The sequence below is a fragment of the Meiothermus ruber DSM 1279 genome (assembly GCF_000024425.1).
In the GTDB taxonomy this organism is placed as follows: Bacteria; Deinococcota; Deinococci; order Deinococcales; family Thermaceae; genus Meiothermus; species Meiothermus ruber.
In genome coordinates, this window is record NC_013946.1 from 2,056,638 (window position 1) to 2,170,579 (window position 113,942).

Below are 113,942 nucleotides of genomic sequence, written 5' to 3' on the forward strand. Positions count from 1 at the left end.
AACCAAGGCCAAGACCCGCCCAGCCCGAAGCCTTATCAACCACCCCAACACTCCACCCAACCAGACCAAAAACCCTAGCAAGGCCAGCCCACCCCCCTCAGCCAACAGGTGAAGCCACAAATTATGGGCATGCCCCGTAATGGCCTCGAGGGCACCGTGAGGTCGGTGAATCTGATAATAAACGGGAAAATTGCCGAAACCCACCCCAGTCCAGGGGTACTCGAGAAAAGCCCGGATTGCTACCTGCCATATAACCAACCGAGACTGTGCGCTCGAGTCGAGTGTCGTGGCCTGGCTCAACCGCCCCAACCACTCAGGCTGCCAGGCTAGCAAGAAGGCCCCCCCCACAAGCACCCCTAACATGCTCCAGCGCCAGCGGCCCAGCCCCCACCACCAGATCCCCAGTAGCAGCAACCAGCCCCAAAAAGCCGCCCGGCTACCCGTCACCCAGATCAGCAAACCCGAGACCGCCAGAGCCGCTCCGCCCCAGCGGCTTCCCCCCAGCAACCAGACCAAACCAGCCAGCATAACAGCGGTATGACCTAGCAGGTTGGGTTGTGGGGTGAGACCTGGTGGCCGAAAACCTTCGTAAGGGGGTGAACCAAGCTGCCATAGGGCATATCCGAGGTGTATGCCCATGCCTAATAAAAGCGCACCAGCCATCCAGGATGGTACGAGCTGCTTTAATACACCCCCCCCTTGCAGCACTAAAAACCCCAACAACATCATCCCCAGCCACCACTCCAACCGCCAGCTCAAACTCCGTTCACCCGTTTGTCCCCAGGAAAAAGCACTGGGGCTCGAGCCCACTTCAAGCTTGGCCCAACCCACCTCTAGGTAGCGCCAATCACCGCCAGCATTGAAAAAATCAATAGCACGTAACGAATGATCCCCCTCCTGGGCGGTGTAACTGGCCCACAACCGCCACACCCCTGGTGCCACCGGTTCCATCTGGGTAGGCACTGGATGATGGCCGGTGTTGGTAAAAAAAGTTATTTGAAAGCGTGCTTCCTTACCATCGTGCCGCAGGTAGAAGCTTTGGGTATAGGTTTGGCCTGGTGTTATTGGGTACCAGTTATCCGTCAAAAATTCGCTTTGCTCGAGCCCCGAGGCAGGGTTCCAGCGGGGCAAGCGCCAAAAACCCTCTCCCACCTGCTGGGCCCACCCACCTGCGCCATCTTGGTGGTTCCAGCCAAACAGGTTTTCTAGTGCTTGTACCACTAGCAAGTTCGCTGCAACAGGGCCCGTAGCCGATTCGATATAAGCCGGTTGCTGCGGAAGTTTGTACAGGCTCTGCGGGGCCCAAACCTGCCCCACCCCACCCAGTAGCATGAGCGCCAGAAACAACCACCCGCCCCCCACGCCCTGCCGCTGTAGCACCAACCCGGCGCCCACCAGCCCAAACAAAACCGCTGCCACAGCAGGCCACAAGGGCATAAAAAGCAGCGGTAAATACAAAAACCACCTCTTCAATAGGCCCCCTTACCAAACAGCACTACCCAGACCGTGCGGGCCAGGATATAAAGATCAAGCCAGGGTGACCAGTTGCGCACGTAGTAGATATCCATTGCTACCCGTTCAGCATACGTCGTATCATTGCGTCCAGAAACTTGCCATAAGCCAGTCAGGCCGGGGCGAACCCTGGTATACAAGCTAAAGTGGGAACCATACCGCTTAATCTCATCATCTACAATGGGTCTCGGCCCCACCAAGCTCATCTCACCTTTCAAAACATTCCATAATTGGGGCAACTCATCCAGGCTGGTTTTGCGTAAAAATCTTCCCACACGGGTAACCCTGGGGTCGTTCTTCAATTTTTGATCGTGCTCCCACTCCGCTTTCAGTTCGGGGTATCGTTGCAAGTATTCTGCCAGTAATCGATCCGCGTCCCGCACCATGGAGCGAAATTTCCAAGCCCTAAAGCGATTTGCAGACAACCCCACCCGCCACTGGCTATAAAGCACTGAGCCAGGTGAGTCCAGACGAATCAGCAAGCCAATGACGGCAAGCACCAAAGCCACAGGCAAAGCAAAAGTTATCACCAAGGCAATATCTATAGCCCGTTTGACCAGGCGGGGCCCCGGCAAAAGAAGCCTCTGGCGAAGCTCGAGCCCCAACACACCACCCAAATCCCGCGCTGTCAACCACAGGCTGGAGAAACCGAAGAGATCCGGAATCAAAATCAAATGGGGGAAAGTACCCCCATGGGTTTCCAGGAGCTCCAGTAGGCGGTCTCGAGGAACCCCCGGCATGGCTATAATCGCGTGCCGAACACCCGTTAGGGCAAATTCCCGAGCCCGCTCGAGGCCCCCCAGCACCGGCACCCCACCTATTGCCCTCCCTTGCTTGGCTGGGTCGTCGTCAAGCAAGGCAATGGGCTTGAGCCCCAAACCCGGCTGTTTCTGCAACGCCCGCACCACCTCTTCCCCAGTTTTACCTGCCCCCAGCACCAGCACCGCCGCCCCCCACCAAGGCCTGCGGGCAAAAAGCTCACGCACCAGCGCCCGGCCCAGCGGCACCAGCACAAGCGCCAGCCCCCAAGCAAACACAAAGGCCCCCCGAGAGTAATCAGCCCCTGCTTTGTACATAAACGTGGCAGCTCCCAGGATTACAAAAACCAGGCTCGTGGAATAAGAAAGACGGCGTAACTCCTCAGGAGGGGCAATACCCACACCATACAAGCCTGCCAGGGCATACGCCAGCGGAAAGAGCAGCAAAGCGGGCCAGAGATCAACATACAAATCCCAAAGCAAGCTCCGATCCCAGAGGTAGCGCAGCCAAATGGCCAGCCCCATCGTGAGGACAGTAGTACAAACATCGCTAGTCAAAAGTAGCGCCGACGTAAGAGCGCTAGATGGCTGCTGGGATGTAATCGGTGAGGTGCTAATTTGCGTGCGCATAAGCATTATGCGACAAGTTGTTTGTACAAAGCAATAGTGGAATCTACCATGTTATCTACGCTAAACGCTTGTACACGCTCGAGGCTCTTTTGTCCAAATCGCCGGCGCATCTCCGCATCCTCCAGTAGCTTGCAGATCGATTCTGACAGAGCTTGCACATTACCCACGGGTACAATAAATCCATTTTCTCCATTGGCAATAGCTTCCTCGCTACCTCCCACACGGGTAGATACAACCGGAAGGCCCTCAGCCATAGCTTCCAGGAGCACATAGGGAAACCCTTCGTAGTTACTCGGCAGCACAAATACATCAAAAGCCCGCATGGCAAGCCGACCATCCATAAAGCCGGGCCAAATCACCCGGTCAATAAGACCGAGTTCATCCGCACGAGCTAGCAGGCTTTGCTTTAATACACCATCTCCAACCATCACCAGACGGGCTAGAGGAAAACAAGAAGCGACCTTTGCAAAAGCTTCCAGTAGTAAATGAGGCGATTTCTGCTGAGAAAAGCGGCCTACGAACCCCACTACCAACTCGTCTTGTTTAAGACTCAAACTCGCGCGAATACCCCCTTTTGTCCCTTCAACATCATGCTCCAACTTTATCCCATTAGGAATCAGATGGGTTTTGCGAGATCTATAGCCCAGCCGATGCGCTTCTGCCAACTCATCCTTGGATACTGCAATGAGTGCATCAGTCCGGTAAGCCAGTATTCTTTCCATTAACCCATAAACAAGCCGCTCTAAACCACCCAAGCTTGGAGCAAGCGTTACAAACGCATGTGGCGTATAGACTACGCTAACTTTATTCCATAGCCCCAATAAACGAGCTATACCACCCGCCTTCGAGCTGTGTCCATGAACAATATCAAAACCTTTCTGCTGTGTGATATAAGAGTTCAGCAGACTGAGCGCCTTAATATCGCCGGGATGGGGTGCGCGCCGCATGGAAAGTTCATAGCATTGTATGCCCGCCTTTTCTAGTACTGGTAGCGCCTTGCGAAAAATATCGTCCATCCTTAAGGAAGAATAAGCCAAATGCACCTCTAGCCCACGGCCAACCAATCCAAGGCAGAGATCGGCCACATGGCGTGCTGTACCCCCACCTGTGGCCTCGAGGATATGGAGCACTCGCATTAGAGCCATCCCCTCTTGTTCTCAAGCTTCGTTTTGAGATTCAGCACCCACGCAACAGGTATATAAAGCAGCAAGGTGTTCTTCAGAACGCCCAGCCAGCTCTCTTTTTTCCAGGGGTCAAAGTAGCGAAGCATAACCCTGAGTCTACTCAAAACCTGCCTACGTCGCTTGGATAGGGAGATTCCTGTGGGGTTTACCTCACACTGCACAACGTACTCATCAAGGTTCGCTACTTTGTATCTCCGAGCCATGCGGAAAAAGAGTTCGAAGTCCTCTGCTGCTTTGTACTGATCGCTGTAGAGACCGATTTCTCTGAGAACCGCAGTACGCCACATCACTGCAGGATGGATAAAGCAGTTGCGTGCATGCATAATACGGCGTATATCCTTATATTCTGTAGGAAAACGCTCTCTAAAAACCTCCCGCCCCGATATATCCACAAACCGCACTTGTCCCCCAATCAAGACGTAGTCTGGGTGGGATTCTAAAAAGCGGAGCTGTTTGGTAAATCTCCCAGGCAAGACTATGTCCCCCGCATCCAGCCGGGCCACATATTCATATTTGCCTTCCAAAATCCACTTCAAACCGTAGTTCAGGGCATGCTCAATACCCTGGTTTTGCTGCAAACGTAGCAGGAAAATCCGATGGGGCTCTGGCACTTTCGGCTGACTTATAGGAGGTTCACTCCCATCATCCACCACCACCACATCCAAGGGCACCTCGGTAGGAAGGGTGGAAAGGGAACGCTCGAGGCCAGTTTGGTTGTTATAGACAGGTATTAGTAAGGCTACCTTACACATCACCCATTCTCCCAACCTTTTTATTTCTAGAAGAAATAAAAATCCCCATCACAAACCAAAACAAGGGTTCCGCACCTCTAAATTGCACAAGACTAGCCACAAAATATAGTACTATGTAGGTTCCTATCTCGTCTTTTTTTGTAAGTATGTGGCTTCGCCTTAGTACAAAAGAAACAAAACAAAGCCAGATAAGCAATCCTAGAGGGCCAAAATCTAAAAGCACTTGAAGAAAATAATTATGTACATTATCCTCCAAAAAATCTTTGTTAGTTATCCATTCAATTGCTGTTATGGCATTTCCGGCTCCAAAGCCGGTTATCGGCATTTGTTGAATTGCCGTTATAGCCCCAGACCACATTTCTAATCGAGTGACAGAGCCAGTTTCCTGACCAATTTGCATAAACCTCTCAAAGCTATGCGGATTAACTAAGTACACAAATATACCTGATAGCAAGATCATGCAGAAGAAGGCAACAAATGTACGCCAGCGTCGCTCAGAGATGAGTTCCAGCAACGCAAGGACAATTCCTAGCAATATTGCAGCACGACTAGCATAAAGAACGGATATAGCTAAGCTTAGGAACCAAAAAGACCAAAAAAACTTGCTTCTTCTAAAGAAAGCAGCATTCATGACTAGCCAGGTAGCTTCTAGATTAGGTCCGCCACCATACAACCAAAAAAGTTCTGGATGAGCATAGGGGTCTTGCAGATACTCATAAATATCCTGCCACGAAAAAAGTATCTTGATCAAGGTCGCAAGCAATAGCAATCCAGAAGCCATACGTAAGGCTAATACAATTGATTCGTACTTAAAAATGCGCCCAATTTGCCCTCCCAAAATACAAACCAGAAAAGCAAAAAAGTAGTTTAAGATTAACAAGCTGTGCGTAAATGGCTTTGTAGTTACTAAAGATATAATGGAAGATGAAAACAAGTAAAAAAAGAAGGCAAAAAGCGGTAGCCATTTGGAAATATTTATTCGCATCACTACTGGAGATACAATCAATAAAATCATTGCAAAAATGTGAAATGGTTTTATAGAAATGGAATAAAAGTTGATAGAAAAAGCCTGCACACTCAAAAGAAAAAAATAAAAGCAATAAAGATAACGTGGAATGTGTGTTTGTTAAGGCTCATTCTTAAGAACATTTTTGTCCTATCTCCATCGATCACTTCGATTACTTTTACTTTCCAGACTCTAACCTAAGGATGCCTCATTTTTTGGTCAAAGAATCATTCCCAAGCGATCCTAACCCGAAGGGTACCTCCTTATAGATTCTGAGTACCGTTTTCTTTGGAAAATAACCTTTAGATTTCACATAGGCCTCCTAAAGATACCATCGACAATTCCCTTTGTTATGCACAACCAAGCAATCGGAATAAATTTATTGTGCTTCAAAAATTCCCATACACTCTTTAGTAAACGAAGACTATATATAGCTTTTTCTCTTGGGTAAAGGGAATTGCTTTTTAACAACCACACCTTGTTGCGAACCTCAAAATAAAATCTGTCTGGCCTACCACTCGTAGTTGGGTTATACTTTCTTAAAGTTTTATGTATCACCACACTTTTTGGAACTAAGAAGCCTAGGCCTTCCTTCAATATACGAGAAGTATATTCAACATCATCGTTCCAAATAAAGTATCTTTTGAGTGGTAAGCCATATTTACCTACAGCTTGCTGCGAAACTAGGATCGAAACAAAAGAAGCGCTTCTTATAGGTAAAAAGCCTAGTTCAACAGCGCGTAATGTAATCTGCGTATTTTTACATTCGGGATTTAAAGTATTCATGGGGTGGGGGGTTTGATCAAGCCATAACACTGCACTAGCCAATATGCTTATCTCCCCTATTGCCCAAGATAAAATTGATATGGGCTTCAATAATTCTTCCAGGGCTTTTGATTCTGCTATTGTATCGTCATCCATCAGCCAAAGCCAATCAAATCCTTTTGCATATGCTTGTTTTATGCCCTCGTAAAAGCCGCCTGCACCCCCACTATTCTCAGCCAGGCTTAGCAACTCTACTTGGGGAAAGGCTTGCTTCACCATCTCTGCTGTTCCATCGGTAGAAGCATTATCCACCACCAGTACATGATCGGGAGGACGTGTTTGAGAAAGAACCGCCTGAAGGCACTCTTTCAGAAGCTCTTTACGGTTATATGTCACAATCACTGCGCAAACCCGTTCAGCCATGTGCGATCTCCTCAAATAGCTTGAGAGCCCTTGCCACTGCCTGATCCATGTTGTAATACTTGTAGTCCGCTAAGCGGCCCGCAAAAAGCACACTGCCCCCTAGCTTTGCCGCTTCCTTCTCATAAAGGGAGTAACGCAAGCGGTTTTCTTCCCTAGGGATAGGATAGTAAGGCTCAAAATTGATATTTTCTGGTTGGTAAGCCTGAGGGTATTCAACAATTAATGTTGTCCAAGGTAATCGCTGACCAGTGAGGTGCTTCAGTTCAGTAGTACGTGTAAAGTCGTATTCGTTAGGATAATTCAGCGTACCCACCTCTTGTTGCCATTCTCTGTCAAAAGTTAAAAACTCAAACCTCAGGCTTCGATACGGCAAAGAACCATGCATGTAGTCAAAATAAACATCTATAGGACCAGTATAAATCATTCGATTGAAGCGAATTTCTCTCACAATTTCACGATAATCGGTATTAAGTAAAACCTTTATGTTTTTATGAGATAAGATGCGTCCAAACATGGCCGTATATCCCTGTTTGGGCATAGCCTGGTAAGTATCCTGGAAGTAGCGGTCATCCCGACTAATGTAGACTGGAACTCGCCCAGTAACCGAAGGATCTAGTTCCTCTGGTGTGAGTTCCCACTGTTTTATGGTATAGCCATAGAAGATATTCTTGTAAATGTAATCAGCCAGGAAGCGTAGCTCTTCATCTTTGGCCTCTTTCATCTTGAGAATCGGCACCTTAACCCCAAAACCATACGTGCAAATCAGCTTTTCCTCTAAGCGCTCTGCGTACTTGGGAGGGAAAAGCGCATAAAGAGAGTTGAGGTTGAAAGGTACAGGAACCAACTTACCCTCTACTGAAGCCAACACCCGATGGTAATAGGGGCGCCACTCAGTAAATTGTGAAAGGTAGTCCCGAACTTTTTTGCTGTTAGTGTGAAAGATATGGGGGCCGTATTTATGTACCAACACCCCGTGCTCATTGTAATAGTCATAGGCATTGCCACCTATGTGATTTCTTTTTTCAACAACCAGCACCTTTTGATCTAGCTGCGAAGCTATACGTTCGGCCAACACAGCCCCAGTAAAACCTGCACCAACGATAAGCCAGTCTACTTTCATGTGTGTTTCTCCATCTGCCAAGGTGCTTTACCATTACGCCATAAGTAAAGACCCATAGCTCCTGTTACAAACATCTCTACTGCAACTACCACATAAGCCATACCAATAAAGCCCATGCCAGGCACCAGTAACAAGGCTAATAGGAGGTTCAGCAAACCCGCAAACAAGATTATGGAATTAAATGCGCGATCGAGTCCCAAAGCCAGCATCCATTGGATACCAAGAGCGTTTGATAGTGCAACCAACGGTAATAGAAATGCCAGTACGCGCATTATGGGAACCGCTCCCTCGTAACCTGAACCCAGCAGCAAGTGTACGATTAGAGGAGCCAATACAGCTACCAGTAAAGCGCCTCCAAGCCCAACAAAACCCATTAGAAAGATTAACCGACGAGCAAGCTGGGCCGCGTCGCGAGGAGCATGTACTACCAAATGGCTCAACCGAGGAAAGAAAAGGCGGTTTATTGGCTCCACCATACCCAACACAGCTTTGGTCAATCGTTCAGCACCTGCATATAAGGCTACTTGCTGAGGCGGTAAGAACAACCCAAGGATAAAAACATTCCCAACCGTGTAAAGACTCACCGCACTACGAAAGAAAAACATGCTCCATCCGGATTTAAGGGCCTCTCCTACTTCCGATAATTTCGGCCAGCAGAGTCCCACCTCTCGCGAAACTAGCCAGAGGGCCGCTCCACTAGCGAATGTCGAAGCCACACCTTGCAAAAACAATACCTTCCAGGCATCGGTGGGGGTGCGTACAAACACGAACATAAAGGCCAAGGCAGCTAGTTTGGTAGCAACCTCGAGTCCCGCCACCAGGCGCAGGCGCTCCACACCTTGAAAAAACCACACCGGACTAAAACCCCACGCCACCGCCCAGAACACTCCACACCATAACAGGCGGAAATCGTGTCGCAAATTGTCTACCCATAAGCTCAGTAGGAACGCCAAGCCAGCTGCTACCAACGCCAGCAACAGCTTAGCCCCCATAACACCAGCCAATATTTCGGAAAGTCGGCCCTTATCATCACGGTAACGAGCTACAGCTCGTGTGGCCGAAAGATTGAAGCCGTACTCAATGAGGAGGCTCAGGTACTGGGCAAACGACTGCACCACTGCCAAGGCCCCAAAACCCTCTGGCCCCAGCACTCGAGCTAGGTAAGGAAGTGTAATAAGCGGCAGCAAGTAATTCGCAAACTGCACTCCATAAAGCGCCAGGAGGTTTTGCGCTGTGCGCCCCCGGAAAACCTGGCTCAGCTTAGCAACCATTTACAAAACACTCCTCAAGCCAAAGCACCTGACCCCTTAGTCCCAGCTTCGGTGAATTCTGCAAAAAGTCAATCGGTTCTGCCAGGCAAAGCGGGTTAGACGTCCTGAACCACATCAGCGCATTGTAGCAGCAACCCTAAAAGTTTCTATGTTTATTCTGTACTGAGGCAGCTTCGCCAATCGCACTCACGCCTCACCCCCAGCAACCCCTGGCTTAAGCCGGGGTTCCCCTCGCAAGGCCTCGGCCAGGAAGACCCACAAGAGGGCCGCAAGGAAACCCAGTACCAATGCACCTAGCGCAATCAAGAGCCGTTTGGGTGATATCGGTTGGTAGATGGGATAAGCCGGGGCGATCACCTGGGTCAGGGAATTCTGCGTGCTAGACAGCTCAATTTGCAGGTCGGTTTTTTTCTGTACCAAGGCCAGGTAGGTGTTCTTAGCCAGCTCGAGGGCTTGGTTGGCTTCATCGGACTCCATCTGGGCTTTAGCTAGACGGGCTTTGAGCACCGCTATGCGCGCGTCCACCTGCGCAATGCGGGCCTCGAGGCTTGATCTACGCGCAGAGAGGCGAGCCTCTTCCGCCTGCGCATCAATGAGCGCCGAGCGCAAGCGCTGGTACTCAGGGTTAAGGCTATCAAAGCTGACCTCACGGGCCGATAGCTGTGCTATTTGGTCGAAGCGAGCACGTAGGGCCTCAGAGACTGTCTTAATACCCTCCCTCATGCTATAGTCGCGCATGGAACTCAGAGAAAGCCGCTACCCCAGTGATCTGACCGACCAGGAATGGGCCATCCTGGCACCCCTGATGCCCCAGCCCTCCGCCGCCCCCCATCGCCCCAGGGAGCATCCCTGGCGGGAAATCCTGAACGGCCTCTTCTACATCACCCGCGCCGGTTGCGCCTGGCGCAGGATGCCCTGCGACCTGCCCCACTGGAAAACCGTCTATCACTACTTCCGTTTGTGGCGCAAATCTGGTTTCCTGCAACAGATACACACCACCCTGCGCGAGAAAACCCGCCGTAAAGCAGGACGCCTGCCCGAACCCAGTGCGGGGATTCTGGACAGCCAGAGCGTGAAAACCTCGGGAAAAGGGGGGTCAGGGGATATGACGCGGGCAAGAAGGTAAAGGGGCGCAAACGGCATCTGCTGGTGGATACCCAGGGGCTGGTGCTGGGGGTCAAGGTGCTGCCCGCCCACCTCACGGATGCGGAGGGCGGGCGAGAGCTGCTGGAGGGGGCCAGGGGGCTGTCGAAGCGGTTATCGCATCTGTTTGTGGATGGGGGCTACAAGCGCAGGTTCGAGGAATGGGTTCGGCGCACCTTGGGCTGGAAGGTGGAGGTGGTGCGCAGGCCGGATGCCAACTTCCGGGGGATTTGGTGGCCTAAAGACCAGCCTCTTCCGGAGGACTTGGAGGAGGAGCTGCGGAAGAGGACGCGGGGGCATCGGGGGTTTGTGGTGATTCCCCGCAGATGGGTGGTGGAGCGCACCTTACGCAGACAAGCGTGCCTCCGCACACGGAGGCACGTCTGCTTGGCCCTGCCTGGCTCAGTTTCAGCCGCCGGCTGAACCGGGACTATGAGCTTCTACCCGAGAGCTCAGAAACCTTCATCTACACGGCAATGATCCGGCTTATGGTCAGAAGATTGGCCTCCTAGAAAGTATTAAGACAGTCTCTTAGAGGGCTCGAGGTTCGCTTCCGGGCTTCATAGCTTCAAGAACGAGCGCCAGTCTCACGCAGAATCCCAGCTACTGAGCAGGCTTCGCCAGCGGCTGATATCCAGCGATACGTCCTCGGGCAGCGCCACCAAGGCCTCCTGGCGGCGGGCCGGCTCTACAGCGGGCCGGGTGCGCAGGGCCAGCTCGTAGGCCGACTTGCGCTCAGTGGCAATATGGAGGGTGGCGTAGGGGATGCGATGGAGGTTTTGCAGGGCCAGGGCAATCTGGGGGGCGATGACCTCAAGGTAGTCCTGGCTGGTATAAAGATCGGTGTAAGCCGTGGGGTACGGCCAGGGCGAAGGGCGGAAAGAGGTGCGGATAATCAGGTGACGTGAAAGCAGCCGCACCAGCTCCTCGGCTACCAGCTTGGAAAGCGCGTAGTAGTTGCGCACCGGCCCCACCGGGTCTTCCTCCCGGTAGCCCCCCACATCCCCCCAGAACACATAATCGGTTGAGATGTGGACAAAGTGCAGGTCGTGCCCCAGGGCAGCCCGAACCAGGTTACGGGTACCCTCCACATTCACCCTCCAGCAAAGGGCTTTTTCGATCTCGGCCCCGGCCACGTTGGTATAAGCCGCCGCATGCACCACGACCTTGGGCTGATACTTCGCAAAAGCCCGCTCAACGCTGGATGGGTCGGTGATATCCAGCTCTGCGCGACTGGGTGCGATAAGCTCAGGCAGCAACTCCCGCAGCGCCGTTCCCAGCCGGCCCGTTCCGCCAGTCAGGAGTATTCCCCCAGTTTCAGCGCTGCCCATACCAGGTCTGCATGAGGCTCTGGTGTTCTTTTTTCGCACGCACCCGCTGCCACCAGCTGGGGTTCTGCACGTACCATTCGATGGTTTCTGCTAAACCCCGGCTAAAGCTGTAGCGGCGCACCCAGCCCAGGGCCTCGGCCTTGGAAGGATCTACCGAGTAGCGGTAGTCGTGGCCAGGCCGGTCAGCCACAAACTTCTTTAGGGTTGCGGGTTTGCCCAAAGCGGCCAGGATGGCCTCTGCCACCTGAACGCCGCTGACCTGCTCCCGCGCCCCTAGGTTGTAGGCTTCTCCAGCAGCCCCCCGGTGCAAAACCAGGTCTATACCGGCTGCGTGATCCAGTGCGTGCATATAGTCGCGCACCGCCGAGCCATCACCGTAGATGGGCAGGGGCTTATCTTCCAGGGCGTTGGTGATGAACAAAGGGATGATCTTCTCGGGGTACTGGTAGGGGCCGTAGGTATTGGAGCCGCGCGTAATTACCACGTCCAGCCCATGCGAGATGCCGTAGGCCAGCACCAGGTGCTCGGCCCCGGCCTTGGAGGCCGCGTAAGGCGAGCGGGGCCGAAAGGGATCGGTCTCAAGGGAGTGCCGGTCGGTACCGCTGAGATCGCCGTAGACCTCGTCGGTGGATACCTGCAAAAAGCGGCGCACTCCCGCCTGGCGGGCGGCCTCGAGCAGCACCAGGGTGCCCTCGATATTGGTTCGCACAAACGCTCGAGCGTCCAGCAAGCTGCGATCCACGTGGCTCTCGGCGGCAAAGTTAAGCACCGCATCGGCCCCTTGCAGGGCTTTCCGGGCATCGGCAGGGTTGGCGATATCACCCTGGATGAACTCAATCCGGTGCAACACGGCTTCCAGGTTCTCCAGATTGCCCGCATAGGTGAGCTTGTCCAGCACCACAATCTGCCAATCGGGGTGGGCCGAGAGCGCATAGTGCACGTAGTTGGCCCCAATAAACCCGGCTCCCCCGGTAACCACCACCCGTTTGAACTGTTTTTGAACGGTCTTATCCATGCTTCACACCAAAGTTTGCACTAACCCCGATCCTCAGCCCACAGCTCGGCCCCAAAAAAGTCCCAGGGCAGGCGGCCTTCGTTGGGGTCGGAGGGGTTGAACTGGTCGTTCATGGCATACAGCAGCAGCGCACCCTGGTGGCCTGCGCGGTAGCCGTGGGCCACGCCCGAAGGGATGTATAAAAGCGAGGGCGCCTCGCCGGAAAGCAGGAAGGAGCGCTTGGTGCCTTTGGTTGGGGAGTCGGCGCGCACATCCACCAACCACACCAGCAAGGCCCCCTGCACCACACACCATAGCTCGTCCTGGGTGCGCTTGGGGTGCAGGTGAAAGGCATTAATGCGGCCTGGAACCGCCCAGGAAAGCGAAATTTGGCGGGCTTCGAAGGGAAGCGGGAAACCCTCTACCCGCCCATCCTTCAGGCGCAGGTACTCCATGAAGGCCCCCTCGAGGGCCCGGTGTTTTTGTAGGGGCTGGTGAACCACGCCGGCATGGGGGCCGCCTTGGGGTAATTCTGGTAGGTTAGATGCGCCAGGGCCTTATCATCAAGTTTCATCAATGACTTATCTTATGCCATAGCAGCCTTCACCATGAGCCAAGACTTCTCTATCCTGATCGTATCGCACAACACCCAGGGCATCCTTAGCGAGTGCCTGCAAAGGCTCAAGACCCACTACCCACACGCCGAGCTGATCGTGGCCGACTCAGGCTCCACCGACGGCAGCCCCGACTGGGTAGCGGCCTCCTACCCCGAGGTGCGGCTGCTGCGCCTGCCCAACCGCGGCTACGCCTACGCCGTCAACCGGGGCCTGGAGGTAGCCCAGAGGCCCTGGGTGGTGGAGATGAACAGCGACGTGTACCTGGAGCAGGGCGACCTCGAGGCCCTGCAGATGGCTTTAGAGGCCAACCCCAGGGCCGCCATGGCCGGGCCTACCCTCTACACCCCCCAGGGGCGGCTACAGTCGTTTGGCCCGCTGTATGCCCCCAACTACTGGAACCTGCGCCGCCCCAGGGCCGTCGGTTGGGTATCCGGTGCGCTCATTATGGCCCGTCAATCAGCCCTACAGGAGATTGGCGGGATGGACGAGCGCTTTTTTTTCTACAACGAAGACCTCGAGTGGTGTACAAGGGCCCGCCGCAAGGGCTGGCAGGTTTTGCTCGTACCGCGCCGGGTGCTCCACCTGGGGGGCAGCTCCACCCCCAAAGACCCCCGCTTTATCGCCGAGGGCTACCGGGGCGGCCTGCTGTTCACGCGGGATTACTACCCATACCTGCATGGGCTACACCGAAAAGCGGTCTGGCTCGAGGCCCATCTGCGCCTGTGGTTCGAGGCACATCCTATGCGCAAAGAAAGCTATCGGCTCCTCTTGGATCGGCTAAATGGTGAGCACCTGGATGTGCCCTTTCTGCCCTAGGGCAGGCTTAGGCTCCGGAATTCCAGAGGGTCTGAAGACCCGGCAAGCCCTGTAGTTTTTCGTCGCGGGTCACCAGCACTGCGCCCAGGCGAAGTGCGGCAGCGGCAATGAAGCGGTCGGCGGGGTCGGGGTGAGGCAGGGGCAGGTGATCGGCCTCCACGGCAGTGGGGGCATCCAGAGGCACTACCTCGATGCCGGGCACCTGCAAGGCTTGCTCGAGCCAGCGCCGCGAATCCAGCCGGAAGGCCAGCCGGTCTTTCCGGGCCAGCACGCTCACCTCCCAGGCGCTGATGGCCGAGACGAAGAGGGCCTGTTGCATGCGGGCCTCTTCCAGCAAAGGCTCGAGTCCGTTGGGAAGCTGGGCAGGGTCGGCCAGAAAGTACACCCAGGCGTGGGTATCGAGCAGGTAGCGTTTCAAGCCAGGGCCTCCCAGGGCTCGCCCGTCGGCTCCGTGGGTTCCTGGTAGTGCAACAGCGTACCCCTAAGGCGCTCCCTCGCCTCCTCACCCCGGTATGGGCGTATTTCCAGCACCGGCCGGCCCCGGTCGCTCAGGATCAGGGGCTCGCCGGTGGCCTCTACCCGGCGCAGAAGCTCCAGGGCATGGGCTTTGAAGTAGCTCTTCGATACCTTCATGACTAGGGTCATTGTACATGGTCACTTTAGAGGAACCAAGCCACCACACCCCATTGACGGGGTGGCCTTGCAAACAAGATGCGACCAAAGCTGGTTACTGCTCCGATGCTAAAAATCACTTATACGCATTTCGGTAGTATCGTTCACTTTGACAAGTCTAAACGATACTACCAAAATGCTTTTCTACTCCCTTCGGTCGGCTTGAATCCTTCACCTCTGACTGCGCAGGGCGGTGAAGGATTCAAGCGGAAGCGGTATTATACCGGTTGACTGCTTCAAAGCCGCACCCGGCTGCGATCCCCCAGCACCAGTTGCAAGGTATGGCGGCGGGCGTTGCCCTGGCCGTCCACCACCACCCCCTGCCCCAGCACGCTGCTATCCAGGCGGTAGGGCAGCCGGTAAACCTGGGCCTCGTCCATTAGAATCGAGTACTCGACCTCGCTGGCAATCACCTTGGCATCCTTACCGATGGCTGTGTAGGGGCCAACAAAGCTGTCCTCGATATGGGCCCCAGCCCCAACATAGGCCGGGCCGCGCACCGTGCTGCGCACAATCCGGGCCCCTGGTTCCACCACCACCTCGCCCACCACCTGGGAATCGGCCAGCTCGCCCTCCACCCGGCGGGTGAGGCTCGAGAGGGCCAGCCGGTTGGCATCCAGCAAATCTTCGGGCTTGCCGGTGTCCTTCCACCAGCCGCGTACCTGGTGGGCTACCACCCGCTTTCCTTCATCCACCAAACCCTGGATGGCCTCGGTGATCTCGTACTCGCCCCGACCAGAGGGTTTGAGCCGGTTGATGATGCTGTGAATGGCCGGGCTAAACAGATACACCCCCACCAGGGCCAGGTTGGAAGGGGGGTCTTTGGGCTTTTCCAGGAGCCGCACCACCTTTCCAGCCCCGTCCAGCACCACCACCCCGAAGGCCCGGGGGTCTTCGACCGGCGTGAGCAAGACGATGGCCTCCGGGCGGGTCTGGCGGTACTCCTCCACCAGGTGTTTGATGCCGCCCGAGAGCAGGTTGTCGCCCAGGTAAAGCACGAAAGGGCTATCGGATAGAAAGCCCTGGGCGGTCTTGACTGCGTGGGCAATGCCCAACGGGGCTTCCTGTACGATGTAGGTCAGGCGAACCCCCCAGCGCGAGCCATCGCCCAGCGCCGCCCGCACCTCGTCGCCCGTTTCTGGGCTAAGGACGACCCCTATGTCGCGGATGCCGGCCTCGAGCAGATCCTCGAGCGCATAAAACAGGTTGGGTTTTCCTGCGATGGGAATGAGCTGCTTGGCCCGTGTGTAGGTGAGGGGACGCAGGCGGGTGCCCTTGCCCCCGGAAAGAATCAAGCCTTTGAGTTCCATCCTCAGGCGCCAGTTTATCCTAAAAGCATCCGCAAGCCCTTCTTGGGCATGTTGTAGAATCGAGGCCAGGCTACGACTGCCCGAGTACCCCTCAACGACCTGTGCTGCGCTTTTGGCTACCGACAGTCGAACTTCCGGAGGTTGCGATATGGTTCAGTCCAGTAGCAGCATGCCTTTCGGCCTCGAGTCCACCCCTCCCCGTTTTGCCCTCCACGGCGAGCCCACCCCAGGTCTAGCCAACCTAGCCCAAGCGCTGAGCGCGGTACTCGAGACCAGGGGTTACATCCTAGACCCGCAGGCCGAGGCGCCGCGGGCCGTGCTTAATTTTATCCAGGCTGAAAAACCCACCCCCTACCGACGCAAAGCCCAGGGCACCATGGTGATCTCCTTCCTCGAGCTACCCCAGATGCCCCCCGACCCCATCGCCGGGCTGTACAGCTACCTGGTGCGGGCCCTTTCCAACATGCTGGTGGTGTATGTGCCGGGCCAGGGGGCCTATTTCCTAACCCTCGAGCTCGGACAGTACCACGAGCCCGAGGGGCCCGGTTTTGCCGAGCGCGTCTTCGAACGGATCCACCCCATCGCCTCCTCGGTGCTGGTGGTGCAGAACATCTTTGAAACTGACCTCGAGCCCGAGCTCTGGCAGGGCGATGACCTGACCGGAAGCCTGAGCGCCGCCGGCCGCAAACTGGCCGAGTGGGACTTGCTTCCGGCGGCTTTTCCCATCGAGGAAATTCTGCCGCCCGAAGACTTCCGCCACGTCAAGCGGCTGTATGGCATTGGCGGGCTATCCTACGGCAACCTTTCGGTGCGCAAGGACGAGCGACGCTTCTGGATGTCGGCCAGCGGGGTGGACAAAGCCAACCTGCGCGAGGTGGGGCGGGACATCCTGATGGTCACCGACTACGACCCCATCCAGAACGCCATGCGCCTCTCGGTGCCACCGGGCCTCGAGCCCCGCCGGGTGAGCGTGGATGCCATTGAGCACTGGATGATCTACCGCGAACACCCCCAAGTAGGGGCCATCATCCACGTGCACGCCTGGATGGAAAACATCCCCTCCACCCAGTTCAACTACCCCTGCGGCACCTATCAGCTCGCCGAGGCCGTGGCGCAAAAAGTACGCGAAGCCCCCGACCCCGGCCGGGCGGTGGTGGGCCTTAAAAACCACGGCCTGACCATTACCGGGCAGAGCCTCGAGGAGATTCTGGAACGCATCGAGGGCCGGCTTTTACGCCAGGTGCCCATGTCCTAAAACGCATCGGCTTTGGTTGCTTGAAGGGCCTCGACCCGAGCGCGTAAGCGTCGGGCCCGCTCCACAAGCGGCTCGGCCCGGCCCGCAAGCTGGGCCTGAAACTCCAGCGCCACCACCTTGCCGGGGGTGAAGGCCCGTCCGTCGGGGTTGGGGAACAGGCTATTCAGCAGGTCGAAGTCTTCGTCGGAGCGCCAGTCGGCTTCTTTTTTGAGGCGATCCAGGTAGCCCCACTGGAAGCGCTCCTCGCTAAGCTGCCCCGTAATAAAGCGCTCGAGCAGATCCAGATAGGCCTGGAACCCCGCCACCGCGGGGTTGCGCACGGGTTTGCCGATGTGAACCGGCAGGTGCTGCAACAGTAAAGGCTCTAGCTGCTCGGGGTTGATCTTCCAGTTGTCGAGGTCGAAGAGGGGCCGGGCCTGACGAAAAAGGATGAACTGCGGGCTCTGATGCTGGATGCCGGTGCGGGCTTCGACATGGCTCGAGGCCGGGCGGTCTTCGGGGATGCGAATGATGCCAACGGCTACGTCCGGGCGGGGCTCGAGGTACTTCTGCACGTAGCGCATGGCCTCGAGGGTTTTGTCGCTGGTGCTGGCCTTAAAGATGGCTGTCAGCTCGAAGCGCTCCAGAAAAGCGTCCACATCCTCGGGCGTTCGGAGGGGAAAGACCCGTTCTCGCAGGCTCATAAGTTCTATGTTAACCGCCAGCGGCCGGGGAATCCGTGGGGTGCGCCCTGGTTTTGGACAATGCCTGCTACCCACCATCCCCCTTCGCATGCCAGGTGTGACCAAGGGCAAAGGCAATTCTCATGCTTTGCGTTATCCTGGACTTCTGGAATGGAGCGGCTGCCCCCACCCCGAACCCTACCCGCACTGCCGGTATTGCTGGCCTTGCTGCTGCTGGCCGGCCTGCTGTTTGGTGCCTATCTCGTATTCCCTGGCTTCAAAGGACGCGTCGATGAGATCTATAACCTGCTTGCCAGCGGGAATCAGCAGGCCATCCAGGCCTGGGTGGCCGGGCTGGGCTGGCTGGGCCCCTTGAGCATTATCGGTCTGATGATCGCCCAGACCCTGGTCTCGGTGGTGCCCATGTCCCTGGTGATGCTAATCTCGGTACTGGCGTTTGGGCCGGTATTCGGCGGGATTCTGGGTTGGATTGGGGCGGTTATCGCGGCCATGGTGGGCTATAGCCTTGCCAGGCTGCTGGGCCCGGTGGTGGTGGATCGCTTCGTTAGCGAGGAGATCCGGCGCAAGGTGGAGGCCCAGGTCGAGCGCTACGGCCCCTGGGCCATCATCGCCCTGCGGCTCTCCTTCGTGGTACCCACCGACAGCGTGAACTTCGTGGCCGGGCTGGTGCGCATGCACCCCCTCAAGTTCTTGCTGGCTACTGCGCTCGGGGCCCTGCCGGTTGCGGTGGTGATCGCCTGGCTGGGTGCCGACTTCTCCCGGCTGGGGCCCTTCCTGCTGGCCGCCTCCATCGTGGGTTTGGTGGCCCTGGGGGGCTGGATTCTCTACGACCGAGCCCGGCAGCGCAAGTCATCTTAAACCATCCATCAGGGCTTCCATGCCCTCCACCGCGCCCATCCGGAGGGAGCAGTCGGCCTGGCTCGAGAGCGGGGTGGGGTTGGGGTTAATCTCGATCAGATAAGCGCCGCTCGAGCGCGCCAGCCACCCCAGGCTGGCCGCGGGTTCGACCTCGGCGCTGGTGCCTATTACCAAAGCCACCTCGGCAGCAGCAAAGGCCCGCTCGGCCTGCTCAAAAGCGCCCGGTGGCAGCATCTCGCCAAACCACACCACATCGGGGCGGCCCCGGGCCTTGCAGGTCGGGCAATAAGGCGGCGGCACAAAACGGGCCGGATCGGGCAGGGGAAACCGCTGGCCGCAGCGCTCGCAGCGGCCCCTGGCAATGTTGCCGTGCAGTTCGACCAGGCGCTGGGAGCCAGCCCGGCTGTGCAGGCCATCCACATTTTGGGTCACCAGTAGAAAGCCCTCCCCTACCCGCTGCTCCAGCACGGTCAGCAGCGTGTGGGCCCGGTTGGGCTCCGCCTGCATGACTTTTTGATAACGCCAGGCGTACCACTCCCAGACCTTCTGGGGGTTGCGGGCGTAGGCTCCCGGGGTGGCGTATTCCTCGATGTCGAAATCCTTCCACAGGCCCGCAGCATCACGAAAAGTGGGAATGCCTGAAGGCTGGGAGATACCAGCTCCAGTCAGCACCGCAACCCGGCGGGCAGCCAGCAATCGCTTGCGCGCGGTTTCTAACTCCATGCTCATAGTGTACGTAAGTTGGTGGGATGTTAGGCTGTACTGCGAACATGTACCTCTACACTGCCCAAGCCATGCGCGAAGCCGACCAAAGGGCCGTTGCAATGGGCTATCCCAGCCTGCTCCTGATGGAAGCCGCCGGAAAACAGGCGGCCAGCCGGCTTTTGCAGCGTTTCGAGGGGCGCGCGGTTGACGTGCTATGCGGCAAGGGCAACAACGGGGGTGACGGTCTGGTGGCCGCCCGCTGGCTGGCCCACTGGGGGCATCCGGTAAGGGTGTATGCCGCCGAGGGCCAGACAGGGGATGCGGCCGTTGCACGACAGGCGCTGCTGGCCCATGGCCTGGAAATAGCCCCCCTCTCGGCCTGGGAGCCTGCGCCGCACAGCGTGGTGCTGGACGCGCTGTTTGGCACCGGCCTGCGGGGGCCCCTGGAGGGTTTTTATGCCGCTCTGGTCGAAAAGGTTAATCAGTCCGGCCTGCCGGTGGTGGCTGTGGACCTTCCGTCGGGCCTGCCCCACCGGCCCCACATCCAGGCCGATCTGACCGTGGCCCTGGCAGGACTGAAAAACGAGCACCTGTTCTATCCCCACCGGGCCGCCTGCGGTCGGATTGTGCTCGAGTCCATCGGGATGCCCCCCAGGGCCCTGCACAACCCCCACCTCCCCGAGGTGTTGTGCAAGACCTCGATGCGCCCGCTTCTGCCCGCCCGTCCAGGCAACGCCCACAAAGGCTTGGTGGGCCGGGTGCTGGTGGCCGGCGGGTATCGCAGCTATACGGGCGCGCCCAGCCTGGCAGCCCTGGGGGCGTATCGAACCGGGGCGGGGCTGGTTACGGTGGCCTACCCCGCCGATTGTGTGGTCAACCCTCCGCTGGAGGCCGTGCGGCTGCCCCTGCTCGAGTGGAATCACGCCGACTTACAGGCTGTCCGCGCCGAAGCGGTGGCAGTGGGTATGGGCGCTGCTGCGGGGGGGGTTAGAGCCGCACTGGCCGCCCTGGAGCTGGGCAAACCCACGGTGCTGGACGCCGACGCACTGCACAAACAGGTTCTATCGGCCTATGTAAAAGCGGGCCTCCCCACCGTGCTGACCCCCCACCCCGGCGAGGCCAGCCGCCTGCTGGAGATCCCCAGCGAACAGATCGCCCGCGCCCCCCTCGAGGCCGCCCAAGCCCTGGCCGAGCGCTATCCAGGGCTGGTGGTGGTGCTCAAAGGCGGCCCCACCGTGCTGGCCTGGCAGCCCCAAGAAGCCCCCCTTTCGCCGCCCCTGCTGGCCGTGAACAGCAGCGGCAACCCCAGCATGGCCACCGGCGGGATGGGCGATGTGCTTTCCGGGGTGGTCGCGGCCCTGCTGGCTGCGGGATTATCGGCCTGGGAGGCTGCCCGGCTGGGGGTCTATCTGCACGGGCTGGCCGGTGATCTGGCAAGCAAGCCGGGTTTGCTGGCCCACGAGGTCGCCGAGGCCCTACCATCGGCCATGAGGCAGTTGCAGCTAGGTGGGGTTAGAGATTTTTGGGAGCCTTGTTAACCCCCAGCAGCAGGACGCTCATAGACAGCATCCACAAAACATCGTAGGCCACGATAGACCATTGCGCCGGCGGCACATTCCCCAAGATATAGACCAATCGCGCCAGGCTGCCCAGCACCAGCGCCCAGACCACGCTTTGCAGGTAACGCCCAATGCGTCCACCAGCCCACACCGGGGTCTGCTGAATAAACAGCAAGGTCAGGTAGAAGGCCACCCCTGCATAGATCAGCTCGAGCAGGCTCAGGGGGCGGATTAAGGTAGCGAGGGCCGAAAGCAACACCCCCCCCAGCCCAGCCAGCGAAGCCAGCCGCTGCGCAAAGCCAAGGGGGTACAAACCCTGACGCTCCATGCGGAAAGGAAGCAGGCTGCCCATCAACAACAGGAGAACCACGCCCACCAGGTAGATGCCCTCGCGCAGGGCCCGGGTATCCAGACCGGCGGCTACGTTATAGGTGAACAGCAGATCCCCCACGCCCAACACCAGCAGGCCTACCGCCAGGCCGGTTAAGGCCCCACGCAGGATAGCCGGCGAGCGGGCCGCCACCCACCACAGCGCATAGGCCCCCACAAAGTTGGACAGGCTCACGGCCAGGCTGCGGACATACGAGTCGCCCAACAAGCCCACCGCCCAGAGCAGCCACAAAAAACCCAGCCAAAGGTAGGCCATATCCGAACCCCGCTATCATACGCCTTTTACCGCAGCCCTGCGTCATGGGCAGCCCGTGCTCACCTTGACCGGGCTGTGGCAGCCCAGTATCATCGGGGTGATCGGCTAGGGGTGCCCCTATAGGGGCTGAGAGCAGGGTAAACCCTGTAACCCTTGGAACCTGATCCGGTTAGTACCGGCGGAGGGAAGCCCATGGAGAAATCCCTACAATCTGACGTGCGCCTTGCTCCTGACCCTCGGCCGGTTCAGGAGGTGGGTTTTTGCACGGGAAACTGTATCTGGTAGCGACCCCACGCCCCGGTCAAGCTGAGGCAGAGCTGATGCGCCGCCTCGAGGCGGCCCTGGAGGGCGGGGTGGATCTGTTGCAGCTACGGGCCAAGAACCTCGAGGCCCAGGCCATCCTGGCCCTGGGGGAAAATCTGCGAGCGCTGTGTGCGCGTTACCGGGTGCCGCTGATAATCAACGACCGCCCCGATCTGGCGGCTTTGTTGGAGGCCCACGGGGTGCACCTGGGGCAGGGGGATCTGAACGTGGCCCAGGCCCGGCGCTTTTTTTCGGGCTGGATCGGGCGCAGCACCCATGAGCCCGAACAGGCCCTGCGGGAGCAGGCCGCGCTCGAGGGCGGCCCGGGCTACCTTTCGGTAGGCCCGGTCTGGGAAACCCCCACCAAACCAGGGCGACCGGCCGCGGGCCTGGCCTACGTGCGATGGGCCGCGCAAAACCTCCGGGTACCCTGGTTCGCTATTGGGGGCATCGACGAGCACACCCTGCCCCAGGTGCTGGAGGCAGGCGCCCGCCGGGTGGCGGTGGTGCGGAGCATCTTAGACGCACCCGATCCCGAGAAAGCTGCAAGGCATATGCGGAGGTGGCTGGATGGTTTGGATTAACGGCAGGGCGGTGGAGGCCGAAGGGAAGAGCCTTGGCGAGATGGTCGAGGCGGTGTGCCGCCAGCAGGGAGTTAACCCCGAGGCGGTCGTGGTCTTGCTCAACGAAGAGATCTGGAGCAAAGGCCGCTGGCCGGATCGCACCCTGGTGGCAGGGGATGTGGTGGAGATCGTGACCTTGATGCAGGGAGGCTAGCCGTGAGCGCACTGGTGATTGCAGGGCAGCGTCTGAACAGCCGCTTGCTGGTGGGCACGGGCAAGTACCGCGACTTCGCGCTGATGCGGGAGGCCCTCGAGGCCTCCGGGGCCGAGGTGGTCACCGTCTCCATCCGGCGCGTCGAGGCGGGGGCCGCCGGACACCAGGGCCTGCTGGAAGCGCTGGACTGGCAGCGCTACCGGGTGCTGCCCAACACCGCCGGAGCCCGCACGGCTGCCGAGGCCCTGCGCCTGGCACGGCTGGGGCGGGCGCTTACAGGCAGCGACTGGGTCAAGCTGGAGGTCATCCCCGACCCCACCTACCTGCTACCCGACCCGCTGGAAACCTGGCGCGCCGCGGAAATTCTGGTGCAGGAGGGCTTTGTGGTGTTGCCCTATATCGCCCCCGACCCGGTGCTGGCGCAGCGGCTGGCCCGGCTCGGCTGCGCCACCGTGATGCCCCTGGCCGCTCCCATCGGCTCAGGGCAGGGCCTCAGGAACCGGGCCATGTTGGAGATTTTCGCGCAGCAACGCGCCCACTTACCACCCATCGTAGTGGACGCCGGGCTGCGCTGGCCCTCGGAAGCGGCCGGGGCCATGGAGCTAGGGGCCGACGCGGTGCTGGTCAACACCGCCATCGCCGAGGCCCAGAACCCCGTGGCGATGGCCGCTGCCTTCCGCCTGGCCGTCGAGGCAGGGCGCCAGGCCTACGAGGCCGGGCCCATGCCCGAACGCCCCACCGCCAGCCCCTCCAGCCCGGCCCAGGGTGTGCCCCTGCCCCAACCGGAGATGCCGCTATGAGCGAGGTGGTGGTGGTGGGCGGCGGCATCATCGGCAGCCTCATCGCCTACCGGCTGCGCCAGGCCGGGCTCGAGGTCACCGTGCTCGAGGCGGGCAGGGCCGGGCAGGCCACCCGGGCTTCGGCGGGCATGCTGGCCCCCTACACCGAGGGCCTTGGAGGGGAGTTGCTCGAGTGGGCCCGGGAAGGGCTCGAGTGCTACCCAGCGCTCGCACGCGAACTCGAGGCCCTCAGCGGGATGGCCGTTCCTGTGGCCCTGGGTGGGGTGTGGCGCCTCGAGGGCCCCCTGCATAGCTGGCAGGCCCTGCACAACCTCGAGCCCCTCCCCGGCGGCTACCTCGACCCGATCACGCTGCTGGCCGCTGTGCAAAAAGCCTTTGTCAGTATGGGCGGCAGCCTACAGCGGGAAGAAGCCCTGCACCTCGAGCCCGGCTGGGTGCACACCCCCACCCAACGCATCGCAGCCCGCCAGATCGTCATCGCCTGCGGCGCCTGGTCGGGCCGCTTTGGCCTGGCGGTGCGCCCCCTCAAGGGCGAGGCCCTGCTGTTGTCGGCCCCACCCCCGCCCGGCCCGGTCTTCGTGGGGGACAGCTACGCGCTGCCCCGCGGCGCCCAAGTCTACCTGGGGGCCACCCAGCGCGAGGGCTGGAGACCCGGTGTGGAGGCAGCCGGGCTGCGCTGGCTGGAGCAGCACCGCCGGACGCACTTCCCTCTGCTGCACCAGGCCCCCATCACCCAGCGGCACTGGGGCTACCGCCCAGCCGGTTCGCTCACGGTTGGGCGGCTCGCCCCGGGCATCCTGGCCGCTACCGGGCACGGGCGCAACGGCATCCTGCTGGCCCCGGCCACCGCCCGCCGGGTAACCGAGATGGTGCTGGACTCGTGGAAAACACACCAATAGATAGTCAAAGGAGCCAACATGACCCAACTGGAAGCCGCCCGCAAGGGCATCATCACCGAAGCCATGGCCTATGTGGCCCAATCCGAGGGGCTCGAGCCGGAGTTGGTGCGGGAGCGCGTGGCCGCCGGACGGGTGGTCATCCCCGCCAACCCCAACCACCGCACCCTGACCCATTTCACCGCCATTGGCGAGGGGATGCGGGTAAAGGTCAACGCCAACCTGGGCACCTCCTACGACTTCGCCGACCCCGAGCAGGAGGTGCAGAAAGTCCGGGCCGCCATTGAGGCGGGCGCCGATGCCGTGATGGATCTCTCCACCGGGGGCGACCTGGCCCGCATCCGCAAGATGACCCTGGAGGCCAGCAGCGTCCCGCTGGGCACCGTACCGATCTACGAGGCCGAGTTCCGGGCGGCCCGGCGCAAGAGCGTCTTCGATATGACCCCCGACGAGCTGCTGGCGGTGATCGAAGAGCACGGCCGTTCGGGGGTCGACTACATCACCATTCACGCGGGAGTGACCCAGGAAAGCCTGCGCCGTTACCGCAATAGCTCGAGGGTCACCGGCATCGTCTCGCGGGGGGGCGGGCTGCTGGCGGCCTGGATGCTGCGCAACGAGCGGGAAAACCCCCTGTGGGAGCGCTTCGACGACGTATTGGAGATCGCCCGCACCTACGACATGACCCTTTCGCTGGGGGACGGGCTGCGCCCGGGCTCCCTGGCCGACGCCACCGACCGCCCCCAGATCCAGGAACTGCTGCTGGTGGGCGAGCTGGTCGAACGGGCGCGCCGGGCCGGGGTGCAGGTAATGGTGGAGGGGCCGGGGCATATTCCCCTGAACGAGATCCAGACCAACGTGCAGTTGCAGAAGAAGCTCACCGATCAGGCCCCCTTCTACATCCTGGGCATGCTCCCCATCGATACTGCAGCAGGATACGACCATATAGCCGGGGCCATCGGTGGGGCGGTGGCAGGCTGGCACGGCGCCGACATGCTGTGCTACCTGACCCCGGCCGAGCACCTGGCCCTGCCCAGCGTCCAGCAGGTGCGCGAGGGGGTGATCGCCTTCAAGCTGGCGGCCCACGCCGCCGACGTGGCTCGAGGCCACCCCGCCGCCCTCCTGCGCAACCACCAGATGAGCCAGGCCCGCTATGCCCTCGACTGGGAGCGCCAGTTCGAGCTATGCCTGTTCCCCCAGGAGGCCCGCCGGCTCTACGAGACCCGCGCCACCCGCACCAAAGCCTGTAGCATGTGCGGCCCCTTCTGTCCGATGAACCTGGTCGAAGCCGTGCTGCGCGGCAAGGCCCGCGCGAGCGACCTCGAGCCGGCCTAAACCCCTGGAGGCCTCGGTGCCCTTCCCCATCGCCCTCACCATCGCCGGTAGCGACCCCAGCGGGGGGGCCGGTCTGCAGGCTGACCTCAAAACCTTCCATCGTTTTGGGGTCTACGGCATGAGCGTGGTCACTGTACTGACCGTGCAGAACACCCTTGGGGTGCGTGAGGTGGCGCCTTTGGAACCCGGTCTGGTCGCGCGACAGCTCGAGGCCGTGCTGCAAGATCCCGGCGCCCACGCCATCAAAACCGGGGCTTTGGGGGATGCAGCCATCGTGCACAGCATTGCGCCAATCCTGGCTCAAACAAACTTGCCGCTGGTGGTAGACCCTGTGCTGGTTGCCAAAAGCGGCGATTGGCTGCTGACCGAGCAGGCCCTCGAGGCTCTCAAGTCCGAACTGTTCCCCCTCGCCACCCTGCTCACCCCCAACCTGCCCGAGGCCCGGGCCCTGCTGGGCCAGCCCATCCGCGACCTGGCCGATGCCCGCGAAGCCGCCCGGCTGCTGGGGGGACTGGGGCCCCGGGCTGTGCTGCTCAAAGGCGGCCACCTGGCAGGAGAAGAGTCCACCGACGTGCTGTGGGATGGCCGCAAGCTACACCTCTTTACCGCCCAGAAAATCCCCTCGAGCCATACCCACGGCACCGGCTGCACCCTTTCCGCCGCAATTACCGCGTTGCTGGCGAAAGGGGTCGCGCTGCTCGAGGCTGTGGCTCGAGCCAAGCGCTTCGTGACCCGGGCCATCGAGACGGCCCCGGGCATCGGAGGGGGCATCGGGCCGCTCAACCACTGGGCGGAAGAAGGGGCTGAAAACCCGTAGCCGCGGGCAGGCGCGATCTATCCCTGGGCTCCCTCTGCGAGGAGACCAACCACCCGCGCCAGAACGGCTGCGGCCACCTCGCCCTTGGTCATGAGGGGCAGGGGCTCGACCACCCCGCCCGGCAGCAGCAGAAGAACGCGGTTGGTGTCCACGGCGAAACCGGCATCGGGGGCGCTGATATCGTTGGCCACGATCATGGAGAGACTTTTGCGCTCGAGCTTGTCCTGCGCGTTCTCCCGCAGTTTCTCACTCTCGGCGGCGAAGCCCACCACCACCGCTGGCCGGCCCAGGTGCCGGCGCTCTTCAGCCACGGCCAGCAGGATGTCCGGGGTGGGCTCGAGTTCGAGCTGGGGGGCTTCCCGCTCCTTCTTGATCTTGTGGGCCCGCACCTGGCGGGGCCGGAAGTCGGCCACCGCGGCCGCCATGATCAGCACATCCGCCTCCCGGCACAGCCGCAAGACCGCCTCGGCCATCTGGGCGGCGGTTTCCACGTCGGTGCGCTCGGCCCCGGTGGGGGTGGGCAGGGCAGCGGCCGTAGCCCCCACCACCAGGCTGACCCGAGCCCCCAGATCCAGCGCGGCCTGGGCCAGGGCAAAACCCTGTTTGCCCGAGGAGCGGTTGGTGAGGTAGCGCACCGGGTCGAGGGGCTCCTGGGTGCCGCCCGCGCTCACCACCACGTGTTTTCCGGCCAGGGGGCCGCCGCGGCCCAGGGCCAGGCGAATCTGCCCCAGGATCTCGGCGGGCTCGAGCATCCGCCCCAGCCCCACCAGCCCCGAGGCCATGCGACCCTGGGCAGGGCCCAGGATCTGCACACCCCGGCGGCGCAGGGTCTCGAGGTTGGCCTGGGTGGCGGGGTGCTCGAACATCCCCCCGTCCATGGCGGGGGCCACCAGCACGGGACAGCGCGCGGCCAGGGCGGTCAGGGTAAGCAGGTTGTCGGCCTGGCCCTGGGCCAGCTTGGCCAGGGTGTGGGCGGTGCAGGGGGCGATCACCAGCAAGTCGGCGGCCTCCCCCAATCCGACGTGAAGCACGTGGGCCTCGCCCTCCCACAGGCTGGCGTAGGCCCTGCGCCCGGTAAGGGAGGCGAAGGTGAGCGGGGTGATGAAACGCTCGGCCCCCTCGCTCAGGATCACATCCACCAGGGCCCCGGCCTGGGTGAGCTTGCTGGCGAGGTCGGCGGCCTTGTAGGCAGCGATGGAGCCGCTCACGCCCAGCACGATGCGCTTGCCCTGCAGGGGGTTCATTGGTTGAGCTCCCAGATGATGCGCAGGCCATCGAGGGTCAGCCAGGGAGCGATGATCTCGATGACCGGGGTTTCCTGGGCGATGAGCTCGGCCAGGCCACCGGTTCCAATAACCTTCATCTGGGGCCCGAGCTCGGCGCGGAAGCGAGCCACCATGCCCTCCACCAGGCCCACGTAACCGAACAGCAACCCCGACTGCATCGAGTGCACGGTGTTACGCCCGATAGCTGTGGGGGGCCGCCTGAGCTCGACCTTGGGCAGCTTGGCGGCCCGCTGGAACAGGGCCTCCGCGGCGATTCCGATGCCCGGCGCGATGGCCCCCCCCAGGTAATCCCCCTCGGCGGTGATGGCGTCGAAGGTGGTGGCCGTGCCGAAATCCACCACGCAGGCCGGGCCGCCGTAGAGCTTATGCACCGCCGCGGCATCCACGATGCGGTCAGCGCCCACCTGCGAAGGGTCGTCGTAGCGCACCCGCACCCCGGTCTGGAGGCTCGAGTCCACCACCAAAGGCTTCCGCCCAAGGTAGTCCTGCACGGCCTGAACCAGCGTCGCGGTCAGGGGTGGCACCACCGAAGCCAGCACCACCGCCTCCACCTGGGCGGGCTTGTATCCGCTGAAGGAGAGCAGGTTGACCAGGGTGATGCCGTACTCGTCGGGCATGCGCTGGGGATCGGTGGAGATGCGCCAGCGCGGCCCCAGTTGCTCACCCTGGTAGAGGCCCAGGGTAATGTTGGTGTTGCCGATGTCGATGGCTAGCAGCATAAAACCTCCTCTTAGAAGGTTCCTTTGTCAATCAGACGATTTCTACTAGAGCGGGCTTGCCAGGGATGCAGCACCAACCGTTCTGGAAGGTAGCCCCGGACAACCTGGCTACAGGCGATGAGCATCCTGATAGATATTACCCCCTACGGCCAGTTTTAACTGCACCCGCTACAGGGTCGGCCGCAGCAGGCGATCGAAGAGCACAGCCGCGTTGGGCTCGAGGCTCTCGGTCATCCAGCGGCGCAGGTTTTTCTCCAGGCTGGCCGGGTCGTCGGTGGCGTAGATGTGCTGCAGGCGCTCGAGGGCCAAGGAGGCTCCGCGCCCCATATACTCCTTGAGCACCTCGTGGGCCGCATTCCAGGCCGTGCTGATTCGCAGGCTTCGCTGAGCCCGATCCTCTTGCTGGGCCTGCTCATACAGATCGGGTGGGGTCTGGTTGGGGGCCTGCACCAGATGCAGAACCCCCGCAGCAAACCGCGCCGGTGGCAAGGCCTCAAAAAGATACTTCCCCCGGGCTAAAAACCAGGCCTGCCCTACCAGGCCGTCCTCGAGCACCAGCGCACCGGTAAACTGCTCCTGCACAAGCGGCTGCATCAGGTTCTCAACCGCCACCTCGCGGGCCTCCACCCCGGTCAGGCGCAGCGACCCCTGGGTAAGGGCCACCAGAGGGGGCAGGTCGTCGGGCTGCAACCGATAAAGCGAGAGGGTGGCCAGGCCCAGCTCACGCTGCACAGCCCGGTAGGCCACGGTACCGCTGAGGTGGCCGTAGGTGGTCTGCCGCCAGGCCCCCAAAAGCCGCCCCCGATAAAAAGCCAACCAACCCCGCTCCTCGCCGGAGAAGCGGGCCAGCAGGTAACCGGAAAAACCCTCCCCCCGCAGCCGTTCAATCAACTCCGGGATTAGCAAGCCACCCGGCGCGTGCTCCACCAGGGGGTCGCGGCGCGACAGCGCATCGAGCAGGTGGCCCATCAGAGAGGGCGAGATGCGCTCGAGCAGACCCTGGTACACGCTCACGGTATCCTCTACCCCGACTGGTTTGACAGGCCAGCAGTTCTCGCATGCCCCACCCACAACCGGCTTACATGCCAGGCACGGGTTCGTAGAAAATACAACCGCATATGCTAGCAGGCTGCCATGACCCCGCCTCCCCAAAACCGGTGCTCTAAGGTGGGAGCAAAACCGCTATAGAACACGCACAGGGCCCAAGGAATGGAGTAAGTCACCCGCCTGTAGTATAGCTTGATTTGATGGTTTTTGCCCCGCGGCTGCACCCACCCCCAGCCCAGCATGCAGGTATGATGGCAAAGACCACCGCCTTCTAGCGGGAGCACTATGTCTGGCGATACCGTATACGTTCAAGTTCCAGCGACCCTGGCTAATCTGGGTTCGGGCTTTGATGCGCTCGGGGTGGCGCTCGATCTGTACCTCGAGGTTCACGCCACCCCGTCCTGCAGCAACGAGCTGCACTACAGCGGCCAGGGGCAGGTGCCCAACACCCCGGACAATCTTATCCACCAAGGCTACCGGGCCGCCTGGCAGTCCCTGGGTGAGCTCGACCCGCCGCCCCTGGCGGTCTGGGCTCACAATCCGATTCCCCTGGCCCGGGGCATGGGCAGCAGCTCGGCGGCCCTCGTTGCGGGGGCAGCCCTGGCCGATGCCTTTTCTGGGGGGCGGCTCGGGCCGGACGGCATCTTTCGGGTGACCGCCACCCTGGAAGGCCACCCCGACAATGTGGCCCCGGCGGTGTACGGCGGCTTTGTGGCCGCGCTGGCCGACCCCCCGCTGGCCCTGCCCATGCCTTCACCCAAAGGGCTGCGCTTTGTTCTGGGTGTGCCGCCTTACGAGGTGCCGACACCGCTGGCCCGGGCCGCTCTGCCCAAAACCATTCCCTACGCCGATGCCATCTTTAATCTGGCCCGCAGCGCGCTGTGGCCCGCGGCCCTGCACGCCGGGCGCCTGGATGCCCTGCGCGAAGCCGCCAAAGACCGCTTACACCAGCACTACCGCGCGCATCTGATGCCGGGCCTCGAGGCCGCTCTTGAGCGGGTCTATGCCGCGGGGGCCCTGGCCGCCTTTGTGGGAGGGGCCGGGCCTACCCTGGCCGCCCTGAGCGAGACACAGCATATCGAGGCCATTCGACAGGCCATGCAAGATTATGTGGGGCAGGGCTTCACGCTGGTGCTCGGCCTGGGAGAAGGGTTGCGATGGAAGGTAGCTTCGATACCATCCCGCTAAGCGACGTGCTTCAGATGATCCACGCCAGCCGTGGAACGGGGGTTCTGCACCTCAAAACCCATCTGCTTCCCCTGAAATTGCACTTCATGCTCGGCGAGGTGGTCGGTGGCAGCATCCTGGACTGGGAAGGCTTTGAGGCCATCGCCACCTTTCCACTCCACCCCGAGCAGGGTCAGTTCCGGTTTGAGGGTGGTCGGGTGCAGGGATCCCCGCTTATGCCGTTCAAGGTTTTTGTGGGGGAGTGGGCCCGCATGAACGATCAGTGGGCCCGCTTCCGCAGCGTGCTGGACTCCCCCAGTCGGGTGCTGGAGACGCCCCGGCCCGTGGAACCTTTTGCCGTTTTTGTGGGGGGCAAGAGCGTGCGGGCGGCGGCCAGAGCCTGGGGGGTTCCGCTGATCATCGCCGCCGAACGGGCCTGGCGGGGGCTGCGGGAGGGCGACCTCACCAAGCTGCGCAAGTATGCCTGGTTCGCCCTGCGCATCCGCCACCCTTCGGCCCGGCGCACCCAGGCGGGCATACGCAACCCCAACGATATGACCGTGCTGCTCGACGGCAGCCGCAACCTGGGCGAGCTCATCCAGGCCGGTCTGCCCATTGCCCAGGTGCGGGCTTACCTGCTCGAGCGCATCACCAACGGGGAGCTCGAGGCCCCCGGTAGGGGCTGGATACTGCGCGACCTGCTCTGGGAGATCGAGGCCGAGCAGGCGGCCTCAAAGTAGCGCGCCCGCATCAAACCCCGGCCCTGCGAAAAGCCTCGCCAACCAGGTGCCTGGCCTCCTGCACCACGCGCTCGAGGTGCGCCTCGCCCCGGAAGCTCTCGGCATAAATCTTGTACACGTCCTCGGTTCCGGAGGGCCGGGCCGCGAACCAGGCGTTCTCGGTCACCACCTTGAGCCCGCCGATGGGCTCATTGTTGCCGGGGGCGCGGGTGAGCTTGGCCTGGATGGGCTCCCCGGCCAGCTCGGTAGCGGTCACCAGCTCGGGTGAAAGGTTGGCCAGCACCTTTTTCTGGGCGCTGTTGGCCTCGGCATCAATGCGGGTGTACACCGAAGCGCCAAAGCGGGCCTCGAGGTCGCGGTAGTGCTGGCTGGGCGACCGGCCGGTCTTGGCCAGAATCTCAGCGGCCAGCAAACCCAGGATGATGCCGTCTTTGTCGGTGCTCCAGGCCGAGCCGTCCATGCGCACAAAGGAGGCTCCCGCGCTCTCCTCGCCCCCAAACCCGATGGTTCCGCTCAAAAGCCCCTGCACAAAATACTTAAAGCCCACCGGCACCTCCACCAGCCGGCGGCCCAGGCTGTGCACCACCCGGTCAATCATGCTGCTGCTGACCAGGGTCTTCCCCACCCCCATGCCGGCGGGCCAGCCGGGGCGGTTTTGATACAGGTAATGGATGCAAACTGCCAGGTAGTGGTTGGGGTTCATCAGGCCGTCCGGGGTCACGATGCCGTGCCGGTCGGCGTCGGGGTCGTTGCCGATGGCCACGTCGAACCTGTCCTTGAGGCCAATCAAGGAGGCCATGGCGTAGGGCGACGAGCAGTCCATGCGAATTTTGCCGTCTTTATCCAGGGTCATGAAGGCAAAGCTGGGGTCAATGCGTTCGTTGACCACGGTCAGGCTGAGGCTGTAGTGCTCGGCGATGCGCTGCCAGACCCGTAGCGAGGAGCCGCCCAGCGGGTCTACCCCAATCCGGACACCCGCGGCCTTGATGGCGGCCATGTCCACAATGCTTTCCAGTTGGCGCACATAAGGGGTGACGAAATCGAAGGCCCGAACCGCCTCCAGGGCCCGGCTGAGGGGCCAGCGCCTTACCTCGGTGAGGCCGTCGCGCAGGATCTGGTTGGCCCGTTCCTGGATCACCCGGGTCACGCCGGTATCGGCGGGGCCGCCGTTGGGGGGGTTGTATTTGAAGCCGCCGTCCTGGGGGGGGTTGTGGCTGGGGGTGATCACGATGCCGTCGGCCAGACCGCTGCTGCGATTGCGGTTGTACTCGAGGATGGCGTGCGAGACCAGGGGGGTTGGGGTGTAGCCGCGCCCTTCCTCAACCCTCACCTCCACCCCATTGGCCGCCAGCACCTCCACCGCGGTAATCCAGGCCGCCTCGGAAAGCGCGTGGGTATCCATGCCCATAAAGAGCGGCCCGGTAATGCCGTGCTCGGCCCGGTACTCCGCTACCGCCTGGGCGATGGCCAGGATGTGGGCCTCGTTGAAGGTGCCAGCCAGGGAGGTGCCCCGGTGGCCGCTGGTGCCAAAGGCCACCTGCTGGGCCGGGTTGAGGGGGTCGGGCTTTAGGGCATAGTAGCTGCTCACCAACCGAGGGAGGTTCACCAGAAGGCTATGGGGTGCGGGTTGGCCGGCCAGGGGGTGTAGGCTCATAACGCCTCCTTCTGCCAGGAGTCTACGCGTTGGTGGGGTTGGTTTGTCAATGCGAAACGCTCAGGCCTGGGCTATCTCCTGGCCCTTGTGCAGGGCTTCTATCCTATCCACCACATACTCGGCAAAGGGCATGGAAGCCGTCCAGGCCGGCGAGATGGCGTTGAGCACGTGCAGGCCCTCCCCATTGCCCTCGAGCAAGAAGTCCATCACCAGCTTTTTGTCCTGGTGGTCGTAGAGCTGGGCGCGGATGCCGGGGCGGCCCCAGGTGCGGTAGTTTTCCGGCTTCACCCCTTCCAGGAGGGCCGCGGCCTGCTGGACGAGGTAGGTTCTGGAGTACTTTTTGATCTCTTCCAGGGCCAGGCTGCGGAAGTTGAAGTCGTTGCGGAAGAACAGAATGGCCTCGTCGCGCAGAATCGAGAGGGCCTCGAGCGCGTCGAAGCCCTTCAGGCCTTCGTAGTTCTCGCGCCAGAAAGCCGGAATGGCGGTGGGGCCAATTTTGGCCTGGCCGTCCACCGTCACCGTAAAGTGGACGCCCAAAAAGGTGTTGCGCAGGTCGGGCACCGGGTAGATGTTGGTTTTGAGCGCGCCCACCGGCTCCGAGCCGTACACGTACAGCCCCTTGAAGGGCAGGATGCGGTAGCGCAGCCCCACACCAAAATCGTGGGCCACCCGGTCGGCGTGCAGGCCCGCGGCGTTGAGCACAAAGCCCGCGCTGTAGACCTCCTGGGGCGTGATGATGTCCCGGCCCCGCCGGCCCTGGTAGGGGGTATCCAGGTGAATCTCGATGCCCTGGGCTTTACACTCGGCGGCGATGGCGGCCATGCACTCCTTGGGATCCACGGTGGCGGTGTTGGGCGACCACAGGGCCAGCTCGGTCGACTTCACCCGCGGTTCGATTTTTCTGGCCTCCTCGAGGGGAATCAGGTAGGTCTCCACCCCGTTCAGGTCGCCCCGGCGCTTGAGTTCCTTTAGCCCCTCCACCTCCTGCTCGTTTTTAGCCACCACCAGCTTGCCGCAGCGGTTAATCCGGAGGCCCCGCGCCTCCACAAACTGCTTCCAGCGGGCGTTGCCCTCGCGGGTGAAGCGGGCTTTAAGCGAGTCGGCAGTGTAGTAAAAACCGGCGTGCAACACCCCCGAGTTGCGCCCGGAGCCGTGCTGGGCCAGTTCTTTCTCTTTCTCCAGCACCACCACACTGGCCGCGGCATCGCGCTTTTTTATCTCCAGGGCAATGGTCAGGCCCACAATGCCACCGCCGATAACCAGGTAGTCGCAGGTTTTCATCCCTTTGCATTCTATGCCGCTGCAAGGGCAGGCCCGGTTCAAAGTCGAACCCTGGCCGCCTCGAGGGTCGGTAGGGCTTATGAATTGACGATGCGCCGCGTGGGGTAGGGAATGGCGATCCCTTCGGCGTCGAGCCGCAGCTTGATGCGGCGGCGAAACTCGCGCCCGATGGCCCACTGCTCCTTGGGCTTGGTGTTGAACAGAACCCGGATCAGGATGCCCGAGTCGGCCAGCTGCTGGATGCCCAGGGTTTCGGGCGGCTGGTCGGTGAATTTGTCGCGCCACTCGGGGTCGTGATAGAAAGCCTCGGCTTCTGAGCGCACCACCTCGAGGGCCCTGTCTACTGGCGTCTCGTAGGCCACCGAGACGTCCACCACCGCGCGGGCCCAGTCGCGGCTCATCACCGTAACCTGCTGGATGGTGGAGTTGGGGATGAAGTGCACCCGGCCCTCCAGGTCGCGCAGCACGGTGATGCGCAGATTGAAGCGCTCCACCCCCCCCGAAAGCTGGCCCACGGTAATCACGTCGCCCACCCCGTACTGGTCTTCCAGCAGGATAAAAAAGCCGTTGATCACATCGCGGATCAGGTTCTGGGCGGCCAGCGAGATGCCCAGCCCCACCACCCCGGCCCCAGCCAGCAACGCCGTGACGTTCAGGCCTAGGTTGGACAGGGCAAACAGCACCCCTAGGGCGATAATCAGCACCTTCAAGACCGACTCGAGCACGCTCTTGAGGGTTTGTAGCCGCACCTGCTCCCGGCTAAACTCCCCCGACCCCACCGGAACCCGTTGCAACAGCCGGGGCACCAGGCGCAAAGCCAGCGAGGTCGCGCCCAGGATCAGCAGCACGGCCAGCCCGCGCTCCCCCAGCCAGCCGAAGAGCACCTGGCCCCAGGCGTAGAAGGGCTCGAGGCGCACCTGCCAGACCTGGGCCCCCAGGGCCGCTATCATGGCGGCGGTGAAGCCCCACCACAGCCAGCCGATGTAGCGCAGGTAGCGGTCGTCGCGGGTGTCGGGGGTCAGTCGGGCCAGCCAGCCCACCAGGCCGGCCCCGGCCCGCCCTACCCAGAAACCCAGAATTAGCAAGCCAACACTGATCAAAACACGCAGCCAGAGACTCGATATCTCCACGCTTCCCCCTCCTATCCAGCCAAGCGGGCCATGCCGGCCCGCACCCGCTCCACCAGGCCGGCCTCCACCACACCCCTGGCTTTGCGAATCGCGCTCAGCACCGCCCGCCCATCGGCGGAGCCATGCCCGATAAACACCGGGCCCTCCACTCCCAGCAGGGGCATAGCCCCGTACTCGGCGGGGTCCATTTTGGCCCGCAGGCTTTGCAGGGCCGGGCGCACCAGCAAGGCCCCCAACCGGGTCAAGAGCGAACCCCCGCTCAAAGCCTCGCGAATCCACTTAAAGATGGTGCGGGCCTCACCTTCGGAGAGCTTGAGCACCACGTTGCCGGTGTAGCCATCGCTCACCACGATATCGGTGGTGCCTTTGAAGATGTCGCGCCCCTCCACGTTGCCGTAGAAGCGCAGGCCCGGCGCGGCCTTGAGCAGGGGAAAGGTTTGCAGGGTGAGTTCGTTGCCCTTGTGCTCCTCCTCCCCGATGGAGAGCAGCCCCACACTGGGCTCCGCTATCCCCTGGGCCTGGGCATAGGCCGTGGCCATCACCGCAAACTGCACCAGCCACTCGGGCTTGCAGTCCACGTTGGCCCCGCCGTCGGTCAGAAAGGTGCGCCCTTTTTCGCTGGGCAGCTCGATCAGCAGGGTGGGCCGATCCACTCCCCGGATGCGCCCCAGGTTGAACAGGGCCGAGGCCAGCGTGGCCCCGGTGTGCCCCATGGCCACCACCGCCGAGGCCTCGCCCTGCTTGACCAGCTCCATGCAGACGTTGATGGAAGCCCGGCGCTTTTTGCGCACGTCGGTGGCCTGGTCGTGCATGGTGATGTACTCGGGGGCCTCCACAATGGGCAGATCCCCCCCCTGCTTTCGGAGTTCCTGCTGCAAAACAGCCGTGGGGCCTACCAGCACCACCGGGATTCCCTGTCTGTGGGCCAGCAGGGCGCCTTCTACCGTAACTTTGGGGGCATGGTCGCCCCCCATGGCGTCGAGGGCAATCGGTCTCACACCCTGGATTTTACGCCCTGGGCCGGAGGCGGGGCGCAGCTACCCCGCCGGATCAGCCGTCCAGGAAAGCGCTTGCGCACCACCTTATCCAGGTCTTGATTCTCGATGGCCTCGAGCACGATTTCCACCGCCACCTGCCCCATGGCCTCCACCGGCTGCTCGATCACATCCAGGGGCGGGGTGACCAGGGCCGTCCAGGAGTAGTTATCGAAGGTGAGCAGGGAGACATCCTGGGGTATGCGCAGCCCCAGCTCCTTCAGGGCCCGAAAAGCCCCGGCGGCCTCGCTTCCGGTCAGCGAGAACAGCGCGGTGGGTGGTTCGGGCAGCCGCATGAGTTCCAGGGTGAGGTGGTAGGCCGCCTCCTCGCTGCGCTCAATCACCCGCTGGTACTCGGGTATTGGGGCCAGCCCCACCGCCTGCATGGCCTCCGGAAAGACCCTCGAGCGCTCGTCGGGGGTGATCACGGGGTGGTAGTCGCCCAGCGTGGCGATGCGGCGGTGGCCCAGGTCGTAGAGGTACTTCACCCCGGTAAACACGCACTGCCGCCCGTCCAGCATCACATAGCTAAAGGGGCTGTTGGGATAAAAGTGGTCGATTTCCAGGATGTAGGTTCCCCGTTTGTGCATCTGTACCAGGTAGTCGAGGTTGGGGGAACCGAAGGCCGAGCGAATGATCAGGCCGCTCACCCGTTGACCACGAAACATCTTGAGGTGCTGGAGTTCGATGGCCGAGTCGTACTCGCTGTCGGCCACCATCAGGGCGTAGCCCCTGGCCCGCACCTGACGGGCAATGCTGCGGATGAGCGCGGCAAAAAAAGGCTCGATGATGTTGCCCACCATCAGCCCCAGGGTCTGGGTGCGGCCCCGCCGCAGGCTACCCGCTAGCTGATCCGGTTCGTAGCCCAGCTCCTCGATGGCCTTGCGCACCCGGGCCAGGGTCTCGGGGGCCAGGCGGTGGGGTTCGTGGATTGCGCGCTTGGCCGTGGTAGGGGCCACGCCCGCCCGTTTAGCGACATCCAGGATATTGGCCACGTGACCATTGTAACAAACCAGGTATTGACAAAAAAGCACCCGGCATTTAGTCTAATGGTCACGAGACCATAAGCAGGTAGAGAGAGAAAAGCGGCAGCTCACTTTTATAGCTTTGTGCGATGAATGGTCACGTGACCATAAGCTCCAGAACGGTTATTCTGCTATGAAACCCCTGGCGATTGGCTTAGATTTTGGCACCGAGTCGGCGCGGGCCTTGCTGCTCGACCTCGAGCGCGGCCAGGAACTGGCCGTCGCGGTGGAGCCCTACCCCCATGGTGTGCTGACCCACCGCCTCCCCTCCGGAGCGCCCCTGCCCCCGCTGTGGGCTTTGCACCACCCCGCGGACTACCTGCAGGTGAGCCGGGTTCTGCTGCAAAAGATGCGGCTCGAGGCCCACCAGTCGGGCGGAACGGTTGTGGGCATCGGCCTAGACGCCACCGCCTCGAGCCCGCTCCCTACCGATGCCTCGGGCGTTCCCCTGGCCCTCAAAGAAGCCTTCCGCTACCAGCCGCACGCCTACCTAAAACTCTGGAAACACCACGCCGCCGAGCCGTACGCCCAGGCCATCAACCAGGCCCACCCAGGGTTCTTGCAGATGTACGGCGGCAAAACCAGCGCCGAGTGGTCGCTGGCTAAAGCCTGGCAGGTGCTGGAGGAAGCACCCGAGATCTGGGAGGCCACAGCCCGCTGGATCGAGGTGGGGGACTGGCTGGTCTGGCAACTCAGCGGCGAGGAGGTGCGCTCGAGCTGCCAGGCGGGTTACAAAGCCCACTGGCAGCCGGAGGGCTACCCGGAGGCTGCGCAGCTCCGAGCTTTGCGGCCCGGTCTGGAGGGCTGGCTGGATAAGCTGGCCTGGCCTCAGCCGGTAGGCCAGAAGGCAGGCGGCCTGAGCCAGGCCTGGGCCCAGCGCACCGGGCTGCCAGCGGGAATTCCGGTGGCCACCGCCAGCATTGACGCCCACGCCGCCGTGCTGGGGGTGGGCGTTCAAGAAAGCGGGGTTCTGGTGGCGATTCTGGGAACCTCGAGCTGCCACCTGGCCCTGAGCCCGTCGGCCTGCCCGGTTCCTGGCATTGCCGGCATCGTAGCGGATGGCATTCTGCCCGGTCTGTACGGCTATGAGTGCGGCCAGCCCGCTTCGGGGGACATGCTGGCCTGGTGGGTGCGCACCCTGGCCTGGGCCGCTCAGGAGCCCGAGCAGGCGGTTTTTGAGCGGCTCAACCTCGAGCTCAGCCAGCGCACCCCCCGGCCATCGGGCCTGCTGGCCCTGGACTGGTGGAACGGCTGCCGCACCCCCTTGATGAACGCAAGCTTGAAGGGCGTCTTGAGCGGGCTGAGCCTGGCTACCGACCCTCCGCAGATCTACCAGGCCCTGATCGAGGCCACGGCCCTGGGCACCCGCTGGGTCAAGGAAACCCTGGAACAGGCGGTGGGCCCCCTACCCCGGGTGGTGGTTACCGGCGGGCTGTCCAAAACCCCCGCCATCGTACAGATCCTGGCCAACGTGCTGGGCTGCGAGGTGGAGGCCAGCGCCACGCCCCATGCCTCGGCCCGTGGGGCGGCCCTGTACGCCGCCATGGCCGCCGGGCTTCCGCTGCCCCCAGCGCCTGCGGCCCAGGGCTTTACCCCCAACTCCGGGGCCTACCTCGAGCTCTACCCTTCCTACCGCTCGCTGGCTGAATACTTCGGCTTTGTTCAATCCAAGGAGGTGAAAAGCTAGCTCGAGTCCAACATCGGTATCGGCCCAAAGCAACCTAGACCCAAGGGAGGTAAATATGCGCTTTTGGCAAGTTTTGCTGGCCTGTACGGGCCTCCTGCTCTCCACGGCCCTGGCCCAGACCACCATCACCATCGCCACCGTCAACAACCCCGACATGATCACCATGCAGAAGCTCACCCCGGAGTTCGAGAAGGCCAATCCGGGGATCAAGGTCAACTGGGTGGTGCTTCCCGAGAACGAGCTGCGCCAGAAGGTGACCACCGACATCGCCACCAACGCCGGTTCCTATGACGTGCTGACCATCGGCACCTACGAGGCCCCCTTATGGGGCAAAAACGGCTGGCTGGTGGAGATAAGCGGCCTGCCGGCCTCGTACGACCTCGAGGACGTGCTCAAACCGGTGCGGGCCGGGCTTTCGTACCAGGGTAAGCTCTACGCCCTGCCCTTCTACGCCGAAAGCTCGATGCTGTACTACCGCAAAGACCTCTTCGCGGCCAAAGGCTTCACGGTACCGGCCCAGCCCACCTGGACCCAGGCCATCAACTGGGCCCGCCAACTCCACAACCCCAGCGGTGGCGTTTATGGCATCTGCCTGCGTGGCCTGCCGGGCTGGGGCGAAAACATGGCCTTTATCACCACCCTGGTCAACACCTACGGGGGGCGCTGGTTCGACGAAAACTGGAGACCCCAGCTCACCAGCCCCGAGTGGAAACGGGCCATCGGGCAGTATGTGGAGCTGGTCACCAAGTACGGCCCTCCCGGCGTCACCGGCAACGGCTTCACCGAGAACCTGACCCTGATGTCGGAGGGCAAGTGCGCCATGTGGATTGATGCCACCGTGGCGGCCGGCTACCTGGCCAACCCCAAAACCTCCAAGGTGGCCGACAAGATCGGCTTTGCCAAAGCCCCGGTGGCCGTCACCCCCAACGGCGCCCACTGGCTGTGGAGCTGGGCGCTGGCCATTCCCAAGTCCAGTAAGAAAGTGGAGGCCGCCAAGACCTTCATCGCCTGGGCCACCTCCAAGGAGTACATCGAGCTGGTAGGCCGCACCCAGGGCTGGGTCAGCGCGCCCCCCGGTACCCGCTACTCCACCTATAACAACCCCAACTACCAGCGGGCCGCGCCCTTCGCCAAAGTGGTACTGGACTCCATCAACACTGCCGACCCCACCAAGCCCACCCTCAAACCCGTGCCCTACACCGGTGTGCAGTTTGTGGGCATCCCCGAGTTCCAGGCCATCGGCACCCAGGTCGGGCAGTTTATCGCCGGGATCGTGGCGGGCCGAACCAGCCTGGACAACGGGCTGGCCCAGGCCCAGGCCGCCGTCGAGAAGCTGATGAAAGAGGCTGGCTACATCAAGTAAAGCCAGACGGGGCGGGCCTTCCGAGCCCGCCCCTCAAAGGTAACCATGACATACCATCGCGTCCTCACCAGACCACGCCCGCAGGCTCTGCGGCCCAATTCCCTCTGGCTGCTCGGCCCGGCTGTTCTTTTGCTCATCGTCTGGACGCAGATTCCGTTTGTCCTCACCCTATACCACTCCTTCCGTCGCTTCAATCTGCTCAACCCCGAACGCCAGGGCTTTGTTGGTTTCGAGAACTTCGCCTCCTTGCTGACCGACCCCATCTTCTGGACGGCCATCCTCAACACCCTGGTGCTGGTGGGCTCGGTGCTGCTGATTACGGTGGCCGTCGGACTGCTGCTGGCGGTGCTTTTTTATCAGGACTTTCCCGGTCGGGCTTTAGCGCGCACCCTGGTCATCTCGCCCTTCTTTGTGATGCCGGTGGTCTCGGCCCTGATCTGGAAAAACATGCTGATGCACCCGGTGTACGGGCTTTTTGCCTGGATCGCCGAGAGCCTGGGGCAGCGGCCCATCGACTGGCTGGCCGCCCACCCCATGCCGTCCATCGTGATAATGGTCTCCTGGCAGTGGATTCCCTTTGCCATGCTCCTGATTCTCACCGGGCTACAGTCGCTGTCCAAAGAACAGCTCGAGGCCGCCAAAATTGACGGTGCCAACGCCTGGCAGGAGTTCCGCTACATCATCGTGCCGCACCTGGCCCAGACCCTGAGCGTGGTGGTGATGCTGGAAACCATCTTCCTGCTGACCATCTTCGCCGAAATCTACGCCTCGACCTCGGGCGGGCCGGGCCTGGCCACCACCACCCTGCCGTACCTGATCTACCTCAAGGCCTTCGGCGAGTACCGCATCGGGGTGGCCGCCGCGGGGGCGGTGTTTGCGGTGATTCTAGCCAACATCGTAGCCATCTTCGTTTTGCGCATGATTGGGCGCAACCTGCAAGGAGGGCGGACATGAGCCAGGGCCGACGCATCCGCTGGGAGCTGACCGCGCTGGCCTACCTGGCCGCCGGTATTATGTTCTTCCCCATCTTCTGGCTCTTCCTCACCGGTTTCAAGAGCGAGGGCGAGGCCATCGCCATCCCCCCCAAGCTGATTTTTCAGCCCACCCTCGAGAGCATCCAGGAAGCCCTGACCCGCAGCGACTACGGCCTGCACTTTCTTAACTCGATCATCTCGGCCCTGGGCTCCACAGCCCTGGCCCTGCTCCTGGCCATTCCGGCGGCCTACTCCATGGCCTTCTACCCCACCCGGCGAACCCAGGGCCTGCTGCTGTGGATGATCAGCACCAAGATGATGCCGCCGGTGGGGGTGATCATCCCGGTCTACCTGATCTTCCGCGACCTGCGCTGGCTGGACAACGTCTGGGCCCTGGCCCTGATTTACACGGTGATGAACCTGCCGGTGGTCATCTGGACCCTGTACGCCTTCTTCCGCGAGGTGCCCCACGAGATCATGGAGGCCGCACGGGTTGACGGGGCCAGCATACCCCAGGAGCTCTTGCGGGTGCTCCTGCCGCTTTCGGTTCCGGCCATCGCTTCGGCGGCTTTGCTGAGCATCATCCTGGCCTGGAACGAGACCTTCTGGAGCCTCAACCTCACCTCGGCCCAGGCCTCCCCGCTCTCGGTGTATGTGGCCTCCTTCAAAACCGCCGAGGGCCTGTTCTGGGCCAAGATGTCGGCGGCCTCGATGATTGCCATCCTGCCGGTGATGGTGATGGGCTGGCTGGCCCAGCGGCAGCTGGTGCGGGGTCTGACCTTTGGCGCCATCAAGTAACGCTATCTAGGAGAAATCGTCATGAAAGCTGCTGTGATTACCCGTCCCCGGAACCTCGAGGTTCAAGACCTTGCCCCCCCCTCCCCCGGCCCCGGCCAGGTGCTGGTGCGGGTGGGCGCGACCGGGGTCTGCGGCACCGATCTTCACCTTTTTGAAGGCCACTTCCACGCCAACCTTCCACTGGTGCCCGGCCATGAAATTGCCGGGGTGATCGAGCAACTGGGCCCTGGGGTAACCCATCTGCAAGAAGGGCAACTGGTAGCCCTGGATCCGGTGATCGCCTGCAACCGCTGCTGGGCCTGCCGCCGGGGCCAGCGCCAACACTGCCTGCACTTCCAGGCCCTGGGGGTGACCCGGGCCGGCGGGTTTGCCCAGTACGTGGTGGCGCCGGCCGAAAATGCCTATCCAGTCAAAAACCTGAGCGCAGAGGAAGCCGCTTTTGCTGAACCGCTGGGGTGCGTGGCCTGGGGCCTGCTGCGCCTGCAACCACAGCCCGGGAGCAGCGCCCTGCTGTTTGGTGCCGGGCCCATCGGCCTGCTGCTGATGCAGGCCTTGCTGATCTCAGGGGTCAGCACGGTTACGGTGGTGGATCCGGTGGCCGAGCGGCTGGCGCTGGCCCGGCAGCTCGGGGCTGCCCATACGGTGCAGAGCGGGCCGCAGCTCGAGCGCACCCTGCGCGAGCTGGCCCCCTACGGCTTCGATATTGTGGCCGAGGCCACCGGCCATCCGCAGGTGGTCGAGGCCATGCCCAGCTATGCGGCCGTGGGCGGCAAGCTGCTCATCTTCGGGGTGGCCCCCGAGGAGGCCCGGGTACAGATCAGCCCCTACGACCTTTTCCAGCGCGATCTGAGCCTGATCGGTAGTTTTTCCCTCAACGGCACGCTGCCCATCGCCCTGAACTGGCTGGAAACGGGTCGTGTGCAAGTAAAACCCCTTATCAGCCACCGCCTGCCGCTGGAGGCCCTGGGCCAGGCCCTGGCCTACAAGGAGCAGCCCGGGCTGGGCCGGGCCCTCAAGGTGTTGATTGTTCCCGAAGCGTAGGTGCGGCCATGATACTGGATAAGTTCAGACTCGAGGATCGCTTGGCTGTGGTCACCGGCGGGGGCCGGGGCATTGGCCTGGCCATCAGCACCGCCCTGGCCGAGGCCGGGGCCCAGGTGGTTATCGCCGAGCTGGATGCCGAGGCGGGCCAGCGGGCAGCGCAAAGCCTACAAAGCCAGGGGCTGCGGGCGGAGTTCCGCCCCCTGGACGTAACCCAGTCGGCCCAGGCCGATGCGCTGGCCCAAAACCTCCACCAGGCCTATGGGCGGGTGGACATCCTGGTCAACAACGCCGGCATCTGCCGCAACACCCCGGCGCTGGAAACCCCCGACGCCGAGTGGCTCCAGGTTTTCGACATCAACGTGCACGGGGTCTTCTGGTGCAGCCGGGCCTTTGGCCGGGTGATGGTGGCCCAGGGCCGCGGCAGCATCATCAATATCGCTTCGATGTCGGGGTTGATTGTGAATAAACCCCAGCCCCAGGCTGCCTATAACGCCTCCAAGGCCGCGGTGGCCCACCTCACCCGCTCGCTGGCCGCCGAGCTGGCCCCCTTTGGGGTGCGGGTTAACGCCATCTCGCCGGGCTACATCGGCACCGAGATGACCCGGCGGGGCCTCGAGACCCCCGAGTGGCGCCGGGACTGGCTGGGCCTGACCCCCATGGGCCGCCTGGGGGAGCCCTGGGAGGTGGCGACCTGCGCGGTGTTTTTGGCCTCGGAGGCCAGCAGCTACCTGACCGGCAGCGAGCTGGTGGTGGACGGCGGGTACACAGTCTGGTGAAGCATGCGTGCGGTAATCCCAGCCCCTCATGTAATCCAGTGGTCGGAGGCCGACCCACCGCAGCCGCAGCACGGTGAGGTGCTGCTCGAGCCCCTGGCGATAGGGGTGTGCGGCTCCGATTTACACGTGTACGAAGGCCAGCACCCCTTTGTGCGCTACCCGGTCTTCCCCGGCCACGAGGTGGCCGCCCGGGTGGTGGAGGTGGGTTCGGGGGTAGACCCCGCCTGGCGGGGGGCGCTGGTGGCCCTCGAGCCCGCCCTCACCTGCGGCCAGTGCGTGCCTTGCCGCAGCGGCCGCTACAACATCTGCGAGCGGCTCCGGGTCATGGGCTTCCAGGCCCCTGGGGCCCTGGCCGAGCGCTTTGTGAGCCCCGTCCAGAACCTGCACCGCCTGCCCCAGGGGTTTGATATCGAGTTAGGGGCCATGGTCGAACCGCTGGCGGTGGCGGTGCACGCGGTGGCCCTGACCCCCGTACAGGGCAAGCGGGTGGCGGTGCTGGGAGCAGGCACCATCGGACTGCTGGTGGCGCAGGTTGCCAAGGCTTACGGTGCAGCCCAGGTGGTGGTGGTGGATCTGCTCGAGGCCCGGCGCCGGGCGGCCGAAGGGCTGGGGCTAGCGGCCAAAGCGCCAGATGCTGCCAAGTACGAGGTAATTTTTGAGTGCGTGGGTAACGAAAGGGCCCTCGAGGCGGCCATCCAAGGAGCCCACAAAGGCGGTACGGTGGTGGTGGTGGGGGTATACGGCCGGCCCACCACCCTGTCCGCCGGCCTCGTCCAGGACTGGGAACTCACCCTGAAAGGAAGCCTGATGTACACCTTCTCCGACTTTCAGGAGGCCATCCGGCTACTGGCCCAGCAGAGAGTGCTGGCCCAGCCCCTTGTCACCCACCGCTTTGCCCTGAACGAGGTTCAACCTGCTTTCGCCGCGGCTTTGGGACGGGATAAAGCGCTCAAGGTGCTGTTGCTGGCCTAAAAAGCCACCGGCATGGCCTTGTGGCCCCGGATCACGAACCCACCGGCGTACTCGATCCGGTCGGTGGCCAGGTGGATGTTGGGCAGCCGCTTGAGCAGGGTCTGGAAGGAGGTCTGGAGCTCGAGCCGCGCCAGGGGTGCGCCAATGCAGTAGTGGATGCCCAGGCCAAAGGTCAGGTGGTAGTTTTCCGTGCGGGTCAGACAGAGCCGGTCGGGATCGGGGAACTTGCGTGGGTCGCGGTTACCCGAGGCGTACATCAGGGCCACCTCCTGGCCGCGCCGCAGGGGGATGCCTTTGTACTCGAAGTCCTCGAGCACCCAGCGCTCAAACATCGGCAAAGGGGTGTCGTAGCGCAGCAGCTCCTCCACGGCCAGCTTGAAAAACTCCGGGTGGTTCTTGGCCGCTGCCTCCTTGGCCTGCTCCATCTGCTCGGGGTTGCGCGAAAGGGCCAGGAAGCCAGCGGTGGTACCATTGACCGTAGCCTCGTGGCCAGCGTTCAGGAGCAGGATGCAGTTGGCCACCAGCTCGTCGGGGGTGAGTTTGTCGCCCTGCTCTTCCACCTCCACCAGGGCCGAGATCAGGTCGTCGCCGGGCTTGCGCCGGCGTTCGTCGGCCAGTTGCCGGATGTAGGCCGAAAACTCCACCACCGCCTGGTTGGCCTCCCTGGCCTGCTCATCGGTGAAGCCCAGCTCGTACAGCTTGACAATTTTGGCCGACCAGGGGCGCAAAAGGTGCCGATCCTCCTTGGGCACGCCCAAAAGCTCGGCGATCACCGTGACGGGCAGGGGTTCGGCGTAGTCCCGCAGAAGATCCATCTGGCCCAGGTCTTCGGCCCGGTCGAGCAGTTCGTTTACGATGGCCTGAATCTTCCCGCGCAGCCCCTCCACCCGGGCCGGGGTGAAGGCCTTCATCATCAGGCCCTTGAGCCGGGTGTGCTTGGGCGGCTCGTTATCGAGCATGTGGTTTTCCTGGAAGTGGTCAAAGTCGCGGGTCAGCGGGTTGGGCGGCGGCCAGCCCAGCTCGTCGCGGGAGAGGATGTGGGTAATCGAGCGGCCCAGGCGCTTATCGCGCAACAGGTTGGCGATGTCCTCGTAGCGCAGGAAGAAAATTTTGTTCCAGACCTCGTCGTAGAAGACTGGCAGGTTCTCCCGCAGGTGGGCCAGGGTGGGGTAAGGGTCGTAGATAAAGGCAGGGTCGTTGATGTTGAGGTGATAGCTGTGCATCAAGCCAAAGCATAAGCCCCCTTGGCCGTCCAGGTAAGGGGGCTGCGCTTATGGGATGGGCCTAAGCGCTAACCTGCACGTGCTTATTGAGCCGGGCCACAAAGTTGCTCTTGGGGGCCGCCCCCACCATGACCTCCACCGGCTGCCCGTCTTTGAAAAGGATGATGGTGGGGATGCTCATCACCCGGAATTTCATGGCGGTCTGGGGGTTGGCATCCACATCCAGCTTGGCGACCGTTACCTTACCCTCGTATTCCTTGGCCAGCTCCTCCATCACCGGCGCTACCATGCGGCAGGGGCCGCACCATTCGGCCCAGAAGTCCACCAGCACGTACTTATTTTCCTTGAGGGTGGCGTCAAAGTTGGCATCGTTGACTTCGATCGGTTTGGCCATAGTTATTTACCTCACAGGCTAGGCCCAGGCACAGGCCCTCTAGGCTCCACACTCTAGCACGGCTGGCCGGCTGCAGGGGAAGCCGATACACTTTTTATAGTGCAAGGAATCGATTTGTTGAATAGGCCCGAATACACCGAGGCGCTCGAGCTTTGGCATCAGGGACGGTTCTGGGAGGTGCACGAGGCCCTGGAGCCTCTCTGGCAGCAGCTTTCGGGCCCGGATCGGGAGCTGACTCATGGGGTTATCCTGCTGGCCGCTGCGTTGCATAAAGCCAGGGACAACCCCCGGGGTGGCTGGCGCAACTTTCACAAAGCTTTGAAGCATCTGGAGGGCCTGCCTGCAACCTACCGGGGGGTTCGGGTGGTTGATTTGATTGAGGCCACCCGCCAGGCCCTGCAAAAAGGCCCTGGCCAGATACCCGCCTTTCCTCGCCTGTGACAGGCGTCTGGGGCCATGCAGGTGAAGATGGCTGTTGGTTTACAGAACAGGCGCGAACGCTAAGCGTCCAGCCACCCCACCGCCCAGACCGCCCCCTCGCGCAGCTCGAGGCGGATCGCCAGCAGGTCGGTGGGGGCAGGCCCCGCGACCCTGAGGCCATCGGCCTGGAAGCGGCTGCCATGACAGCCGCACTCGATGAAGCGCTGCTGATCCGGCAGGGGCACCGTACAGCCCGCGTGGGGGCAGACCCGGGAGAAGGCAGTCAGAAAAACCCCCTGCGCCTCCAGCACCCGCGGGCTGGGCTGCGATGGGGGCGGCACCCGCACCAGCAAGCAGGGCTGGCCGGCAAAGCGGAACTCGAGGTCAGCCCAGACCTCGGGCAGTTGGCCGGGCTCGGCAATTCGCACCGGGGCCGGCGCCGGTGTCTGGCCCCGCCCCGCCGCACCCAGCGCCAGAAGGCCGGCCAGCAGGGTTTTACCGACCTCGCGTCTATTCACCTTGCCCTCCTGTGACAAAGGCAGGAGGCCAGGAACCTCCTGCCGTGTAGTGCGGAAGTTTTTATGCGCATTTCGGTAGTATCGCTCACTTTGACAAGCCTAAACGATACTACCGAAAGGCTTTTCTACTCCCTTCGGTCGGCTTGAATCCTTCACCTCTGACTACGCAGGGCGGTGAAGGATTCAAGCGGAAACGGCATTAGACCAGCACCAGGGCGTCCTCGGGATGGTTCCAGGGGCGCTCGGAGCGGCTCCTGAGCACCTCGAGGGCCTCCTGCTCGCTCATCACCGGGTTCTGGAAGCGGATGCCCAGGGCCCGGGTCATCAGGGTGAAGTTGTAGGTGTTGTCAATCAGGCCGATCCGGGCCGCCCCAATCCCCCGGCCATACACCCCAAACAGGGTGGGGCTGGCGGTGTGCTGCCCCGAGTTCCAGCCGATGTTGGGCAGGTCGGGCTTGCGGGCATCGGTCTGGCGCATCACCCAGGAGAGGGTGTTGGCGGGCTGCACGCCGTAGCGCACCGTGTCGGGCTGGTAGACCCGCTGGGCGATGGCGTCCACCACCGCCTGGGCCTGCTCGGGTTTGAGGGTCACGCCCTTCACGGTGCGGAAGATTTCCACCACCTGTTCGGGGCTGGGGTTGTTGCCGAGGCGGCCCAGCATGAACTCGAAGGTGCCTTTCTGGTTCTCGAGCATCAGCACCCCGGCGCTGCTCTCGCGGTAGGAAGAGCCGGTGCCATACAGCGCAGGCGCCCCGCAGACATGGTCGGAACCAATGATCAGCAGGGTGTCGGGGTTCTGATCCACAAAGTTCATCACCACTTCCAGGGCCTCGTCGGCGGCCAGGATATCCCACAGCGAGCCCGCGGGGTCGTTGAGGTGGTTGGCGTGGTCGATGCGGGCGGCCTCGACCTGGAGCACAAAGCCCTTGGAAGAAGCGGCCAGACGGGGCAGGGCCGCGCGGGTCATCTGGGCCAGGCTGGGGGTGTCCACGCCCTGGAAGCGCCGGTCGGCCTCGTAGGGGATGTGGCTGCTGCTGAACACGCCCAGCAGCTTGGAGGCGTTGGAGGCCTCGAGCTCCCGCAGGTTCTTCACCACCCCATACCCCTTGGCCGCGTAGGCGGCGTAGAGGTCTTTCTTATCGCGGCGCACCGCTGGGTCGAAGAAGCGCTGGCCTCCACCCAGGTACACTTCCGCGCCGAACTCCAGGTACTGCTCGGCGATCTGATCTTCGGCGTTGCGGTCGGGGTTGGAGATCACGAAGCCCGCCGGGGTGGCATGGGTGATGGTGGCGGTGGAGACCAGGCCCACGGCCTTGCCCTGCTGCTTGGCCAGGGCGAAGATGGGGGTGAGCTGGCGCCCATCTACGTGAATAGCCAGCCCGCCGTTCACGGTCTTGACCCCGGTGCTCCAGGCGTTGGAGGCTGCGCTGGACTCGGTGACAAAGCTGGTCAGGCTGTTGGTGTTCTGCAGCCCGCTCACACCAGTAGCCAAAAAGCGCTCCAATGCCAGCGGCTTGCCCAGCACCCGCCGGGCGTAGAACTGGGCGATGGCGTAGTCTTCCCAGCCCATGCCGTCGTAGGCGAAGAAAATCAGGTTGCGCGCACGGGTCAGGATGCCCGGCTGGTTGGCTTGGGCGCTCTGGGCCTGGGCCGAGAGGGCCGCAGCAGCTCCGGCGACCACTCCTGCTTTGATTAGGTCTCTGCGTTTCATACCTGTACCTCCATCCAATATGCTTAGCAAGGCCTGTCAAGCCTTGGTCAACACACAAGCAGAGCTGGGCCACACTTCCCCTCCCTCGAGGCTTACCAGCCAGGGCCTCATGCAATAGGCTATGGGCGATGAACGCGTACACCTACCTCTACCGCGGCGGCCTGCTGGAAAACCGCCACAAGGTTTCGCTGGCTATTGTGGAGCCCTCTGGCCGGGTGCTGGCCTACGGCGGCAACCCCTACCTCCAGGCCCCCCTGCGCTCCTCGGCCAAGCCCTTCCAGGCCCTGGCCCTCTACCTGAGCGGCGCCATCCAGCGCTTTGGCATCACCCCGGCCGAGGTGGCCCTGACCTGTGCTTCCCACGATGGAACCGAGCAGCACGTCGCCGTGGCCGCCAATTACCTGCGCAAAATTGGCCTGGACGAAAGCTATCTGGCCTGCGGCACCCATCCCCCCTTCGACAGCGAGGCGCGCAAGGCCCTGCAGCAGGCCGGCCAGGCCCCCACCCCCCTGCACAACAACTGCTCGGGCAAACACACCGGCATGCTGGCGGCCGCCCTGGCGCTGGGGGTAAGCCCCCGCGGTTACGAACAGCCCGAGCACCCGGTGCAGCAGCTCAACCTGCAGACCCTGCGGGAGCTATCGGGCCAGCCCCACATCCCCTATGGCGTGGACGGGTGCAGCGTGCCCACCTTCGCCTTGCCCCTGGCCCCCGCCGCCCGGATGTTTGCCCTGCTGGCCTGGCCCGAGGCCGCCCCTGCCAGGTACCAGGCCGGCCTGGAGGCGGTTTTTCAGGCCATGCGGCAGCACCCCGACCTGGTGGCCGGCCCCAAAAGCATTGACACCGTGCTGATGCAAAAGCTACCGGGACTGGTGGCCAAGCGCGGGGCCGACGGCTACTACGGCCTGGCCCTGCGGGAGACCCGCTGGGGCCCCCTGGGCATCGCCCTCAAGGTGGAGAGCGGCTCCAACGAGGCCCGGGAACCCATGGTAATCAGGCTGCTGGAGGAACTGGGCCTGCTCTCGCCAGAAGTGGAGCTGGAGTGGCGCCGGCCGCCGGTTCGGAATGTGCGGCGGCTCGAGGTGGGGCATCTGGAGGCGAGGCTCGAGCTTTCCTGGGTCTAGAGCACTCAAGGCAACCCCGATATTCCGGGTGGGGGCAGCGTACAGAGCACCACCCGGCATCGGGGCTGCAGGCTGCCTGGTGCTACGTCCTAACCTCGAGGCTGGCCCACCCCAGGTGCCGGACGCAGGGGCGCAGGAAGGCGGAGCCAGATAAACTCGTTGGCGTCCTTGACCTCGGCCCCGCGCCCGCCTGTGGCCGGGTAGTTGTTGTCGTTGGCAACCAGCAGCGTGCTGGCGTCCAGCACCAGCACCGCCTCGATGGTGAAGTAAGGAAAGCGAAAAACCCCACCCTGGGTGCTGGGGGCCAGTCCCCTTGGATCGGCGATGTTCAGCAGGTCAACCACCAGCTCTTTAGCGAAAATCCCGTTGGCATCGCGCCGGTTGAGATCAATCTTGTAAATGCGCTTGAAGCGGGCCTCCGCACCTTGCCGGGCGTCGCGCTCGATAACCAGGTACTCGTTGTCGTTGATGACGGCCATCTCGCCAATGGCATGGGCAGGGTCGTCGAACTGGTAGCGGCCCACCAGACCCACCCAGCGCTTGCTGACCGGATCGAACTCCATCAGACGCACCGTGCCAGCAGGGTCGCCGCTAACAGTGCCCTCGAGCATGGCGTAGATGCGGTTGCGAGAGGGGTTGGTGGTCATGCCCTCATAACCCCTGGTAGTGGGCAGGTTGGCCGCGCTGGGCTGCCCCGGGCCTACCGGGTTCAGCAGGAGAGCCGGGTTCTGCGGAGCCCGCACCTGGTCTTTGCTAGGGTCTTTGCCCGCGCCGTAGTCGGGCGTGGCGAAGGGCGGATCCAGCAAAACACCGTTGGCATCGAAGTGCAGTAGATAAGGCCCGAACTCATCCCCAACCCAGAGGGTTCCATCGGCGGCAATCACAAACGATTCGGGGTCAAAGTCGTAGCCGGTGAGCAGGCGGTCGGGGGTGTTCTCGTTCAGGATGGGAAAAGGCACCAGGCGGTTGGGGTCGCGCAGTTGGATAAAGCGGTTTACCTCAACCGTTCCGGCGCCCCCCTGCGCGGTGCGGGGCCGCGGGGTCACAAGATACAGGCGCAATAGATAGTCCGGGCTGTTGGCCTTGGAGCCAAAACCGTTGTCGGAAAGCACCCAGTAACTACCGGGCTGCGGCCCGAACTGGACGGCGCTAAAACCCTGCACCGGCTGGCTGCTAAAGGGGGCCGGTGCGTTGCGAAAACCCGGGTTCTGGCGGTAGGCCCCACTGGCCGGCCCCTCGGCAAAAGTATCGGCAGGCAGAACCGCAAACCCCACCAGCTCCACCTGCGGTGCCTGGGCCAGCCCTATCGCAAACGACAAACCCAATGCCACCCATCGCTTCATATTTCACCTCCGACGATATGATGCACAGGCCAAAGTCAACACCCATTCAGCCGGCGCTTGAAAATTGGGTGACAAAAGGTAGGCTGCTAGCGATGGAGTTTGTTGAAGCAGTCGCATCGCGCCCACCCCTGGTGCTGGGGGTAGACCCCCGGCCCGAGCTACACGGCCCCAACCCACTGGCCCACATCCGCCGCTACACCCTCGAGCTTCTGGAAGCCCTGGCTGGCAGAATCTGCGCCGTCAAGTTCCAGGCCGCCTTCTTCGAGGCCCTGGGCCCGCAGGGTTTTACGCTGATGCACGAGCTGATCGTGGGGGCCCGGGTGCTCTCGCTGCCGGTGATTGTGGATGCCAAGCGGGGCGATATCGGCTCCACCGCCGAGGCTTATGCCAAAGCCTATCTGCAGGCCTATCCAGGCTCGGCCCTGACGGTGAATCCATACCTAGGCCGCGATGCCCTGGAGCCTTTTTTCAACGCGGCCCAGGCCTCGGGGGGCGCGGTGTTCGTGCTGGTCAAAACCTCCAACCCCGGCTCAGGGCTTTTTCAGGACTTGCCCCTGGAGCAGGGGGGTCGGCTGTACCAGGCTGTGGCGGACTACCTGGCCCAGCAAGCCGAGCAGCAGCGGGTGGGCGAGTGGTCGCGGGTGGCGGCGGTGGTGGGGGTGACCTACCCCGAGCAGGTTACCGAGATACGCCAGCGCCTCCCCCACTCCTTGCTACTCCTGCCCGGCCTGGGGGCCCAGGGGGGCCAGGCCATCAAAGGGCCGGGGCTGCTTAACTCGGCCAGCCGGGCGCTGTATTACCCCGGCGGCGAACCCGACCTGGAAGCAGCCGTGCGCCAGGCCGAGGAATACCTGGCCGCGCTGCGGTAACCCCTAGCCCCCTTTGAGCGCCCGCCTGAAAATCTGCGGGGCGAACTCGGCCACCGCCCGCAAAAAGCCGGTCACGCCGCGGGCCCGGCCCGGGGTAATGTAGACCGGCACCCCCAGGTTTTCGGCCTCCAGCCGCACCGGCTCGGAAAGGTCGTGGCCCACGTAGCTGCTGATGATCATCAGGCCGTGGGCCCGCTCGAGCCGGCTATGAATGCGCCGGATGACCTCCCGCCCCGCGGTGTAGCTATCGGAGTCGAACCAGTCGAGCTCGAGGCCCTGGTGTTGCAGGATGGGGGTCAGGCGGCTGCGAAGCTGGGTGTGCCCCCCACCACGATCAGGTACTCCCCGTGAAAGCGGGGCAACCCCTCGCGCATCAGAACCTCGGGGGTGACCCCGGCCAGGGTATCGGGGCCGCCCTCGAGGGTTGCCAGGGCCCTCGAGGTGGCCTTGAGCTCCTCCAGGTAAAGCTGTAGCTCGGGGTCGGTGGGGTTCAGGAAAAACAGGTTGCGCAGAATCTCGCGCGAAAGCTCGAGGTCTTTTTCCCGGTAATAGGCGATGTCCAGGGCCTTGCGCCAGGTCTCGGTGGCTTTCTGGTAGGCCCCGGTGCGCTCGTAGTGCTCGGCCAGGTCGTAGAGCACCTCCAGGGCCTCGGGGTTGCGAGCCAGCTCAGAAAGCAAGAGCCCCTCGGCCCCCAGGGCCTGCCCGGCGTTGTACAGCGCGGCCAGGTAGCGCCCCCGCACCGCCCCGGCCTCCTGGCTCTGGGAGAAGCTGCGCGAGAGGCGGTAGGCCAGCTCGAGGTGCTCCAAAGGCGGCTCGGCGGACTGTTCAAGGCTCTGGGTGAGCATCCGGAAGGCCTCCCAGGGCCCCTCCAGCTCCTCCACCAGTTTGAGTACGGGCTCAATCTGCGCGAAGGGCTGCAACCCCGCCTCGCGCACCCGGCCCAAGAACTCCCGGGCCAGCACCGGCTCCCCGGCTTCCCGCGCCTCCAGGGCCAGCTCAAACAACTGGGTTACCGGGTAGGCCCGGTGGGCGTGGGCCCGCTTGTGGTCGCCCAGCACCTCGAGCACCGGGGCCCCCAGGGCCCGCCTGGACAGGGCCAGCAGGTGGTAGGCCAGCCCAGCCGCCTCCCCCCTGGACTCCCGCGCGGCCCGCTCGAGGTAGCGCAGCGCCTCGGTGTGCCGCCCCTCGCGGTGCCGCAGCAGACCCAGGGCCAGCAGCGCGGTGGCGTCCTCGGCCCGGGCCACCGCATCGGTCAGGTAGGGCTCCGCTTCCTTCAGGTCGGCCAGCGGCACTTTGTCCAGGTCCTCGGGGCCCCGCACCTTCAGGCCCGCCAGGGCCAGCCCCAAAGCCCCGTGCGACTCCCCCAGCACGTACAGGCGCTGGGCGTACCGGGCCGCCCGGCCCCACAGGCCCTGCTGCAAGGCGGCCTGCAAGCCCGCCCGCAGCAGCCCGCGCGACAGCAGGTCGGGCGAGAGGTCTTCCACAAACTCCACCCGGCGGCTGGCCTCGCTCCAGTCGCCCTCGCGGCACAGGCGCACCACGCGCTCCTCGATGCGCTCGAGGGTGGTTTTGAGGTAGACCTCGGCCTCGGGCAGGCCGCACTCGAAAAGCTGCCGCAGGGCCTCCGAAAGCCGCCCCAGGCCCAGGTAGACCTTACCCAAGGCCAGTTTGAACCGCCCCCCCCGGCTGGACAGCGCCTCCAGGCGGGGCAGGGCCCGCTGGTAATCCTCCTGCTCGGCCCAGCACAGCACCCGCAGGTTTTCGGCTTCGGGCTGATGGGCCAGGGCCAGGGCCGCCTCGGCTTCGGCGTAACGCGCCAGGGCAAACAGGGCCCGGCCCCGCAGGTAGGCCAGCTCACCGGTGGTGCCTTCTGGCACACGGCCTAGCACCTCGGCATACGCGCCGCCCTCGAGCAAAGCCCAGACCTCGTCGCTCGAGGGCAGGGGGCTTGGTGTGCTTGGCCTGGGGTTCGGGGCTTCGCCCGGCCCCGGGGAGGGCTCGGGCCGTACCATCGCTACCGGCATTCGGGCGGTAATCAGGGTGTAGTCCCCCTCGCCTACCACCTGCACCGCCTCAAACCCCATCTGCACCAGGGCCTGCTCGACGGCCTGGGGGTTCTTGCCCAGAAAGGGGCCATGCGCGTAGGCCAGCAGACCGCCCGGTTTGAGCAACCCCTCGAGGCCCTGCAGGCGCCGCACAAAGTCGAAGTGCTCAAGGTAGTGGGGGGCCTCGAGGGTGTTGGGCAGGCCCCCCAGATACCCCTCGGGCAGGCAGGAGAGCAGCAGCACCGCGTCCATCTCCGGCAGGCCCGGTTGGTTTGGAAACCAGCCCTGGTGCCACTGTACCCCCGGGCCGGTGCGGGCTTGACCCACCTCCACCGCCTGGGCCACCCCCTCCAGGGCGTGCCACTCCAGCTCGGGCCGGGCCTCGCGCAGCAGCGTCACCAGCGCGCCGGTGAAGGCCCCCACCTCCAACACCCGCCCCTGGGCCGGCAAAAGCGGGGGCAGCACCCGCATATAAAACTCCACAAACGGCAGGTGCATGGCATACACCAGGGCTTCCAGTCGCTCCCGCGGGTGGCAGAGCACCGCGGTGTAAAAACTTCGCACCGCCTCCAGGTCGCCCCCTTTGGCCTCCAGATAGCCTTTCCAGGCGTCCAGGATGGGTTTTCGTCGGCCGGGGCTGCCGATGCGTTTGGCCAGCACCGCCTCGAAACGGCCCGGCGAAAGGGGGGCCTCGAGGTGAAACTGGCTACGAAAGTAGCGCTTGACTTGGGTGTTTACGGTGTCCACAAACCACCTCGCTCAACAGAAGCCGTTGAGGGGTATTGTGGCAAGTTCGGCCCAGGCTGTAAACCACCCAGCTCACTACCCCCCGTGGGTATGCGCCCCACCGGTTCAGGTCGTGGTCGGCGTAAGTGGGCGGGCTACTCGAGGGCAGCAGGTACGAAGCGAACCGTCTGCCCCGGGCGGAGCTGGGCCAGCCAGGGCAGGTCGGCCGGGTGCACCAGCGCCGGCTTGGCATAGCCGCCAATGCGGCCCCGGTCGTTGAGCAGCACAATGGGCTGACCCTCGGTGGTAATCTGCACCGCCCCCAGCGGGGTGGCCTCGCTGATCAGTTCGCCCCCCGGCACCTCCGGCCCCACAAACCGAAGCCCCATCCGATCCCCCGAGGCCAGCTCGTAGGTTCCAGCGCACAGAGCCCGCATCGCTTCCGGGCTGTACTGCGGCCCCGGCAGCAGGCGAACCCGCCGCACTCCCAGAGGGGGTAGGGCAAAGCCGAAGCCCGCTCGAGCCTCCCTTATCTCCGCCACCCCCAGCACATCACCGGCCTGCAAGGGCCGCCCGATCAGGCCCTTAACGTCGGTGCTGGCGCTCCCATAAAAGCGATCGCTCTCGAGGCCCCCCGCCAGGGCCAGGTAGCCCCGCGCACCGTCGGGGGCCGCGGCAAAGTGCAGCTTATCGCCAGTGCGCAAGGCAAAGGTCTGGGCCACCGCTACCGGCGCGCCGCCCACCAGGGGCCGCATTCCATAGCCCACAAAGACGGCCACCAGCGGCCTCAACGCGCTCAGCACGGGGCCCTTGAGGGTCAGTTCCAAAAGCGGCGCATCCGGGGGGTTGCCCACCAACCGGTTGGCCAGGCCCGCCAGCCGCCCATCCAGCACCCCCGAGGCCGCCAGCCCCAGGCGACCGGCCATGCGTCGCCCGCTGTCCATCACCAGATCCAGCAGGCCCGGCTCCTCCACCCGCAGCGCCGGATACCGCGGTGCCGCTGGCAGCAAGGGCTTGAGGGCGGGCACCGCCGGGGTGGGGCCTTCAGACGGCACAAACCGCACCCGGTCGCCGGCTTCCAGCAAAAACACCGGCGCGCGGTGGGGGTTGTAGACCTGGGTGAGCGCGGTGCCGATCAGGTGCCACCCACCGGGCGAGGGCAGCGGATAAATCCCGCTCTGGCTACCGGCAATCGCCACCGCGTGGGCCGGCACCAGGGCCCTGGGTGTTCCCCTTCGGGGTAGCCGCAGGCGCTCGGGCAGGGGCCCCAGGAAGGGAAAGCCCGGCGTGAAGCCGGTGGCGAACACCCGGTAGGGGGTCTGGCTGTGCAGCCGTACCACTTCCTTGACCGAAAGGCCGGTCTGTTCGGCCACCCAGGCCAGGTCGGGCCCATCGTAGCGAACGGGTATCTCGACCTCCTTGCCTGTAGGGGTACCGATTAACGTGTCTAGATGCCGGTGCACCCAGCGCTCCACCCGCGCCCGTGAAACCCGGTCGGCGTCGTACTCGAGGTAAAGCTTCACATAGCCAGGCACCACGTCGGTCACGCCCGGCAGCGGATCGGCCAGCAAGGCCCGCACCAGGGCCAGCATCCGGGTGTTGGCCTCGAGGTCGAGTTGTTCGGAGAAAGGCAGGTAGAAGCCGGTCAGGGTCATGCAAGGCCAGGATACCGCCCCTGAATAGACAGCAGGCCGTTACTCAGTAGGTCTCGATGCTTACCCCTTCGGCCCGGAGCGCCTCCCGGATGGCCCGGGCAATCTCGACCGCGCTGGGGTTATCGCCGTGGATGCACAGGGTCTGGGCCCGCACCTCCACCCAGCCGCCCTCCACCGCCGCCACCCGGCCCTTCACCACCATCTGCACCGCCCGACGGGCCGCCTCGGCAGGGTCGTGAATCCAGGCCCCAGGGGTTCCCCGCGGGGCCAGCCGACCATCGCGGCTGTAGCCTCGTTCGGGGAAGGCCTCCGCGACGGTGCGGAGCCCCAGGCGCTGGGCCTCCTGCTCCAGCGGAGTGTTGGGCAGCACCACCAACGGCACCTGGGGGTCGAAGTCCAGGGCTGCCTGGGCGATGGCGCGGGCGGTCGGGGGGTCTTTGGTGGCCCGGTTGTACAGGGCCCCGTGGGCCTTGATGTGGTGCAGGGGCAGGCCCCGCACCTTCAGAAAAGCGCTCAGGGCCCCCACCTGGTAGAGCACGTCGGCGTAGACCTCCTCGGGTGTGGCCGCCATCTCCCGCCGCCCAAAGCCCACCCGGTCGGGGAAGCCAGGATGGGCCCCCACCGCCAGGCCGGTCTTTTGGGCGAGCTCGAGGGTGCGCCCCATGGTGAGCGGGTCGCCGGCGTGAAACCCGCAAGCCACGTTCACCGAACTCAGCAGGGGGAACAGTTCCTCGTCCCGCCCCAGCTTCCAGTTGCCAAAGGATTCGCCTGCATCGGCATTCAGGTCAATCTTCATAGCGCCCCTATCCACCGGTCATCCGGGCCGGCAGCCAGGTCACAATCTGCGGGAAAACGGTGATCAAGGCCGCCGCCAGTAGCAGCATAGCCAGAAAAGGCAGGGCCGAGCGGGCAATGGTGAAGATATCCCGCCCCGAGAGACCCTGCAGCACGAACAGGTTGAAGCCCACCGGCGGGGTGATCTGGGCCAGCTCCACCGCAATCACCAAAAAGATGCCAAACCACAAAAGGTCAATCCCCACCGCCTTGGCTAGTGGAAGGATTACCGAGGTGGTCAGCACAATGATGGAGATGCCGTCCAGGAAAGCCCCCAGCACCAAAAACAGCAGCATCAGAACAGCCAGTAAGGCGTACTTGGAAAGCCCCAGCCCGGCCACCCAGGCCGCCAGGGCCGCCGGGATACCGGTAAAGGCCATGGCGATGGAGAGCACCGCCGCCCCGGCCAGAATGAAGCCAATCATGCTGCTGGTACGCACCGCGCCCATCAGGCTCTCCAGCAGGCCCTGCCAGCTCAGGCTGCGGGTCCAAAAGGCAATGATAAGGGCCCCCAGCACCCCCAGGCTGGCTGCCTCGGTGGGGGTGGCTATCCCCGCATAGATGGAGCCGATCACGGCCACCATCAGGAGCAGCACCGGCAGGATTTTGAGCAGGCCGCGCAGACGCTGGCCCAGGGGCAGCGGGGGGTCGGGTGGGGGCATTTTATCGGCGTTCAAGAGCCCCGAAAGCACCACCCAACCCATGAACAGCAGCATCACTAGCAGACCCGGCAGGAGGCCCGCAATAAAGAGTCGGGCCACCGAGACCTCGGCGGCCACTCCGTACACGATCATCATTACCGAGGGAGGAATCAGGAGGCCCAGGGTGCCCGAGCCGGCCAGCGAGCCCAGTACCATGCGCTCCGGATAACCCCGCCGCAGCAGTTCGGGCAGGGCAATTTTGCCCACGGTGGCGGTGGTGGCCGCCGAAGAGCCGATTACCGCCGCGAAGATGCCGGAAGCCAGCACGTTGATGTGCAGCAGGCGGCCCGGAATCCGGCGCAGCCAGGGGGAAAGCCCCTCAAATAGGTCGGCGGCCAGGCGGGTGCGGTAGAGGATCTCGCCCATCCAGATAAACATAGGCAGCGCCGCCAGCGACCAGCTCGAAACCGAACCCCACAGGCTGCTGGCCACGCTGGCCCCCGGGGGGGTGTTGGTGAAGAACTGCAACCCCACCCAGCCCACCCCCAAGAGCGCCAGGGCAATCCAGACCCCGCTGCCCAGCAACACCAGCAGCAGCAAAACCAGGAAAAGCGCAATCTGCGTGAGTTCCACGGCTACTCCTGCCCCCCACCCTCGGCAAGATAGGACGGGAGCTCTCCTCGCCACAGCGCCACCAGGGTATCGGCCAGGGCCACGGTAAAGATGGTTATGCCCACTGCCAGCAGGCTTTGCGGGATCCAGATGGGCAGCGGCAAAAGCCCAGGGGCCAGGTCGCCGTAGCTATAGGAATCCAGCACCAGCCGCCAAAGCTGCAAGGTGGCGTAGCTCGAGGCCAGCAGCGAGAACCCCCCCACCCCCAGTTCCAGCCCCCGCCGGGCCCGGCCCTGCAAGCGCCGCACCAAGACCCCCACCCGGATATGGGCCCCCGCCCGCAAAGTGGGGGCCAGGGCCAGAAAGACCGCCCCGGCCATGGCAAAGCCGGAAAGCTCGTTGGCCGAGGGGATCACCAGCCCAAACTGCCGCCCCACCACCTGGGCCAGGATAATCAGGAAGATAAAGACCATCAGCAGCCCGGCCAAAAAGCCCGAAAGGTGGTACAAACCATCCAGGAACTTGCGCATACAAACCCTTCTCGAGAACCCTCATCCACAAGCTATTGTGGGTGAGGAACCCGCTTCGTGGTGCTCGTGGCTTCGCCCTAGCGGCCCAGGTAGGTTCGGTAGATCTTGACCCCGGTGGCCCCAGCCCGCTTGAGCCATTCGTTGGTCATGGTCTCGCCCACTTTCTTGAGATCGGCCACCAGTTGAGGGCTGGGCTGCAAAACCTGTATTCCCCGTTGGGCCAGGATGGCGGTCTTGCTGGCGGCCTCCTGCTGGCTGGCCTGCCAGCCGCGCTGTTCAGCCCGGCGGGCAGCCGCTAGCACGGCCTCGCGGTCGGCAGGGCTCAGGCTGTCCAGGGCCCGGCGGCTCACAAACACCATATTTTTGGGAATCCAGGCCCTGAGATCATAATAGTAGCGGGTGAAGTCCCAGGCCTGGCTATCCACCCCGGTCGAGGGGGAGGTAATCATGGCGGCCACAATGCCGGTGGCAAAGGCCTGGGGAATATCGGCGGCCTCCACCTGGGTGGGAATCATGCCGGTTAGCTCGGCGATGCGGGCCGTAGCCGGATTGTAAGCGCGGAAACGAATCCCTCTCAAATCGGCCCCACTGTTAACTGGCTGTTTGGTATACAACCCCTGACCCGGCCAGGGCACCGAGAACAGGAGGGTCATACCGCGCCTTTGCAGCCAGTTTTCGATCTCGGCGCGGGAAGCCCGGTAGAGCTTCTGGGCATCCTCATAGCTGCTCACCAGGAAAGGAATCGCGTCCAAAGCAAAGACTGGGTTCTCATTAGCCAGCAGCGAGATGAGCACCTCACCCATCTGAATCTGGCCGTTGCGCACCCCCGGCAGAATCTGCGGGTGCGGCAGCAAGGAGCCCCCGCTGCTAACCCGGATGGTCAGACGGCCCTGGGTCGCGGCCTCGACCTCTTTGGCGAACTCACGGATGTTGATGGTGTGAAAGTTACCGTCGGGGTAGGGGGTGGCCATGTTCCAGACCTGGTTCTGGGCCCACCCCAGCCCAGCCAGCATCAAACCCAGCAAGACACCGATTGGTTTTCTCATGTCCTCCTCCTAGCGCACTGCAAAAAGCGACTCCAAAAAGCCCCCTATATCGGCTTTCCAGGCCCCCACATAGCCCAGCCGCCGGGAAACCTCGTGGGCGGCCCGGTCGAGCTGTTGTAGGTAGTTGTGCAAGACCGCCTCCTCGCGGTAGTGGGCCTCGGCCCCGGCCAGGCTGATGGCCGCCAGCACCTCGCCCGCCGCCCCGCGAACCGGTGCGGCCAGCTCGGCGGAGTGAGGCTCGAGCTCCCCAAAACTCGCCGCAAAGCCGCACTGCTGGGTCTGGCGCAGCAGCTCTTGAAGCCGGGGCTGCGCCACCGGGGTAGCCGGGGTGTAGCGCCTGCGCGCGCCCTCCAGCACCGCTTGCTGCACCGCGGGCGGAGCAAAAGCCAGCAAAAGCCGCGTCGAGGCCCCGGCATAGAGCGGGGCCCGCCGGCCCGGTGCGATGTACAGCCGCACCCGGCTGCGGGCCTCGAGCACCTCCAGATACACCCCCTCCTGGCCATCGCGCACCACCCACTGCACCGACTGCCCGGTGGCCTCACGCAGCTCCGCCAGGATGGGCCACGCCACCTGCCGGGCTGGGTAGGCCGCTTTGACCAGGGCCCCCAGGTGCAAAAGCCGGGTGCCCAACCGGTAGCGCTCGCCCTCCCGCACCACCAGCCCGTGGCTTTCCAGGGCCCGCAGGCTGCGCAGGCAGGTGGCCTTGGCCAAACCGCTGGCCCTGGCCAGCTCGGAAAGCCCCCAGAAAGGCCGCTCCTCGCTGAAAAAACCCAGCAGGTATAGGGGGCGCTCGAGGGTGGGAATGGTCTCCGGTTGTTTCATTGAATGAACCACCTAACCAATAAATGAAACTTTGGGGGCCATGGTATTCCCCAGCCCCCTTCCTGTCAAGCGCGCGGGGCGCGGCCTACCAGCCCAGCACCAAGGCAAACATCAGCGGGGCCACAATCGAAGCGTCCGACTCGATGATGAACTTGGGCGTGTCCACGGCCAGCTTGCCCCAGGTGATTTTCTCGTTGGGCACGGCCCCCGAGTAGGAGCCATAGCTGGTGGTGGAGTCGGAGATCTGGCAGAAGTAGCCCCAGACCGGAATATCCGGGCGCTGCATATCCTGGTGCAGCATGGGCACCACGCAGATGGGGAAGTCGCCCGCAATGCCCCCGCCAATCTGGAAGAAGCCGATGGAGTGCTGTTTGGAGGTCTCTACGTACCACTCGGCCAACATCATCATGTACTCGATGCCGGTGCGCACGGTGTGGACGTTTTTGATGTGCCCATTGAGGCAGTGGCCGGCGTACATATTGCCGGTGGTGGAGTCCTCCCAGCCCGGTACCACGATGGGCAGGTTCTTCTCGGCCGCCGCTACCATCCAGCTATCCTTGGGGTCAATCTGGTAGTAGGGCTCGAGCTTCCCCGAGCGGATAATCCGGTACAAAAACTCGTGCGGGAAGTAGCGCTCCCCGGCCCTATCGGCGGCCTCCCACTCCTCCAGCAGGGCCGCCTCGAGCCGCCGCATGGCCTCCATCTCGGGAATGCAGGTGTCGGTCACCCGGTTGAGGTGGCGCTCCAGCAGACGCTGCTCATCCTGCGCGGTCAGCTCGCGCCAGTTGGGGATGCGCTCGTAGTGGTTATGGGCCACCAGGTTGAAGAGGTCTTCCTCCAGGTTGGCCCCGGTGCAGCTTATAGCGTGCACCTTATCCTGCCGGATCATCTCGGCCAGCGAGAGCCCCAGCTCGGCGGTGCTCATGGCCCCGGCCAGCGTAACCATCATCACCCCCCCCTGCTCGAGGTGGGCGCGGTAGGCTTCGGCGGCCTCCACCAGCGTGGCGGCATTGAAGTGACGAAAATGGTGCTTCAGAAACTTTGAAATTTCTCCACTAGGCATACAAGCTCCATTCTCGCGGGGTGGGCGATGGTGGCTCCCCCCTTTGGTCTTCAGACCAAGCGCCACGGCGCTCCAGGGACAAAGGCGTCCCGCTGAGCTCCACCTGAAAAGTGTACCCAGGGTTGTGTGGGCAGTCAAAAATAGGGGCTTTGCTCACTACTCATAGATGCCCGCCCGGCGTATGGTGGGGTTCGTGAAGGACCTCGAGTCTCGAGCCGATATCGCCGTTGTGGTAGACAGGTTTTATGCCAAAGCCATCCAGGATGAGCAGATCGGTTACCTATTCGAAGGCCTCGATCTGATGAACCACCTGCCGGTCATCTACGACTTCTGGGAGAACATCCTGTGGCGCACCGGGGCTTACAAAGGCGGCATGATGTACAAGCACCTGCTGCTCAACGCCCGCAAGCCCCTCAAGCTCGAGCACTTTCAACGCTGGCTCGAGCTGTTTACGCAAACCATCGACGAGCACTTCGCCGGCGAGAACGCCCGCACCATGAAGCAGTTCGCCCACTCGGTGGCCCGCACCATCTACGCTCGAGTCTCCCAGCAAAATAGCCTCCCGCTCGGGGTTCGGGATGCCCCTAGCGAAACCAGCGCCAAAGCAGATTGAATAGCAGGCTCAGCGCCAGACTCACCAGCAGCATGGAGGTGAGGGGAAAGTAAAAGCGAAAACCCTCGCGCTCGATGCGAATATCGCCGGGCAGGCGGCCAAACCAGGCCAGCAGCCCTGGGGCATACAACCACACCAGGCCCAACAGCAGCAGCACCAGGCCCAGGGCTACCAACGCGCGCCCGATCTCCATGCTTCAATGGTAGCCCAGTTCGCGCAGGGCTTCAGGGTCTTTGCGCCAGTTGGGGTAAACCTTGACCTGCAAGTCCAGGTACACCTTGCGGGCTAGAAAGACCTCGAGCTGCTTGCGGGCGGCTGCCCCAATTTCCTTGAGCTTGCGCCCCCCCGCCCCAATCAGGATGGGCTTGTGGTTCTCGCGCTCGACGTAGATGTTCACCTGAATGTAGAAGGTTCCTCCGCCCCCGCCAGCGGGGGCAGGGCGCAGCTCAAACGCTTCGGTTTTGGTGGCAATCGAGTAGGGAATCTCTTCCTTGAGGCGCTTCATGGCCTCCTCGCGCACGATCTCGGCCGCCCATTCCTCGGGGGTCTGGTCGCCCTTGGCGTAGTCTTCAGGGAAAAAGAAGGGGCCTTCGGGCAACAGGGAAAGAATTTCATCCCGCAGGGCTTTGGCATCGCGCTCATTCTGCGCCGAAATCATACGGGTTTCCAGGCCCGGCAAAAGCTCAGCGTAGGCCTGCAGCGCAGCCTCGGGATACCTGGCGGCATCGGCCTTGTTGCCAACCAAAATAATGGGCACCTGATCTTTCATGGGCCGCAAAGCCCGCGCAACCAGCTCATCTTCGTGGGTAGGGGGGTGGCGCAAATCCACCAGCCATAGCACCAGGTTGACCTCGGCCAAGGCCTCAGTAATCTGCCGGATCATGTACTCGCTCAGGGCATCGGAGGCTTCGTGCCAGCCCGGCGTGTCCACAAATACAATCTGGCGGTTGCCCTCGGTGTGAATACCGCGCACCCGCTTGCGGGTGGTCTGCGGCTTGGGGCTGATGGGGGCGATTTTCACGCCCAGCATGGTGTTGACCAGGGTAGACTTGCCCACGTTGGGCTTGCCCACCACGGCTACAAATCCGGAATAGGTCGTGCCTTCAGTCACGCCTCCTAGTATAGGGGCCTTCCCCACATCCGTTATCCTGTAGCGAGTTATGCCCGATCCCCTGGCCCTTGCGCTCACTCCCCAGATTGGCCCCCAGCGCCTGCAGCAAGCCCTCCCAACCGACCTGAGCGTGGAGGCTGTGGCCGATGTGCTGGGCCCGGAAATTGCAGCAGGCTATGCCAGAACCCTTCAGAGCGGCCTGGCCGAACAGGAGCGCGCACAGGCAGCCCGGTTGGGGGTGCGGCTGATCGGGCTCTGGGAGGAGGACTACCCAGAGGTGCTCCGGCATCTGGAGAGCCCGCCTACGGTGCTGTACCTGAAAGGGGAGCTGCCTCCTTCCGAGCGCAACATCGGAATTGTGGGCACCCGCAAGGCCAGCCCCTGGGCTACCGCCTGGACGCACAAAGTAGCCCGCGAGCTGGCCGAGGCTGGCATCGGGATCATCTCGGGGCTGGCTCTGGGCATAGATGCCGCCGCACACAAAGGGGCCCTGGACGGGGGCGGCTATACCCTGGGGGTGCTGGGCAGCGCCATAGACCACTTCTATCCGGCCCAGAACCGCGCCCTGGCCGAGAGGATGAGCGTACTCTCGGAGTTCCCACTGGGCACCCCCCCACAGGCCGGGTTGTTTCCCCGGCGCAACCGGATCGTGGCGGCCTTCTCCAGGGCGGTGCTGGTGGTGGAGGCCGGAGAAAAAAGCGGCAGTCTGATTACCGCCAAGTTTGCAGCAGAGCTGGGCCGCGATGTGCTGGCCGTACCGGGCCGGCCCGGCGATACTTTTTCGCTGGGCTGCAACCGGCTGATTCAGGACGGAGCCGGGCTGGTGCTGAACACCGAGGACGTGCTGAACGCCCTGGGGATGCTGGCCCCCAAAAAGCAGGCCGTGCAGTTGGAGGGAAGCGAGGCCAAAGTCTACCGGGCCTTGCTCGAGCTCCCCGAGGCCCTGCCCGACGACCTCGCGCAGAGCACCGGCCTTTCCACTGGCGAGGTTCTCTCGGTGCTGATGATGCTCGAGCTTAAGGGACTGGTGCAGAGCAGCGCAGGGCGCTACAGCCCGGCGTGATGGGCTAGCTCAGGGGCAACCTCTCCAGAGGCCGCCACCCGCTCGAGGGCCTCCTGTAACACCTCCACCCCTGCTCCCCGCCGGCAGGCCCGCTCGGAGAGTACTCTTCGCCACAGGCGACCACGGGGCTGCCCCTTGAACAGGTTGAGCATGTGCCGGGCCATGGCCCATAGCGGGGTGCCCTGCTCGAGCTGGGCCTCGGCGTAGCGCAGCATGGCCTGGGCCACCTCGAGGCGGGTGGTGGCGTGGGCCTCGCCAAACAGCCTCCGATCCGCCGGCTCGAGCACGAAGGGATCCTCGTAGACCGCCCGCCCCAGCATCACCCCGTCCACCTTGGCCAGATGGGCCTGCACTTCTTCCAGCGTGCGCACCCCCCCATTCAGCACGATGGTCAGGTGGGGAAAGTCTTGCTTGAGCCGGTAGACCCAGTCGTAGCGCAGCGGGGGGATGGTGCGGTTTTCGGCGGGTGAAAGACCCTTGAGGTAGGCCTTGCGGGCGTGGACGATAAACACCCCCACCCCCACCCCGGCCAGTTTTTCGACGAAGCGGGCCAGATAACGGTAGTCCTCCACCTCGTCCACCCCCAGCCGGTGCTTGGCCGTGACCGGAATTTTCACGGCCTGCCGCATGGCCGCCATGCTCTCTGCCACGAGATCGGGCTCGAGCATCAGGCAGGCCCCAAACCCACCCCCCTGCACGCGCTCCGAGGGGCAGCCCAGGTTCAGGTTAATCTCGTCGTAGCCCCAGGCTTCACCAATCCGGGCTGCCTCGGCCAGCTTTTCCGGCACCGAGCCCCCTAGCTGCAAGGCCACCGGGTGCTCCTCGGGGCTGAAGTCCAGCAGTTTGGGCCGGTTGCCCAGCAAGATGGACTGATCCACCACCATCTCGGTATACAGGCGCACCCGCCTGGAGATGAGCCGCACCAGATAGCGAAAATGCCGGTCGGTCCAGTCCAGCATCGGCGCGACGGACAGCCGGTAGGAGTCTTGGTCGAGCGGGGTCATTGGACGTTGGCCAGCACCTCCTGGGGCGATAAGCGCTTGGGCTCGCGGAACTCGATATCCTCCCACTCGCCTTCCTCGACGACCTCGAGGTTGGGGTTGAGGCCACGGAAATAGGCCACCACCTCCTGCACCAGATCATCCGGGGTCGAAGCCGCCGAGGTGATGCCCACCCTGCGCACCCCCTGGAGCCACTCCGGCCGGATGTCGTGCACGGTATTGATGCGCTCGGCCCGGCCCACCAGGCTCCGGGCCAGCTCCAGCAGCCGCATCCCGTTGGAAGAGGCCAGGCTGGTGAGCACCAGAAACAAGTCCACATGGGGCGCAATCTGCTTGACGGCATCCTGGCGGTTTTTGGTGGCGTAGCACAGGTCGTGGCGGCTGGGCACCACCAGCCTGGGGAAGCGCCGCTTGAGGATCTCGATGGTGGCCAGGGTATCGTCCACCGAGAGGGTGGTCTGGGTCAGCACCACCACCTTTTCGGGGTCGGGCACCTCGACGGTGCGGGGGTCGGCCAGGCGGGGATCGCGCCCCACATGGGTGTGCACCGCCACCAGGATGGTGTTTTCCGGCGCTTCACCGCGGGTGCCCTTAATCTCTTGGTGGTCGGCGGAGTCGCCAATCAGCAAAATCCAGTAGCCCTCCCGGGCGTAGCGCTTGGCCTCGCTGTGGACTTTGGTGACCAGGGGGCAGGTCGCATCAATCTGGTGCAGGTTGCGGCGGGCTGCCTCGGTACGCAGCCAGGGGGGGATGCCGTGGGCCGAGAACACCACGGTTTCGTTCAGCTTTCGGCCCGCCTTCGCCAGCTCCTCGCGGAGCGCGTCCACCTCGGATAGGTCTTCGACAAAGTGCACCCCGTGTCGGTCTTGCAGCCGTTGGATCACCACATCGTTGTGCACGATGGCGTGGTACACCACCAGTTCGCCCTCCTCGCGCAATTCCCGAGCCGCCTTTTCCACTGCCTCAATGGCCATAACCACCCCGGCGCAAAAGCCCCGGGGTTTGGCCAGATAGACTCGCTCGACCATACCGAAAGCCTACCTTAGCACAGGCCATTGCCCGGCTCTGTAAGCTGAAGCCGCTACACGCCGTAAAGCGCCGTATATTTGCGGTTCAGATAGTCTATCAAAAACTGCGGGTTCAGATCCTGGCCGGTCACCTGCCGGAGCAGGTCGCGGGGCCAGTAGCGGCTGCCCTGATGGTGGATTTTCTCCCGCGTCCAGTTCAGTAAAGGCGCAAAATCGCCGCGCTCGAACCTGGCCTCGAGGTCGCCCAGCTCCTGCTCGGCCTGGGCGAAAAACTGCGCTGCGTAGAGGTTGCCCAGGGTGTAGGTGGGGAAGTAGCCAATGAGCCCCGCCGACCAGTGCACATCCTGCATCAGGCCGTCCTTGATTTCTGGGGCCTTTATTCCCAAGTAGGCCTGGTATTTGGCATCCCAGGCCTCGGGGGCCTCGTCCAGGCTCAGATCTCCCCGCAACAGCGCCAGCTCGATCTCGAAGCGGATCATGATGTGGAGGTTGTAAGTCACCTCGTCGGCCTCCACCCGGATCAGGCTCGGCTCCACCGCATTGACGGCGAAGTGGAAGTCTTCCAGGCGCACATCCCGCAGCGACTCGAAGTACTGCTGGGCTTTGGGCCAGAAAAAGCGCCAGAAGCCCAGGCTGCGCCCCACCAGGTTCTCCCAGGTACGGCTCTGCGACTCGTGCATCCCCAGCGAGATCTCGGTGCCCATGGGGGTGCCGAAGTGCTCGGGCAGAAGTCCCTGCCCGTACAGGCCGTGCCCCATCTCGTGCACGATGCTGAAAAAACCGGTGTTGAAGTAGCCCTCATCGTAGCGGGTGGTCAGGCGCACATCGCCGGGGCCGATGCCCTGCATGAAGGGGTGGGCCACCACATCGAGCCGGCCCGCCTCGAGGTCAAAGCCCAGGGTTGCCAAAGCCTCAAGTCCAAAGGCCTCTTGCGCGGCCTGGGGGAAAAAGCGGCGGAGAATTGCAGTGTTGGGTTTGCGCGCACTGCCCTCGAGCCGCTCCAGCAGCTTTACAGTGGCCTGGCGCAGTTGAGCAAAGACCGGCTCGAGCTGCCTGGCCGTGGCCCCCAGTTCGTACTGATCCAGCAAAGCGTCGTAGGGCTCCTCCCGATAGCCCAGCGCCTCGGCCAGCTCACGGGTGAGGCCGAAGATTTTTTTCAGCGCCGGCTTGAAACCGGCCCAGTCGTTCTTGGGCCGGGCCTCCTGCCAGATGGCCTCGCCCTCGCTGGTGGCCTGGGCCAGCTCCACCGCCAGGCGCTCGGGTACCTTGGTCTGCAGGTCGTAGGCCCAGCGCCACTCCCGCACATTCACCGCCTCCACCGATTCGGGCGCCCCCAGCCAGTCCGAACCCTCCACCACCGCCAGCATCTCGCCGATGCGGGGGTCGGTGGCCCGCTGGTGCAGCACCTTGGCCAGCGCGGCCTGCATCTGGGCCCGGTGGGCGTGCCCTTTTTTAGGGGTATAGGTGGCCTGATCCCAGCCGGCCAGTCGGGCAAAGGAGGCCAGGCAGGCGGTTTCGCGGCTGTGTTCCAAAAGCCAACGGTATGCTTCTTGCGGCGTCATACCCGCCCATCATAGCGGTTCAGTCCCAGGCCACCCAGGCCCCACCCCCCTGCACATCGAGCCGCAGGAGGCCGTTGTGGTACGCATACCCCTGGCCGCGCGTGGGAGGCGCAACCCCCCAGACCTCGGCCACCACCCCCTGACGGGCATGGCCGGAGCGGTCGGTAAAGCGGAGCTCGAGCCGCCTTCCATCAAAGCCGCCCTCGAGCTCGCTCCAGGCCCCTACGTCCTCACCCTCGCCCGCATCCTCGAAAACCCAGCCCCGCACCTCCGACCCCAGCGCCACCCGGAAACAGAGGAAGGGCCAGCGGGCGGTGCGGGTCGGGTAGCGGGCCTCGGTTAGGGGAATGGCCGTGCCGGCCCGCTGGAAAAGCGGCAGGTGCTCCAGCGGGGCGGCGACCCGGTGAAGGCAGGCTCCCTCCAGCCGCTCAGCGCTCCAGAAGTCCTGCCAGCCCCCAGGCGGTAGGTAAACCTCGCGGGCCCGCTCCCCCCGGCGGAGCACCGGGGCGGCCAGCAGGGCTTCGCCCAGCAAAAACTGGTCGTCGCGCCAGGCCGCCGCCTCCCCAGGCCAGTGCAGCCCAAGCGGGCGCAGGAGCGGCAGCCCCTCCTCGTGGGCGGTGCGGGCCAGGCTGTAGAGGTAGGGCAGCAGCCGGTAGCGGAAGCGCAGGGCCTCGCGCATCTGGCTCGTCCAGGGCTCGCCAAAAGCGTAGGGCTCCTGGCGGCGGGTGCCCAGGGCGCTGTGGTTGCGGAAGAAGGGGTACAGGGCACCCAGCCACATCCAGCGCAGCAGCAGTTCGGGCTCAGCATCCAGGCCAAACCCGCCCACATCACTGCCGGCCAGGGGTATCCCCGAAAGCCCCAGGGAGAGTAGCATCGGCACCGAGAGGGCCAGGTCCTCGTAGCGGCTTTCGTTGTCGCCCGTCCACACAAAAGCGTAGCGCTGGATGCCAGGGAAACCGCTGCGGGTCAGGATGAAGGGCCGCCGCCCCAGGGCTTCCAGGCCCCGGTAGGTGGCCTCGGCCATGCCCAGGGCATACAGGTTGCGGGCCTCGAGGTGGCTCAGGGCCCCCTGCCGGGCGGTGAGGGGCAGGGCCTTATCGGGCGGCTCAGCGCCCCCCAGCTCCAGCACCGCAGGCTCGTTCATATCGTTCCAGATGCCCGCAAATCCGTATGTTCCCGCAAACTTCTGCACCTCTTCGGCCCAGAAGGCGCGAACCTCCTCGCGGCTAAAGTCGGGCCAGACCGCCCGGCGGGGCCAGACCCCCCCCACCAGCAGCTCGTCCCGGTCGTCCTGAATGAACACCTGGCGGCGCCTGCCCTCCTCAAATACCGCGTACCCCTCCTCGGCCTTCACCCCAGGATCCACGATGGGCACCAGCCGCACCCCCCGCTCCGACAACTCCTGGGCCAGGGCGGCCAGCCGGGGGAAACGCTGGGGGCTGGCCGTAAAGACCTTGTACCCGTCCATGTAGTGGATATCGAGCCAGACCGCCTCCAGGGGCAGCCCCTGGGCAGCAAACTGCTCCACCACCTCCCGCACCGAGGCTTCGTCGGCGTAGCTGTAGCGGCACTGGTGGTAGCCCAGGGCCCACAAAGGGGGCATGGGCGGCCTCCCGGTCAGACGGGTCAGGCCGGCCACCACCTCCAGCAGGCTACCCTCTAGCAAGTACAGGTCGAGCGTGGGCCCGGCCACCGCCAGGCGGGCCTCGGCGGGATGGGAAAAGCCCAGGTCGAACAGGCTGGGATAGCTCTCGTCCAGGAGCAGCCCCCAGGCCCGGTCGCCCTCAACCCGCAGTAGAAGGGGGCTGGCCTGGTAGAGGGGGTCGCGGCCCGGCCGGGGGGGCTGGTCGGCGGTAAAGTTCCAGTACCGCCCCCCCCGGCGCTCGAGCCCCCCCACCCGCTCCCCCAGCCCCAGGTAGCGGGCCGCACCCAGCGGAAAGCTAAGGGCCAGCAGAGGGTAAGGTACGCCGTCGGTGAGCAGCCGCAGCAGCGGTGGAACCTCGCGGTGTGGGCAGCCCCAAAAGGCCAGCTCGAGGCCCCCCCACCCAAGCCCCTGCTCCCCCAGCGCCAGCGGCGAAAGCCCTTCAGCGAGGTAACTTTCTGCCACCTTCTGGGGTTGCCTGCGCGCCACCCCCCGCACCGCCGGGCCCTCCTTGGCGGTGTCGCGGGGCCGCTGGGTCAGCAGGAGCCGCCAGGCCCGCACCCCCTCGTGTTCGACCTGTTCCACCCTAGCCTGCACCAGCCCCCCCTCGAGGGCCAACCGATCCATCCGATCAAAGGGAATGTCCCAGTTCAGCAGTTCGTTCAAAAAGCCTCCCAGCGTAGCTCACTCAAGAATCCCAGACACCCACAACCGGGCCGCGGGTTTCTCAAAACCTCGAGGCTCCCGGCACACACCCGTGCAAAACGATGGCTCAGCCTTTCACAGCCCCCGCAGTCAGCCCGGCCACGATGCGCTGCTGGAAGATCAGCACCAGGATCACCAGCGGCACCGTCACCACCACCGAGGCCGCCATAATCGAACCCCAGGGAATCTCAAAGGGGGTGGCCCCACCAAACGAGGCAATGGCCACCGGCACGGTGCGCACGTTGTTACCAATGGTAAAGGTCAGGGCGAAGAGGTACTCGTTCCAGGCGGCGATAAAGGCCAGCAGGCCGGTGGTCACCAGACCAGGGCCGGTGAGGGGCAGCATGACCTTGATCAGGGTTTGCATGGGCGTGGCCCCGTCCACGTAGGCGGCCTCCTCGAGCTCCCGCGGCAGCCCCCGAAAGTAGCCGGTCAGCACCCACACGGTAAAGGGCAGGGTGAAGAGCATATACGACAGAATCAGACCCGCATGGGTATTAAACAAACCCGTCTCCCGCAGCAGCACAAACATCCCCGAGAGCACCGACACCTGGGGGAACATGGTCATGGCCAGCACCAGGTACAGCACCGCATTCTTGGGAGGAAAGCGCAGCCGACCCAGCGCGTAAGCCGCCATCACCCCCAGCACCAGGCAGATCAGGGTGGCCCCCCCTGCCACAATCAGCGAGTTGAGCAGGTTGCGGCCAAACTCCGCCCCGCTAAAGACGTTCTGGTAATGCGTAAGGGTAAAGGGCACTGGCAAAAAGCTTGGGTTCGAACTAAACAGCGCATCGCTGGTTTTGAAGCTGCTAATTACCGCCCAGTAAAAAGGAAACACGCTGTAGACCACGATAAAGACCACCAGCGCATAAAACAGCACCCTTCCAGCGTAATAACCCAGACCTTTAGTCCTCACCGCGCACCCCCTTTCCAGCCACGCGCATGTACAGCACCACAAAGATAAAGATGATCACCAAAATCGCCACCGATACCGCAGAACCATACCCCAAGTCCTGAAAATCAATCAGGGTCTGGCGGTTGTAAATGGCCAGGCTGCGGGTAGCGGTGTTGACCCCCACCATCACGAAAATCACGTCGAAAACCCGCAGCGCGTCCAGGGTACGGAAAATAAGGGCCACCACCAGGGCTGGGGTTAGTAGCGGGAGCGTCAGCGTCCAGAACTGCTGCCACTTGCTGGCCCCGTCAATGTCGGCGGCCTCGTAGATGTCGGATGGAATCAACTGCAACCCGGCCAAAAGCAGCAAGGCCATGAAGGGGGTGGTCTTCCACACATCCACCGCCACCATGGCCCACAGCACGGTATTGGGGTTGGCCAGGAAGGCGATTTTGTTGGCTACCAAACCGGTATTGACCAGGATGACGTTAATCACCCCGTAGATGTCGTTGAGCATCCACTGCCACATCTTGGCCGAGACCACCGTGGGGATGGCCCAGGGAATCAGGATGGCCGCCCGCACGATACCGCGGCCTCTAAAGTTGGAGTGGATCACCAGGGCAATAGCCAGGCCGAGCACGGTCTCGAGAAAAACCGAAACCACTGTAAAGCGCAGGGTGTTCCAGAGCGCACCCCTAAAGTCGGGGTCTTGCAACAGGAAAATGTAGTTCTTAAAACCCACAAACTCGGTGGGCTCTACAAATGAGATATCGGCCCGGTGAAACGAGTAGTAGAACACCTGCGCCAGGGGATAGCCCGCCACAAACGCCACCACCAAGAGCGTGGGCAGTACCAGCAGCCAGGCCAAGCGGGTTTGTCGAATAGTGAGCATCTATATACACCTCCACTCAAGTTAGCCGTTGGGAGCCAGCTATTTTTCTAGGTGCTGCTACTATATCGCTTTATATGCCCATCGTCCAATGATCTGTGCTCAATGCATCCTTCTACCAAATACCAAAGAAATGGGGCCGGATACCCGACCCCACTCCCTATCAAAGCACCACCACAAACTTAGCGCAGAATGCGCCGGAAGGCGGCTTCCATGTCCCGCACAGCCTGGGCTGCGGGCTTGCGCCCGGTGATGGCTTCGTGCACGCCCGTCCAGAAGGCCTCAGAGACCTGGTTGTAGCGGGCACCCGCCACACCTGAAGGACGGCCCACGGCGTTCTGGAAGACCGGCAGCAGGTCTTTGAAGAAGGCGTTCTTAGCCAGCACCTGGGGGTCGTTGTAGAGGGCCGGGCGGGTGGGCAGGCGCGAAAGGCTGATGGCGTTGTCCTTCTGGACTTCCACGCTGGTCAGGTACTTGACCAGATCAGCAGCAACCCGCTGGTTGCGCGAGTAGGCCGAGACCATCAACTGCCAGCCACCCAGGGTCGCGGCGTGCCGGCCCTCCTGGCCCGCCCCGCGGGGTAGCACGGTTACCCCAATTTTGCCGCGCACAGCGCTGCCCTCAGTCTGGCCCAGGCTGTAGGCATAGGGCCAGTTGCGCATAAAGGCGGCGTTGCCCGACTGGAAGGCGTTGCGGGCTTCCTCTTCAGCGTAGCTGGTCACCCCCGGCGGGGAGATGCGGCCCACCCAGCTCCGTACCATGTTGAGAGCAGCAATAGCCTGAGGGTTGTTGATAGTAATACGGCCATCGGGCTCGATGATGCGGCCGCCGCCCATGGAGAAGATCCACTCCAGCGCATCGCAGGTCAGGCCTTCGTAGGCCTTGCCCTGCCAGACAAACCCCCAGAAATCGCGGTTGCCGGCCTGGCGCTCACCGGCCTGAATCCTGGTGGCCATCTGGTCAAGCTCGGTCCAGGTCTGGGGCGGGCGCTGGTACCCGTACTTTTGCAGCAGGTCGGTGCGGTAGTAGAGCAAGCCCGCATCGGTGAAGAAAGGAATTGAGGTCAGTTTGCCCCGAATGGTGTTGTTTTCGATGATGCGGGGGAAGAACTGGCTCAGCTCGGCCTCGGTAAAGAACTGCTTGAGATCGGCCGCGTGGGGAGCCACAATGCCAGGCCAGATCACGTCAATCATGTACACGTCCACGTCGGCACTGCGGGCTGCCCAGTATTGCTGGTACAGGGCCAGACGGTCGTTGGTATCGGCGGGGGAGTCAATGTACTCGATCTTGTTGCCGGTTTTTTGGGCCCATTCTTCCGCTTTGGCCTTCATCCAGCGGCCGCCTTCACCCACCGCGGTGGAGTCGCCCGCCACGCGGATGGTTACCCCCTGGGCGAAGGCCAGCCCACCCAACATAAGGGTCAGGGCCAATGCGCCTAAAAGCCACTTCTTCATGTCTCCTCCTATTTCGTTGGAAGTGCTTCCACGACAAGCCAGCCGCCGGAGTCGCCAGCATTCTGTCTTTTAGAAGAACTTCCTCCGCGAAGTCTATACCAGCCGCCGCATACTGTCAACTCAGTACCAATCACTTAGCAAATCGCACAGGAACAGTAAAATTCAGCGCGACCACTCCACATATTTGGATGCCGTCTAAGGGAGAAACCCTGGCAAAGATTGGACTGGATAGCGGTTTTATAGTGCTTCAGGGCTCTTTCATACGCATTTCGGTGGTATCGTTCACTATGGCAAGCCTAAACGATTCTACCGAAATGCTTTTCTACTCCCTTCGGTCGGCTTGAATCCTTCACCTCTGACTGCGCAGGGCGGTGAAGGATTCAAGCAAAAACGGTATCACAACCTTTTGAACGAACCCGGTTTTGGCTTGCCGCAGCCAGCAAACCAGGGGCGCTGTTCCAATGGTCGGCGTGGTTCTTTGCTCGATGCGGTCAAACAAAAGGGGTGGAGCGCCCCGTCGCCGGAGACTGTCCACCCTACCCGGTATGGGATTTTAGGTCAGCAATCCGCAGCCGTTTCCGCCAGGCTTCGGCTCATCCGCACTTGCTATACCCGCAGCTATAGCACTTGATACAGCCCTCTTCGCGCACCAGGTTGGCATCGCCGCACTCGGGGCACTTGCCCAGGCCGGTTTTCGGCTGGATGTTCTGGATGGGTGCGGTCATGGCCCGTTGCATGGCCTGGGGCACCATGCGGTCGTCAGGGGGCATCTGAGCGGCTTTGCGCTCGGCCTCGGCGATCTGGATTTTGCTGCTGGTCTCGAGGGCCACCGCAATCAGGTCGGCTTTGCTGGTCACGAAGCGGCCCTGGTAGCTGCCGTACAGGCCGCCATTAATGCCGCGCAGGGTTTTGACCAGTTCGGCCACCGGCACGCCGTACTGCAGGGCCTTGGAGATGATGCGGCCCAGCGCCTCGCTATCGGCGTTGGCCTCGTCGCCGGCCTTGCCCGAGGTCAGAATTACCTCCACCGGGTGCTCGCCCTGCATATTCACCGTAACCAGGAAGCTCCGGCGGGTGCCATCGGCGGCGGTGAGTTTGACCATATCGGTGTAGCCCACCAACCGGCCCGTGCGCTCGAAGATGGGGCGGGCGGTGCGTTCCGGGCTGGGCGGAACCTCCAGAAGGGCGGGCTGTACGGCCACCGTTTCCTGGCTTTTGCTCTGGGCTTTTTCCTCTTTCTTTTCTTCCTTGCTCACCGAGAGCACCTGGAACTCACGGCTGCCATCGCGGTAAACCGTAATGCCCTTGCAGCCGGTCATGTAGGCCTCGGTATAGGCCGCCTCCACGTCTTCTACCGTGGCCTGGTTGGGCAGGTTGATGGTCTTGGAGAGCGAGTTGGCCGCGTAGCCCTCGGCATCGAAGGCGGTTTGCACCACACCTTGCATCCGCACGTGGTCTAGCGGGGGTACGTCGTGGGCCCCTTCAAACACCAAGGCGATGGCGGCGGGGATGCCCTCGAGGCCCTTCACCGTACCGTGGTTGGCCTGGATGGCCTCGATGATGGCCTCCCAGTTCCAGGCCCCGTCTTTCTCGAACGGCCCCGTGGCCGGGAACTGCTCCATCATCTCCACAAACAAGGGGTGCAGCAAAGCCTTGTACTGCCCGCCGATGCGCCGCCACATGAAGGGCGAGAACATCGGCTCGATGCCGCTCGAGACCCCCATCAGCATGCTGGTGGTTCCGGTGGGGGCCACCGTCAGCACCGCCACGTTGCGCCGCGGGCGGATGCCCAGCGCTTCGAAGGCGGCCCGGTTTTGTTCGTACACCGGGAAGACCCCGCGCTCCTGGCCCAGCCGCTCCGACTCGGCGATGGCCTCTTCACGCATGGCGTTCATCACCTGGGCCACCACCCGGCGGCCCGCCTCGGAGGAGTAGGGCAGCCCCATCTTGATGAGCATGTCGGCCAGGCCCATCACCCCCAGGCCCAGGCGGCGCAGGGTCTGGCTGGCGACGCGGTTGTCCTCGAGGGCAAACACGTTCACGTCCAGCACGTTATCCAGGAAGCGTACCGCGGTGCGCACATCCTTGCGGAACTCGGCAAAGTTGAACGCGCCGTTTTCCACGTAGGCGGCCAGGTTGATGGCCCCCAGGTCGCAAGGTTCGCCCACCGTTAGGGGGATTTCCCCGCACGGATTGGTCGAGCGAATCTGATAGCGCGGCCCCAGGTTCTTGAGCGCCGAAAGCTCGTTAATACGATCCACAAAGATCAAGCCGGGCTCACCAGTGGCCCAGGCGTGCCAGGCAATCTCGTGCCAGAGCCACTTGGCCGGCACCTTGCCATCGTAGACCGGGATGGGCCGGGCACCATCCTGGGCGCGCTCGGGCAGGTCGGGCAGCGCCCCTGTGTAGGGCCCCTGCACCGGGTAGGGGTAGTATTTACCTGGCACCTCCGAAGGTTCCACTGCCCATAGCCCATCGGCTTGCAGGGTCTGCCAGAAGGCTTCGGTGACCAGAATCGAGATGTTGAAGGTAGAAATATCGCCCTCGCTGGCCTCCCGGTCGAGGTCTTTGGCGGTCAGGAAGTCCAGCAGGTCGGGGTGGTCAATGGCGATGGTGGCCATCCCAGCACCACGACGGGTTCCACCCTGGCGCACCACCCGCAGCACCGGGGCGTACACATAGCGCAGGGTGGCAACGGGGCCGGCTTTTTCGGCCCCCAGGTTGGCCCACTCCAAAAAGTTATCGAAAATCTCCACCAAAAAGCTCACCGGGCCGCTGCTGGTACCACCGCTGCCCCGGATGGGCGCCCCCTCGGGCCGCAGGCTGCTGAAGTCCACATGGGGTTCCTGGCCCTTTACGGCCAGGCTCGAGGCCGATTTGGCCGCCTCGATAATGCCGCGCATATCGTCGGGCACTACCAGCACGTCGCCGGGCCGCTCGCGCACGGTCATCACCCCGTTGCGCCGGGCCAGCGCCGCGAGTTCGGGCTTCAAAAGGCCGTAAACCACCCGCGTCCAGTTACGCACGGTGATCTGTTCCTTATCGCCATCGGGGTTAATGGGGGGGCGCATCATGCCCTTGATGAAATCCTCGACGTCGGCGTGGTCGGCGGCAATGTAAGCGAAGCCGCGCACCGTACCGCGGGGGCCGGCATGCTTGCGCGAAACGTAGGGGTCAAGGTTGACGCCGTTTCCCCCCCCCACCTTGGTCACCAGGGCCAGCTTGGTTGCAACCTCCATCACCCCATCAAAGCTGCTGGGGTCGTGTTCGGTTGCGCCCTGTACAAAGCAGTTGAGCACATTACCGTGCTGGGTGCCCGCCCCTGCCAGCACCCGCCCACCCGGGCAAAAGCGTTTGGAAGCCATCAACCGGTAAAACTGCTCGCTCCAGTATTGCTTATCCTGCTCGGATTTTTCCGGCGAAGCCACCCAGGTAGCCACCCGGCGAAACATGCCAAACACATCCCCATCGCCCGGCTGCATATACTGGCGCTTGGCTATGGCTTGGGCATGGTCATCGAACGGTGCAGGCTCAAAGCTATGCATGAACTCCTCCCAATTTTCAGCAAGAACACCCCGGCCACCCTGGTGGCACTATATATAGGGGCTTCCGCGCTAAATGCTACTACCGGTTGTGTGTTCCTGGCAAGTAGACCAGAGTAACGATTAAGAATGCTAGCAATACGATAGTTACATAATATGCCAAGACCCGCCCAGAAGCAAGGCTCATATATTGTGATTCTTATAGCATCTAGACACTATAAGCAGTAATTCTATGCTGGATTGCATCTGTTACAGGCAGAAAATCCCAGCCACCCGGTTCCTATTCAAGGGGCTGCCAAACCGCCAGGCTAAACGGCTCGAGGACACCATCTTCCAGATAACCGCCCACGCAGCGGCCTGTTTTGCCTGATAACCGGTCGACCGTCCGCTCGCCCCGCGGCCACAGCCCGTGCAGAGGAAAATCGATGCGCCAGGGTTCCGGGGAGGTATTGATCGTTACCACCACGCTGGAATGCTCGAGGGTACGGGCAAAGGCCAGGTGGCCGTCCTGGGCATACAGGTACTGGTAGCGCCCCCGGCGCAGCGCTGGCAACGAGCGACGCAAAGCCGACATCTGCTGGATGGTCTGCTGAATGGATTTGTGCCAGCGAGACTCATCCCAGATCATGCCGCGGCGGTTGTCGGGATCGTGGCCTCCGGCCATGCCGATCTCGTCACCGTAGTAGACCGTGGGTGCGCCTGGAAGGGTGAAAAGCATGGCAAAAGCCAACTGCACCCGCTCAACCTGGCCGCGCAAAATACTGAAGATGCGGGGGGTGTCGTGCGAGGTCATGATGTTCATCTGGGCGGTCACGATCTCCCAGTCGTAGCGGCGGAAGAGCTCCTCGAGGCGGTGGTGGCAGGCCATGGCCCCCAGGCTTTCTATGCGCCCCAGGCCGCTTTTGGCAGCCAGGTCTTTGTCCAGCACATCAGCCCCCACAAAGCCCAGGATGGCCCGCCCCAGCGGATAGTTCATCACCGCGTCAAATTGATCGCCTTGCAACCAGCGGCTGGCGTCATCCCAGATCTCACCCACAATGTAGGCCTCGGGGTTCCGGGCCTTAACCCTCCGGCGGAACTCACGCCAAAAATCGTCGTCGTCAATCTCGTTGGGCACATCCAGGCGCCAGCCATCAATACCGTACTGTAGCCAGTATTCCGCCACCGACAGCAGATACTCCCGACACTCGGGGTTGGCGGTGTTGAACTTGGGAAGCTCGGGGTTGTTCCACCAGGCCGCGTAGTTGGCGTGTTTGGTATAGGCGTTCAGGGGAAACTTGTAGATGTGAAACCAGTTGAGGTAGGGCGAGGCCGCCTCGTTTTCCATGATGTGCTGAAAAGCAAAGTGGGCCCGCCCGCAGTGGTTGAACACCCCGTCCAACACCACCCGTATATCGCGCCGGTGGGCCTCCTCCACCAACCGCTGCAGCGCCAGATTACCCCCCAGGATGGGGTCTACCTGGAAGTAGTCGCTGGTGTGATAGCGGTGGTTGGCCGTCGAGGCGAAGATGGGACAGAAGTACAGGGCGTTGAAGCCCTGCTCTTTAATGTAGTCCAGCTTCTCGATGACCCCCCAGAGGTTGCCCCCTTTGAAACCGCGCAGGGTAGGGGGGGCATCCCAAGCCTCAAAAGCACCTTGCACCGGCGCAGGTTGGCCCGCTGGCCCCTGCCCTATGCGAAAACGATCTGGAAATATTTGGTAGAAAACCGCGTCTTTGACCCAATCTGGTGTCATTCAAGCTCCCACACGTTACCAGGGGTTAGTCTAAACCCTACGGGCCAAATCTCAAGTGCAGCCACACCATATGTGGCGCTAAACCTCCAGCTCTGATAGGATGCCAAAGTTATGTCGCGTGGGAATCTGTTTGTCATGACTGGGGCTTCGGGGGTGGGCAAAGGCACCATACGGGGAAGGCTGCTGGAGTACCACCGTATGTACTATTCCATCTCCATGACCACCCGCCCACCCAGGCCAGGCGAGCGCAATGGGGTGGACTATTACTTTGTGAGCAAGGCCGATTTTGAAAGCAAAATTGCTCAGAATGGCTTTCTGGAATGGGCCCAGTACGTAGACGACTACTACGGAACCCCGCGCGAGCCGGTAGAAGAAGCGCTCAGCAAAGGGCAGGACGTGCTCCTAGAAATCGAGGTGCAGGGGGCTTTGCAGGTCAAGCAAACCCTGCCCGAAGCCATCCTGGTTTTCATCATCCCGCCCTCGCTCTCGGAGCTGCGGCGGCGTCTGTTGGTACGCGGCACCGACAGCCTGCCCAAGATTCGCAAGCGGCTGGAGCGGGCCGTGGAAGAAATCCGTATGGCCGACCGTTTTAAATATGTGCTGGTCAATGACCAGCTCGACAAGGCTGTCTCCGACTTTGCGGCCATCATCCAGGCCGAGCGGCTGTTGCAGCCCCGCATGCACGAGGCCATCGAGCGGGCGCTTTCCCAAGATCCCGCCCTGGAAAAAGAGCTAGACGAGCTCGAGCGCAAACGGCTCGAGGCGGGCGAGGCCGGTTCATAACCATGGCCTCAGCAAGGATCAACCTCGGTTGCACGCTGGGCCCATTGCTTGTTTTTGGAAACTCAAGTATCAGCCCTGATCTTTGGTGTACAATCGGAACTTGGTTGTAGTTGTAGAGGTATACCTATGGCAGAACCCGGTATCGACACCCTTCTGAGCCTGACCGATTCAAAGTACCGCCTAACCGTGGTGACGGCCAAGCGGGCTCAACAGCTTTTGCGTTACGACTTTAAGAACACCGTTCTGAGCCCCGACGAGTACCCCCGGATGCACACCCTGGAAGGCGACAAACCCGACCCCAACGCGGTCACCTGGGCCATGCAGGAGCTCAAAACCGGGCGGCTTCTCATCGGTGAAAACCTCATCGCTGAAGATCGGCTCACCAAATTCCTCGACCAGATGTACCCACGCGAGGTTATCGAGCCTGCCGACTGAAACGCGTACTTGTAGGGTGTGGGCCGCCCTGCACAGCCCGCATCTTCATTCATTGAGCCAAAACCAAGAAAGCCTTTTTTGTCGCTATATTTTTTGGAACATTGCCGCGGAGCCCTGTATAATCTCAATTCGGTATTCAGGGAGTTGATATGGCAAGCAAGGAACAGAGGCACCGCGCTATCCAGGAAATTATCAGCCGCGAGAGCATTTCCACCCAGGCCCAGTTGGTGGAGCGGCTGCGCAAAATGAACTTCGACGTAACCCAGGCCACCGTAAGCCGGGATATCAGTGAATTGCGCCTGGTACGGGTTCCGCTAGGGCGGGGGAAGCACAAATACGCCCTGGCCCACCTCGAGCTCTCCGAAGATGTTATGGATGAATTACGGCGTATCTTCCCCACCTTCGTGCGGGACGTGGACCGTGGAGAGAACATCGTGGTATTGAAGGTCTCGGAGGGGCACGCTTCGGGTATTGCGCTCCTGATCGACCGGCTCCGGCGCGACGACATTGTGGGCACCATCGCCGGCGAGGATTCGATTCTGGTAGTTGGCCGCACCGTTCAGGCTGCCGAGGCCCTGCAAGAGGAGTTTGAGGCGCTCCTGACCTGAGGTGCTGACCCCGCATCCGGCCTTCGTTCTGCTGGCAGCAAAACGAATGTGATACCCTGTGGCTAGGTATGCTAGAGCGCCTCGAGGTGCAAAATTTGGCTGTTCTGGAGCAGGTGGCGCTCGATTTCAGCCCTGGGCTAACCGTGCTTACCGGTGAAACCGGCGCGGGCAAGAGTGTGCTGGTAGATGCCTTGTCGCTTCTGCTGGGCGAAAAGGCCGAAGGGCTGGTGCGCTCTGGGGCCGAAACCCTCCTGGTAACAGCCTTCTTTAACGGGAAAAGCCTCTCGCGCAAGGTGGCGCAGGGGCGCAGCACCGCCCGCATTGATGGGGAGGTGGTCAGCCTGCGAGAGTTGAGCGAGGAGACCGCCCAGCACCTAACCATCCATGCGCAGCACGCCTCGCTAACCCTCTTCAGTCGAAAAGCCCAGCGCAAACTGCTCGATTCCCAGGTCAAGCCAGACTTGCTGGTGCGCTACCAGAACGCCTACGGGCAGTATCAATCCATTCTGCGTGAGACGGAGCGGCTGGAAGCCGCGGCGCGCGAACGCGAGCGGAGGCTGGATATCCTGCGTTTTCAAATCGCAGAAATCGACCAGGCCCGGCTGGTGGTGGGAGAAGAGGAGCAGCTCAAGCAAGAGGCGGAGCGCTTGCGGCACCTCGAGGCCCTGCGCGAACGGGTTTCAGCCGCTATAAGCGCCCTGGGCGGGGAAGGCGACGCCCTGGGGCTGGTTACCCTGGCCTCGAGGGAGGTTAAAGCCGCAGGCCGGTTTGATGCCCATCTGGAAAGCCTGAGCCGCGACCTCGAGGCTGCCTTAGACGCGTTGCGGGCGGTGAGCCGCGAGCTAGAGGATTATCTGGAAAACCTCGAGGCCGACCCCCAGCGCCTCGACGAGGTGGAGGCCCGGCTGGCCCTGATCGAGAAGCTGGGGCGCAAGTACGGTGAAGGCATCCCGGCCATCCTCGAGTTTGCCGAGACCGCCCGGCAGGAGCTGGTGGAGCTCGAGGGGGCCGAGGATCGGCTAAGCCAGCTCTATAGCCAAAAAGAAAATGCCTGGAAGGCGCTCCTGGAAGCAGGGCAGCAGCTTACCGAGGCCCGCACCCAGGCCGCAGAGGCTCTGTCGCGCAGGGTCGGCGAAGAAATACGGGCCCTGGGCATGCCGGCTGCACAGTTTCAAGTAGGTCTGGTGCCTTTGGAGCATCCAGGCCCCGAGGGGCTGGAGGAGGTGCAGTTGCTTTTTTCGGCCAACCCCGGCCTGGGCCTGGCCCCGCTGGAAAAGGCTGCCTCGGGCGGCGAGCTTTCGCGGGTCATGCTGGCCCTGGCCCTGTTGACCGGCACCGAGGCCGAAACGGTGGTGTTCGATGAGGTGGATGCCGGGGTAGGGGGTGAGGCCGCCTGGCAGGTGGCCGAGCGGCTGGCCCGGCTGGCCCAGGAGCGCCAGGTGCTGGTGGTGACCCACCTTCCACAAATTGCCGCTCGAGCCCAGAAGCACTACCGGGTGGTCAAGCACGGTGCCAGTGTGGAAATTCAGCAGGTGCAGGATGAAGAACGGGTGCGCGAGCTAGCCCGGATGCTCTCGGGCAGCTACTCCGAGGCCGCCCTCGAGCACGCGCGCGAACTGCTGCTGGGCGTAAACTCGTAACCGTTTAGCCGAGCTTGAGCAAAACCCGCATCCCATCGGCCACGTACTGCACGGCCAGCGCGGCCAGCAGGATGCCCAGCACCCGGGTGATCACGTTGATACCGGTGCGGCCCAGCGAACTCGAGAACTTGAGCGCGGCCCTGAGCGACCAGTAGGTCAGAAACAGCACCAGCGCGGCCATGGCCAGCACCACCACGAACCCCCATATTCCCCCTGGGGCCGACCCGGTGAGGATCAGCACCCCCGCCAGGGTGCCGGGCCCAGCGATGAGGGGGATGGCCAGGGGAAAGACCGAGATATCGGTTCGGGCCTGGGACTCGGCGTGCTCCTCGTCGGTCTCGCGCTCGAGCTGGGCGTTGATCATGTCCAGGGCGATTTTGAACAGCAGCAACCCCCCGGCCACCTTGAGGGCCTCGAGGCTGATGCCCAGGTGGCGGAGGATCACCCCACCCAGTATGGCAAAGCCCAGTATCAGGAGCCCGGCAACCAGGGTAGAGCGCAGGGCAATTTTCTTCTGCTCCTGGTAGCTACGAACACCGACCAACCCCAAAAAAAGCGGGATCAGGCCGATAGGGTCTATCAGCACAAACAGGGTCAGAAAAGCCTTGATAGCAAACTCAACCATGGGCAGGGGGATCCTTCGACAATCCCTACAACAAAAAGCAAGTCTAGCATACGTTCCCAGGTATTGGGTATTTTTGTCTCCTCCAAAGCCTTATACTGAGGCCACAAGGAGGTCAACCATGATTCGCACTGTCGCCCTCGTGGGGCACAGCGGCAGCGGTAAAACCACCCTTGGTGAGGCGCTTCTGTACTTCACCGGGGGCAAGGATCGCATGGGCAAGGTAGAAGAGGGCAGCACCACCTCCGACTACACCCCGGAGGAAAAAGCCCACCGGGTCTCGGTTCGCACGGCGGTGCTGCCCCTGACCTACCAGGGACACCGCGTTTACCTGCTCGACGCCCCAGGCTACAGCGATTTTGTGGGTGAAATTCGGGGTGCCATGGAGGCCGCCGACTCGGCGGTGGTGGCGGTTTCGGCAGAAGCAGGGGTGCAGATTGGCACCGAGCGGGCCTGGACGGTGGCCGAGCGGCTGGAGCTGCCCCGGATGGTGGTGGTCACCAAGCTGGAAAAAGGGGGCGATTTCTTTGCGCTGATCGAGGATCTGCGCTCCACGCTAGGGCACATCCTCCCGGCCCACCTGCCGCTTTATGAAAACGGGCAGTGGGTTGGGCTGATTGACGTGCTGCACGACCGGGCCTTCCGCTACGACAAGGGCCGCCCGGTGATTACCAGCATTCCCGAAGACCAGAAAGCCCAGGTCGAAAAATACCGTAACGAAGCCCGCGAGGCCATCATCGAGACCGATGAAAGCCTGCTGGAGAAGTACCTCGAGGGCGGCGAAGTGGAGGAGGTGGCCCTCTCGAGGGCCTTCCACGAGGCCGTGCGCAAAGGCCAGGTTTTCCCGGTCGCCATCGGCTCTGCGGGGGCGCTGATTGGGCTGGATATGCTGCTCGACCTGTTCCTCGAGGCCCTCCCCTCCCCCGAAGAGTGCTGGGGACAGGGCAGCCCAGCCGCCAAGGTGTTCAAAGTGCAGGTGGATCCCTTCATGGGGCAGGTGGCCTTTGCCCGGCTGTACCGCGGCCAGCTCAGGGCCGGCGACACCTTGCAGTCAGATAATGGCACGGTTCGGCTGGCCCACCTCTACACCGCCAAAGGCAAGGATTTAATCGAGCTCGAGGAGGCCGAGGCCGGAACCATCCTGGCCCTGCCCAAAGCCGATAGCCTGCACAAAGGCATGGAACTCTGGCAGGGGGAACGCCTGGAGTTGCCCTCGGCCCGCCTGCCCGACCCGGTGGCAATGGTGGCTATTACGCCCGAGTCGCGTGCCGACGAGGCCAAACTCGGCGACGCCCTGCGCAAACTGCTGGAAGAGGATCCCAGCTTGAAGTTCGAGCGCAACCCGGAAACTGGTGAACAAATTCTGTGGGGCATGGGCGACCTGCACCTCGAGACCGCCAAGGAACGCCTGGCCGACTATGGGGTCAAAATCATCAGCCGCCCCCCAAAAATCCCCTACCGGGAGACCATCCGCAAGAAGGCCGAAGGGCAGGGCAAACACAAAAAGCAAACCGGCGGGCACGGGCAGTACGGCGATGTCTGGCTGCGGCTGGAGCCCCACCCCGACTACGAGTTTGTCTGGGAGATTACCGGCGGGGTGATCCCTACCAAGTACATGGAATCAGTAGAGGCAGGCATCAAGGAAGCTGCCAAAACCGGGCCGCTGGCGGGTTATCCGGTCATCGGCTTCCGGGCTGTGGTGTACCACGGCTCCTACCACGAGGTGGACAGCTCGGATATGGCCTTCCAACTGGCCGCCCAGTTGGCCTTCCGAAACGTGGTCACCCAGGCCAGCCCCACCCTGCTGGAGCCCATCTACACCCTGAAGATTTTTGTTCCCCAGGATCGGGTGGGCGATGTTATATCGGATATGCAGTCCCGGCGTGGGCGCATCCTGGGCATGGATCAGGAAGGCGCCCTGACCGTGGTGAGCGCCGAGGCTCCTCTGGCTGAGTTGCTCGAGTACAGCCGCACCCTGTCGGGGCTCACCCAGGGCACCGGCGCGTACAGCCTCGAGTTCTCCCACTACGCCGAGGTGCCCCCCCACCTGGCCCAGAAGGTGATCGCCGAACGGCAGAAAGCTGAAGCCTAGACCCAGCCCTAAAAGACCACAGCCTCTGGGGCCTGGTCTAGTAACATGGGAATCATGGCCCGCTTGATGATTTTTCTGCTGTTACTGCTCGGCCCGGCCCTGGCTCAGAACCTCATCGCACTGGCCCCCCCAGGGGCGGTGGCCGGCTTTTACCTGAACGATCTGCGCGGTAGCCGTTACCTGAGCGGGCTGGCCGCCGACTGGAAGCAGAGCGGGATGGAAGCCCTGCTCAACCGCGAACTGCGGCAACAAGCTGGTTCCGACGCAGCGCTTCTGGGAATTGCCGCCGGAGGCCTGGCAGCAGCGCTTTATACCGATGGCTTTTTTGTGATTGCCCGCCCCAGCGCCGAGGCCATGCAGGCCCTGCGCCGCGAGGCCAAAGGCCTGCGGGCCCAGGGCGGCTGGCTGGTGGGGGGGGACGGCGAGGTCGAGATGGGCTTCAGCCGCGAGCTGGTGTTTATGGCCTCCCCCAAGTACGCCCGCCTGTTCTTACAGAACCGGCGGGGCCTGCAAGCCCCGGTGCGGGGGGATCTTGTGCTGTGGGGCAGCCTTCCACAAAGCCTCGTTCGAGGCCTGGGTCTGCCCCCTCGAGCCCTGGGGGCCATCCAAACCTTCCGTCGCTTTAGCTATGCCATCCAGCTTACAGCCGGCGGCTACACCGATGAGGCCCGCCTGGAGCTAAACCCCAGCGCCGATCCCGCCCTGGCCAACCTGTTGTTGCCCAAAACACAACCCTACAACGCAGCCGATCTGCCCAGGGGCCTCTCGGTCTCGACGGGGGTGTTTGACCTCAGCCGGCTGGGGGCCTACCTGCCCGGCTTGCTGCGGGAGTTTGACCTGCGCCTCAGCCTAGACCTGAGGGCGTTTGGGGCCCGCTTCGCAACCGTAACGGTGCAAGGGCCGCCCCCTGCGCGGGACGGACTGGGCGAGGGCCTGCTGGGTCACAGCCTGATCTACTGGGAGCTGCGCGATCCCCCGACGGCCGAGGCCAACTTACTGGCGCTGCTGCAAAGCCTGGCGGCCTTCTCGAGCCCCGAGGGCCAGGGCGGTTTCAAGGTGCTGGGCAACGAGGGTGAGTTCAAGGCCGTGGAGGTGGGGCTGGGTGGGGTGCTGTACTACAAGCTCGAGGCCAACCGGCTGATCCTAGCCACCAGCAAAAGCGCCCTGGCCGCCGTCAAAAACCCCACCTGGCGCACAGATCCGGGCTTCCAGCGCTTCCGCGTGCGCATACCCGCCAACGCGGTGAGCTATACCTTCACCAACCAGGGGGCCATCCTGCAGCAACAGTTTGGGTCGCTGAGCGAGCTGCTGCCGCTTACCATTGGCGATCAGGCCGACGCGCTCGAGCGCGAAATAGTGGATTCCTTTACCAATTTCCTCGAGCGGGTGGGTCAGCGCTTTGGGCTGGGGCTTTCCTATACGGTGGTCGAAGGCAACACCCTGGTGGGCCGCGGCTTCTACGAGGTGCGCTGGTAAACCAGCTTAAACCCGAGTACGGGCATTCTTTAGTCGACCAATTCGCTCCATCGCCCTATGCTAAGAGGGTGCAGGTTGCGTTTGGTCTGCCCTGGCCCCTGCTGTTGCTACCCCTGGTACTGGGGCTGGTGTGGTTGTGGTACCGGCGCCGGCAGCCTCCGCTGCGCAACGCCGCCGGGCTATGGCTCTGGCAAAAAGCCATCCGCAAAGGCCGGGCCCGCCGCCGCTTCGACCTGCGGCTCGCCATGCTGCTGCTGGCGGCCCTGCTGGCTGGGCTCGCCCTGACCGCGCCCCGGGTCTCGCTGGATCGTCCGGGTGAGCTGGTTCTGGTGCTGGACGTCTCGGCCTCGATGGCGGCCACCGACGTAGCCCCCAGCCGCCTCGAGCGCGCGAAAACCCTGGCCCGTGAACGCCTGGCGGCCTCCCCTCGAGCGGTTCTGGTCGTTGCCAGCAGCCAGGTGCAGACCTTTGGCCCCGCCCCAGGGCGCAGCCTGCTAAACCAACTGGCAAACCTCCAGCCGGCAGCAACCGGCGCCGACCTGCCAGCGGCCATTGCCAGGGGCCGGGCCCAGCTGCCCAGTGCCCCGGTGCTGACCATTACGGATCAACCCCCCCCACCCCAGACCGACGGCTACCTCAACGTGGCCGGCAACGGTAGCAATGTGGGCATCACCGCTATTGGGCCCGGCTTTGTGGCGCTGGCCAATGCAGGGCCCGGGCTGTGGCGGGGCGAGGTGCTGGTGGATGGTCGGCGCTATACGCTCGAGGTGCCAGCCAGCGGCTACGCCAGCCTCGAGGTACCCTCGAGCACGCCCTCTGCGCGCATCGTTGGGAGCGACGCCCTGGCCCTGGACAACGAGGCCGGCTTTTCCAGGCGGCTGGTACGGGTCGAGGTATCGGGCCGCTCACCGGCCCTCGAGCGCCTCCTGGCGCTGCTGGGCACCAGCCGGGGCAGCCCCGCTGAGATCGCCTTCGAGATCGGCACACCCCGCCGTTCACCCAGCCGTTTCACGGTGTTTTTTGCTGAACAAGCCCGCGGACAGGCCCCGGTTTTCGATGTGGAGCGCACCCTCCCCTACCTGCGGGGGGTCGAGCTGGTGGGCTACAGCCTGCGCATCCCACCCCGCCCAGAGGCCCCTGGCTGGCGGCCCCTGGCCTCCAGCGAGACCGGTCAGGCCCTGGCCTGGTACCACCCCAACGGGCTGTACCTGCCCCCCGCCGAAAGCCTGCAAGACCTCCCGGCCTTTCCGGTGCTGCTCTACAACCTGATCGCCCCCCGGGGCGAGCTCCGGCGGGGGCTTCTCAACGCTAACGAAACCCTGCTGCCCCGCCCCAGCCCCGACCGGCCCTTACCCCCCGCGCTTACCGTAGAGATGGCCCCCTGGTTGGCCCTGCTGGCCGCGCTGGTGCTGGCAGCAGAGTTTTATCTTTTCCAGTACCGGCCGTTGCGTGGCCGCCTGCAAGCCCCTGTGGCGCAACACCCTTAAAGGAAAAAACCCGTGCGGTTGCACGGGCGACATTTGGTGGAGGCGGCGAGAGTCGAACTCGCGTCCAGAAGCCTATCCAGCAGACATCTACGTGTGTAGTTGGTGTTTAGTTGTCGTTCAGGCTTGCGCCACCAACAGCGGGCCTGAACCAAGCTCCGCGAAGGGTTCGCTCTTGGCTACGGAGCCTTGCCTCGAGCTAGCCGACTTTGGATCGTTCATTCAGTACGCCATCGGCTGGGCTTCTGAAGAACGTCGCTGGCTTAAGCAGCGAGGGCGTAGCTGTTGCTACGGACGTTGCCAGTTATGGCTTTGCCCATTTTTACGAGGCCATGGGCTACCTCGACACGCCGTACTGCCTTCAAGAGCCCCTGTCGAAACCGGAACGCCCCCAGGCAAACATATACTGTAACAGACTTCTTGCTTTTTGTAAAGGTGCGGTAGGCTATAAGCCATGAGCAAGATCGACCCCACCCAGCTCGAGCGCGACTCACTGGTCAAAACCCTGGGCATCCGCATCCTGGAAGCCACCCCCCAAAAAGTGGTGGCCGAGATGGAGGTAACCCCCAGGCTGCACCAGCCCTTTGGCTACCTACACGGCGGGGCCTCGGTGGCGCTGGCCGAGACGGTGGCCAGCATCGGTGCGTACCTGGCCGCCCCCGAGGGCCATACCAGCTTTGGCATGGAAATAAACGCCAACCACCTGCGCTCCATGCAGTCCGGCAAGGTCACAGCCACCGGCACTCCCCTGCACAGCGGCCGCACCACAGCCGTCTGGAGCGTGGAGATTCGTGACGAGCAGGGGCGTTTGGTCTGCATCTCCCGCTGCACCTTAGCCATCACTCCTATGCGTGCGGGTTGACAAACCCCCGGCCGGGCCAATATGCTCACTGGCATATGCAGACCTCGAGGGGTTTCGCAAGCCAAAATACCCACTTTTATGGGTACTTTTATTGGCCTGTCGTCCCCGTGAGGCCTGTGTAGGCGTTTATCGCACCAATGCTTCCGGGGAGTTCCAAATCCCCGGAAGTTTTTTGTGTGCAAAGGAGGTCAGGCAATGCTGATCATTTTGAAACACGGTTCGGGGCCTCAAGAAGTGGAGTCGGTGGTGGCCGAGGTGCGCCGGGTGGGCTACCGGCCCCACGTCTCCGAGGGGGAACACACCACCCTGATCGGGGCCATTGGCAAGGGGCCGACCCCGGAGCTCATCGAGCATTTCCGCGCGCTATCGCCTGTGCAGGATGTTATTCCCATCTCCAAGCCCTACAAGCTGGCCTCCCTCGAGGTCTCCCCCAAACCCACCGTGCTGCGCTGGGATACCGGGGCCACCGGCGGCGGTGAGGTGATGATTGCCGCGGGGCCTTGCGGGGTGGAAAGCCTCGAGCAAACCCTCACCCCGGCCCGGTATGTGAAAAAGCACGGCGCCCAGATGCTTCGGGGCGGCGCCTTCAAACCCCGCACCTCACCCTACAGCTTCCAGGGGATGGGCCAGGAAGGGCTGGAAATTCTGGCCGAGGCCCGCCGGCAGACCGGCCTCCCCGTGGTGACCGAGGTGGTCTCCCCCGAGCAGGTCGACCTGGTGGCCACCTATGCCGACGTGCTGCAAATTGGCGCGCGCAACGCCCAAAACTTCGCCCTTTTGCAGGCCGCCGGGCAGTCGGGGCGGGCGGTTTTGCTCAAGCGGGGCATGAGCATGACCCTGGAGGAGTTTCTGATGTCGGCCGAGTACGTGCTGGCCCAGGGCAATATGCGGGTCATTCTGGTGGAGCGCGGCATACGCACCTTCGAGAAGTCCACCCGCTTCACCCTGGATGTCTCGGCGGTGCCGGTACTGAAAAGCCTGACCCACCTGCCGGTCTGGATCGACCCCTCGCACGCCGCCGGTAAGCGCGACTGGGTGACCGCCCTGGCGCTGGCAGGCCTGGCCGCCGGCGCCGATGGGCTCATCGTGGAGACCCACCCCGAACCCGAAAAAGCCCAGTCCGATGCAGCCCAGCAGCTCAACGAAGCCCAGTTTGCGGATATGATGAGCCGGGTAAAGGCCCTGCTGCCGGCCCTGGGACGCCGGCTAACCCGCGCCCTCGAGCCCGCCTGAACCACCAAGCCCTTCGCTTTATGATGAAGCCCTTGTTTGGTAAAGTCGGCATTTTTGGCATTGGACTCCTGGGTGGCAGCGTGGCCTTAGGGCTGCGCGAACGCTTTTTAGCCGAGGAAATTCACGCCTACGACCCCGACCCTGGAGCCCTCGAGGATGCCCTGGCCCTTCAGGTGGTGGACAGGGTACACGCCTCGCTGGGCAGTTGGGTGGGCGACCTCGAGCTCGGGGTGCTGGCCGCTCCGGTGGGGGTGCTGGTCAGCGAGGGCCGGAAGCTGGCGCAGTTTGCCAGCCCGCGCACCATCTGGTTCGATGTGGGCAGCGTCAAGCAGCCGGTGGTGGAGGCGCTCACCGGGGTTCTGCCCAACTTTGTGGGCTCCCACCCCATGGCCGGTAGCGAAAAAGCCGGGGTGGAGGCGGCCCACGCCGGTTTGCTGCAGAATGCCGTCTGGGTCATTACCCCAACCACCGGCACAGCCCCGAGTGCCCTCGAGGCCGTGCGCAGCCTGGTGCAGAACCTGGGGGCCTATCCCCTGGAGATGCCCCCGGGTCTGCACGACCGGCTGGTGGCCCGCATCTCGCACCTGCCCTACCTGCTGGCGGTGGGGTTGAACCGGCTGGTGGCCCAGGATCCTCACCAGGATCTGCTGATGTTCCTGGCCGCGGGGGGCTTCCGCGACCTAACCCGGGTGGCCTCGGGCTCGCCCCGCATGAGCCGGGACATGGTGGTAGCCAACAAAGAGGCCCTGCGCGCGGCCATCGAAGACCTGTGGGCGGTGATGCTGGAGCTGGAAAACCTGCTCGAGCAGCCCGAAGATTTACTCGAGGTGGCCCTGGAGGCCAAGCGCACCCGCGACTCGCTGCCCATCGTCAAGCGCAGCCTGCTGCCGGTGATGAACGAACTGGTGGTGCAGGTGCCCGACAAACCGGGGCAAATCGCCACCGTCTCCACCGCACTGGGCAACGCCGGGGTGAATATCAAAAACTTCGAGGTGCTGGCCATCCGCGACGAAGGGGGGGCCATCCGCATGGGCTTTGCCACCCCCGAAGAACGCGAGCAGGCCCGCCAGATTCTGGAGGGCATCGGCTACAAGGTGCGCTAGAGAGAAGCTATTGCACTGGTACAAACTCGTGAATCACCAGCTCGGCAGGGCAGGCCACCCGCAAGGGCGCGGTGGAGACCCCCAGGCCCCTGGAGATAAAAGCCGGCACCGGGTCGTCTACCCAGCCCCCGGCAAACTTCTGCCCGTACAGCGAGGAGGTAAAGACCGGGCCATACCAGGGCAGCACCACCTGGCCCCCGTGGGTGTGACCGCACAGCGTGAGGTCAACCGACCTGGGCACCTGGTACAGGTAGTCCGGGTTGTGGCAGATCAGCAAGCAAGCGGCATCATCCCGATACCCTTCCAGGGCTTTGTCCACGTCGGGCTCGCCGTGCCACAGGTCTTCCACGCCGGCCAGGTAAAGATCCGTTCTGAGTTGAGTTCCCGCATTGTGAAGGAAATGGATGCCCAGCTCTCTGAGGGAGGCCTCGAGGTCACGTGGCGGCAGCATCGGCACTTTGGGCGGGCTAGCGCTGGACTTTCCGAAAGCAGCCACCCGGTCTGGGTACCTGGGCTGGTAGCCATTAAAGCGGTAGTCGTGGTTGCCCCAGACCGCCCAGGTGCCCAGCGGGGCCTGGAGCTTTTGCAGCTCGGCCAGGGTGGGCAGCACCTGGTGCTTTCGCCCGGAGTCGGTCAGGTCACCGGTAATCACGATGAGGTCGGGCTCCTGGGCCAGGGTGGCCTCCACCCAGCGCCGGACGGAGCCCTGGCGGATAAAAAAACCAATGTGCAGGTCGGAGAGGTGGGCCACCCGCAGGGGCACCCGCAAACCCCGCAAGGGCCGGCGGTGGTGTTGAATCACAAAGCTATACCCGAAGATCACCCCGCTATCCTAACCCAAAGCGGTTTTGGTGTACGGGCCAGAGCCCACCCGAAAGGCCGGCTCGCAACCCGCTAGCCGACCTTTGCATGGGTTCACAAACTACCCTTTGTTTTTCTTTCTCTCCTCGCGCTCGAGCCTTCTGCGTTCGGCACGGCTCAGGCCGGAGTAGGCCGAGGCCGCTTTTTGCTGGCGGCGCACCGTAAAGGGGTCGCGGCTGGCCTGCGGAGCGGTGGTCTCGGAACCGCTGTACTCAACCCCTTCGGCCACCGGCGCCGGGGTGGGCTGCTGGTTCACCTCTACCTGCAGGCGGAAGAGGAACTTGGTAACCTCGCTCTTGATGCTGGCGATCATCTCGTTGAAGAAGCGGGTGCCCTCGAGCTTGTACTCCTGGAAGGGGTCGCGCTGGCCGTAGCCGCGCAGGAAGATGCCCTGCTTGAGCACGTCCATGCTGTGCAGGTGCTCCTTCCAGGCGTTGTCCACCACCTGCAAGGTCACGAAGCGCTCCACCGCCCGCATTAGGCCGGGGCCCTGGCGGTTGAGTTCGGCCTCGCGGGCCTCGTAGGCGGTGCGGGCAGCCTCAATCAGGCGCTCGATGCCCTCTTCGGCCTTGAGCTTGCGCAGTGCTTCAAAGTCGAAGTCGCCCAGGGCCGGGATGTAATCTACGAGGCTCGAGCGCAGCCCTTCGATATCCCAGTCGTCGGGGTGCTGCTGGGGGTTCAGGTAGTTGGAGGCCACCGCATCCACGGTGTCCTCGATCATGGCTAAAGCCCCCTCGCGCACCACCTCGTCGCTGCCCAGGAGCACGTTGCGGCGCTGGGCGTATACCACCTCGCGCTGGCGGGCCATCACCTCGTCGAGGCGCAGCAACTGCTTGCGGATATCGAAGTTGCGGTCTTCCACCCGCTTCTGGGCCCGCTCGATGGAGCGGGTGACCATCTGGTTTTCGATGGGCTCGGAGTCGTCGAAGCCCATCCGGTCGAGCATGGCGATGATGCGCTCGGAGGCAAACAGGCGCATCAGGTCGTCGTCGAAGGAGACGTAAAAGCGGCTGCTGCCGGGGTCGCCCTGCCGGCCCGAACGCCCGCGGAGCTGGTTGTCAATGCGGCGGGACTCGTGGCGCTCGGTACCGATGATGTGCAGGCCGCCCAGCTCCTTGACCCGCACCTCGTCGGCGGCGCAGGTATCGCGCAGGCGGCGGATTTCGTCAATCACCGACTGGCGCACGCCGATCTCGGCGGCTAGCTTGAGGGCCTCTTCCTCGGCGCCTTGCACCAGCTTTTTAATGAAGAGCTCCACGCGCCATTCCGAACGGGGCTCCAGGCCCTCCTTGCGCAAGAGGTCGGCGGCCAGGTACTCGGCGTTGCCCCCCAGTTTGATATCGGTACCGCGCCCGGCCATGTTGGTGGAGATGGTGATGGTCTTGCTGCGGCCGGCCTGGGCCACGATCTCGGACTCTTTTTCGTGGTATTTGGCGTTCAGTACCTGATGGGGGATGCCCTTGCGGATGAGCTCGAGGGTGTGCACAGCTCGCTTCAGGTAATCCCAGGCGGTGCGGATGTTGCCCTTGGGGGGGATGGTGGACTCGAGGGCCTCGAGTTCGCTATCCCGCAGGGAAGCGGGGCGCTCGAGGGCCTTCTTCAGGCGATCCCATTCGGGGCCACTCTGCTTCTCGATGGCCTTGGCCAGGGCCTGGGCGCGGGCCTCGAGGCGGGGCAGGTAATGGCGGGGGTCTTTGAGCATGGCCGAAAGCCGCTCGGACTTCTCCACCGAGATGGTGCCCACCAGCACCGGCTGGCCTTTCTCGTATTTTTCGGCAATTTCTTCGACCACCGCGAAAAACTTACCCTTCTCCGAGCGGTAGACCACGTCGGGGGCGTCCTGGCGGATCACCGGACGGTTGGTGGGGATGCTCACCACGTCCATGGCGTAGATTTCCTGGAACTCTTTCTCCTCGGTCTTGGCGGTGCCGGTCATGCCGGCGGTCTTCTCGAAGAGGCGGAAGAAGTTCTGGTAGGTAACAGTAGCCAGGGTCTGGTTCTCGCGCTCGATTTTCACGCCCTCTTTGGCCTCGATGGCCTGGTGCAGCCCCTCACCAAAACGGCGGCCCGGCTGCAGGCGGCCCGTAAACTCGTCCACGATGATGACCTGGCCGTCCTGCACGATGTATTCGCGGTCTTTGAAGTAGAGCTCCTTGGCCCGGATGGCCTGGGTGAGCATGTGGGCCAGCTCCATGTGCTCGGTGTTGAAGAGCCCCTCCACCCCTAGCAGCTTCTCGGCCTTGGCGATGCCCTGCAGGGTCAGGTGCACGGCTTTCTGCTTCTCTTCGATGGTGTAGTCACCGGTGGGTTCGCCCTTGGTGCCCACCGGTGGTTTTTCCCCGCGCTCGAGTTTCTTGGCGATCTCGGCCATGCGGTAGTAGATGTCGGTGGCCTTCTCGGCGGGGCCGCTGATGATGAGCGGGGTGCGGGCCTCGTCAATCAGGATGGAGTCCACCTCGTCGATGATGGCGTAGTGCAGGGGGGTGTCGTGGCGCAGCACCAGTTGCTCGGGGGAGACCGCCATGTTGTCGCGCAGGTAATCGAAGCCCAGCTCGCTGTTGGTCACGTAGGTCACGTCGCAGAGGTAGGCCTTGCGGCGCTCCTCGGGGCTCGAGTGGTTCTGCACCACCCCCACCGAGAGGCCCAGCCCCTTGTAGATGGGCCCCATCCACTCGGCATCGCGCCGGGCCAGGTAGTCGTTGACCGTGACCAGGTGCACCCCTTTGCCGGTGATGGCGTTGAGCGCCACGGCCAGGGTGGCCACCAGGGTTTTGCCCTCCCCGGTTTTCATCTCAGCGATCTTGCCCTCGTGCAAGACCGCCCCCCCGATGAGCTGCACGTCGTAGTGGCGCAGGCCCAGGAACCGCTTGGAGGCCTCGCGGGTCAGGGCGAAGACGCGGGGCAGCAGTTCGTCGAGGCTCGCGCCCTGGGCGTGCTGTTCGCGCAGCTTGGCGTACTCGGCGGCGAGGTCTTCTATCTTCGAGACCTCGTCCTCGAGGGCATTGACAGGGGCCACCACCTCTTTCCAGTAGCGGGCCACCTTGCGTTCGTTGTTATCCAACAGCTTATTAATCCAGGCCAACATAACCAAATGCGATTGTACCCTGTCCGGATGAGAATAGCGCGGTCGCGTATACACTGGGCGTATGCGCGCCCTGTTGTGGGTCTTGTTGCTCGGCAGTCCGGCCCTGGCCCAGCTCTGCGACCAGCCCTTTGCCCCCGCCCGCCCCGGCTGGGAATGGCAGTACCGTGTGACGGGGGAACGCCCCCTCACTTACTCGATTCGCAAAACCAGTATTACCGAAAACAGCTTTGTGCAGGTGCGCCAGAGCGCCAGTGGAGCAGAAGAAACCACCTACCGCTGCACCCCGGAGGGCATCGCCCCGGTGGACTTTGGTACCCAGGGGGGTGGCCGGGTGGAGGCCGGGGCCCAGCCGGTGAGCTACGACCTGAAGGTGGTCAAGGTAACGGGTGTGGCCGTCCCGGATTACGACCGCTGGGCCGTGGGCAGTAGCTGGAAGCTGGTGCTGGAGGTACAGGGCACCGGGCAGCAGGGGCCGCTGCGCTTCAACATCAGTGGGACGCTCGAGACCACCTACCGGGTGGTGGCACAGGAGACCGTTACCACCCCGGCGGGCCGCTTTGTGGCCTACAAGCTGCAGACCACCTTTGCCACCCGCCTGCGCGCCCAAGCCGGCCCCCTGAGCATTCCCTTCAACTTCGAAAGCCAGGGCACGAGCTGGTACGCCGAGAACGTGGGCCTGGTCAAAAGCATCCAGAAAACCCGCGACGGCGAAAACGTAACCGAGCTGGTGGCCTTGCGCAAAGGAGGTTAGGCCGAGCCCAGAGGCAGATAGGCCGCCGCCGGAAGGGCCATGGGGTTGTGTGGGCTGCGCGCGTGGGTGCGCCAGGCCGCCAGGGCAATCATGGCCCCGTTGTCGGTGGCGAGGCCCCTGGGGGGGAACATCAGCCGAAGGCCCGCCGCCTGTAACTGGGTTTTTAGCGCGGTGTTCTGCGCCACCCCGCCGGTCACCAGCACGGTCGAGAGGCCGGTGTGCCGGGCGGCCCGGGTCACCACCTGCACGATGTGCTCCACCGCCACCTGCTGAAACCGGGCGGCAATATCGGCGGGTGCGTGGCCCTTTTCCAGGGCCCGGGCCACCGCCGTCTTGAGGCCCGAGAAACTGAAAGCAAACCCTTCCTGACCCTGGAGCGGCACGGCCAGCGGCACCCTGCCGGGCTCGCCCTGCTCGGCCAGTCGCTCGATTTCCGGCCCACCCGGATAGCCCAGGCCCAAAAGCCGCGCGGCCTTGTCGAAAGCCTCACCAGCGGCATCGTCCAGGGTGGCCCCCAGGAGCCTGTAGGTGCCCCACGCGGGCACCTCGAACAGGTGGGTGTGGCCGCCGGAGGCGATCAGGGCCAGGAACGGCGGTTCGACCTCGGGGTGCTCGGCCAGTGCGGCGTAGATGTGGCCTTCCAGGTGGTGCACCGGCACAAAGGGTTTGCCCAAGGCAAAGGCCAGTCCCTTGCCGTAGGTGTAGCCCACCAGCAAGGCCCCGATCAGGCCGGGCCCGCGGGTGGCCGCAATCAGGTCGAGATCGGCGGCCTTCAGACCGGCCTCGCCCAGGGCTTGCTGCACCAGTCCGTCAATCACCTGGGTGTGCTCCCTCGAGGCCAGCTCGGGCACCACCCCCCCGTAGCGCTGGTGCAAAAGGGTTTGCGAGGCCACCCGGTTGACCACCACCACCCCATCCCGCACCAATCCCACCCCGGTATCGTCGCAGGAGGTGTCTATACCCAGAATCCACACAGCCCGATTCTGCCCGCCCAGGCCCCCCGGGTCAAGCCACAGGCCCAATTGCGGTTTAGGGCCTGTATAGGGGCAGCAGGCTGTGGGTAGTATGGGCCCGTGAGCGACGCTCGAGTTCACTTAACCGCCTTACAAACCGCACTCACTCAGGTGCTGTTTGGGCAGGAGCAGGTCATCCGCGAGCTGCTGGCCACCGCCGTAGCGGGTGGGCACGCCCTGCTGGAAGGGCTGCCGGGGCTGGGCAAAACCCTGCTGGCCCGGGCCTTTGCCGAGGCCAGCGGGCTTTCGTACCGGAGAATCCAGTTCACCCCCGACCTGCTCCCCGCCGACGTGACCGGAACCGAGATTCTGGAGGATGGGCGGTTTGTTTTCCGACAGGGGCCCCTCTTCGCCCAGGTGGTGCTGGCCGACGAGATCAACCGGGCCACCCCCAAAACCCAGTCGGCGCTGCTGGAGGCCATGCAGGAACGGGGGGTCACGGTGGGTGGAACCCGCTACGCCCTGCCCGAGCCCTTTCTGGTGCTGGCTACACAGAACCCTTTGGAGCTCGAGGGCACCTACCCCCTGCCCGAGGCCCAGCTCGACCGCTTTATGTCCAAGATTGCCGTCCAGGCCCCGCCCCGGGCCACCTGGGTGCGGATTCTTTCGGAAGAACCCGCGCTGCCTGAGCCAGTAGAAGGCCTGGACTTGCTAAAAGCCCGTGCCGAGTCGCAACAGGTGGTGGTGAGCCAGCCCGCCCTCGAGGCCATCGCCAACACCGCCCAGCTCGCCAGCGAGGAAAAACACCTGCGCATGGGCCTATCGCCGCGCGGGGCCAAGGCCTGGCTCAATCTGGCTAAAGCCCTGGCTTACCTGGCAGGCCGGGCCCACCTGGAGTGGGACGATCTGCACAACGCGGCCAGACCGGCCCTCTCGCACCGGCTGCTCCTGACCGAGGAGGCCCAGTTCGAGGGCCTGCGGGTAGACCAGATTATCCAGGACTTGCTGCGCCGCACCATGCCTAAGTAGGGCCCAGGCGTTCCAGGAGTTTCTTGGGCATCTTGCAGACCATGGTGTAGGCCGGGTCAAAGATGTTGCCCAGATCGTACCGGACGCACTGCCCCATCAGCTGTGAGGCGCTCTGGATGTCCAGGCCGTAGGGGCCGGTAAGCCAGCGGAGCATCTCGCTGGTGGCGTGCTGCACGCACTGGTCGAGGGGACGGGCATTGCCCACAGTGAAGATGTGCTCCGCGTCCTCACCCCGGGGCCAGCGGATGGCCTGTCCCTTGATGAGATCCACCGAAAATTGCACATCCATCGAAATTTCAATGCCAGTCCCGGCGATTTCACCATCCCCTTGCAGGGCGTGCCCGTCGCCCAGGAAGAACAGAGCCCCCTCCACCCCTACCGGAAAATAGACCGTGACCCCCTCTTTGAAGCCCCGGTAGTCCATATTGCCCCCGTGCGGCCCCGAAGTGGCGGTGGAGATGGCCTCGCCCCGGCTGGGGGCCACCCCAAAGCAGCCCAGCATGGGCTCGAGGGGCAGCTCGAGCCCCTCCAGGCCCCTCACCGGCGAGGCCAGCCGGGCGGTCTGCTTTTCCAGGTCCACGTCCCAGTCCAGCCAGCGCTGCGCCCCCTGGGCCTGGGCCAGCCGGGGCACGTCCTCGGGGTCGACCACGTTGGCGGCCAGCACCACCCCCGACCACCCGCGGCGGCGGTTGGGCCTGAGCTTCTCCAGCCGAACCACCAGGGTGTCGCCCACCTCGGCGCCCTCAATGTAAAAAGGCCCGGTCATGGGGTTCCCCCGGGGGGTAACCGGCCGCATATCCCGATCCTGGCCGGCCGCATCCACGCAGGTGGTTTGCACCGTATCGCCCGGCGCAATGCGCAAGACCGGCGGGTGGGTACCCAGGGTGTGGTGGTAGTGGGTGGGCTCGAAGGTGTGGGTTGGCATAGCGCCCCCAGCATACGCCCAACCCCACATTTCCTCGAGGTTTGTGGGTAACATATCGCCATGTCGAACCGCTACATCGGTCAACCCATGAAGCGCCAAGAGGACGGCAAGCTGGTGCGGGGCCAGGGGCGGTACCTGGCCGACCTACCCTCCGAAAACCTGCTGCACCTGGCCCTGGTGCGCAGCCCCTACGCGCACGCCCGGCTGCTCTCAGTGGACACCAGCGAGGCCCTGAAGTGCCCCGGCGTGGTGGGGGTATACACCTCGAGCGACCTCCCCGAGCTGTACGCCCCGGCCTCGGCACCGCGCGATGCCCACGGCATCCCCCATCCGCTGCTGGCCCGTGAACGGGTGCGCTACGCCGGGGAGCCGGTGGTGGCGGTGCTGGCGACCTCCGAGGCCCTGGCCCACGACGCGGCCCAGCAGGTGTTTGTGGACTACGAGCCGCTGCCGGCCTACCCCGAGCCCCTGCAGGCCGAAACAGCCCCCGCCATCCACCCCCAACTCCCGAGCAACGTGGCCCTGACCCGCAAGACCGTTGCGGGCGAGGTGGCCGAGGCCTTCGCCCGCGCCCATACGGTGGTGGGCGGGCGGCTGGTGCAGCAGCGGGTGGCCCCCAGCGCCATGGAACCACGGGGGGTACTGGCAAGCTGGGACGGTATCCGCGAGGCCCTCACGGTCTGGTCGAGCACCCAGATGCCCCACGACCTGCGCAGCGCCGTGGCGGAGAAGCTGGGCCTGGCCGAGAACCAGGTGCGGGTGATCACCCCCGATGTGGGCGGGGCCTTTGGGGCCAAAATTAACGTTTACCCCGAGGAAATTCTGGTGGCTTATCTGGCCCGTCGCCTGGGGCGGAGCGTGCGCTGGGTGGAGGGGCGCGGCGAAAGCTTTGGGGCCACCATCCACGGGCGGGCCCAGGTGGCCGAGCTGGAGATGGCCTTCGATGCCGAGGGAAAAATTTTGGGGCTGCGCGGGCGGGTGGTGGCCGACCTGGGCGCCTATGCCCTCGAGACCACCCTGGGCAACGCCCCCGGCACCATGCTGATGCTGCAGGGGCCCTACGAGATTCCTGCACTGGAGCTGGAGATGCTGGGGGTGTACACCAACGCCACCCCCACCGGGGCCTACCGGGGGGCCGGGCGGCCCGAGGCCACCTACTACCTCGAACGCCTGATGGACATGGGTGCGCGGGCGCTGGGCCTCGACCCCGCCGAGATCCGCCGCAAAAACTTCATTACCGGGCCCTTCCCCTACAAAACCCGCACCGGCGCCAGGTACGACTCCGGGGCCTATGGCGAGGTGTTGCAAAAGCTGCTCGAGGTCAGCAACTACCCCCAGCTTCGCGCCGAGCAGGCCCAGGCCAAAAGCCAGGGCCGGCTGCTGGGCATCGGGCTTTGTAGCTATGTGGAGATCACCGGGTACGGCTGGGAGACCGGCGGCGTGCGCATCAACCCCGACGGCAGCGCGGTGATCTTCACCGGCACCTCGCCCCACGGCCAGGGCACCCAGAACGCCTTTGTGCAGATTGTGGCCGAACGGCTGGGCCTGCCACCGGAGCGCATCCGGGTGGTGCAGGGCGATACCCTGGCAGTTCCCTACGGCATGGGCACCGCCGGCAGCCGCACCCTTTCGGTGGGGGGCTCGGCCGTGCTGAAAGCCGCCGACCTGGTGCGCGATAAAGTGGCGCGAATTGCCGCCCATCTGCTCGAGGCCGCCCCCGAGGATATCGAGCTGCTCGAGCAGGGCTGGGGGGTGCGCGGCACCGACAAAGCCGTGCCCATGGAGCAGATCATCGCCACTGCCTTCAACCCCCGCAAGCTGCCGCCCGGCCTGGAGCCGGGGCTCGAGGGCCAGGCCAGCTTTGCCCTCAAAGACGCCAACTACCCCTTTGGGGCGCATCTGGCCGTGGTGGAGGTAGACCCCGAGACCGGCCAGGTGCGCATCCTGCGCTATGTGGCGGTGGACGACTGCGGGGTGGTGGTCAACCCGCTGCTCTTCGAGGGCCAGCAGCACGGCGGCATCGCCCAGGGCATCGGGCAGGCCCTCTACGAGGGCATCATCTACGACGAGGAAGGGCAGAACCGCACCGCCAACTACCTGGAGTACGCCCTGCCCAAAGCCGACCAGATGCCCCCCATGGAGCCCCACCGCCACCAGACCCCCTCCCCCACCAACCCCCTGGGGGTAAAGGGCGTGGGCGAGGCCGGGGCCATCGCCGCCACCCCGGCGGTGGTGAACGCGGTGCTGGACGCGCTGGGCATCGCTCATCTGGACATGCCGCTCACCCCCGAAAAGGTCTGGCGGGCCCTCCGGCGCTAACCCGCTCAGCCCGTTTGGGCGGTCGGTTTCGACAGGCTCGGCCGATCGTCCTCTGGGTGGTGTTTATTTCCCGTTATTTGTAACCTGTCTTGCAATCTTTTATCTTATAGCTAAATATTTTAGGCTTAAAGCAAAAGCGGGGTAACCATGAAGCAGACCCGGGGAGCCAACCAGCAAGCGGCGTTAAGGAGGCGGCGGTGAGGATTGTCTGCATCGGCGGCGGGCCGGCGGGGCTCTACTTCGCCCTGCTGATGAAAAAGCAAAACCCCGCCCACCAGATCACGGTGCTCGAGCGCAACCGCCCGGACGACACCTTCGGCTGGGGGGTGGTGTTTTCCGACCAGACCTTGGGCAACCTGGAAAAGGCCGACCACCCCACCTACCTCCAGATCAGCCGGGCTTTCCACCGCTGGGACGCGCTCGAGGTGCACTTCAAGGGCCGGGTGATCCGCTCGGAGGGGCACGGCTTTATCGGCATCGGGCGCAAGAAACTGCTGAACATCCTGCAAGCGCGCTGCCGGGAGCTGGGCGTGAACCTGGTCTTCCAGACCGAGGTCACCGACGACGAGGTCATAGCCCAGGTCTACCAGGCCGATCTGGTGATCGCCTCCGACGGCATCAACAGCCGCATCCGCAAAAAGTATGAAGCTTCGTACCAGCCCGATATTGAGCTGCGCAAGTGCCGCTTCGTCTGGCTGGGCACCCACCAGCCCTTTCCGGCCTTCACCTTTGCCTTCGAGAAAACCGAGTGGGGCTGGTTTCAGGGCCACGCCTACCAGTTCGACGAGCACACCTCGACCTTCATTGTGGAGACGCCCGAAACGGTCTGGCAGAAGGCCGGCCTGGACAGGATGAGCCAGGAGGAGGGCATCGCCTTTTGCGAGCGGCTTTTTGCCAAGTACCTGGGGGGGCACCGGCTGATCTCCAATGCCGCCCATCTGCGGGGCTCGGCCATCTGGATCCGGTTTCCCCGGGTGGTCTGCCAGAACTGGGTGCACTGGAACGGCCCGGTGCCGGTGGTGCTGATGGGCGACGCCGCACACAGCGCGCACTTTTCCATTGGCAGCGGCACCAAGCTGGCCCTCGAGGACGCCATCGAGCTAGCCCGCACCTTCGAGCGGCTAGGCGATACACCGGCGCACCTGCCCGAGGTGCTCGAGGCCTACCAGAAAGTGCGGCAGGTGGAGGTGCTCAAACTTCAAAACGCCGCGCGCAACTCCACCGAGTGGTTCGAGAACGTGGAGCGCTACAGCCACTTCGAGGCCGAGCAGTTTGCCTATAGCCTCCTGACCCGCTCCCAGCGCATCTCGCACGAGAACCTGCGCCTGCGCGACCGGCGGTACCTCGAGGGCTACGAGCGCTGGCTGGCGCAGAAATCCGGCCTGCCCCCCAGGCCCATCCCGCCCATGTTCACCCCCTTCCGGCTGCGGGGCCTGACCCTCAAGAACCGGGTGGTGGTCTCGCCCATGGCTATGTACTCGGCCCAGGACGGGCTGGTCAACGACTTCCACCTGGTGCACCTGGGGGCCAGGGCCCTGGGCGGGGCGGCGATGGTCTTTACCGAGATGACCGCCCCTTCCCCCGACGGGCGCATCACGCCGGGCTGCGCGGGGCTCTACAGCGAGGCCCACATGCGGGCTTACAAGCGCATCGTGGATTTTGTGCACCAGCACACCGATGCCAAGATTGCCCTGCAGCTCGGGCACGCCGGGCCCAAAGGCTCGACCCAGGTGGGTTGGGAGGCCCAGGACGAACCCCTGCCCGAGGGCAACTGGCCGCTCATCGCTCCCTCCCCCATCCCCTACGGCCCCCACAACCAGATCCCCCGCACGATGACCCGTGAGGATATGGAGCGGGTCAAGGCCGAGTTTGTGCGGGCCGCCCAGTGGGGGGTGGAGGCCGGCTTCGACTGGCTCGAGCTGCACTGCGCCCATGGCTACCTGCTCTCGGCCTTCATCTGCCCCCTCACCAACCAGCGCACCGACGAGTACGGCGGCAGCCTGGAGAACCGCTGCCGGTACCCCCTCGAGGTCTTCCGGGCCTTGCGCGCAGTCTGGCCGGAGCACCTGCCGATCTCGGTGCGCATCTCCGCCCACGACTGGGCCCCCGGCGGCAACACCCCCGACGACGCGGTGGAGATCGCCCGATTGTTCAAGGAGGCCGGGTGCGACCTGATTGACGTCTCCTCGGGGCAGACCACCCGCCAGGCCCGGCCGGTGTACGGGCGCATGTACCAGACCCCCTTCGCCGACCGCATCCGCAACGAGGTGGGCATCGCCACCATGGCGGTCGGGGCCATCTACGAGGCCGACCACGTGAACTCGATTATCGCCGCCGGGCGGGCCGACCTGTGCGCCATCGCCCGGCCTCACCTGGCCGACCCCCACTGGACGCTGAACCAGGCCGCGCGGCTTGGCTACACCGAGATAAGCTGGCCCAAGCAGTACCTATCCGGCAAAGCCCAGCTCGAGCGCAACCTGGCCCGGGCCTCGCTCGAGCGGGCCGAGGAGCTGGCCATCCGATGAAACCACTGGCAGGCAAGCACGCAGTTGTAACCGGCGGGGGGCGCGGCATCGGGGCTGCCATTGCAACGGCGCTGGCCGGTGCGGGGGTCCGCCTCACCCTGCTGGGGCGTAGCCGGGCACAGCTGGAGGCCCAGGCCCGCAAACTGGCAACGGAAGTTCACGTGGAAACCTGCGACGTGACCGACCCCGCCCAGGTGCAGCAGGCCTTCGAGGGCGCGTCCCACGCCCTGGGGAAAGTAGACATCCTGGTCAACAACGCCGGCCAGGCCGAGAGCCGGCCCTTCGGCAAAACCGACCTGAGGCTGTGGAGAACCATGCTCGAAGTGAACCTCACCGGAACCTTTCTGTGCACCCAGGCGGCCCTGCCGGGCATGCTGGCCGCGGGCTGGGGGCGCATCGTCAACATCGCCAGCACCGCCGGGCTCAGGGGCTACCCCTACGTGAGCGCCTACTGCGCGGCCAAGCACGGGGTGATCGGCCTGACCCGCGCGCTGGCGTTGGAGCTGGCCCGGAAGAACATCACCGTGAATGCGGTCTGCCCCGGCTTCACCCAGACCGAGCTGCTCGAGGCCAGCCTTGCCGCCATCGTGCAGAAGACCGGGCGCAGCCCCACCGAGGCCCGGGCCGAACTGGTGCGGCACAACCCCCAGGGCCGCCTGGTCGAGCCCGAAGAGGTGGCCCAGGCCGTGCTGTGGCTGTGCATGCCCGGGTCGGCAGCCCTGACCGGCCAGGCCATCGCGGTGGCGGGCGGGGAGGTGATGTAGATGCCGGCGGTCAAGCCCGACCTCGAGACCCGCCTGGCCGAAGACCACCACCAGGCCATCAAGCTGTGGCTGCGTCTGCTCACCTGCACCAACCTGATCACCGGGCAGATTCGCACCCGGCTGCGGGAACACTTCCAGACCACCCTGCCCCGCTTCGACCTGCTGGCCCAGCTCGAGCGCCACCCCGAGGGCCTCAAGATGAGCGAGCTGTCCAAGCGCATGATGGTGACCACCGGCAACGTCACCGGGATTACCGACCAGCTCGAGGCCGAGGGCCTGGTGCGGCGTGAGCCCGACCCCCAGGATCGGCGGGCTTTCACGGTCAAGCTCACCCCTCTGGGCCGCCAGGTGTTCGCCCGGATGGCCCAGGAGCACGAAGGCTGGGTGATCGAGCTTTTTGAAGGGCTCTCCAGCAGCGAAAAAGAACAGATGTACACGCTTTTGGGCAAACTCAAAACCCACCTCAACGGAAAGGAGGCCCGCCGGTGAAACTGGCAAGCTACCAGGCCCAGCATTTTTTGTGGCAGCTCGAGGAGGCCGTCGCCACCATCACCCTCAACCGCCCCGAGCGCAAAAACCCCCTCACCTTCGAGTCCTACGCCGAGCTGCGCGACCTTTTCCGGGCCTTGCAGTACGCCGAGGATGTGCGGGCGGTGGTGCTCTGCGGGGCCGGGGGCAACTTCTGCTCGGGCGGCGATGTGCACGAGATCATCGGCCCCCTGACCCAGATGCCCATGCCCCGGCTGCTGGCCTTTACCCGCATGACCGGCGACCTGGTCAAGGCCATGCGGGCCTGCCCCCAGCCCATCGTGAGCGCGGTGGATGGGGTGTGCGCCGGGGCCGGGGCCATCCTGGCTATGGCCTCGGATATCCGCTTCGGCACGCCCCAGAGCAAGACCGCCTTTCTATTCAACCGGGTCGGGCTGGCCGGCTGCGATATGGGGGCCTGCGCCATGCTGCCGCGGATTATCGGGCAGGGCCGGGCCGCCGAGCTGCTCTACACGGGCCGGGTGATGATGGGCGAGGAAGGGCTGGCCTGGGGCTTTTTCAACCGGCTGTGCGAGCCCCAGGAGCTGCTCGAGGAGGCCCGCAAGTTTGCCCGAATGCTGGCCCAGGGCCCCACCTTTGCCCACGCCATGACCAAAAAGATGCTGCACCAGGAGTGGAGCATGGGCCTCGACGAAGCCATCGAGGCCGAGGCCCAGGCCCAGGCCCTCTGCATGGCTACCCAGGACTTCCAGCGGGCCTACCGGGCTTTTGTGGCGAAAAAGAAGCCTGTTTTCGAGGGGGACTGATGCGGGATCAAGCCTACCTGGACTGGCCCTTCTTTGAGCCCCGGCACCGCGAGCTGGCGCGCGACCTGGAAGCCTGGGCTAAGCATCACCTCGCCGCGCACCCCACGCAAGACACCGACCAGGCCTGCCGCCGGCTCGTCCGGCTGCTGGGCGCGGGGGGCTGGACGCGCTACGCGGTGGGGGGCCAGGCCTATGGGGGGGTGCACGAGCAGATAGACACCCGCGCCGTCTGCCTCATCCGCGAGACCCTGGCCTACCACCAGGGCCTGGCCGACTTCGCCTTCGCCATGCAGGGCCTGGGCTCGGGGGCCATCACCCTGCACGGCAGCCCCGAACAGAAAGCCCGCTACCTGGGCCCGGTAGCCAGGGGCGAGTCCATTGCGGCCTTTGCGCTCTCCGAGCCGGAGGCGGGTTCGGATGTGGGGGCCCTCTGCACCGAGGCGCGGGCCGAGGGCGGGGACTACATCCTGAACGGGCAGAAGACCTGGATCTCCAACGGGGGCATCGCCGATTTTTACGTGGTTTTTGCCCGCGCGCCGGGCAGCCAGGGGGCCAAGGGCATCTCGGCCTTTGTGGTAGAGGCCGGTACGCCGGGGCTCGAGGTCGCCGAGCGCCTCGAGGTCATCGCCCCCCACCCGCTGGCAAGGCTAAGGTTTGAGCACTGCCGAATTCCGGCCCGCCAGCGCCTGGGCGAGGAAGGCCAGGGCTTCAAAATCGCCATGCAGACCCTGGACATCTTCCGCACCTCGGTGGCCGCCGCCGCGCTGGGCTTTGCCCGGCGGGCGCTGGACGAGGCGCTTTTTCGCGCCACCACAAGGCCCCTGTTCGGCCAGACCCTGGCCGACTTCCAGCTCACCCAGGCCCGCCTGGCCGATATGGCCGTGAAGATTGACGCCGCCGCCCTGCTCACCTACCGCGCGGCCTGGCTGCGCGACCAGGGCCAGCGGGTTACCCAGGAGGCCGCCATGGCTAAGCTTACCGCCACCGAGTACGCCCAGCAGGTGATAGACGGGGCCGTGCAGCTATGGGGCGGGCTGGGCGTGACCCGTGGGCAGGTGGTGGAGTCGCTTTACCGCGAAATTCGCGCCCTGCGCATCTACGAAGGGGCCAGCGAAGTGCAGCAGCTCATCATCGCCAGAGAGCTGCTCAAACGCTACAAGGAAACCCAGACCGCGAAAGGAGGCACCGGAGATGGGGTACAGCGCCCACATTGACACCTTTGCCCGCGACCATCTACCCCCCAGATCGGAGTGGCCGGAGCTGGTCTTCAGCCTGCCCGAACTCCAGTATCCCGAGCGGCTCAACTGCGCCAGCGAGCTGCTCGACCGGATGGCGGCCCGGCACCCCGAACGCCTTTGCCTGCAAGGTGCAGGCCTCCGCTGGAGCTACGCCGAGCTGCTCGAGCAGGCCAACCGCATCGCCCATGTGCTGACCCAGGATATGGGCCTGGTGCCCGGCAACCGGGTGCTGCTGCGCGCCCCCAACCACCCCATGCTGGTGGCGGCCTGGTTTGCGGTGATGAAAACCGGGGGCATTGCGGTCACCACCATGCCCTTGCTGCGGGCCAAGGAGCTTACCGAAGTAGTGAACAAGGCCCAGATATCGCATGCCCTGTGCGACGGGCGGCTGCGGGAGGAGCTCGAGCACGCGCGATCCAACTGCCCCACCCTGCAACAGGTGGTCTACTGGGGCGAAGGGGGCAGCCTGGAGGCCCGGATGGCCCATAAACCCACGCACTTCGCCAACGTAGAGACGGCCAGTGACGACACCTGCCTGATCGCCTTCACCTCCGGCACCACCGGCCAGCCCAAGGGCTGTATGCACTTCCACCGCGACGTGCTGGCCATCTGCGACACCTTTGGCAAGTACATCCTGCGGGCCACCCCCGACGACGTGTTCATCGGCAGCCCACCGCTGGCCTTCACCTTTGGGCTGGGGGGGCTGGTGCTTTTCCCCATGCGCATTGGGGCTTCCTCGGTCTTGCTGGAAAAAGCCAGCCCCGATCTTCTGCTCCCGGCTATCGCCGAGTACCGGGCCAGCGTGGTCTTCACCTCCCCCACCGCCTACCGGGCCATGGCCGCCCAGGCCCAAAAGTTCGACCTCACCTCGCTGCGCAAGTGCGTTTCGGCCGGGGAGCCCCTGCCGGCCTCCACCCGTAAGCTCTGGAAAGAGGCCACCGGCATTGAGCTCATCGACGGCATCGGGGCCACCGAGATGCTGCACATCTTCATCTCCCACACCGAGGAAGAGGCCAGGCCGGGGGCCACCGGCAAACCCGTGCCGGGCTACCAGGCCTGCGTGCTGGACGAGGCAGGCCAGCCGCTTCCCCCAGGGCGGGTGGGCCGCCTGGCGGTGAAGGGCCCCACCGGCTGCCGCTACCTGGCCGACGAGCGCCAGCGCAACTACGTACAGCACGGCTGGAACATCACCGGGGATGCCTACCTGGTGGACGAGGAGGGCTACTTCGTCTACCAGGCCCGCACCGACGATATGATTGTCTCGGCGGGCTACAACATCGCCGGCCCCGAGGTGGAGGATGCCCTGCTGCTCCACCCGGCGGTGGCCGAGTGCGCGGTGGTGGGGGCCCCCGATCCCGAGCGGGGCCAGATCGTCAAGGCCTATGTGGTGCTGCGAGCCGGCGTGGAGCCTTCGGCCGCGCTGGTGAAAGAGCTGCAGGACTTCGTCAAGCAGAAAATTGCTCCTTACAAGTACCCGCGGGCCATCGAGTTCCGCGAGAGCCTGCCCCGCACCCAGACTGGTAAATTACAGCGGTATTTGCTGCGCAAGGAAGCAGAACAGAAAAGGGTATAGCCATGGAGAAGCTCGAGGATAGCTGGCAAATCCTGCAACCCCCCGGTTGGAAGCCGCCCCGGGGATACGTAAACGGCATCGCGGCCAGAGGGCGCATGGTGTTTTTGGCTGGAATGGTAGGCTGGAACCATCAGGGTGTCTTTGAGTCTGACAACTTTGTCGAACAGGCCCGCCAGGCCCTGCAAAACATTGTAGAAACCCTGGCCCAGGCAGGCGGCCGGCCCGAACACGTGGTGCGGCTCACCTGGTTTATCCTCAGCAAACAGGAGTACCTGGCCCAGCTCGACGCCCTGGGCCTGGCCTACCGCGAGGTAATGGGCCGCCACTACCCCGCCATGTCGGTGGTGGAGGTGAGGGCGCTGATCGAAGACCAGGCCAAGGTGGAGATCGAGGCCACTGCCGTGATCCCCGAGTAAGGAGAGCCATGACCTTAGCCGAGCTGCAAGCCCTCGACCGCACCGACCCCCTGGCCCCCAAGCGGGCTGAGTTCCTGCTGCCCGAAGGGGTCATCTACCTCGACGGCAACTCGCTGGGGGCCCTGCCCAAGCGGGTGGTGGCCCGCATGGAACAGGTGGTACAGGCCGAGTGGGGCCAGAGCCTGATCAAGAGCTGGAACCTGCACGGCTGGATTGACCTGCCCCAGCGGGTGGGGGCCAGGATCGCCCGGCTGATTGGGGCCGAGCCCGACGAGGTCATCGCCGCCGACTCGACCTCGGTCAACCTGTTCAAGGTGCTGCTGGCCGCCCTCGAGCTGCGCCCGGGGCGCAGGGTTATCGTTTCGGACATCGACAACTTCCCCACCGACCTCTACATCGCCCAGGGCATCGCCGAGCTTCGGGGCGGGTACGAGCTGCGCTTCGTAAAAAAAGACCAGCTCGAGGAGGCCCTCGACGAGCAGACCGCGGTGCTGATGCTGACCGAGGTGGACTACCGCACCGGCTACCTCTACGACATGGCCCGGCTCACCCGGCTGGCCCAGCAGAAAGGGGCCCTGACCATCTGGGATCTGGCCCATAGCGCGGGGGCCCTTCCGGTGCAGCTCAACCGGCACGGGGTGGATTTTGCCGTGGGTTGCGGCTACAAGTACCTCAACGGCGGCCCGGGCGCGCCGGCTTTTCTGTTCGTGGCCCGGCGACACCAGGAGGCCACCCGGCCTTTCCTGACCGGCTGGATGGGGCACCAGGCTCCCTTCGCTTTTGTACCCGAGTACCTGCCCGCCCTGGATATCCGGCGCCTGACGGTGGGGACGCCCGGCGTGCTCTCGATGAGCGCGTTGGAAGCGGCGCTCGAGGTCTTCGAGGGCGTGGAGATGGAGCAGGTGCGGCAAAAGTCGCTACAGCTCACCGACCTCTTCATCGAGCTGATGGAGCCGCTGGCCGCCCGTTATGGCTTCCAGCTCGCCACACCGCGTGAACACCACCGCCGGGGCAGCCAGGTGGCCTACCGGCACCCCGAGGGCTACGCGATTATGCAGGCCCTGATCAGCCAGGGGGTGGTCGGCGACTTCCGCGCCCCCGACATCCTACGCTTTGGCTTCACCCCGCTGTACCTGCGCTATGAGGACGTCTACCACGCAGTACAGCGGCTGGAACAGGTTATGCAAAGCGGGCTCTGGCAAGAAGCGCGCTTCCAGGAAAGGGCCAAGGTGACCTGATGAAAGACCCCACCTATCAAACCGCCCACACCGACTTCCGCCACGACCTCTCCTATGGCGACTACCTGCGCCTGGATGAAATTCTGGCGGCGCAGCAGCCCCTTACCGAGGCCCACGACGAGATGCTCTTCATCGTGATCCACCAGGTACAGGAACTGTGGATGAAGCTGATCATCCACGAGCTGCAAAGCGCCATGGGCCTCTTGGCACAGGGAATTATTGACCCCGCCCTCAAGATGCTGACCCGGGTCTGCCGCGCCCAGGAGCAGATGAGCTCGAGCTGGGAGGTGCTCAAGACCATGACCCCCGCCGACTACCTCGAGTTCCGCTCGGCCTTTGGCCGGGCCTCGGGGTTTCAGTCGTACCAGTACCGCCTGATCGAGTTCCTGCTGGGCAACAAAGAACCCTTCATGATGAAGCCCCACCAGCACAAACCTGCGCAGTACCGGCAACTGGAAGAGGCCCTGAGGGCCCCCAGCCTCTACGACCTGGCCTTGCGCCTGGTGGCGGCTCGAGGCCTGGCAATTCCCGCCGAGGTGCTGGAACGCGACTACAGCCAGCCTTACCAGCCCAGCGAGGCCGTCCGCGATGCCTGGCTGCAAATCTACCGCCAGACCGCCCTCTACTGGGACTTGTACTACCTGGCCGAAAAACTGCTGGATGTGGAGGACAACTTCCGCCGCTGGCGCTTTAATCACCTGACCACCGTCGAGCGGGTGATTGGTTACAAACAGGGCACGGGGGGCACAGCGGGCGTGCCCTACCTCAAGCGGGCACTGGAAATCGTACTCTTCCCTGAGCTATGGCAGGTGCGCACCGCGCTCTAGCTCGAGCGCAGGAAAGGAGGAAGGATGAAAAAAGCAGTTTGGCTGATGGTTTTCCTGGGGTTGATAGGTTTTTCTCTCGCGCTGGCCCAGCCGCGCACGGTCAAGGTCGGCTTCGTGAGCACCCTCTCGGGCGGTGGGGCGGCCCTGGGGATTGACGTTCGCGACGGCTTCAACCTGGCCCTGCGCCACCTCAACAACCAGCTCGGGGGCCTGCCGGTCGAGGTTATCGTGGCCGACGACCAGCAGAACCCCGACGTGGCCCGCCAGGCCGTGGATCGCATGCTCAAGCGCGACCGGGTCGACTTCCTCACCGGCATCATCTTTTCCAACATCCTGCTCGCAGTAGGCGACGCCATCTTCGAGGAAAAGGTCTTCTACATAAGCCCCAACGCCGGCCCCTCGGAGTACGCCGGGGAGCAGTGCAACCCCTACTTTGTGAACGTGGCCTGGCAAAACGACAACCTGCACGAGGCCATGGGCCAGTACGTGCAGACCCGCCGCTTCGAGAACGTCTTCCTGCTGGCCCCCAACTACCCCGCCGGGCGCGACGCCCTGACCGGCTTCAAGCGCTACTTCAAGGGCCGGGTGGTGGCCGAGGTTTACCACCGGCTCAACCAGCTCGACTTCTCGGCGGAGATCGCGCAGATTCGCGCTGCACGCCCCAAAGCCGTGTATGCTTTCGAGCCGGGGGCCATGGGCGTCAACTTCATCAAGCAGTACGCCGAGGCCGGACTGCTGCGGGAAATTCCCCTCTTCCTGCCGGGCTTCTCGGCCGATGCCGATGTCATCCGGGCGGTGGGCCGGGGCATGGTGGGCATCTACAACAGCTCGCAGTGGACCCTGGAACTCAACAACCCCATCAACCAGCGGTTCGTGGAGGACTTCCGCAAAACCTATAACCGCACCCCCACCCTCTACGCCTCGCAGGGCTACGACGCGGCCCTCCTGCTGGATGCCGCCATCAAGGCTGTGGGGGGCGACCTGAGCAAGAAAGACGAGCTGCGCAAGGCCATGCTGGCCGGCTTCAACAGCACCCGCGGCCCGCTGCGTTTCAGCCCCAACGGCTACCCCATCCAGAACTACTACCTGCGCCAGGTAATCCAGCAGCCGGGCGGGGAGATCGTGAACCGTCAGGTGGGCACCATCTTCACCAACCACCGCGATGCCTACGTGGACAGGTGCAAGCTAAGGTAGATCAAAGGCCCGACCTATGCCGCCCTCGCTGTTCATCGAGCAAGTGCTCAACGGCTTCCAGTTCGGCCTGATGCTCTTTTTGCTGGCCGCTGGCCTGACCCTGGTTCTGGGCATCATGGACACCATCAACCTGGCCCACGGCTCGCTGTACATGATCGGGGCC

The 113,942-nt window shown here is 63.7% G+C and carries 103 protein-coding genes, 1 other RNA gene, 3 pseudogenes and 1 riboswitch (2 of these 108 cut by a window edge); of the genes and pseudogenes, 50 read left to right on the top strand and 57 right to left on the bottom strand.

What is annotated here, in order from left to right:
- On the bottom strand, positions 1-447 hold the 5' portion of the coding sequence (locus MRUB_RS16345; protein WP_277188396.1) for an O-antigen ligase family protein. Its footprint begins 135 nt before the window's first position; the window shows 447 of its 582 coding nt (coding positions 1-447); it begins with the start codon at positions 445-447; the stop codon falls past the left edge of the window.
- Here MRUB_RS16345 and MRUB_RS16125 point away from each other — a divergent pair.
- Entirely contained in the window at positions 362-541 is a 180-nt protein-coding gene (locus MRUB_RS16125) for a hypothetical protein (RefSeq protein WP_244403975.1), read from the top strand. The genes MRUB_RS16345 and MRUB_RS16125 overlap by 86 nt on opposite strands.
- A gap of 263 nt (positions 542-804) precedes the next feature.
- On the opposite strand, the pseudogene MRUB_RS16350 reads toward MRUB_RS16125, so the two are convergent.
- The 9 genes and pseudogenes from MRUB_RS16350 to MRUB_RS10225 all read right to left on the bottom strand — a co-directional run.
- Positions 805-1,437 (bottom strand): annotated as a pseudogene (locus tag MRUB_RS16350) (O-antigen ligase family protein); the annotation flags it as partial.
- Positions 1,438-1,469: 32 nt separating this feature from the next.
- The gene (wbaP, locus tag MRUB_RS10200; protein ID WP_425277000.1) at positions 1,470-2,906 is read right to left on the bottom strand and encodes an undecaprenyl-phosphate galactose phosphotransferase WbaP; all 1,437 of its coding nucleotides are present in this window, start codon (positions 2,904-2,906) and stop codon (positions 1,470-1,472) included.
- The gene (locus MRUB_RS10205; RefSeq protein WP_341871680.1) at positions 2,906-4,045 is read right to left on the bottom strand and encodes a glycosyltransferase family 4 protein; all 1,140 of its coding nucleotides are present in this window, start codon (positions 4,043-4,045) and stop codon (positions 2,906-2,908) included. The genes wbaP and MRUB_RS10205 overlap by 1 nt, the downstream gene beginning before the upstream one ends.
- Positions 4,036-4,836: a glycosyltransferase gene (locus MRUB_RS10210; RefSeq protein ID WP_013014275.1), complete on the bottom strand. Its 801-nt coding sequence runs from the start codon at positions 4,834-4,836 to the stop codon at positions 4,036-4,038. Before MRUB_RS10210 ends, MRUB_RS10205 begins: the two co-directional genes overlap by 10 nt.
- The gene (locus MRUB_RS15610; protein ID WP_013014276.1) at positions 4,829-5,851 is read right to left on the bottom strand and encodes an O-antigen ligase family protein; all 1,023 of its coding nucleotides are present in this window, start codon (positions 5,849-5,851) and stop codon (positions 4,829-4,831) included. Before MRUB_RS15610 ends, MRUB_RS10210 begins: the two co-directional genes overlap by 8 nt.
- Positions 5,852-6,151: 300 nt before the next feature.
- Positions 6,152-7,030: a glycosyltransferase family 2 protein gene (locus tag MRUB_RS15615; protein ID WP_013014277.1), complete on the bottom strand. Its 879-nt coding sequence runs from the start codon at positions 7,028-7,030 to the stop codon at positions 6,152-6,154.
- Positions 7,023-8,150 carry a UDP-galactopyranose mutase gene (gene glf / locus MRUB_RS10215; RefSeq protein WP_013014278.1) on the bottom strand — a complete coding sequence of 376 codons (1,128 nt, stop codon included), beginning with the start codon at positions 8,148-8,150 and terminating at the stop codon, positions 7,023-7,025. Before glf ends, MRUB_RS15615 begins: the two co-directional genes overlap by 8 nt.
- Positions 8,147-9,421, bottom strand: a complete 1,275-nt coding sequence (locus MRUB_RS10220) for an oligosaccharide flippase family protein (RefSeq protein ID WP_013014279.1) — start codon at positions 9,419-9,421, stop codon at positions 8,147-8,149. Before MRUB_RS10220 ends, glf begins: the two co-directional genes overlap by 4 nt.
- A gap of 186 nt (positions 9,422-9,607) precedes the next feature.
- Positions 9,608-10,159 (bottom strand): GNVR domain-containing protein, encoded by a 552-nt coding sequence (locus MRUB_RS10225; RefSeq protein WP_015586816.1) that lies wholly within the window; start codon positions 10,157-10,159, stop codon positions 9,608-9,610.
- On the opposite strand from MRUB_RS10225, the pseudogene MRUB_RS15620 reads away from it, so the two are divergent.
- Positions 10,158-11,076: pseudogene (locus tag MRUB_RS15620) on the top strand (IS5 family transposase). The gene MRUB_RS10225 and the pseudogene MRUB_RS15620 sit on opposite strands and share 2 nt — an antisense overlap.
- A 75-nt stretch (positions 11,077-11,151) precedes the next feature.
- On the opposite strand, the gene MRUB_RS10240 reads toward MRUB_RS15620, so the two are convergent.
- Genes MRUB_RS10240 through MRUB_RS10250 form a run of 3 tightly spaced genes read right to left on the bottom strand, consistent with a single transcriptional unit; the run spans position 11,152 to position 13,392 of the window.
- Complete coding sequence (locus MRUB_RS10240) at positions 11,152-11,895, bottom strand: SDR family oxidoreductase (RefSeq protein WP_013014281.1); 744 nt, start codon at positions 11,893-11,895, stop codon at positions 11,152-11,154.
- On the bottom strand, positions 11,882-12,910 hold the full coding sequence (gene rfbB / locus MRUB_RS10245; protein WP_013014282.1) for a dTDP-glucose 4,6-dehydratase: 1,029 nt from the start codon (positions 12,908-12,910) through the stop codon (positions 11,882-11,884). The genes MRUB_RS10240 and rfbB overlap by 14 nt, the downstream gene beginning before the upstream one ends.
- A gap of 20 nt (positions 12,911-12,930) precedes the next feature.
- Entirely contained in the window at positions 12,931-13,392 is a 462-nt protein-coding gene (locus tag MRUB_RS10250) for a dTDP-4-dehydrorhamnose 3,5-epimerase family protein (protein WP_244403976.1), read from the bottom strand.
- A 105-nt stretch (positions 13,393-13,497) separates the two neighbouring features.
- Here MRUB_RS10250 and MRUB_RS10255 point away from each other — a divergent pair, with 105 nt between their 5' ends.
- Entirely contained in the window at positions 13,498-14,322 is an 825-nt protein-coding gene (locus MRUB_RS10255) for a glycosyltransferase family 2 protein (RefSeq protein ID WP_013014284.1), read from the top strand.
- A 7-nt stretch (positions 14,323-14,329) separates the two neighbouring features.
- Here the strand turns inward: MRUB_RS10255 and MRUB_RS10260 are convergent, their stop codons facing one another.
- The 3 genes from MRUB_RS10260 to MRUB_RS10270 all read right to left on the bottom strand — a co-directional run bounded on the left by MRUB_RS10260 (position 14,330) and on the right by MRUB_RS10270 (position 16,304).
- Positions 14,330-14,740, bottom strand: coding sequence for a type II toxin-antitoxin system VapC family toxin (locus MRUB_RS10260; protein WP_013014285.1), 411 nt, complete (start codon positions 14,738-14,740; stop codon positions 14,330-14,332).
- Complete coding sequence (locus tag MRUB_RS10265) at positions 14,737-14,967, bottom strand: type II toxin-antitoxin system Phd/YefM family antitoxin (RefSeq protein WP_013014286.1); 231 nt, start codon at positions 14,965-14,967, stop codon at positions 14,737-14,739. Before MRUB_RS10265 ends, MRUB_RS10260 begins: the two co-directional genes overlap by 4 nt.
- Positions 14,968-15,230: 263 nt before the next feature.
- Entirely contained in the window at positions 15,231-16,304 is a 1,074-nt protein-coding gene (locus tag MRUB_RS10270; RefSeq protein ID WP_013014287.1) for a glucose-1-phosphate thymidylyltransferase, read from the bottom strand.
- A 148-nt stretch (positions 16,305-16,452) separates the two neighbouring features.
- Here MRUB_RS10270 and MRUB_RS10275 point away from each other — a divergent pair, with 148 nt between their 5' ends.
- Positions 16,453-17,559, top strand: coding sequence for a class II aldolase/adducin family protein (locus MRUB_RS10275; RefSeq protein WP_013014288.1), 1,107 nt, complete (start codon positions 16,453-16,455; stop codon positions 17,557-17,559).
- Here MRUB_RS10275 and MRUB_RS10280 read toward each other — a convergent pair.
- Positions 17,556-18,242: a monothiol bacilliredoxin BrxC family protein gene (locus MRUB_RS10280; RefSeq protein ID WP_013014289.1), complete on the bottom strand. Its 687-nt coding sequence runs from the start codon at positions 18,240-18,242 to the stop codon at positions 17,556-17,558. The two genes, MRUB_RS10275 and MRUB_RS10280, sit on opposite strands and share 4 nt — an antisense overlap.
- A gap of 150 nt (positions 18,243-18,392) precedes the next feature.
- Here MRUB_RS10280 and MRUB_RS10285 point away from each other — a divergent pair, with 150 nt between their 5' ends.
- A complete protein-coding gene (locus MRUB_RS10285; protein ID WP_013014290.1) occupies positions 18,393-19,100 on the top strand; it encodes a TVP38/TMEM64 family protein in 708 nt (235 codons plus the stop codon).
- Here the strand turns inward: MRUB_RS10285 and MRUB_RS10290 are convergent.
- Complete coding sequence (locus tag MRUB_RS10290; protein ID WP_036198529.1) at positions 19,092-19,823, bottom strand: SIR2 family NAD-dependent protein deacylase; 732 nt, start codon at positions 19,821-19,823, stop codon at positions 19,092-19,094. The genes MRUB_RS10285 and MRUB_RS10290 overlap by 9 nt on opposite strands.
- A 47-nt stretch (positions 19,824-19,870) precedes the next feature.
- Between MRUB_RS10290 and MRUB_RS10295 the strand changes: the two genes are divergently transcribed.
- Complete coding sequence (locus MRUB_RS10295) at positions 19,871-21,343, top strand: bifunctional ADP-dependent NAD(P)H-hydrate dehydratase/NAD(P)H-hydrate epimerase (protein ID WP_013014292.1); 1,473 nt, start codon at positions 19,871-19,873, stop codon at positions 21,341-21,343.
- On the opposite strand, the gene MRUB_RS10300 is transcribed toward MRUB_RS10295, so the two are convergent.
- Entirely contained in the window at positions 21,318-22,010 is a 693-nt protein-coding gene (locus tag MRUB_RS10300) for a hypothetical protein (protein WP_013014293.1), read from the bottom strand. The two genes, MRUB_RS10295 and MRUB_RS10300, sit on opposite strands and share 26 nt — an antisense overlap.
- A gap of 97 nt (positions 22,011-22,107) precedes the next feature.
- Positions 22,108-22,214: riboswitch (TPP riboswitch) on the top strand.
- A 56-nt stretch (positions 22,215-22,270) separates the two neighbouring features.
- Here MRUB_RS10300 and thiE point away from each other — a divergent pair.
- Genes thiE through thiD form a run of 6 tightly spaced genes read left to right on the top strand, consistent with a single transcriptional unit; the run spans position 22,271 to position 26,935 of the window.
- On the top strand, positions 22,271-22,897 hold the full coding sequence (gene thiE, locus MRUB_RS10305) for a thiamine phosphate synthase (RefSeq protein WP_013014294.1): 627 nt from the start codon (positions 22,271-22,273) through the stop codon (positions 22,895-22,897).
- Entirely contained in the window at positions 22,884-23,090 is a 207-nt protein-coding gene (gene thiS / locus MRUB_RS10310) for a sulfur carrier protein ThiS (protein WP_013014295.1), read from the top strand. The genes thiE and thiS overlap by 14 nt, the downstream gene beginning before the upstream one ends.
- Before the next feature lie 2 nt (positions 23,091-23,092).
- Positions 23,093-23,890, top strand: a complete 798-nt coding sequence (locus MRUB_RS10315; protein ID WP_013014296.1) for a thiazole synthase — start codon at positions 23,093-23,095, stop codon at positions 23,888-23,890.
- Positions 23,887-24,789, top strand: a complete 903-nt coding sequence (locus MRUB_RS10320) for an FAD-dependent oxidoreductase (RefSeq protein WP_013014297.1) — start codon at positions 23,887-23,889, stop codon at positions 24,787-24,789. The genes MRUB_RS10315 and MRUB_RS10320 overlap by 4 nt, the downstream gene beginning before the upstream one ends.
- Before the next feature lie 18 nt (positions 24,790-24,807).
- A complete protein-coding gene (gene thiC, locus MRUB_RS10325) occupies positions 24,808-26,118 on the top strand; it encodes a phosphomethylpyrimidine synthase ThiC (protein WP_013014298.1) in 1,311 nt (436 codons plus the stop codon).
- A 16-nt stretch (positions 26,119-26,134) separates the two neighbouring features.
- Positions 26,135-26,935: a bifunctional hydroxymethylpyrimidine kinase/phosphomethylpyrimidine kinase gene (gene thiD / locus MRUB_RS10330; RefSeq protein ID WP_013014299.1), complete on the top strand. Its 801-nt coding sequence runs from the start codon at positions 26,135-26,137 to the stop codon at positions 26,933-26,935.
- A 17-nt stretch (positions 26,936-26,952) separates the two neighbouring features.
- Here the strand turns inward: thiD and coaBC are convergent, their stop codons facing one another.
- The 3 genes from coaBC to MRUB_RS10345 all read right to left on the bottom strand — a co-directional run bounded on the left by coaBC (position 26,953) and on the right by MRUB_RS10345 (position 29,954).
- Positions 26,953-28,179 (bottom strand): bifunctional phosphopantothenoylcysteine decarboxylase/phosphopantothenate--cysteine ligase CoaBC, encoded by a 1,227-nt coding sequence (gene coaBC / locus MRUB_RS10335; RefSeq protein ID WP_013014300.1) that lies wholly within the window; start codon positions 28,177-28,179, stop codon positions 26,953-26,955.
- A complete protein-coding gene (locus tag MRUB_RS10340) occupies positions 28,176-28,940 on the bottom strand; it encodes a type III pantothenate kinase (RefSeq protein WP_013014301.1) in 765 nt (254 codons plus the stop codon). Before MRUB_RS10340 ends, coaBC begins: the two co-directional genes overlap by 4 nt.
- Positions 28,941-29,108: 168 nt before the next feature.
- Positions 29,109-29,954 (bottom strand): hypothetical protein, encoded by an 846-nt coding sequence (locus MRUB_RS10345; RefSeq protein WP_013014302.1) that lies wholly within the window; start codon positions 29,952-29,954, stop codon positions 29,109-29,111.
- Between the two features lie 318 nt (positions 29,955-30,272).
- On the opposite strand from MRUB_RS10345, the gene thrB reads away from it, so the two are divergent.
- Both thrB and MRUB_RS10355 read left to right on the top strand, forming a co-directional pair.
- Positions 30,273-31,175, top strand: coding sequence for a homoserine kinase (gene thrB / locus MRUB_RS10350; RefSeq protein ID WP_013014303.1), 903 nt, complete (start codon positions 30,273-30,275; stop codon positions 31,173-31,175).
- Positions 31,145-31,894, top strand: a complete 750-nt coding sequence (locus MRUB_RS10355) for a DUF4388 domain-containing protein (RefSeq protein ID WP_013014304.1) — start codon at positions 31,145-31,147, stop codon at positions 31,892-31,894. Before thrB ends, MRUB_RS10355 begins: the two co-directional genes overlap by 31 nt.
- A gap of 10 nt (positions 31,895-31,904) precedes the next feature.
- On the opposite strand, the gene pgm is transcribed toward MRUB_RS10355, so the two are convergent.
- From pgm to MRUB_RS10380, 5 genes are all read right to left on the bottom strand, one after another.
- Entirely contained in the window at positions 31,905-33,548 is a 1,644-nt protein-coding gene (gene pgm, locus MRUB_RS10360; protein WP_013014305.1) for a phosphoglucomutase (alpha-D-glucose-1,6-bisphosphate-dependent), read from the bottom strand.
- A gap of 60 nt (positions 33,549-33,608) precedes the next feature.
- On the bottom strand, positions 33,609-34,829 hold the full coding sequence (lhgO, locus tag MRUB_RS10365) for an L-2-hydroxyglutarate oxidase (protein ID WP_013014306.1): 1,221 nt from the start codon (positions 34,827-34,829) through the stop codon (positions 33,609-33,611).
- Positions 34,830-34,906: 77 nt separating this feature from the next.
- Positions 34,907-35,959, bottom strand: a complete 1,053-nt coding sequence (locus MRUB_RS10370) for a mechanosensitive ion channel family protein (protein WP_013014307.1) — start codon at positions 35,957-35,959, stop codon at positions 34,907-34,909.
- An 11-nt stretch (positions 35,960-35,970) separates the two neighbouring features.
- Entirely contained in the window at positions 35,971-36,957 is a 987-nt protein-coding gene (gene plsX / locus MRUB_RS10375) for a phosphate acyltransferase PlsX (protein WP_013014308.1), read from the bottom strand.
- Entirely contained in the window at positions 36,954-37,988 is a 1,035-nt protein-coding gene (locus MRUB_RS10380) for a LacI family DNA-binding transcriptional regulator (protein WP_013014309.1), read from the bottom strand. The genes plsX and MRUB_RS10380 overlap by 4 nt, the downstream gene beginning before the upstream one ends.
- 163 nt (positions 37,989-38,151) lie before the next feature.
- Between MRUB_RS10380 and MRUB_RS10385 the strand changes: the two genes are divergently transcribed.
- From MRUB_RS10385 to MRUB_RS16240, 7 genes are read left to right on the top strand one after another with little or no spacing between them, the layout of a single operon-like run.
- Positions 38,152-39,705 (top strand): ribulokinase, encoded by a 1,554-nt coding sequence (locus MRUB_RS10385; RefSeq protein ID WP_013014310.1) that lies wholly within the window; start codon positions 38,152-38,154, stop codon positions 39,703-39,705.
- Positions 39,706-39,760: 55 nt separating this feature from the next.
- The gene (locus MRUB_RS10390) at positions 39,761-41,068 is read left to right on the top strand and encodes an ABC transporter substrate-binding protein (RefSeq protein ID WP_013014311.1); all 1,308 of its coding nucleotides are present in this window, start codon (positions 39,761-39,763) and stop codon (positions 41,066-41,068) included.
- A gap of 45 nt (positions 41,069-41,113) precedes the next feature.
- Positions 41,114-42,022 carry a carbohydrate ABC transporter permease gene (locus tag MRUB_RS10395; protein ID WP_013014312.1) on the top strand — a complete coding sequence of 303 codons (909 nt, stop codon included), beginning with the start codon at positions 41,114-41,116 and terminating at the stop codon, positions 42,020-42,022.
- Complete coding sequence (locus tag MRUB_RS10400) at positions 42,019-42,840, top strand: carbohydrate ABC transporter permease (RefSeq protein WP_013014313.1); 822 nt, start codon at positions 42,019-42,021, stop codon at positions 42,838-42,840. Before MRUB_RS10395 ends, MRUB_RS10400 begins: the two co-directional genes overlap by 4 nt.
- 21 nt (positions 42,841-42,861) lie before the next feature.
- Positions 42,862-43,881 (top strand): zinc-dependent alcohol dehydrogenase family protein, encoded by a 1,020-nt coding sequence (locus MRUB_RS10405; RefSeq protein ID WP_013014314.1) that lies wholly within the window; start codon positions 42,862-42,864, stop codon positions 43,879-43,881.
- An 8-nt stretch (positions 43,882-43,889) separates the two neighbouring features.
- Positions 43,890-44,660, top strand: coding sequence for an SDR family NAD(P)-dependent oxidoreductase (locus tag MRUB_RS10410; RefSeq protein ID WP_013014315.1), 771 nt, complete (start codon positions 43,890-43,892; stop codon positions 44,658-44,660).
- Between the two features lie 3 nt (positions 44,661-44,663).
- A complete protein-coding gene (locus MRUB_RS16240) occupies positions 44,664-45,632 on the top strand; it encodes a zinc-dependent alcohol dehydrogenase (protein WP_013014316.1) in 969 nt (322 codons plus the stop codon).
- Here MRUB_RS16240 and MRUB_RS10420 read toward each other — a convergent pair.
- Positions 45,629-46,855 (bottom strand): cytochrome P450, encoded by a 1,227-nt coding sequence (locus MRUB_RS10420; protein ID WP_013014317.1) that lies wholly within the window; start codon positions 46,853-46,855, stop codon positions 45,629-45,631. The two genes, MRUB_RS16240 and MRUB_RS10420, sit on opposite strands and share 4 nt — an antisense overlap.
- Positions 46,856-46,916: 61 nt before the next feature.
- The gene (trxA, locus tag MRUB_RS10425; protein ID WP_013014318.1) at positions 46,917-47,249 is read right to left on the bottom strand and encodes a thioredoxin; all 333 of its coding nucleotides are present in this window, start codon (positions 47,247-47,249) and stop codon (positions 46,917-46,919) included.
- A gap of 99 nt (positions 47,250-47,348) precedes the next feature.
- Here trxA and MRUB_RS10430 point away from each other — a divergent pair, with 99 nt between their 5' ends.
- The gene (locus tag MRUB_RS10430) at positions 47,349-47,690 is read left to right on the top strand and encodes a DUF309 domain-containing protein (RefSeq protein WP_013014319.1); all 342 of its coding nucleotides are present in this window, start codon (positions 47,349-47,351) and stop codon (positions 47,688-47,690) included.
- Positions 47,691-47,749: 59 nt separating this feature from the next.
- On the opposite strand, the gene MRUB_RS10435 is transcribed toward MRUB_RS10430, so the two are convergent.
- Both MRUB_RS10435 and MRUB_RS10440 read right to left on the bottom strand, forming a co-directional pair.
- Positions 47,750-48,187, bottom strand: a complete 438-nt coding sequence (locus tag MRUB_RS10435) for a QcrA and Rieske domain-containing protein (protein ID WP_013014320.1) — start codon at positions 48,185-48,187, stop codon at positions 47,750-47,752.
- Between the two features lie 199 nt (positions 48,188-48,386).
- Positions 48,387-49,898, bottom strand: coding sequence for an alkaline phosphatase (locus tag MRUB_RS10440; protein WP_013014321.1), 1,512 nt, complete (start codon positions 49,896-49,898; stop codon positions 48,387-48,389).
- Positions 49,899-50,026: 128 nt separating this feature from the next.
- Between MRUB_RS10440 and MRUB_RS10445 the strand changes: the two genes are divergently transcribed.
- The gene (locus tag MRUB_RS10445; RefSeq protein ID WP_013014322.1) at positions 50,027-51,022 is read left to right on the top strand and encodes an asparaginase; all 996 of its coding nucleotides are present in this window, start codon (positions 50,027-50,029) and stop codon (positions 51,020-51,022) included.
- 89 nt (positions 51,023-51,111) lie between these two features.
- On the opposite strand, the gene MRUB_RS10450 is transcribed toward MRUB_RS10445, so the two are convergent.
- Positions 51,112-52,365 carry an esterase-like activity of phytase family protein gene (locus MRUB_RS10450; protein WP_013014323.1) on the bottom strand — a complete coding sequence of 418 codons (1,254 nt, stop codon included), beginning with the start codon at positions 52,363-52,365 and terminating at the stop codon, positions 51,112-51,114.
- Between the two features lie 92 nt (positions 52,366-52,457).
- On the opposite strand from MRUB_RS10450, the gene pyrF reads away from it, so the two are divergent.
- Positions 52,458-53,234: an orotidine-5'-phosphate decarboxylase gene (gene pyrF / locus MRUB_RS10455; RefSeq protein ID WP_013014324.1), complete on the top strand. Its 777-nt coding sequence runs from the start codon at positions 52,458-52,460 to the stop codon at positions 53,232-53,234.
- Between the two features lie 3 nt (positions 53,235-53,237).
- On the opposite strand, the pseudogene MRUB_RS10460 reads toward pyrF, so the two are convergent.
- The 8 genes and pseudogenes from MRUB_RS10460 to MRUB_RS10495 all read right to left on the bottom strand — a co-directional run bounded on the left by MRUB_RS10460 (position 53,238) and on the right by MRUB_RS10495 (position 63,208).
- A pseudogene (locus MRUB_RS10460) lies at positions 53,238-56,026 on the bottom strand (tetratricopeptide repeat protein).
- A 134-nt stretch (positions 56,027-56,160) separates the two neighbouring features.
- Positions 56,161-57,660, bottom strand: a complete 1,500-nt coding sequence (gene pxpB / locus MRUB_RS10465) for a 5-oxoprolinase subunit PxpB (protein ID WP_013014325.1) — start codon at positions 57,658-57,660, stop codon at positions 56,161-56,163.
- A gap of 43 nt (positions 57,661-57,703) precedes the next feature.
- Complete coding sequence (locus tag MRUB_RS10470; protein WP_013014326.1) at positions 57,704-58,456, bottom strand: LamB/YcsF family protein; 753 nt, start codon at positions 58,454-58,456, stop codon at positions 57,704-57,706.
- A 7-nt stretch (positions 58,457-58,463) separates the two neighbouring features.
- Complete coding sequence (locus tag MRUB_RS10475) at positions 58,464-59,768, bottom strand: TRAP transporter large permease (RefSeq protein ID WP_013014327.1); 1,305 nt, start codon at positions 59,766-59,768, stop codon at positions 58,464-58,466.
- Between the two features lie 2 nt (positions 59,769-59,770).
- Positions 59,771-60,277 carry a TRAP transporter small permease gene (locus MRUB_RS10480; RefSeq protein WP_013014328.1) on the bottom strand — a complete coding sequence of 169 codons (507 nt, stop codon included), beginning with the start codon at positions 60,275-60,277 and terminating at the stop codon, positions 59,771-59,773.
- A 77-nt stretch (positions 60,278-60,354) separates the two neighbouring features.
- Positions 60,355-61,323: a TRAP transporter substrate-binding protein gene (locus MRUB_RS10485; RefSeq protein WP_013014329.1), complete on the bottom strand. Its 969-nt coding sequence runs from the start codon at positions 61,321-61,323 to the stop codon at positions 60,355-60,357.
- Positions 61,324-61,332: 9 nt separating this feature from the next.
- A complete protein-coding gene (locus tag MRUB_RS10490) occupies positions 61,333-62,145 on the bottom strand; it encodes an IclR family transcriptional regulator (RefSeq protein ID WP_013014330.1) in 813 nt (270 codons plus the stop codon).
- A gap of 85 nt (positions 62,146-62,230) precedes the next feature.
- A complete protein-coding gene (locus tag MRUB_RS10495) occupies positions 62,231-63,208 on the bottom strand; it encodes a deoxyhypusine synthase family protein (RefSeq protein ID WP_013014331.1) in 978 nt (325 codons plus the stop codon).
- Between the two features lie 193 nt (positions 63,209-63,401).
- On the opposite strand from MRUB_RS10495, the gene MRUB_RS10500 reads away from it, so the two are divergent.
- Entirely contained in the window at positions 63,402-63,821 is a 420-nt protein-coding gene (locus tag MRUB_RS10500) for a group III truncated hemoglobin (RefSeq protein ID WP_244403977.1), read from the top strand.
- Here the strand turns inward: MRUB_RS10500 and MRUB_RS10505 are convergent.
- Complete coding sequence (locus MRUB_RS10505) at positions 63,793-64,014, bottom strand: DUF2905 domain-containing protein (RefSeq protein ID WP_013014333.1); 222 nt, start codon at positions 64,012-64,014, stop codon at positions 63,793-63,795. The genes MRUB_RS10500 and MRUB_RS10505 overlap by 29 nt on opposite strands.
- A 3-nt stretch (positions 64,015-64,017) precedes the next feature.
- Complete coding sequence (era, locus tag MRUB_RS10510; protein ID WP_015586807.1) at positions 64,018-64,932, bottom strand: GTPase Era; 915 nt, start codon at positions 64,930-64,932, stop codon at positions 64,018-64,020.
- 49 nt (positions 64,933-64,981) lie between these two features.
- Here era and dprA point away from each other — a divergent pair, with 49 nt between their 5' ends.
- Complete coding sequence (dprA, locus tag MRUB_RS10515; RefSeq protein WP_013014335.1) at positions 64,982-65,995, top strand: DNA-processing protein DprA; 1,014 nt, start codon at positions 64,982-64,984, stop codon at positions 65,993-65,995.
- Here the strand turns inward: dprA and dusA are convergent.
- The 9 genes from dusA to MRUB_RS10560 form a co-directional block, all read right to left on the bottom strand.
- Positions 65,980-66,999: a tRNA dihydrouridine(20/20a) synthase DusA gene (dusA, locus tag MRUB_RS10520; protein WP_013014336.1), complete on the bottom strand. Its 1,020-nt coding sequence runs from the start codon at positions 66,997-66,999 to the stop codon at positions 65,980-65,982. The genes dprA and dusA overlap by 16 nt on opposite strands.
- Positions 66,996-68,024, bottom strand: coding sequence for a 4-hydroxy-3-methylbut-2-enyl diphosphate reductase (ispH, locus tag MRUB_RS10525; RefSeq protein ID WP_013014337.1), 1,029 nt, complete (start codon positions 68,022-68,024; stop codon positions 66,996-66,998). Before ispH ends, dusA begins: the two co-directional genes overlap by 4 nt.
- Positions 68,025-68,077: 53 nt before the next feature.
- A complete protein-coding gene (locus tag MRUB_RS10530) occupies positions 68,078-69,586 on the bottom strand; it encodes a carboxypeptidase M32 (protein WP_013014338.1) in 1,509 nt (502 codons plus the stop codon).
- A 19-nt stretch (positions 69,587-69,605) separates the two neighbouring features.
- Positions 69,606-71,894, bottom strand: coding sequence for a glycoside hydrolase family 31 protein (locus MRUB_RS10535; RefSeq protein WP_013014339.1), 2,289 nt, complete (start codon positions 71,892-71,894; stop codon positions 69,606-69,608).
- A gap of 106 nt (positions 71,895-72,000) precedes the next feature.
- Positions 72,001-72,849: a carbohydrate ABC transporter permease gene (locus MRUB_RS10540; RefSeq protein ID WP_013014340.1), complete on the bottom strand. Its 849-nt coding sequence runs from the start codon at positions 72,847-72,849 to the stop codon at positions 72,001-72,003.
- A complete protein-coding gene (locus MRUB_RS10545; RefSeq protein WP_013014341.1) occupies positions 72,839-73,720 on the bottom strand; it encodes a carbohydrate ABC transporter permease in 882 nt (293 codons plus the stop codon). Before MRUB_RS10545 ends, MRUB_RS10540 begins: the two co-directional genes overlap by 11 nt.
- Before the next feature lie 179 nt (positions 73,721-73,899).
- Positions 73,900-75,171, bottom strand: coding sequence for an ABC transporter substrate-binding protein (locus MRUB_RS10550; RefSeq protein ID WP_013014342.1), 1,272 nt, complete (start codon positions 75,169-75,171; stop codon positions 73,900-73,902).
- Between the two features lie 593 nt (positions 75,172-75,764).
- Entirely contained in the window at positions 75,765-78,716 is a 2,952-nt protein-coding gene (locus MRUB_RS10555; protein WP_013014343.1) for an adenosylcobalamin-dependent ribonucleoside-diphosphate reductase, read from the bottom strand.
- 277 nt (positions 78,717-78,993) lie between these two features.
- The gene (locus tag MRUB_RS10560) at positions 78,994-80,448 is read right to left on the bottom strand and encodes a glycoside hydrolase family 13 protein (RefSeq protein WP_013014344.1); all 1,455 of its coding nucleotides are present in this window, start codon (positions 80,446-80,448) and stop codon (positions 78,994-78,996) included.
- Positions 80,449-80,559: 111 nt separating this feature from the next.
- Between MRUB_RS10560 and gmk the strand changes: the two genes are divergently transcribed.
- From gmk to MRUB_RS10580, 4 genes are all read left to right on the top strand, one after another.
- On the top strand, positions 80,560-81,231 hold the full coding sequence (gene gmk, locus MRUB_RS10565; RefSeq protein WP_013014345.1) for a guanylate kinase: 672 nt from the start codon (positions 80,560-80,562) through the stop codon (positions 81,229-81,231).
- 126 nt (positions 81,232-81,357) lie between these two features.
- Entirely contained in the window at positions 81,358-81,666 is a 309-nt protein-coding gene (gene rpoZ / locus MRUB_RS10570) for a DNA-directed RNA polymerase subunit omega (protein ID WP_013014346.1), read from the top strand.
- A 149-nt stretch (positions 81,667-81,815) separates the two neighbouring features.
- A complete protein-coding gene (gene argR, locus MRUB_RS10575; RefSeq protein ID WP_013014347.1) occupies positions 81,816-82,274 on the top strand; it encodes an arginine repressor in 459 nt (152 codons plus the stop codon).
- A 68-nt stretch (positions 82,275-82,342) separates the two neighbouring features.
- Positions 82,343-83,914, top strand: coding sequence for a DNA repair protein RecN (locus MRUB_RS10580; protein ID WP_013014348.1), 1,572 nt, complete (start codon positions 82,343-82,345; stop codon positions 83,912-83,914).
- Positions 83,915-83,918: 4 nt separating this feature from the next.
- Here MRUB_RS10580 and MRUB_RS10585 read toward each other — a convergent pair whose 3' ends face one another.
- Positions 83,919-84,539, bottom strand: coding sequence for a MarC family protein (locus tag MRUB_RS10585; RefSeq protein WP_013014349.1), 621 nt, complete (start codon positions 84,537-84,539; stop codon positions 83,919-83,921).
- Positions 84,540-84,657: 118 nt separating this feature from the next.
- Between MRUB_RS10585 and MRUB_RS10590 the strand changes: the two genes are divergently transcribed.
- From MRUB_RS10590 to MRUB_RS10600, 3 genes are all read left to right on the top strand, one after another.
- Positions 84,658-86,628 carry an elongation factor G gene (locus MRUB_RS10590; protein WP_013014350.1) on the top strand — a complete coding sequence of 657 codons (1,971 nt, stop codon included), beginning with the start codon at positions 84,658-84,660 and terminating at the stop codon, positions 86,626-86,628.
- Positions 86,629-86,682: 54 nt separating this feature from the next.
- Positions 86,683-88,104, top strand: coding sequence for a hypothetical protein (locus MRUB_RS10595; RefSeq protein WP_015586804.1), 1,422 nt, complete (start codon positions 86,683-86,685; stop codon positions 88,102-88,104).
- Positions 88,105-88,172: 68 nt separating this feature from the next.
- Positions 88,173-89,591, top strand: coding sequence for a vWA domain-containing protein (locus MRUB_RS10600; RefSeq protein WP_013014352.1), 1,419 nt, complete (start codon positions 88,173-88,175; stop codon positions 89,589-89,591).
- Positions 89,592-89,625: 34 nt separating this feature from the next.
- On the opposite strand, the gene ssrA is transcribed toward MRUB_RS10600, so the two are convergent.
- Positions 89,626-89,981, bottom strand: a transfer-messenger RNA (tmRNA) gene (ssrA, locus tag MRUB_RS15625).
- Between the two features lie 61 nt (positions 89,982-90,042).
- Between ssrA and MRUB_RS10605 the strand changes: the two genes are divergently transcribed.
- The 3 genes from MRUB_RS10605 to MRUB_RS10615 all read left to right on the top strand — a co-directional run bounded on the left by MRUB_RS10605 (position 90,043) and on the right by MRUB_RS10615 (position 92,786).
- Complete coding sequence (locus tag MRUB_RS10605) at positions 90,043-90,450, top strand: hotdog fold thioesterase (protein ID WP_013014353.1); 408 nt, start codon at positions 90,043-90,045, stop codon at positions 90,448-90,450.
- Between the two features lie 195 nt (positions 90,451-90,645).
- Positions 90,646-91,683, top strand: a complete 1,038-nt coding sequence (gene aroF, locus MRUB_RS10610) for a 3-deoxy-7-phosphoheptulonate synthase (RefSeq protein ID WP_013014354.1) — start codon at positions 90,646-90,648, stop codon at positions 91,681-91,683.
- 23 nt (positions 91,684-91,706) lie between these two features.
- Positions 91,707-92,786: a prephenate dehydrogenase/arogenate dehydrogenase family protein gene (locus MRUB_RS10615; RefSeq protein WP_036200047.1), complete on the top strand. Its 1,080-nt coding sequence runs from the start codon at positions 91,707-91,709 to the stop codon at positions 92,784-92,786.
- 7 nt (positions 92,787-92,793) lie between these two features.
- Here MRUB_RS10615 and MRUB_RS10620 read toward each other — a convergent pair whose 3' ends face one another.
- Together MRUB_RS10620 and secA are read right to left on the bottom strand one after the other, a co-directional pair.
- Complete coding sequence (locus MRUB_RS10620) at positions 92,794-93,609, bottom strand: metallophosphoesterase (RefSeq protein ID WP_013014356.1); 816 nt, start codon at positions 93,607-93,609, stop codon at positions 92,794-92,796.
- A 99-nt stretch (positions 93,610-93,708) separates the two neighbouring features.
- Positions 93,709-96,732: a preprotein translocase subunit SecA gene (gene secA / locus MRUB_RS10625; RefSeq protein WP_013014357.1), complete on the bottom strand. Its 3,024-nt coding sequence runs from the start codon at positions 96,730-96,732 to the stop codon at positions 93,709-93,711.
- 61 nt (positions 96,733-96,793) lie between these two features.
- Between secA and MRUB_RS10630 the strand changes: the two genes are divergently transcribed.
- The gene (locus MRUB_RS10630; RefSeq protein ID WP_013014358.1) at positions 96,794-97,483 is read left to right on the top strand and encodes a TapB family protein; all 690 of its coding nucleotides are present in this window, start codon (positions 96,794-96,796) and stop codon (positions 97,481-97,483) included.
- Here MRUB_RS10630 and tsaD read toward each other — a convergent pair.
- Positions 97,480-98,457, bottom strand: coding sequence for a tRNA (adenosine(37)-N6)-threonylcarbamoyltransferase complex transferase subunit TsaD (gene tsaD / locus MRUB_RS10635; protein ID WP_013014359.1), 978 nt, complete (start codon positions 98,455-98,457; stop codon positions 97,480-97,482). The two genes, MRUB_RS10630 and tsaD, sit on opposite strands and share 4 nt — an antisense overlap.
- 99 nt (positions 98,458-98,556) lie before the next feature.
- Between tsaD and MRUB_RS10640 the strand changes: the two genes are divergently transcribed.
- Positions 98,557-99,465: an AAA family ATPase gene (locus tag MRUB_RS10640; RefSeq protein WP_036198533.1), complete on the top strand. Its 909-nt coding sequence runs from the start codon at positions 98,557-98,559 to the stop codon at positions 99,463-99,465.
- Here MRUB_RS10640 and MRUB_RS10645 read toward each other — a convergent pair.
- Positions 99,458-100,390 carry an acetamidase/formamidase family protein gene (locus MRUB_RS10645; RefSeq protein ID WP_013014361.1) on the bottom strand — a complete coding sequence of 311 codons (933 nt, stop codon included), beginning with the start codon at positions 100,388-100,390 and terminating at the stop codon, positions 99,458-99,460. The genes MRUB_RS10640 and MRUB_RS10645 overlap by 8 nt on opposite strands.
- A gap of 60 nt (positions 100,391-100,450) precedes the next feature.
- Here MRUB_RS10645 and MRUB_RS10650 point away from each other — a divergent pair, with 60 nt between their 5' ends.
- The 12 genes from MRUB_RS10650 to MRUB_RS10705 all read left to right on the top strand — a co-directional run.
- On the top strand, positions 100,451-102,709 hold the full coding sequence (locus MRUB_RS10650; RefSeq protein ID WP_013014362.1) for a xanthine dehydrogenase family protein molybdopterin-binding subunit: 2,259 nt from the start codon (positions 100,451-100,453) through the stop codon (positions 102,707-102,709).
- A 197-nt stretch (positions 102,710-102,906) separates the two neighbouring features.
- Positions 102,907-105,234 carry a bifunctional salicylyl-CoA 5-hydroxylase/oxidoreductase gene (locus tag MRUB_RS10655; RefSeq protein ID WP_013014363.1) on the top strand — a complete coding sequence of 776 codons (2,328 nt, stop codon included), beginning with the start codon at positions 102,907-102,909 and terminating at the stop codon, positions 105,232-105,234.
- Entirely contained in the window at positions 105,231-105,998 is a 768-nt protein-coding gene (locus MRUB_RS10660) for an SDR family NAD(P)-dependent oxidoreductase (RefSeq protein WP_013014364.1), read from the top strand. The genes MRUB_RS10655 and MRUB_RS10660 overlap by 4 nt, the downstream gene beginning before the upstream one ends.
- Complete coding sequence (locus MRUB_RS10665) at positions 105,999-106,487, top strand: MarR family winged helix-turn-helix transcriptional regulator (protein WP_013014365.1); 489 nt, start codon at positions 105,999-106,001, stop codon at positions 106,485-106,487.
- Positions 106,484-107,293 carry an enoyl-CoA hydratase family protein gene (locus MRUB_RS10670; protein ID WP_013014366.1) on the top strand — a complete coding sequence of 270 codons (810 nt, stop codon included), beginning with the start codon at positions 106,484-106,486 and terminating at the stop codon, positions 107,291-107,293. Before MRUB_RS10665 ends, MRUB_RS10670 begins: the two co-directional genes overlap by 4 nt.
- A complete protein-coding gene (locus MRUB_RS10675) occupies positions 107,293-108,507 on the top strand; it encodes an acyl-CoA dehydrogenase family protein (protein WP_013014367.1) in 1,215 nt (404 codons plus the stop codon). The genes MRUB_RS10670 and MRUB_RS10675 overlap by 1 nt, the downstream gene beginning before the upstream one ends.
- Positions 108,485-110,104 (top strand): AMP-binding protein, encoded by a 1,620-nt coding sequence (locus MRUB_RS10680; RefSeq protein ID WP_013014368.1) that lies wholly within the window; start codon positions 108,485-108,487, stop codon positions 110,102-110,104. Before MRUB_RS10675 ends, MRUB_RS10680 begins: the two co-directional genes overlap by 23 nt.
- Before the next feature lie 2 nt (positions 110,105-110,106).
- Positions 110,107-110,520: a RidA family protein gene (locus tag MRUB_RS10685; protein ID WP_013014369.1), complete on the top strand. Its 414-nt coding sequence runs from the start codon at positions 110,107-110,109 to the stop codon at positions 110,518-110,520.
- An 8-nt stretch (positions 110,521-110,528) separates the two neighbouring features.
- Positions 110,529-111,758: a kynureninase gene (gene kynU, locus MRUB_RS10690; RefSeq protein ID WP_013014370.1), complete on the top strand. Its 1,230-nt coding sequence runs from the start codon at positions 110,529-110,531 to the stop codon at positions 111,756-111,758.
- Positions 111,758-112,585, top strand: coding sequence for a tryptophan 2,3-dioxygenase (gene kynA / locus MRUB_RS10695; RefSeq protein ID WP_013014371.1), 828 nt, complete (start codon positions 111,758-111,760; stop codon positions 112,583-112,585). The genes kynU and kynA overlap by 1 nt, the downstream gene beginning before the upstream one ends.
- A gap of 24 nt (positions 112,586-112,609) precedes the next feature.
- Complete coding sequence (locus tag MRUB_RS10700) at positions 112,610-113,779, top strand: ABC transporter substrate-binding protein (RefSeq protein WP_013014372.1); 1,170 nt, start codon at positions 112,610-112,612, stop codon at positions 113,777-113,779.
- A 16-nt stretch (positions 113,780-113,795) separates the two neighbouring features.
- Positions 113,796-113,942 carry the 5' portion of a branched-chain amino acid ABC transporter permease gene (locus MRUB_RS10705; protein ID WP_013014373.1) on the top strand. 774 nt of this gene lie beyond the right edge of the window, so only the first 147 of its 921 coding nucleotides appear in the window; it begins with the start codon at positions 113,796-113,798; its stop codon lies off the right edge, out of view.

Coding starts and splice junctions, on each gene's coding strand:
- MRUB_RS16125 (WP_244403975.1), top strand. CDS start 362: ATGCTCCAGCGCCAGCGGCCCAGCCCCCACCACCAGATCCCCAGTAGC.
- wbaP (WP_425277000.1), bottom strand. CDS start 2,906: ATGCTTATGCGCACGCAAATTAGCACCTCACCGATTACATCCCAGCAG.
- MRUB_RS10205 (WP_341871680.1), bottom strand. CDS start 4,045: ATGGCTCTAATGCGAGTGCTCCATATCCTCGAGGCCACAGGTGGGGGT.
- MRUB_RS10210 (WP_013014275.1), bottom strand. CDS start 4,836: ATGTGTAAGGTAGCCTTACTAATACCTGTCTATAACAACCAAACTGGC.
- MRUB_RS15610 (WP_013014276.1), bottom strand. CDS start 5,851: ATGATTTTATTGATTGTATCTCCAGTAGTGATGCGAATAAATATTTCC.
- MRUB_RS15615 (WP_013014277.1), bottom strand. CDS start 7,030: ATGGCTGAACGGGTTTGCGCAGTGATTGTGACATATAACCGTAAAGAG.
- glf (WP_013014278.1), bottom strand. CDS start 8,150: ATGAAAGTAGACTGGCTTATCGTTGGTGCAGGTTTTACTGGGGCTGTG.
- MRUB_RS10220 (WP_013014279.1), bottom strand. CDS start 9,421: ATGGTTGCTAAGCTGAGCCAGGTTTTCCGGGGGCGCACAGCGCAAAAC.
- MRUB_RS10225 (WP_015586816.1), bottom strand. CDS start 10,159: ATGCGCGACTATAGCATGAGGGAGGGTATTAAGACAGTCTCTGAGGCC.
- MRUB_RS10240 (WP_013014281.1), bottom strand. CDS start 11,895: ATGGGCAGCGCTGAAACTGGGGGAATACTCCTGACTGGCGGAACGGGC.
- rfbB (WP_013014282.1), bottom strand. CDS start 12,910: ATGGATAAGACCGTTCAAAAACAGTTCAAACGGGTGGTGGTTACCGGG.
- MRUB_RS10255 (WP_013014284.1), top strand. CDS start 13,498: ATGAGCCAAGACTTCTCTATCCTGATCGTATCGCACAACACCCAGGGC.
- MRUB_RS10265 (WP_013014286.1), bottom strand. CDS start 14,967: ATGACCCTAGTCATGAAGGTATCGAAGAGCTACTTCAAAGCCCATGCC.
- MRUB_RS10270 (WP_013014287.1), bottom strand. CDS start 16,304: ATGGAACTCAAAGGCTTGATTCTTTCCGGGGGCAAGGGCACCCGCCTG.
- MRUB_RS10275 (WP_013014288.1), top strand. CDS start 16,453: ATGGTTCAGTCCAGTAGCAGCATGCCTTTCGGCCTCGAGTCCACCCCT.
- MRUB_RS10280 (WP_013014289.1), bottom strand. CDS start 18,242: ATGAGCCTGCGAGAACGGGTCTTTCCCCTCCGAACGCCCGAGGATGTG.
- MRUB_RS10285 (WP_013014290.1), top strand. CDS start 18,393: ATGGAGCGGCTGCCCCCACCCCGAACCCTACCCGCACTGCCGGTATTG.
- MRUB_RS10290 (WP_036198529.1), bottom strand. CDS start 19,823: ATGGAGTTAGAAACCGCGCGCAAGCGATTGCTGGCTGCCCGCCGGGTT.
- MRUB_RS10295 (WP_013014292.1), top strand. CDS start 19,871: ATGTACCTCTACACTGCCCAAGCCATGCGCGAAGCCGACCAAAGGGCC.
- MRUB_RS10300 (WP_013014293.1), bottom strand. CDS start 22,010: ATGGCCTACCTTTGGCTGGGTTTTTTGTGGCTGCTCTGGGCGGTGGGC.
- thiS (WP_013014295.1), top strand. CDS start 22,884: ATGGTTTGGATTAACGGCAGGGCGGTGGAGGCCGAAGGGAAGAGCCTT.
- MRUB_RS10320 (WP_013014297.1), top strand. CDS start 23,887: ATGAGCGAGGTGGTGGTGGTGGGCGGCGGCATCATCGGCAGCCTCATC.
- thiC (WP_013014298.1), top strand. CDS start 24,808: ATGACCCAACTGGAAGCCGCCCGCAAGGGCATCATCACCGAAGCCATG.
- coaBC (WP_013014300.1), bottom strand. CDS start 28,179: ATGAACCCCCTGCAGGGCAAGCGCATCGTGCTGGGCGTGAGCGGCTCC.
- MRUB_RS10340 (WP_013014301.1), bottom strand. CDS start 28,940: ATGCTGCTAGCCATCGACATCGGCAACACCAACATTACCCTGGGCCTC.
- thrB (WP_013014303.1), top strand. CDS start 30,273: ATGTCTGGCGATACCGTATACGTTCAAGTTCCAGCGACCCTGGCTAAT.
- MRUB_RS10355 (WP_013014304.1), top strand. CDS start 31,145: ATGGAAGGTAGCTTCGATACCATCCCGCTAAGCGACGTGCTTCAGATG.
- pgm (WP_013014305.1), bottom strand. CDS start 33,548: ATGAGCCTACACCCCCTGGCCGGCCAACCCGCACCCCATAGCCTTCTG.
- lhgO (WP_013014306.1), bottom strand. CDS start 34,829: ATGAAAACCTGCGACTACCTGGTTATCGGCGGTGGCATTGTGGGCCTG.
- MRUB_RS10385 (WP_013014310.1), top strand. CDS start 38,152: ATGAAACCCCTGGCGATTGGCTTAGATTTTGGCACCGAGTCGGCGCGG.
- MRUB_RS10390 (WP_013014311.1), top strand. CDS start 39,761: ATGCGCTTTTGGCAAGTTTTGCTGGCCTGTACGGGCCTCCTGCTCTCC.
- MRUB_RS10395 (WP_013014312.1), top strand. CDS start 41,114: ATGACATACCATCGCGTCCTCACCAGACCACGCCCGCAGGCTCTGCGG.
- MRUB_RS10400 (WP_013014313.1), top strand. CDS start 42,019: ATGAGCCAGGGCCGACGCATCCGCTGGGAGCTGACCGCGCTGGCCTAC.
- MRUB_RS10405 (WP_013014314.1), top strand. CDS start 42,862: ATGAAAGCTGCTGTGATTACCCGTCCCCGGAACCTCGAGGTTCAAGAC.
- MRUB_RS10410 (WP_013014315.1), top strand. CDS start 43,890: ATGATACTGGATAAGTTCAGACTCGAGGATCGCTTGGCTGTGGTCACC.
- MRUB_RS16240 (WP_013014316.1), top strand. CDS start 44,664: ATGCGTGCGGTAATCCCAGCCCCTCATGTAATCCAGTGGTCGGAGGCC.
- MRUB_RS10420 (WP_013014317.1), bottom strand. CDS start 46,855: ATGCACAGCTATCACCTCAACATCAACGACCCTGCCTTTATCTACGAC.
- trxA (WP_013014318.1), bottom strand. CDS start 47,249: ATGGCCAAACCGATCGAAGTCAACGATGCCAACTTTGACGCCACCCTC.
- MRUB_RS10440 (WP_013014321.1), bottom strand. CDS start 49,898: ATGAAACGCAGAGACCTAATCAAAGCAGGAGTGGTCGCCGGAGCTGCT.
- MRUB_RS10445 (WP_013014322.1), top strand. CDS start 50,027: ATGAACGCGTACACCTACCTCTACCGCGGCGGCCTGCTGGAAAACCGC.
- MRUB_RS10450 (WP_013014323.1), bottom strand. CDS start 52,365: ATGAAGCGATGGGTGGCATTGGGTTTGTCGTTTGCGATAGGGCTGGCC.
- pyrF (WP_013014324.1), top strand. CDS start 52,458: ATGGAGTTTGTTGAAGCAGTCGCATCGCGCCCACCCCTGGTGCTGGGG.
- pxpB (WP_013014325.1), bottom strand. CDS start 57,660: ATGACCCTGACCGGCTTCTACCTGCCTTTCTCCGAACAACTCGACCTC.
- MRUB_RS10470 (WP_013014326.1), bottom strand. CDS start 58,456: ATGAAGATTGACCTGAATGCCGATGCAGGCGAATCCTTTGGCAACTGG.
- MRUB_RS10480 (WP_013014328.1), bottom strand. CDS start 60,277: ATGCGCAAGTTCCTGGATGGTTTGTACCACCTTTCGGGCTTTTTGGCC.
- MRUB_RS10485 (WP_013014329.1), bottom strand. CDS start 61,323: ATGAGAAAACCAATCGGTGTCTTGCTGGGTTTGATGCTGGCTGGGCTG.
- MRUB_RS10490 (WP_013014330.1), bottom strand. CDS start 62,145: ATGAAACAACCGGAGACCATTCCCACCCTCGAGCGCCCCCTATACCTG.
- MRUB_RS10495 (WP_013014331.1), bottom strand. CDS start 63,208: ATGCCTAGTGGAGAAATTTCAAAGTTTCTGAAGCACCATTTTCGTCAC.
- MRUB_RS10505 (WP_013014333.1), bottom strand. CDS start 64,014: ATGGAGATCGGGCGCGCGTTGGTAGCCCTGGGCCTGGTGCTGCTGCTG.
- dprA (WP_013014335.1), top strand. CDS start 64,982: ATGCCCGATCCCCTGGCCCTTGCGCTCACTCCCCAGATTGGCCCCCAG.
- dusA (WP_013014336.1), bottom strand. CDS start 66,999: ATGACCCCGCTCGACCAAGACTCCTACCGGCTGTCCGTCGCGCCGATG.
- ispH (WP_013014337.1), bottom strand. CDS start 68,024: ATGGTCGAGCGAGTCTATCTGGCCAAACCCCGGGGCTTTTGCGCCGGG.
- MRUB_RS10530 (WP_013014338.1), bottom strand. CDS start 69,586: ATGACGCCGCAAGAAGCATACCGTTGGCTTTTGGAACACAGCCGCGAA.
- MRUB_RS10545 (WP_013014341.1), bottom strand. CDS start 73,720: ATGCTCACTATTCGACAAACCCGCTTGGCCTGGCTGCTGGTACTGCCC.
- MRUB_RS10550 (WP_013014342.1), bottom strand. CDS start 75,171: ATGAAGAAGTGGCTTTTAGGCGCATTGGCCCTGACCCTTATGTTGGGT.
- MRUB_RS10555 (WP_013014343.1), bottom strand. CDS start 78,716: ATGCATAGCTTTGAGCCTGCACCGTTCGATGACCATGCCCAAGCCATA.
- MRUB_RS10560 (WP_013014344.1), bottom strand. CDS start 80,448: ATGACACCAGATTGGGTCAAAGACGCGGTTTTCTACCAAATATTTCCA.
- gmk (WP_013014345.1), top strand. CDS start 80,560: ATGTCGCGTGGGAATCTGTTTGTCATGACTGGGGCTTCGGGGGTGGGC.
- rpoZ (WP_013014346.1), top strand. CDS start 81,358: ATGGCAGAACCCGGTATCGACACCCTTCTGAGCCTGACCGATTCAAAG.
- argR (WP_013014347.1), top strand. CDS start 81,816: ATGGCAAGCAAGGAACAGAGGCACCGCGCTATCCAGGAAATTATCAGC.
- MRUB_RS10580 (WP_013014348.1), top strand. CDS start 82,343: ATGCTAGAGCGCCTCGAGGTGCAAAATTTGGCTGTTCTGGAGCAGGTG.
- MRUB_RS10585 (WP_013014349.1), bottom strand. CDS start 84,539: ATGGTTGAGTTTGCTATCAAGGCTTTTCTGACCCTGTTTGTGCTGATA.
- MRUB_RS10590 (WP_013014350.1), top strand. CDS start 84,658: ATGATTCGCACTGTCGCCCTCGTGGGGCACAGCGGCAGCGGTAAAACC.
- MRUB_RS10595 (WP_015586804.1), top strand. CDS start 86,683: ATGGCCCGCTTGATGATTTTTCTGCTGTTACTGCTCGGCCCGGCCCTG.
- MRUB_RS10605 (WP_013014353.1), top strand. CDS start 90,043: ATGAGCAAGATCGACCCCACCCAGCTCGAGCGCGACTCACTGGTCAAA.
- aroF (WP_013014354.1), top strand. CDS start 90,646: ATGCTGATCATTTTGAAACACGGTTCGGGGCCTCAAGAAGTGGAGTCG.
- MRUB_RS10615 (WP_036200047.1), top strand. CDS start 91,707: ATGAAGCCCTTGTTTGGTAAAGTCGGCATTTTTGGCATTGGACTCCTG.
- secA (WP_013014357.1), bottom strand. CDS start 96,732: ATGTTGGCCTGGATTAATAAGCTGTTGGATAACAACGAACGCAAGGTG.
- MRUB_RS10630 (WP_013014358.1), top strand. CDS start 96,794: ATGCGCGCCCTGTTGTGGGTCTTGTTGCTCGGCAGTCCGGCCCTGGCC.
- MRUB_RS10645 (WP_013014361.1), bottom strand. CDS start 100,390: ATGCCAACCCACACCTTCGAGCCCACCCACTACCACCACACCCTGGGT.
- MRUB_RS10650 (WP_013014362.1), top strand. CDS start 100,451: ATGTCGAACCGCTACATCGGTCAACCCATGAAGCGCCAAGAGGACGGC.
- MRUB_RS10660 (WP_013014364.1), top strand. CDS start 105,231: ATGAAACCACTGGCAGGCAAGCACGCAGTTGTAACCGGCGGGGGGCGC.
- MRUB_RS10665 (WP_013014365.1), top strand. CDS start 105,999: ATGCCGGCGGTCAAGCCCGACCTCGAGACCCGCCTGGCCGAAGACCAC.
- MRUB_RS10675 (WP_013014367.1), top strand. CDS start 107,293: ATGCGGGATCAAGCCTACCTGGACTGGCCCTTCTTTGAGCCCCGGCAC.
- MRUB_RS10680 (WP_013014368.1), top strand. CDS start 108,485: ATGGGGTACAGCGCCCACATTGACACCTTTGCCCGCGACCATCTACCC.
- MRUB_RS10685 (WP_013014369.1), top strand. CDS start 110,107: ATGGAGAAGCTCGAGGATAGCTGGCAAATCCTGCAACCCCCCGGTTGG.
- kynU (WP_013014370.1), top strand. CDS start 110,529: ATGACCTTAGCCGAGCTGCAAGCCCTCGACCGCACCGACCCCCTGGCC.
- kynA (WP_013014371.1), top strand. CDS start 111,758: ATGAAAGACCCCACCTATCAAACCGCCCACACCGACTTCCGCCACGAC.
- MRUB_RS10700 (WP_013014372.1), top strand. CDS start 112,610: ATGAAAAAAGCAGTTTGGCTGATGGTTTTCCTGGGGTTGATAGGTTTT.